We start from the raw sequence: 90719 nt of genomic DNA, 5'->3' as shown, positions 1-90719 counted from the left end.
GCCCTCTTCCCGGCCCCCACGGCCCCCGCCGCCGAATCCATCGCCGCAGACATCGACACGTCCGCCCTGATCCTCGCCGGCGCCACCGACCTCCGCTCCACCAACTCCAACGCCATCCCCTTGGCCGCGGCCTGGGGCGGGCCGATGCTGCTGCGCGCCATCGATAAGGCCTCCGCCGACGGCCTTGCCGAAGGGCGGCGTCTGATGACGCTGCTCGGCGCGGGCAAGCACGAGCACAAAACCACCCGAGCCACCCGGGCATTGCTCACCGGCTACCTGCTCGCGACTGTCCAGGGTGACAAAACCTACGCCGCCTTCGCCGACCCAGAGGCGTCCATCCCGCACACCCACCTCATCGACCCCACCGCCGACGAAGCGCCGGTCGACAAGCCGAGCCCGGCGAAGCTGGGGCAGCTGGTGGCGTTGCTGCGGAAGTAGGTCCGATCAGGGGACCTCTCCTCGAGCTCGCTGCACCTTGCGGACGGCCCATGGGCCACCATCGCCCAACCCGCGTCGACGCCCGGCAGCCCTACGGTCACGCGTCGCCTAGCTCACAACCACGAGTGGCACACCCGCGTGACTCCCTCCCGGGTTTCGCCTCGCTGATGCGCCACTCGTCATCGCGCCTTCCGATGGAACGCACCCACGCTCGCTAGACCAACCAACTTTTCCGCTGGTAGTACTGCGACTCCTCGTCGTCGTCCTCGTCGATCGGCGCAACCACATCCTTGGACCGCCGCGCCGCCATCGACCGCGCAATAGCATCCCGCTGCTCCCGAGCCTCGGCCTCGAGCCGTTCCCGCTCCTCGGCGGCGAGGCGTTCCTTCTCGGCTTCGGCGTCGGCTTGCTCCTGCGCCTTGTGGAATTCCTCCCGGTGGTCGTCCCAGAACTGGCGCATCTCGCCGGCAGACCTCTCGGCCAGCGCACGGCTTTTCTCCGCTGTGCGCTGGTTGATATCGGCTATCTCTTCTCGCAGCTTCGCCGATCGCCATCGGCTCTCTTCGACCACCCGTTCAATTTCTTCCCCGTAGTTCACCACACCGATTCTCCTCGAATATCAGTCATTTCACCGGGAGAGTGCTTCAAAGGGGACCTGCCTCCGAGAGTTCGGCACCGGTGTCGAAGGGCTGCGGCGGCACGGGCTGGGCAGGCGGCACGGGCTGGGTAGGCGGCACCGGATCCGGAGCCGGGATCTGGACCGGTTCGGGAACAAACCCGGGATCCACGCCGTCGACCTCGGGCTGCGGATAGCTCTGCGACTTGTGCTCGCCATCCTCTTCGCGCTTGCCACCGGGCACTCCACGCGGCATCGAGCCGCCTCCCGACTGCCCCTGGTCCTGCTCGGAGTTCTCGCCCTGTTCCCCTTCCGGCGTCTCGCCGTCGGCCTTGCTCTGTTCGCCGACAACAACCGGCATGCCCTGCTCATTGAGCTCGACCTTGTAGTCGGTGGTCGTGCCGTCGGGCTCCGTGACCACCATCTTCATCTGGCCATCCGGGCCCATCTCCAATTTGACCTGTTTACCCGCGAGGTCGAGCCCCTTGTCTTCGTCCGGCTTCCCGTCCCCGTCCTTGTCGTTATCGGGGACGCCGTCGCCGTCAGCATCGACCAGCCCCGATGCGCTTGTCTGCAACTGCTGCAACGCGCCGTCGACGCCCTCGGTGATCGCGCCGGCCAGCGAACTCAGCCCATCACCGACCGCAGAAGCGACAGTCGTGATCAGCGGGGACAGTTCAGTCGCCACGTCGGCCAGCGCGGCCAGGCCGCTGACAAGGGAGTCGGTTGCCGACTCTTCCTCGTCCTCTTCCTCTTCGGTCGAGGGAGTGCTCGGTGTACTGGGGGTAGAGGGCGTACTCGGGGTGCTGGGAGTACTCGGGGTGCTAGGCGTACTCGGGGTACTCGGCGTACTCGGCGTGCTCGCTTTCGGCGTCGCGTTTGGGCAAGGATACGGTTTTTCGGTGAGGTCCCCGAACGGAGTTTTTATCGCTTCATAGATGACCTTGACAGCCGCGTCGGCAGTATCGCACGCGGTCAGAAAGGCGCGGACCTTTGCCGGGTACTCATCGAAGAAAGTTTCATTCAGCCAATCGATGCAGCGGTTCTGCAGTCGTTCATGCAATCTAGTTCCCGGAATCAGAGTCCCCGCACCGAAGAATGAGGTACTCCAAACCATTCCCTGATCTAATACGCTATCCGAAAATTCAGGAAAGATATTCAACAGCTTGTTGAACAGCCCACCTTCGGTCCAACCCTGCGACCAGCCCATGTCGGACCCGGAGACAATGGCATCCACATCCTCTGGGGTTTTCCCGTCAATCAGTACATAAAGCCCATCCTCAAGGATATCGAGAACGGAATTCGACTTATCCTTGACAATGGAACGCAGCCCCTCAGGCGCCTTGTCGAGCGCCTCCCACACCTTCTGAGCCGCATTTATATCAGTCTGGGCCATCGTGAGCTGCTCGCTGAGCATGCTCGACGCCGTCGTCGCCGCCTCACCCTCCCAGACCGATGGAAGTGTCTGCACATATCCGGACTGAGCAGTGTGCTGTTCCCGCGCGCCGTCGAGCGCTTCCTTGAGCCCATCCGCAGCACTGCGGATCTTGCCTTCATTCGTATCGCGCTGCTCGTCGAATCTTTGGCAGATTCTTCCATACTCCGGGATGCCTGCCGGGAGCTCATCGAAGGCCCTTTTATAGAGCGGTTCGAATTTCTCGAAGTATTGCAGGCTCTTGGCAGCGATGTCGTACATCCCCGCGATACTGTCGCCGTCCGACACCCGGGAAGGATTGTTAGATGCCAACGGAATCAGCTCCCCGCCTTCGTGGTATCGGTAGCATTCTCGGCATCCACATTGGAATAATTCACGACCGACGCACCGATTGCGTCACCCGAGATGGTCCCGGCTTCGGCCCAGTCTTCCAGCCATTTCTTGACCGCCTCGAGGCCGGTCTGGATATCCTTACCCTCCTGCTCATAATTCTTCCCGACTTCCGCCGGGCCGATTGTGGCGACCTTCTTGACCTGGTCCTTGACCGCGGCGGCCGAGCTTCGCAGATCGTTCCCCAGCTTCCCCAGCTCACCGGTCTTGACACCGACCGTCGACCCCGTCGTCATAGCCCAGTCCCCTCCATCCCTGCTCCTCGTTCACGACCCGAACCATGCTCGGGGTCGAGTGCTGTCTACTAGGTTTCGACGCACTCGCCCCCGGTTCGGTTCCATCGGATCTCGGCATACTTCGGCCGGATCTCTCGCGGGGAAATCTACTGTGCTCGAACGAGCGAAGCCAGGCGCAGGCGAACCGCCTTACTTCTCCCCCAACCGCCCCTCATCCGTCTTCTTCCACTCCCCCGACCCATCCGGATTCCGGTGGTACTCCCATGCCGCGTAATCCCCGTCGTCCTCCACCACAGTGACGTGGTCCGCATACCCGTCGAGATCTGTATCGGTCCAGACGTGCATGCCGTCGTCGTCGGTGGTGGTGATCGAGTCGAGGATGCCGTCGCCGTTGATGTCCTGGGTGGGGCTGTTGAGTTCGACCGCACCGAGGTCGTCCAGGGACGAGGATGCGTCGATGTCGGGCAGATCCAAGCCGGGGAATTCACCCGAGCTGATCATGGCTCCTCCTGAAACGGGACTCGTGTCACCTGCCGAATGGCGGACGACTACATCCTGTCATCCACGAACGGTTGCCGTCGAGTGCGTATGACACGTGCACCAAGTCCGCACGTATGTACCGACTCCGGACACAGCGGTGCCGGCCGCCGAATAGATCGACGACCGGCACCGCGCACCCCACTCACTTCTTGGGGATGATCAACCACAGCACCAGGTAGAGCAGGAACTGCGGGCCCGGCAGCAGGCAGGACAGCACGAAGACCAGGCGGACGATGTTGGCGTTCCACCCGAAGTATTCGGCGATGCCACCGCAGACCCCGGCAATCCACTTATCGCTGGTGGAGCGGGTGAAACGGCGTACGGGTGCGGTCATGGGAAATCTCCTCGGTCTCGATCGCTACACCATCCACTGTCCGCGAATTCCCCCGGCCGGGCATCGGTCCCGCTGCTGATACGCACCCTGATTTCCGCAGGGCCCGGGCTCAGGGTGTCCACCGACACACGGCACACTCGTGCAGGTGAGCACCACTCTGCATGCGCGCGGGCTGTCCGCCGAGCACGGCGAACGCACCCTGTTCAGCGGCCTGGATCTGACGCTCGCGCCGGGCGACGTGATCGGGCTGGTCGGCGTCAACGGCGCGGGCAAGTCCACGTTGCTGCGTATGCTCGCGGACCGGCGCGCGTCGAACGGCAGCATCACGCTCAGCCCGCCGGACGCGACGATCGGCTACCTCGCGCAGGAACCCGAACGCATCCCCGGCGAGACTGTGCTCGAATTCCTCGGCCGCAGAACAGGCGTGGCCACCGCGCAGCAGACCATGGACGCGGCCGCGGAGCGTCTCGCGGACGGCGGCGATGACGAGTACTCGCCTGCCCTCGAGCACTGGCTCGCCCTCGGTGGCGCCGACCTGGATCAGCGGGCACTGGAGGTTGCGGACGAACTGGGCCTTACAGAGAGCTTGCCCAACGGCCTCGACACCCCGATGACCGGCCTGTCCGGCGGTCAAGCCGCCCGTGCCGGTTTGGCGTCGGTGCTGTTGTCCCGCTTCGACATTCTCCTGCTGGACGAGCCGACCAATGATCTGGACCTGGACGGCTTGCACCGCCTCGAACAGTTCGTCACCGGCGTGCGTGTCCCGCTGATGGTGATCAGCCACGACCGAGAGTTCCTGGCCCGCACCGTGAACCGGATCGTCGAACTGGACCTGCCGCAACAACGTGTCGACGTCTACGACGGCGGCTACGAGGCTTTCCTCGCCGAACGCGAGATCGCCCGCAGGCACGCACGCGAGGCCTACGAGGAATTCGCCGACACCAAGGCGAATTTGGAGGCCCGGGCTCAGATGCAACGCAACTGGCTCGAACACGGCGTGCGCAATGCTCGACGCAAGGGCAAGGTCGACTCCGACAAGGCCGGCCGAAAGATGCGCGCCGAATCCACCGAGAAGCAGGCCGCCAAGGCCAGGCAGACACAGCGCCGGATCGAGCGGCTGGAGGTGGTCGAGGAGCCGCGTAAAGAGTGGGAGCTGCGCATGACGATCGCCGCCGCGCCACGCAGCGGTTCGGTGGTCGCCACCCTCGCGGAGGCGAAGGTCAGCCGCGGCGAGTTCATTCTCGGCCCGATCACCACCCAAGTCGACTGGGCCGACCGCGTCGTGCTGACCGGTGCAAATGGGGCCGGGAAATCCACATTGCTGGCGCTTCTGCTCGGAAAGCTTCTGCCGGACAGCGGAACCGCGTCGCTCGGTTCGGGTGTCGAGATCGGCGAGGTCGACCAGGCCCGCGGCCTCTTCCGCGGGGAAGCATCCCTCGCCCACACCTTCGGCACCGAAATGCCCGACTGGCCCGACGCCGAAGTCCGCACGCTCCTCGCCAAATTCGGTCTCCGCGGCCCGCACGTCCAACGCCCCTGCGAAACCCTGTCCCCCGGCGAACGCACCCGAGCCGCGTTGGCCCTATTGCAAGCCCGAGGCGTCAACCTGCTCGTCCTCGACGAACCCACCAACCACCTCGACCTCCCCGCCATCGAACAGCTCGAACAGGCCATCGACTCCTTCACCGGCACCATGCTGCTGATCACCCACGACCGCCGCATGCTCGACGCCGTGCGCGCCACTCGCCGCTGGCACCTGGCAGACGGGCAGTTGTCGGAGAGCTGATTCATCCAAGCGATGCAGGTAGCCGCCGGAATACGCCCTGGTCGGTAACATACCGTCCGTGCCCTTTCCTCATGTCGAACGCCCGGATCTTCCGGATCGCATGACGTGGGAAGAGCTGGAGCAGCTACCTGGCGAGATAGCCGGCCAGATCGAGCTGTGGGATGGCAAGGTCGTATGGGTTCGCCGCGGTCTCGTTGAGCATCAGGACTGCACGGTCGAGTTCCGTACTGCGCTACGCCGCTGCGCGCGTGAAGACATGCAGAAAGACCCTCGCCACTGCTGGCGGGTCTCGCTGGAGACGAATATCTTCTTCGGTTCGACCGGTAAGTCCGATTTCGTCACGCCGGACTTCCTCGTCTACCGGTGCCTCGAACAGGAGTACCAGGACATCCGCGCGACAGATGTCTACCTTGCGGGCGAAGTGCTCTCGCCGTCGAACACCGAACGTGATGTGGAGGCGAAGAAGGCACGGTATGCCGGCGGCGGCATCCCCTGGTACTGGGAGGTCATTCTCGGCCGCAACCCACGTCGAATCGCCACCGTGCGCGCGTTCGCTCTGGAAACCGGACACGGCAGGCTACCGGTCGACGTCACCCCCCTACGCCCCGCGAACTACATCGCGGTCGGCGAGTGGACGCCGGATGATCAGGACGGGATCGCCATCGACTACCCGTATCCGATCCGCATCCCATGGTCTGAGCTCGAGCTCTGAGTCGATACCCCGGGGCCACCCGAGCTGCCGAGGAATAACACACGTCCTAGTATCGACCCGGTTGACCGATCGGACGGGGGGAAGGCGAGCACGATGCGCGACGGTGAGGTCTTCGCCGGGTATACGATCGACCGCCAACTGGGCCGAGGCGGGATGGGCGCGGTATATCTGGCGCGACACCCTCGGCTGCCGCGCCGGATCGCGCTGAAACTTCTCAACCAGGAGCTTTTCACCGATCAAGAGCTGCGTGCGCGTTTCGAACGCGAAGCGGATCTGGTGGCGCAGCTCGATCACCCCAACATCGTGACCGTCTACGATCGCGGCGCCGACGATGACAAGCTGTGGATCTCGATGCAGTACATCGAGGGCGTCGATGCGGCCGACGTCGACCCGCGCGCTCTGCCTCCCATCCGAGCCGTGCAGATCGTCGCCGAGACGGCGAAAGCCCTCGACTTCGCCCATGGCAGAGGTGTTCTCCACCGCGACGTCAAGCCTGCCAATATCCTGCTCGCCAACGGCGGCAACGGTCAGGAACGTGTCTACCTCACGGACTTCGGCATCGCCCGCATTGCCGACGAGGCGAGCCGCCTCACCCAAACCGGTTCGTTCACCGCAACTCTCGCCTACGCCTCCCCGGAGCAGCTGACCGGCGCCGATATGGACGGCCGATCCGATCAGTACTCGCTGGCGTGCACGCTGTATTGGCTGTTGAGCGGCGGCGCCCCGTTCGAATCCACGCACCCGGCCACCGTCATCCAGGGGCATCTGCAACGGCAACCCCCGCCGGTCACCGCCGCTCGCGCCGACCTACCCCCGGCCCTCGACGCCGTCTTGGCCCGCGCCATGGCCAAACGCCCCGTCGACCGTTTCGCCTCCTGCACCGAGTTCGCGGTAGCCGCCCGGCGCGCACTGACCGGCGACGCCCCGCAGTTCGCGGTATCGCCCACTCCTGCCGCACCTATGCCCGTCGCTCCGCTCGGCCCGCAACCGGTCGGTGCGGGACAGTTCGGTGCTGGTCTGCCCAACGCGTACCCGGCACCAGTTCACCAGCAGCACAGGCATATCCAGCACGGCGCGTATCCCTATCGCCCGATGCGGCCGCCGCGTTCGAACGTGGGATGGATCGTCGGCGTAAGCATCATGATGGTCATCGCTGTTGTCGCAGGCATCGGCGTCTGGGTGGCGGTCGCCAACCGTGACACGACCCCTCCCCAGCGCGACCTCGAAGAAATGCGACTGGCGTTCCCTGGCTTGCTTCCACCGGGTGAGGTTCCGGCTGGCGAGAGGTATGCGCAGGGCACCGGATTCGGCGGAATGGGTTGCGGGGCGGATGTGATGGACGGCCTCAACACCGTCTACTGGACCTTCATCAACGGCGCCGACCCGGACATGGGCGACCCGACCGCGTACTGGGATTGCAACTACACAAACAGCTACATGATCCCGGAAGACATGATCCGGTGGCCGGAGCTGCGAGTTTTCCGGTACGAATCGGCATCCGAGGTTCAGCGCGTCATCGAGGGTCTCGGCGCACAACCCATCGAGCAAGACCTCAACAACAACGGCAAGCAGTACTCCAACCACAAGACCGGCTCGGAACCCACGTCGTCGCCGCGGATCGCGACAATTTTCCCGAACGACCCGAAGCGCGAGAACCTGCTGATCTACTCCTATGGCCTCGGTGCCCGCAACGACCCGTCGATGGACCAGCTACTGGACTGGTGGAAGACCTTGCCGCTGGATTGATTCGAGGGTGCGTCGGCGCGAACCCTGCATCGGCCGCAAGAGTTCGCGCCGACCTGCGCATCTCAGCGGCGGTCGAACCTGCCGGTGGTGATTCCGCGGGTGAAGGCTTTCCAGTCGCTGGGGGTGAAGAGGAGAGCGGCACCTGATGGGTTCTTGGAATCGCGGACGCCGACGAGGTCGCTATCGAGGAATGCAACTTCAACGCATTCGCCGTCACCCTGGCTGTAGGAGCTCTTGAACCACTGAGACACGACTGGATCGACACTCACGCCAGATACTCCTTCGCTACCTGCCGTAGCAGGTTCCTGCTGCTCACCGCATCCAGCGATCGTTGGCGGATGCTGTCGTAGGTGCGATGGTAGCTCGCGACATCTTCCGGCTTCTCGAGATAGAGGTTTCCGACGGAGCTGCCCTCGATGAAAACGACTGGCGGCTCTACAGGTTTGCGGCTTCCTTCCGGGCCGAACTCCAGGATCACACAAGGGCCGAGCCCCCGTCCGGTGGGAAACCCAGCGTTGAACGGCAACACCCTCAGCTCGACGTTCGGGAGCGTCGAGATGTCGGCCAGCTTCCTCAACTGACCTGCCATCACCTTGGGCCCGCCATTGACCCGCCGCAACCCGGCTTCACCGATGACCGCATCGATCGTTGTCGGCCGCCGCTTGCGCGTCACGATGTGCTGGCGCTTCATTTTCAACTGAACCCAGCCCGCATGTTGCTCTGCAGTCGCATCCGGATGCAGATCGCGATTCAGCGCCCGCACATAGTCTGCCGTCTGGAACAAGCCCGGCACCAGCTCCGGCTGGAAGGTCGTGATTCGTACTGCAGCGGATTCCAATCCGAAATACACGTCGAAGTCGCGCGGGATCAGATGCCCGAACTCATGCCACCAGCTCTTCACGTTCGCTTGCTTCGCGAGCCCAGTGAACGCTGTGGTGAGTAGGTCCGGTACCCCGTACAGCTCACATGCTGCCTCGACGTGGCCGACGTTAACCCTTCCGTTCTGACCGTGTTCCAGCCGGTACAGACTGCTCGATCCGATCCCGAGTAGCTCGGCCGCCTGCGGCTGACTCAGTCCAACTCGCGTCCGCCAGTCCATCAAGTAACGCCCCAGTTGGCGCCGAGGCAAAGTAGATCCGGTGTCCTGCATGGAGTCCTCCCCATCGAGGGCGGGCCGGTCGACCCGCGAAACGGGTAGAGCAAGGGCACTGCCATGGGAGAAATGCTGGGCTTTCGCACGATCAGAGCCGCTCGAACGTACATCCATCGCATAGCCCCGAGGCAGATGGTTCGCTGATGCAGTCCGATGCCGCCCCCGAAGAATCCAACCTCAATCTAGCAGCATCGGAAGCCAGCGAAAACGCTTATCCCGGAAACCGATCGGAGGTGACAAGGCCCGATATGGCGCGCGAGGGAGGTGGCTTTGGCAACGGTGTGATCTCCACACGTGCCCCCGCCAGGGCGGGTTCCCTGCCGAGTTCGGACAGGTTTCTATGCCACCTCCTGGTCGCGTACGCCGAAGCAGTCTGTCCGACCGGCGCCCACGCTACGTGCCGGATCGAAGCTTCCTGCTTCTGAGAAGACTTGTGTCCCGGTGTCGATCGCGGGCGGGCGTCGCTGTTCGTGCTCGCATGCTGAAAGGACACCGGCGGTACGGCAGCAGCTAAGTTGGGCTCGTGAATGGCACCGAAGGTATCCGGCGAATGCTCGCGCTCGGGGCAGAAGCCGACGTCGCGCTGGGCATCGACACCCGTTTGACGCTCGTTGTCACCGGCTTCATCTTCCTGTCCGCCCTGATACTTGGCACCTGGAAGTACCACGGCATCCGCACCTCCCCCGACGGCGCCGCCCACATCTACGTCGATATTGCCCACCGCGCGGCCCTCATGTATGCGTTCGCGGGCCTGGTCCTTGCTGTGTTCACCGAGCTGAGTGCATGGCCCACAGCGGTGAACCTGGTCGCTGCTGCCGTCGTTCTCGCGTTCTTCGTCGGCGCCATCGCCACCTATGCCTGGCACGGCTACCGGCGCGACACCACCAACCAGTTCCATGGTGATATCGACACGAGCCTGCGGTTATCCATGTTCGCGCTCATCGTCGGCGAGATCGGTGGGTTCCTGGTCCTGTTCACGGGGTTCCTGGTAGGTCAGTTCTGACCGACAAGGACGATAACGGCGCCCGAGCCGGGCTACCCGTCGCGTACGGGCGCTGACGGCCTCGGAGAAGAACGAGCGCTCGATACCGACAGGATGCACCCGGATCCAAGATTGGAAACCACAGAGTTCCCTCATGAATCACCGACGCGGGACCGCCGCCCGGCCCCGTAGAGTTCGCGGTGAGCAACGAGGAGATCGAACATGGCTGGTGAGCGCAGCGGGTTCCTGCTGCTGGGTGGGGTGGCATCGATCGGGGCGGGCGCATTGCACCTGTTCGCCGCGGGGCTGCATACCGAGCACACCACGCTTGCCCGGCTGATGGTGGTGCTGGCGGCGGCGCAGTGCGCGGCCGGCGTGCTGGCGTCGCTGAGTGCGCGAAAGGCCATGCCGGTCATGGTGATCGGGGTAAATCTCATTGCGGTGGGGATCTGGGGGTACACGCGGTTCGCGGGGCTGCCGTGGCCTGATGGTCTCGGTGCGGCGGAAGCGCCGCAGTTCCTCGACAGCGCGTGTGCGGCACTGGGGGTGCTCGCGATCGCTGGTGTGACCATCGCGCTGGTGCGGCCGGGGGCGAGTCTGCCGATGGCATCGACCGCGACCGCAGCCGGTCTGGCCGGTGTTCTCGCGGTCGCGGCGATGCTCGGCGGCGCCGGGCATGTGCACAGCCACGGCGACGGCGGCGACCACACGCACGCTGCTGCCGGCGGCGACCACAGCCACGGCCGCGATGACCACAGCCACGGTGGTGACGACCACGGTACCGGCGACGCATGGCCGCGGCCGTGGGATCCGGCGACACCGATCGACGTGTCCGGCGTACCGGGTGCGACCCCCGCGCAGGAGCAGCGCGCGACCGCCCTGATCCGCAGCACTCTCGACCAGCTGCCAGCGTTCGCCGACGTCGAGTCCATCGGCGCCTTGGGCTTCCGCTCGATCGGCGATTCCGCCACCGGGTACGAGCACTACATCAACACCGGCTACATCCGCGATGACCGATTCCTGGACGCCGCCTACCCCGAATCGCTGGTCTACCGGGTCGATGGCACCGAACGGACCCTGGTCTCGGCCATGTACATCGCCAAGGACAAGGAGATCGACGACCCCGAGCTGGCGGATTACGGCGGGCCCTTGATGCAGTGGCACGTCCACGACAATCTCTGCTGGACGCGCGGCGACAATGGTCCGGTGGTCGCCGGCGTCACCGATGCCGAGGGCAATTGCCCGCCCAACTCGGTCAACCCCGGCGCGGGCAATCCGATGGTCCATGTGTGGATCACCGCCCACCAGTGCGGACCGTTCGCCGCCTTGGAGGGTCACGGCGCGGGCCAGGCGGCCTCAGCTCCAGGAGGCCGCCGCACCGACACCTGCGCCCATGACCACTCAGGCGGGCACCGCTGAGTCGCCCGCACCAGAGCGGCGAAGCCTGAGGCACCACGCAGCTCGTTCGGGCCAAGATCGTCGGCGGGTTCTCTGACTCGAGTGAGGCGATGTCAGCGGGCGAGGAAATGCCAGCCGAGCCAGAACCACAGCGGCAGGATGAGCAGACGCGCAGTTCTTGTGCGCAGCGCCAGGACGACGACTGCGCTCAGTGGTGCGAGGGTGTCGCGGCGTAGATGAGCCACGACTGTGAGTGCCAGCGCGATGCCGAGGAGGATCGCGAAACCGGTGATGATCACCGCCCTGTCGCTCATCGCCGCACCAACCACCAGCCGGCCGCGAGCCATGCCAGCCACCCAACCAACCGCAGCGGCCCCTGTTCCAGAACCGGATCGATCAGGGTCGATAACGTGGGATAGTCGTAGTGCGAGACCGATCGATCTGGTTGCCGCACATAGGCATAGCCCTCCCAGACGAGGATTGCCACCAGCAGCGTCGACCAAACGACCACGCCCCTGCGCAGGGCCGCCGGTCCGGCCTGCCCGCCGCGCGATCCGACGCCGTCTACGGAGTCGGCCGCACCCCCGGCCGAGCCGGATCCAGCGGCATTCGAATCCGCCCCCTGTTCGCGCCACATCACCCCGGAAGACAACATTTCCGGCCGATCGGACATTCGCCCGGCAGGCGTACCGCCCACATCGCCGCCGCGCGGCCCAGCTGCCGACGGGGCATCGACGCTCGTGAGTGCACGCAGAGCCATGACCAGCGCCGCGATACCGAGGAGTACGACCAACACGGTCGAGGTCCAGTGAAACGGTCGCGTCAGCGCGCCGACCAAGGCCAGGCCGACCAGGCAGGCCAGCAGCACCGCACCGCGCCCGAAGGCCGGGCGCCCGGCGGGTGATGGCTCGCGGACCACATGTCGCAGGATACGGCTGCACGACAGGCGTCAGCCCTGAATTGCGCCCATACCTCGCTTATCGGCCACCGGGTGTGCCGACAAGGTCATCGAGGCAACGCGATCAGAAACCGGCAGGGACGGAGCCGAGTCCCCGTGCGGTTGGGGGCCGATCACAGAGCTCGGCACTAGTCGGCGGATCAGCCAGCATCGAGACGTGCCGACTCTGCGGCTGAGGATGTGTCCCTCAGTGCGACGGCGCCGAAATCCGCTGAACCGCCGCAACGCGCTCGGCCAGATCGTCGGCCAACCGCTGCGCCTGGGCGAGGTCGGTGGCTTCGACCATGACACGGACCAACTGCTCGGTTCCGCTGGGACGCAGCAGGACTCGGCCGGTCTCACCGAGCTCCCGTTCAGCGTCGGCGACAGCATCCAGCACGTCCGCGGCAGCCATGACGGCGGCCTTGTCGGCAACTGGAACGTTCACCAGGATCTGGGGGACTGTCTGCACGACCGAGGCCAGATCCGCGAGGGTGCGTCCGGTAGATGCCATGCGCCCCATGAGTTTCAGGCCGGTGAGGATGCCGTCGCCGGTGGTGCCGTGAGCTGGGAAGACCACATGGCCGGACTGCTCGCCGCCGAGGGTGAAGCGGCCGCGGCGCAGCTCCTCGAGCACATAGCGATCGCCGACGGCGGTGGTGCGCATGGTGATTCCGGCTTCACGCATGGCGATGTGCAGGCCGAGATTGCTCATGACGGTGGCGACGAGGGTGTTCTCGGCGAGCTCGCCGGCGTCACGCATGGCCAGCGCGAGGATCGCGAGGATGGCGTCACCGTCGACGACATTGCCGTCGGCGTCGACGGCAAGGCAGCGATCGGCGTCGCCGTCGTGAGCCAGACCGAGGTCGGCGCCGTGTTCGCGGACCGCACGTCGCACCTGGTCGAGGTGGGTCGAGCCGCAGCCGTCGTTGATGTTGAGGCCGTCGGGGTCGGCGCTGATCGCGATGACGGTCGCACCTGCCTCCCGATACGCGGCGGGGCCGACCTCGGAGGCTGCACCGTGCGCACAGTCGACGACGACGGTGAGCCCGTTGAGCTCATGCCCGGTCGCTTCGACCAGATGTTCGACGTAGCGCTCATGGGTACCGGCGACGCTGTACTGATCGGGAATGGCAAGGCCGTGATCGCGGGCACCGGACGCACCGAGCACCCGGCCGATACCGGCGCCGGTCGGGCGCAGCGGAGCCTCGGCCATGACGGCTTCGATCCGGTCCTCGATCGCATCGTCGAGCTTGTGCCCGCCTGCGGCGAAGATCTTGATCCCATTGTCGGGCATGGGATTGTGCGAGGCGGAGATCATCACGCCGAGACATGCGTCGTAGAGGCCGGTCAAGTAGGCGACGGCGGGGGTCGGCAGCACACCGACCGACAGCACATCGACCCCGGCGGCGGTCAACCCCGCGGTGACGGCGGCTTCCAGCATTTCACCGCTGGCCCGCGGATCGCGCCCGACGACGGCGAGCGCCCGCTTCTTGCCGCGGCTCAGAATCTGTGCCGCCGCCCCGGACACGCGCAGCGCAAGCTCCGGTGTCAACGACTCATTGGCCAGCCCGCGAACCCCATCGGTGCCGAACAGACGTCCCATACCTCGCCCCTCGATCGATGAATCCTGCTCCGAACGCGACCGCCCCGCGCACGCAGCAGCTAGATCTGCGGCGTGGGCGGCGGGCCCGGAGAAGGCAGCCCGCGTCACCATGTAAGGCCCCGCGAACGCCGCCGTTCCATACAGCACGAGAGCAGGCGCCCAGCGGTGCTGGAAGCCTGCTCTCGTACAGGTGCCGCGCCGACCGTACCGCTTCCGGCACCTCCACGGTGCCGGAAGCGGACAGACGACGATGCGAAAATCAGCGCTTCGAGTACTGAGGCGCCTTACGGGCCTTCTTCAGACCGTACTTCTTACGCTCGGTGGCGCGCGGGTCACGGGTCAGGAACCCGGCCCGCTTCAGGGCGGGACGATCCTCGGGGGTGACCTCGATCAGCGCACGGGCGATGGCCAGGCGCAGCGCGCCGGCCTGACCCGACGGGCCGCCGCCGACCAGGCGAGCGTGCACATCGAAGTTCTCGGTGCGCTCGACGGTGACCAGCGGGGACTTGACCAGCTGCTGGTGCACCTTGTTCGGGAAGTAATCCTCGATGGTGCGGCCGTTGAGCACGAAGTTACCGGTGCCGGGCAGTAGCCGGACGCGGACGACGGCTTCCTTACGGCGGCCGACGGTCTGCACCGGACGGTCGATGACGACCGGGGCGTAGGCCACGTCGGACTCGAAACCGGCCTCTTCGTAACCGGCACCGTCCTCGACCACCTCGACGGTGGTGTCCTCGACGGCGTATTCCTCGTTGAATTCCTCGGGAGCGGTCACTGGGCCACCTGCTTGATCTCGAACGGAACGGGCTGCTGGGCCGCGTGCGGATGGTTCGGGCCCGCGTACACCTTCAGCTTGCCTGCGATCGCGTTACCGAGCTTGTTCTTCGGGATCATGCCCTTGACGGCCTTCTCCACGAGACGATCGGGCCGCGACTCCAGCACCTGACCGACAGTGCGCGACTTGAGGCCGCCCGGGTGTCCGGAGTGGTGGTGGATGAGCTTGTCCTGCTTCTTGTTGCCACTGATGGCAACCTTGTCAGCGTTGATGATGATGACGAAATCGCCACCATCGACGTGCGGAGCGTAGGTCGGCTTGTGCTTGCCGCGCAGCAGAGTCGCTGCTTGAACGGCAAGACGGCCGAGCACTACGTCAGTGGCGTCGATGACGTACCACTTACGGGTGACGTCACCCGCCTTCGGGCTGTACGTAGGCACAGTGCTTCCCTGTCTGTCGTCGGTGCTGCCGGCCTGGTGTGCGGTCGAGGTTGTTCCCGGCGGCCGGTTGAGACCCGGGCCTCGGCATGCCACACACCAGCTGGCCACGATACCAGTCGGGTATGGCCGCGACGAAACCGCGGCTCAGATATCGACCGGCGGCCCGAAATCGGCGGCTCCCGGCGGGCCAGGCACCAGGTAGCGCAGGGTATCGACGCCCGGCTGCCCGCATTCGGCGGGAGAGGTGCCGCGGACCGAGGAGATGCCCGACTCGGGTTCGAGAATCGCTTCCGGCGTGCGCGAACAAGCCGCGGGTGGCGCGGAGGTGTCGACCTGGGCGGCGACGAGTTCGACCGCTCCGGCGCCGGGTGCCAGCGCGAATGTCGCCAGTGCGACCGCACCGGCCACGGCCTGGGCACCGAATGCGCTCCCCGTCATCTTGTTCCACACCTTGCCGGGCTGATTCCCCGGCTCGGGTGGCCGCATGAACCGGCTGCCCGGCTCGGCACGATCCGATGTCAGTGGTCCTCCCGATTCACCGCCACGGACCATCGCGACATCGCTACCGCCCAGATCAACGCCCTGACGGTGCCGGCCATCGGTCATCTGCGGTCGATCCCGCAGCTCCGAAGTCTGCGCACGTGGCGGCTCCGGCGGCCGGCTCTGCTGCACCGGCGGACGCTGCGGAGGCTGCTGCTGCACCGGACGCGGCGGCTCCTGACGCGGTGGCGCGGGCGGACGCTGCGGCGGAGCAGGCTCGGCATGCCTGCCGCCGGACTCCGGTTCGGCCCCGTCGCTGTCACTCAACAGCAGATGCGCGGCGCCGAGCACGAGCGCGTGCATCGGATGGTCGGCGCTGTGCAGACGCTGGCCGAGGTGGTTCTGGAACGCCAGGCGGATCGGATCGTTGAAGCACACGTTCCCGGCCAACAGCACCGTGGAGGTATCGGCGCCGATCGCGCGCGCGGCGGCCATCACCTCGATGACGGCGTCGTCGGCGGAGCGGGCATCGCGGGTCGCTTCGGGCGAGATCGCGACGTCGACCGATTCGGTGGGCTGCTCGTCGTCGGCGTGCACCGCGACCACAAGCATGGTGCGTCCGTCGGAGTACACGCCGGTGGCGCCGACACCCCTTGGGTTGTGGCGGTCCGGCGCGCGGACGAGACCGAGCGCGCGCACATAACCAGACAGTGCGACCGACTCCGGCAGCGGCTCGACGATGACATCGAGCTGCTCGATCAGCTCGCAGTAGGTGTCGACCTTCTCGTCCGGCCAGCCGTCCGGGTACGGCAACGCCACCACGTCGGGCTTGCCGCGCAGATACTTACCGACCGAGGCCAGCGGGTTGTAGAGCCGGGCGCGGAACACCAGCTCAGCGGGCCAGGTCGCCCCGGCGATAACGATCTGCTGATGGCCGAGAATGTCGCGCACGTCGGCAATGGCCATGCCGAGATCGGGACGCTGCCGATCCACACCGGCGGTATGCAACCGCCCGGTCGAATCCGCCAGCAGATACGCCGGAGTCGTATAACTTCCATCGACCTGGACCGGGCGGATCGGGGTGCCCCCACCGCCTGCGGCCACGGACACCACATCCCACCCGAGATGTACCGCCCCTACTCGCACCGTCACAGGCATCAGTGTGCCTGTTGTGCGCGCGACACGCTCACCGCACCGGAGGACCGGCCGCGACCAGCGAGGACACACCCGCTCATGAGGCGGTCTTCTTCAGTCGCAGCCGATGCCAGGTGAGTACCGACAGGATCGCGGTCACCACCAGCAGCATGGCGATGTTCAGCAACCAGATCCCCGCACTGTGATCCCACAGCGTGTCGGGTTGGGCGTTGGCGAACAGGGTCTTGATGTCGACGGTCGAGGCCGCGGCGGCATAGCCCCACCGGGAGGGGAACAGCCAGGAGATCTGCTCGAGCACGACGCGGTCGGTGACCGGGATCATGCCGCCGGCCATCACCAGCTGGACCATGATCGTCACCACCAGCAGCGGCATGACCTGTTCGTTGGATTTCGCCAGGGTCGACAGCGCCAGACCCACCACCACGCACGACACCGCGGTCAGAGCGACACCGAAATACAGCTCGAGACTGCCGGACGGTAGCAGCGCACCGGCACCCGGCGGGTTCTTCCCCGCCAACGCGATGCCGATGAGCACGGCCGACTGCAGGAACGCCGCGATGCTGAAGACCACGATCTTGGCCATGGCATACGCCGAGGGCAGCAACCCGACGGCCCGCTCGCGGTAGAAGATGGTCCGCTCGCCGACCAGGTCACGCACCGTCAGCGTCGAGCCCATGAAGCACGCGCCGAGGACGAGAACCACCAGCAGCTGCTGGGTTTCCCCGCCGCCCTGATGGACGAATATCTGCTCGCCGTTCGGCCCTGGAACCGGAACTTGGGGTCCGGCCGCGAATCCGTTCTCGCCCGGAACCACCAGCGTCAGAACACCGAGCACGAACGGCAGGATCACCAGGAACGCGAGATAGCCGCGGTCGGCGAGGATCAACCGCACCTGGCGGCGCACCAGGGTCGAGAACTGCCGCCATCCACTCGATTGCGGTGGACTTCCCATCGCGCCATATCGCATCGGTGCGGGTGGCGGCGGTGGCGGTACGAACGCCTGCCGCGATCGATACGCCGCGAATGCCTGATCCGGGTTCGCCGCGACATTGGCGAAGATCTCCGCCCAGTCGCTGGTCCCGAGCGCTCCGCCGACACCGGCGGGGTTGCCCGCGTACGCGGTCTTACCACCCGGCGCCAGCAGCACGACCTGATCGCACATGTCCAGGCAGGCGACCGAGTGCGTCACCACGATGACCACGCGACCCGCGTCGGCAAGCTCACGCAGCATCACCATGACCTGGCGGTCCAGCGCGGGGTCCAGACCGGAGGTCGGCTCGTCCAGGATCAACAGCGACGGACCGGTCAGCAGCTCCAGCGCCACCGAGGCACGCTTGCGCTGACCACCGGACAGGCGGTCGACCCTGGTATCGGCGTGTTCGGTGAGCGAAAGTTCCTTGAGCACACCGTCGATGACCTGCTGCCGGTCGGCGCTGGAGGTATCGGGCGGCAGGCGCAGCTCGGCGGCGAAGCCGAGGGCTTGGCGCACGGTGAGCTGACGGTGCAGCACATCGTCCTGCGGGACCATGCCGATCCGGGAGCGCAGCGCCTCATATTCGGCGTGCAGATTGCGGCCTTCGAAGGTGACGACACCGCCCGAGGGTTGGGTGTTGCCCGCGATCAGTTTGGACAGCGTCGACTTACCCGCACCCGACGGACCGATCAGCGCGGTCAGCGTGCCGCGCCCGGCCTGCAAGTTGACGTCGACGAGCAGTTGTTTGTTGCCCTCGACGGTGAACCCGACTCCGTGCACGTGCAGGCCCTGTTCGGCGACCGGCCGCTGCCGGTGAACCAGGGTGCCCTGCTGGACGACGAAGTCGATATTGCCGATGGTGATGATGTCGCGTTCACGTAGCACCGAAGTCTGCTGCCGGACACCGTTGACGAACGTGCCGTTGGCGGACCCGAGGTCCTCGATCGTGAGGCCCTGCGCGCCCGCGATCAGCCGGGCATGGCTGCGCGAGGCCAGCGGATCGTTGACCACGATCTGGTTGTCGGCGGTGCGGCCGATCTTGAGTCCGCCGGAGGGCAGCCGGTCCGCCCGGGCAACGGGCGAGGTCGACGGCCTTGCCCGCACCGGAGGTAGCGCCGAGGTGTCGGCCTTGGTCGTCATATTGATGTTCGGCTGAGCCTGCGGCTGCGGCTGACTGTGGAATCCGGCGACACCCCTCGCCCCCGATTGCGGGCCGGACTGCGGACGCTGCGGCGGCGCGGGCGGCGGCCGCAACCCCGTACGCGGCGGCTGCGACTGATGCTGGGGCGGCTGTGACTGATGCTGCGGCGGGCGCGGGGGCTGCGGGGCGGCGGGCAGCAGATGCAGCAGCGGTCCGGTGATCGCGTCACCGAGGCGCACCTGAGTGGGCCGATCAATGGAGACGGGACGGCTGAGCTTGGCCGCGTCGACGAACACACCGTTGGTGCTGCCATTGTCCCGCAGCACCCAGGCACCCCCCTGCCAGGCCAAGACCGCATGCACCCGTGAGACCAGCGGACTGTCCACGAACAACATCACTTCCGGCGCGCGGCCCATGGTGACCTGCTGGCTCGAATCGAATACTCGTTCGGTTCCATCATGGCGCACGGTGATGGTCTGCGCCCCCGGTGAAGACATGCAGCGGATACTATTCCATCACCCGGACATCGGCGGTGCCCCCGATGCGCCATGCACCGTTCCGGCGACCGATACACCGACCGACCGGCCGACGAGGGGGAGAACGATGCGGCAACGTCGTGGAATCGCCGTCGTCATCGCCGTGCTGTGCGCTGTGGCGGTACTCGCAGGGTGTACCCGATCCGTGGACGGACGCGCCGTCTCCATCTACGACGACCCGTTCAAGGTGGCCGGACTGCCGACCACGAGCGGCCCGAGCGGCCCGCGGCCCGACGTCCCCGACAGCACGTTGACCGCACGCAACGGCGATGACGGCGAAGTGGACCAGCTGGCACTCAACGCCGTCGAGGACATCCAGACCTACTGGGCCGCCGAGTACCCCAAGGAGTTCGACGGCGAGTTCGAGCCGGTCGACAAGTTGATTTCCTGGAGCGCCAAGGCGAGCAAGAACGATTCGGTCGAATTCTGCACCGAGACCACCTACCGACTGGTCAACGCCGCCTACTGCCGACTCGACAATTCCATCGGCTGGGACCGCTCGCTGTTGCTTCCCACCATGGAGGAGACCTTCGGCAAGATGTCGGTGGTCATGGTGCTGGCGCACGAATACGGTCACGCCATCCAGACCATGTCCAAGATCGTCGACCGCAAAGACCCGGTCATCGTCAAGGAACAGCAGGCCGACTGCTTCGCGGGCGCCTTCATGCGCCATGTCGCCGAAGGCAAGTCCACGCACTTCACCATCAACACCTCCGATGGCCTCAATTCGGTCCTCGCCGCGACCGTCGCCATCCGCGACTCCGACCCCGACGATCCGGAGAGCGTGCACGGTTCGGCCTTCGAACGAGTCACCGCGGTGCAGATCGGTTTCACCGACGGCCCCAAAGGCTGCAAAGCCATCGATATGGGCGAAATCGAGCGGCGCCGTGGCGATCTGCCGCAGAGCTTCGAAGGCGACGCGGGCCGCGGCGAATACCCGATCACCAAAGAAAATCTGGTCGAGCTGACCAAGGCCCTCGCCGCGATCCTGCCGATCGATGCCGACCCCACCTACAGCTACGGCGGCGCGACGGTCGACTGTACGAATGGCACCACCACCGAACCGGTCAGCTACTGCCCCGCCAGCAACACCATCGCCACCGATATCCCGGGGTTGGCCGAACGCGGCACCTCCGACACCGATCCGGATGATCCGCTGCCGGTGAAGGTGACCGGTGATTACAACGGCTACGTCGTCTTCATCGCCCGATACGCACTCGCGGTACAGCGTGACCACGGGCAGCAGCTCATCGGCGCCAAGACCGGATTGCGTTCGGCGTGCCTGTCCGGTGTCGTCACCGGCAAGCTCGCCGAACCGGGCAGGCCGCCCTCGGAAGGCGACATCACGCTGGCCGCGGGCGATCTGGACGAGGCGGTTTCCGGACTGCTCACCGATGGTCTGGCCGCCAGCGACATCAAGGGGCAGACCGTGCCGAGCGGGTTCGCCCGGGTGGATGCCTTCCGCGCCGGGGTGCTCAACGGCGAGACCACCTGTATGTCGCGCTACTCCTGACGGCCGCGCTCAGCCGAACGGTGGCGGCGCCGCCGGATCGAAACGCAGCACCCGGTTACCGATCATGATCTCGGTGCCAGGCAGCAGCACCATCGGCTGGTTCGGCGTCAACCGCACCCAGTCGCGATAGCCGGCGACCCGGGTGCGGGTGCCGTTGGTCGAGCCCCTATCCACCAGCGTCACATCCCAATTCACCAGCACGATCTCCGCGTGCGCGCGGGACATGCCGCCGGAGTTGTCCTCGATCTTCAACGGGATGAGCCCGCGTCGCGCTTGTTCGGAATGCTCCGGGTCGCGTCCTATGACGGCGTCGGCGGCGAGCATGAAGGTCATCCCGTCGTCGAGCACCAGCATGCCGAGCGGCGGACGCACGACCTCGCTCATCGCTTGGGTCTGATCGACCGGCATACCGCAGACGGTGCAGAACGCGGCGCGCGGATCACTCGGATGCGCACGGGCGCATTTGAATCCCATGACCTTCACCGCGATCGTGGTGGCTCGCGCCGTCGCCTCCAGCCGCCGCTGTAGTTGCGGATCGGGACGTGGCGACGGATCGGTTCCGCGGTGTTCGAGCGATTCGGGCTGCGCGGGCGGTTCCTGGTCGTCACTCAAATCGAGCATCGAGGTGGAGGCCTGGGTCGGCGTCACATTCGGGTCCACCGGCGCGGATTGCGCCGCAACGGGTTCCGGTGAACGCTCCTGGTCGATACGCGCGGTCGGCAGCGGCGGTGGGGTGGCCCGGCGATGCAAGCCGCCGTCGGTGGCTTCCACATTCACCGTGCGCGCGCCACGTGCGCGCACCTCGTCCGACCAGACGATCATTCCGTCGGCCTGGGCGATACCTTCCACCAGCCAGCCGATTCCGCGTTCGGTGGGCAGCTCGGGAACCCGGCCCCTTGTGTCGTCGACGAACAACGCCACCGCCCGCGACGGCACCGAGGCGACCCGGTCGACGGTGAACGCCGCATCACTGCCGCGATATCGCTCGATCTGCTCCCCCGCCAGCACCGCGGTCACCGCGCCGTGCAGGAAGATGGCCACCCCGCCGTTCTCCGCGGGCGACAGAATGCCGAAGTCGACCGGACGTCCGGGGCTGATCTGCTCGGCGTCCTTCATCAGCCAGCGCGTCGCGTTGCGCGCGACCAACGCGCCTGGACCCGTCGGCTGCTGCTCGACGGCCTCGCTGACCAGTTCGGCCAGCGATTCCAGAGCGCGCACAGCAGGCGACTCCTGGCTCGGCTTACCGCGATCCCGATGCGCAACGACGACCACCGCGCCCGCGACCCGAGCCGCGGCGTGGTTCCCGGCGACGACCTCCACCTGCCGATCCTTCAACGGTATCGGCCTTCCCCTGGAGCGGAATGCTGGATCGTCGCCACCAGACCAGAGTATTGCAATGCGAACATCACCGGTCCGCTTACCCGTGGTTGGTCCGGAGTCCGCGCACCGAGAACGCCCCGATCGACTGAGATGCATTCGCTATCAGACCGCTGATAGGGCGCGATCCACCGGCGAGCACGATCACGTGTCGTACCGGTGCAGTACTATCCCGCCTGACACACTCGAGATAGGGGGGAGCGTGCGGCACACCGTGGGGTCTCATCGTTTCCGGGCGGGCATCGCCCTATTGTTCGCTTTCGCGTTGGCGGCGTCGGGCTGCGGGTCCGACAGCGAAGCGGCCGCACCCGCCGTGGACTTGGCGCAGCTCGACGTCGGCGGATACACCACCTTGCCGCGCGAGCTCGGCGAACCGAAGAACAACTGGGTCCCCCGATTCGTCGAGGCACAGCGGCTCGGCAACATCATGCCGCTACCGGTGGAGATCGACCCGAAGTTCGTGCACCAGGGGCCTGCCACCCACGCGTTCCTGTTGCCAGGCGAGTCACACCTCAGCCCGATCCACCGCTGGATCACCGAGGAGAACTTCGCCAACGACGCGAAGGGATTCATCGCCGGGTTCTCCGCCACAGCGCAGTCGAACAAGGCGCCGGCCTTGGCTTCCACACTGTCGACCAATGTCCTTATCTTCCCGGATGCGAAGTCGGCGACCGACGCGGCCGCGAACCTGTCGCGTGCCCGCTTCTTTCGGGACGAGGACTTCCCGGTCGAACCGGCGAAGTTGGACAAGTACCCCGCAGCTCATGTGCGGTGGCAGCCCGGTATGCAGACACTGGTGTCGTGGCTGGCCGAGGACGAATTCGTGATCGTCAACATCTCGTATAACGCCGAGGCCAAGATGCTGGGCGAATCCGATCTGCCTGGTTTGTCGACGCTGTCGGAGAAGGCCATCGCCGCGACGAGCACCAGCCTGGAGAAGTTCGAGCCGACACCGCCGGACAAGCTGATGGAGAACTCCATCGATCCGGACGGCATGCGGTCCATTTCGCTGCGACGCCCCGAGGGTGAATCCTTCATGAACGTCCCTGGGACCTACGACCTGCACGGTTCATTGCACTTCCCGACCAACCCGCTGGAGCGGAAAACGGAACTCGTCGACGCGGGCGTCGATCGAGTCGCCTACGACGCAGGCGAGCTGTACCGGGCCGCCGACGCGGAATCCGCACAGGAGCTCAAAGACAAGTCTTCCGAACTCAACCGATACTTCCGTGGCGCGGACTCGCCGAAGGGTCTGCCGCAGGCGACCTGTATGGAATACAAGGGCCCCGCTGAGGGCGCGATCCGGTTCTACTGCCATGTCGCCTACGACCGCTATTACGCGTTCATGGGCGCCGAGCAGCTGCTGGATGCCCAGCAACGGATATCGGCCCAGTACGCCATTCTGGCCAACTCGAAGTAGGGCTGCTGCGGGACATGCGCATTCACAACATCTTCACGTCATCGACCGCCCGGTGTGCTGCCTTGGCCATCGCCGCGACCACCATGTTGACCGGCTGCTCCGCTGAGTCCGGGACCGCTGTCCCTGCTGAGCCCGATATCCGCGGTTTCGAAATCGGCAGCTATCCGACCACACCGCTCGACCTTCGGTGGGAGTACAACCCCACCCTGCTCGACGGGGTCGAGCTGGCGATCATGCGGCTGTCGGACAATGTCGTCAACGGGATCGAGGTCGACCCGAAGCTGAAGTACAACCGCGGCGCCAAGGAGTTCGGAGATGCCGACGCGGCCACCGAGCTGCTCGCCGACGTCAACAGGCCGGTGTTGGAACGGCACAATTTCATGTTCGGCCTCGGCATCACCTCCGCGGACCGCGCCAAACCCGCCGACAAATCACTGGGCGAAACGTCGATCACCATCGGTGCCCTCCAGTTCCCCGACGACAAGACCGCCGAATCCGCCGCACGTGATCTGGACCGCACCGATCTCGAGGTCGCGCCGGACCAGAACAAGCCGGTGACCCTGAAGAACTATCCCAACGCCCATTCCCATTGGCGTCCGGGCGTTCCCACGCTCGGTACGACCATGGCTGTCGGCAGCTACGTGATCACCATGCTGATCACCTGGCCGTCTCCCGACCTGGATGCACTCACGATGCTCGCCGAGAAGACCTATGCGGCACAAGTTCCACTGCTGGAGCAGCTCGCGCCGCTGTCCAAGCGTGAGATTGCCGCGCTCCCGTTCGATCCGGAGTCGATGTTCCAGCGAACGCTGACCTCGGAGAGCTTCTTCTTCTCGCCACGGGTCGGCGCCGTCGCGGTGCACACGCCACGCGGCATCCTGCACTGGGTGAGCGAGCCGGCCGAGAAGCAGAAGGACATGGAAGACAGCGGCACCGACAGCATCGCCATCGCCGATGACACCTACCTGTATCGGACGCGGGACGCCGAATCAGCGGCGACATTCGCCGACACCCGGCTCGCGTCGAGCAGATGGACGCCGATCGACGCGCCGAAAGACGTGCCGGGCGTGCGCTGTGGCGAAGACTCCACACGCTCCGACTCGGACAAGAAGTTCGTCTGCATCGTCCAGTACGGCCGTTACGTCGCCCAAGTTCAGAGCGGGCAACCCGTCGACGTCAAGCAGCGTGCCGCCGCACAGTACGCACTGCTCGCCAACAGCCAATATCAGTGAATTCGGCCCAGGAGGCCGGACAAACTCGTCAGCAGGCTGCGCACCCGAGATCACATTCGCATATCGCTACGGTGCAGTACTATCCGGCTGACACACTCGAGCAAAGGGGGGAGCGTGCAGCTCACCGCGAGATCGCATCGTTTCCGGGCGGGGGTCGCCCTACTGTTCGCCTGCACCCTGGCCGCGACGAGCTGCGGGACCGACAGCGAAGCCGCCGAGCCCACGGTGGACTTGGCCCAGCTGGACGTCGGTGGATACGCGACGCTACCGCGCGACCTCGGCGAGCCGAAGAACAAGGACGTGCCCCGATTCGTCGAGGCACAGCGGCTCGGCAACGTTATTCCACTGCCCGTGGAGATCGACCCGAAGCTGGTGTACCAGCCGCCGGGGACGGTACGTCCGTTTCTGCTGCCGGACGAGTCCCATCCGAGCCCGATTCACCGCTGGATCAAGGAAGACAACTTCGCCAACGACGCGAAGGGGTTCATATCCGGGTTCTCGGCGACCGGATCGTCCAACAAGGTCAACAGCATCGCCTACACGCTATCGACCTCGGTCCTGATCTTCCCCGATGCCAAGTCGGCGACCGATGCGGCGGCGAACCTGTCGCGTGCCGGCTTCTACGAGGATGACAAATACCCGGTCGAGCCGGCGAAACTCGAGAAGTACCCCGCCGCTCATGTGCGGTGGCAGCCCGGTATGCAGGTGCTGGCTTCGTGGCTGGCCCAGGATGAATTCGTCATCGTGACCATCGCCTCCGACTACGAGAAGAAGGTCCTCGGCGAATCCGATCTGCCCGGAGCGTCCGCGCTCCTGGAGAAGGCCATCGCCGCGACGAGCACCAGCCTGGAGAAGTTCGAGCCGACACCACCGGACAAGTTCATGGAGACCTCCATCGACCCGGACGGGATGCGTTCGATTTCGCTGCGCCGCCCGGAAGGTGACTCCTTCCTGAATGTCCCGGGCACCTACGACATGCACGGCTCCCTGCACTTCCCCACCGATCCGCTGGAACGCAAGCAACAACTCGTCGACGCGGGAGTCGATCGGGTCGCCTACGACGCAGGAGACCTGTACCGAGCCGCGGACGCCGAGTCCGCGCAAGAGCTGAAGGACAAGTCATCCGAGCTCAACCGATACTTCCGCAGCCAGCCGTCGCCGAAGGGCCTGCCCCAGGCCACCTGCACTGAGTACAAGGGCCCGGCGGCCGGCGCGATCCGGTTCTACTGTCATGTCACCTACGACCGCTACTACGCGTTCATGGCGGCCGAACAGCTGCTGGACGCCCAGCAACGGATCTCCGCCCAGTACGCCATCCTGGCCAACTCCAAGTAGGACTGCGGCACATGCGAATTCGAAGCATTTTGAGAACATCGACCGGCCGGTACGCCGCCTTGGCCATCGCCGCGACCGCCGCCTTGACCGGCTGCTCCGCTGTGTCGGGAACCGCGCTTCCGGGCGAGCCGGACCTCCGCGGTTTCGATATCGGGAGTTACCCGACGGCGCCACTCGATATGCGCTGGGAGTACATGAACAGTGTGCCCTCCGGCACCGAGCTGGCAGTCATGCGGCTGTCCGACAACGTCATCAATGGGATCGACGTCGACCCGAAGTTGAAATACAACCGGGGGGTGGAGGGCTTCAACGACAGCCGAGCGGCGACCAAGCTGCTGGCCGATGTCAACGGCCCCGTGCTGGATCGGCACAACTTCATGTTCGGTATCGGCTTGACCTCCGCCGACACGGCCAAGACAGCGGACAAGTCGGCGGGAGGAACAACGATCACCATCGGTGTCCTCCAATTCCCGGACGACAAGGCCGCACAGGCCGCGGCACGTGATCTCGACCAGACCGATTTCGCGGTCGCTCCCGACCAGAACAAGCCGGTAGAGCTGAAGAAATACCCCGACGCCCATTCCCATTGGCGGCCGGGGATTCCCACGCTCGGTTCGACGATGGCCGTTGGCAGCTACGTGATCACTTTGTTGCTCACCTGGCCGAGCCCCGATCTCGACTCGCTGACGACGCTCGCCGAGAAGACCTACGCGACCCAGGTGCCGATGCTGAAGGAACTGTCACCGCTGTCCAAGCGTGAGGTGCTCGAGCTTCCCTTCGATCCCGACTCGATGCTCCAGCGGACGCTGGCTTCCGAGGATTTCTATTTCACGCCGGACGCCGGCAAGGTGGGCACCTATCAGCCACGTGGCCTCCTCCACTGGGTGGGCGAGCCGACCGACGTCCAGAAGGCGATGCAGGACAACGGCGTCGACCGTATCGCCCTGGCCGACGAGACGTATCTGTGGCGGACGCGCGACGCCGACGCGGCGGCACAGTTCGCCGACACCCGGCTCACGGCGAGCCGGTGGACGCCGATCGATGCGCCGAAAGACGTTCCGGATGCCCGCTGCAGTGAGGACGCCGACCCCAACGACCCGGACCAGAAGTACGTCTGCATAGTCCGATACGACCGCTACGTCGCACAGGTCCAGAGCGGCCAGCCGGTCGATGTGCGGCAGCGGGCCGCCGCACAGTACGCACTGCTCGCCAACAGCCAGTACCAGTAGGCAAGGCCACGGACGACAGGCAGGCTCGACCGCCCGCCCACTATGCTCCGATGGACAGCGACACAGACGGCATCCACATGCCGAACCAGTCAGGACAGGAGACCGCGAGATGGCGATGAGCCCCGGCACCATCGTGGGCGGATATCGCATCCAGCGCGTACTCGGCGCGGGTGGGATGGGCACGGTCTATCTGGCCAAGCATCCGAGCCTCCCACGGATGGACGCGCTCAAGGTACTCAGTGGGCACCTCAGCGCCGACAACGAGTTCCGGGCCCGTTTCGAACGCGAAGCGAACCTGGCCGCTGGGCTGGACCACGCCAATATCGTGTCGGTCTACAACCGCGGCGAGGAAGACGGCCAGCTGTGGATCGCCATGCAGTACGTCGACGGCACGGATGCCGCCGCCGAACTGGAGCGCGACCCCCGGTCCATGACGCCGCAGCGCGCGCTGCGCATCGTCACCGAGGTCGGCAAGGGCCTCGACTACGCGCATCGCCGTGGCCTCCTCCATCGTGACGTCAAGCCGGCGAATTTCCTGCTGTCGGCCGAACAGGACGAAGAAGAGCGCGTCCTGCTCACCGATTTCGGCGTCGCCAAGTCCTCCGAGGACACCACCGACCTCACCCAGACCGGCAGCTTCGTCGCCACCATTGCCTACGCGCCACCGGAACAGCTCTCCGGCGGCCGGCTCGACCATCGCGCCGACATCTACAGCCTGGCCTGCGCCTTCTACAAACTGCTCACCGGCCAGAACCCCTATCCGGCGACCCAGCCGGCGATGGTCATGATGGGGCACCTGCACGAACCACCCCCGCGCGCGACCGCCGTCAACCGCAACCTGCCACCCGCCATCGACCAGGTCTTCGCCCGCGCTCTGGCCAAGAACCCGGCCGAACGGTTCAACACCTGCCGCGAGTTCACCGACGCCGCGACCCAGGTACTCTCCGGCGGGATTCCGCAGGCTCCAGGCCCGTTCGGCTACGCCTCCGGCTCGCATCCGACCGCAACCGGTGCGATCGGCTACACCTCCGGCCCACAGCCACACGCGCAAGAGCCGAGCTGGCCCCGCTATGCCGTCAACAACACTGCCGAGCAGACGCGACCGCCGACTGACCCGCGGGCACACCTGTCGGCACTCGATCAGCTGTCGCACCCGCAGTCCGCGCCCTCCGGGCGCAACCGCCTGCTCGGCGCCGCGGCCGCAGTTGTCGTGGTCGCCCTGGCGGCCGGCATCGGCATCTGGGCCCTCAGCGGCGGCGACACTCCCGCGGGGACCAACGGCACATCGGCCGTGGCCGTCGCCCCCGGCTCCATCGAGGAAGCACGAAAGAACAACCCCGCCTTCGAAGGAAAGGCCGTCACCGTCGTCGACGTCACCGGCGGTAAGGCCTACGACAACCAGCTCGCCATGTATCTCACGCCGGGCGACCAGGCAAAGTTCCTTCAGGACCTCGGATTCGCCTTCAATTCCGCGTTCACCAACTCCGGTAGCGAGCCCTCCCCTCGCCCGGTGACCAAAGAAGACCGGTACACGACGTTCTCCAAGATCAACTCCGGCTACCTCATCGCCATCCGCAGCGACGAAGGTGCAGGCGGCGGCGGACTTTCGGGCCTCAATCCCTACGTCAACGACGTCACCGCCACTGTCATCGTCGTCGACGATCCCGCGACAGTGAACGCCTTCCGCAACTGGACCTCCTCCAGCCAACCGCTGCTGCTGGAAAAGCTCGTTCCGATCTTGCGGGCACAGGTGAAGTAACATCCGCGAGGACGCTCGATCACAAGGGGGAAGTCCGCTATGCCAACGGCGAGGTCACGGGTGGCCCGGGCCGCTTGGACCATTCTGGCTGCCAGCGCGTTGACGGTGAGCGTCGGTGGTTGCGGCGCGGATGAGGCTTCATCCGCCGCTCCCGATCCGGCTCCCGCACCGGCGGTCGATATAGCGCAACTCGATCCAGGCAGTTTCCCCACCCAGCCGCGTGACCTCGGAAAGCCTGTTTCCCTCGAGCACGCGCGGCTGGTCGAGGCCCAACGGCTCGGCAACTACCTTCCGTTGCCGTCCGCCACCGACCCGGTCTTCGTCCACAACGACGGTATGTGGGTCAACGCGTTCATCGATCCGAAGCCGCTTGGCGCGATTATGGCCACCGAACGGTTCCCCGAGGCGGCGCCCGACTTCATCGGTGGGTTCGTCACGACAGCAGGTAGCGAGCGCGACAACGAGGGCATCGACATTCTCAATGCCGCCCTACTGTTTCCGAACGAGCAATCAGCGCAGAAGGCGGCCGCGGAACTCGAGCGAGTCGACTTCGAGTACAACAACCGAAATCAACGCGTCGAGATCCCGAAATATCCTGAAGCCCGCGCACACTGGCAACCGGACGGTAGTCAATCGATCGGCTCCTGGTACGCCATTGGGCCGGTCGTGATCTACAGCTGGGTTTACGACTACAAACTGTCATATGTCGAACGGCACGACCTCGCCGGGCTGCAAGGTTTGGTCGAGAGAAACTTGGATGTGGTCATACCCGCAATGTCCGAGTTCGAGCCGACCCCACCGGACAAGCTGATGGACATCGATGTGGACCCGGAGGGCGTCCTCGGACGCACCTTGCCCGGGACCACAAGCGAAGGAACCAAAAACCCACCAGGTGTTTACGACGGTGTTTCAGCCGTACATTTCGCGGTCGACATGAGTGAGCTGAGGCAGGTAATCGACGACAACGGCGTCGACAAGTTCGCTTTCGATGGATCCGAACTCTTTCGAGCAAAGGACGCCGCCAGTGCAGCGAAAGTCAGCGCCCACCTCACCAAGCTCTCACGCAAATACCGCAGCGAGGATTCACCACGAAACCTCCCGCAAGCGCGCTGCATCGAGTACATAGGCCGGGAAATGCTGGCCTTCCGGTTCTATTGCTCGGTATCGCATGGGCGCTACGCGGCCTATACGTGGTCATCGCAACTTCTGGACGCTCAACAGCGGATCTCAGCTCAGTACGCCTTGTTGGTGAACGCGGAATGATCAACCAGCACAGTCGCTTTCACGCAATTCGACGAGCATTCACCAGCACGGTGACGATCGGCCTGCTCGCTACTTCCGTCATGGCGTGCGGCGATACTCTGACCGGGAGCCCGCTGCCGGGCGAGATCGACGTCCGGAATCTCGACACCGGACAATACCCGACCGAGCCTGTCGACGCCCATGATGACCCGATCCGCGCTCCGTTCTACGATATGAAACAGGTCGCAGGCATGCGCGTCGCCGACTACGTGGCAACTGCGGATGAAATCGACCCCGCACTGAAATACACCCTCGAGGATCAAGTCACATTCGAGGTGATGATCGAATCCGAGTTCGATCGCTTCGGAACAGATATGCGCACGATCGCGGAGACCAACCGGTATCTATATGCCTTCGCCTCTGGCGGGAGTAGCGAACCCGCATACATCACTCAGCTTTCCCGCCAGTGGCCGAAGAAGAGCGAACCGAAGTCGACCACACTTGCGACGATAGTCCTGCAGTTCCCCGATGAAGACTCGGCGAAACTCGCCGCGCAACAGTTCCACGATCGCGATCTCGCACAGTTCACAGAGAAGAACAGGCCTGTGGCACTGGACAAGTATCCCGGCGCGCACAGCCATTGGAACCCTGAGTCACCTTTCATGAGGTCGACGATCGCGCACGGCACCTACGTCGTCGGATACCAGATTTCAGCCCCCTCGAACGACTTGCAGGCGCTGACGAGCCTCACCGAAAAGGCTTACGACACCCAGCTCCCACTCTTGGATCAGCTCCCACCGATCACCGATGTTCAATTGCTCTCCCTGCCATGGGATCCAGATCGTCTGGTTGTTCGCGCAATGGACCCGTTGAACTCCGGCGCTCCATCCCTCGGCGACTCTTCCTCGAGCGTCGGCCTACGCGGAATCTTGCATGTCGCACCCGACCGAGCCACCGCGCGTTCCAGCTACAAGGCCATGAACGCTGTGCGTTTCGGTTCAGCCGGCGACTCCATCGTCGTGCGCACCGAGAACGATGAGTCCGCAAGAAAAGCTGTCACCGACAAGCTGTTTCCCTTCGCGACCACCAGAAGTGCCGCCCCACCGCTGAACATCCCGGATTCGACGTGCGCGGAGACATCCGAGAAATACGGCACGGCACGATTCGATCGATTCGTCTGCATGGTGGCCTACCACAACTATGTCGGGATAGTGACAAGCGATCAATTGGTCGATGTCCATCAACGCGCGGCCGCCCAGTACTCGATTCTGGCGAATGCTCGATGATGACCGAACACATTCGGGTCGGGCTCGAATCAGGAGGCTGTCCACTATGGCGCTGAGCCCGGGAACCATCGTCGGCGGGTACCGAATCGTGAAGGCGCTCGGGGCGGGCGGGATGGGCACCGTATATCTCGCAAAGCATCCGAGCCTGCCCCGAATGGATGCGATGAAAGTGCTGAGCCCGGAGTTGTCGCGTGACCGCGAGTTCCGCGTCCGCTTCGAGCGCGAGGCCAATATCGCGGCAGGCCTGGACCATCCGAACATCGTCTCGGTGTACAACCGCGGGGATGAGAGCGGCCGGTTGTGGATCTCGATGCAGTACATCGAGGGAACCGACGCGTCTGCGGTGACAGCCGATGACCCTCACTCGATGACGCCGCTGCGTGCGCTTCGAATAGTCACCGAGGTCGGCAAAGGCCTTGACTACGCACACCGACGCGGCCTGCTGCACCGCGACGTCAAGCCGGCAAATTTCCTGATCTCGTCTCCGGACACTGGCGAAGACGAGCGTGTCCTGCTGACCGACTTCGGTGTTGCGAAGGCAGCCGACGATGCCTCGGAGCTGACCAATACCGGAAGCATGCTCGCGACGATTGCCTACGCGCCGCCTGAGCAGCTGTCCGGACAGCCTCTCGATCATCGCGCCGACATCTACAGTCTCGCTTGCTCACTGTTCAAGCTGATCACCGGTCAGAACCCGTACCCCGGCGCCCAACCCGCGATGGTCATCATGGGGCACCTCCATCAGCCACCGCCACAGGCGACCGCGGTCAATCCGGGGCTTCCCGCCGCGCTCGACCAGGTATTCGCCACGGCGTTGGCAAAGCAGCCCGGCGATCGGTTCAACAGCTGCCGAGAGTTCACCGAGGCAGCGGCGAATGCCCTTGTGCCGGGCCATAACCCGGTGTCGAGCACAACATCGCCGACCTATCCGGTGCAGGTCATCGATCCACGACCGGTTTCCGAACCCGATGTCGCGGCGGACACGCGGGCGTCGCCCGGCCAGCAGAAGAGTTGGCGGCGCTGGCCCACCGCTGTCGGCGCGGCAGTCGTTGTCCTCGGACTTGCTATAGGCGGCACAACGCTCGCCATGTCGGACGAGGATTCGCCAGGGTCGGCCGAAGCAGCTGCGGACGGTGCGACACCTACCGCCGAAGCGCAAACGCCGATCGGCAAGGCCCGCCAGAGCAATCCTGCCTTCCATGGCAAAACGATCACCCTGATCGACTACAGCGAGAATGGCGACCCCGCAGTCTATTTGAGACCATCGCCGCAGACGAAGTTCTTCGAGGATCTCGGGTTCGTCTACAACGTCAGCTATGAGAAGCAAGGCGATGAGCCATCGCCACGGACCGTGGATACTTCCAGGTTGATCGCGGATCGGGACAGCTACATCCTGGTCGTCCGCAGCGACTCGGACGCCGGTGGAGGAGGCCTGTCCGGGCTGCCCTTCCTCATCACCGGATCTGCCGCGACAGTGATCGCACTGGATGACCCGACTGCCGTTGTCGCTTTGCGCAATTGGTCGGCGAATTCCGAATCGGTACTGATCGAGAAGGCGATACCGGCGCTTCAGGGTCGGGTCAGGTAGTCCGCATTTCCATCCGAGACACAAATGGGCTCCGGCGCGAAAACGCCGGAGCCCATCGCATGTTCGCGAGGAACAGCTGAATTACGCCCAAGAGCGCGAGTTCATCATGTCCATCTCGTCCATGGAAATCGCACCGTCCTCAACGACCTTGGCGATCGTTTCGAGGGTGGTCATGATCGTCTGCTGCGCCGTGTCCCATTCGGCCTGGACCGTCTGGTACGATTCGCGAGCAGCACCATCCCACTCCGCCACCAGACCGTTCACGTAGCCCTTGAGCTCCTCCTGCGTTTCCTGCAGACGACGTTCGCTGGCACGGATCTGGTTGGCCAGCTCGATCAGCTGTTCCTTGCTGTAATTGATCCCCTGATCAGCCACGATTCATCTCCCTATTTCAGCGATTCTGTTGATTTCGAAGATCGTACGATTACAGCTTGATGTTGAGGCTGGATCCGAGCTCACCGGAGGCGCCGGCCTTCAGCACCTGCGCCTGGATATCCTGCTCCTGCTGGTCGTACCCCACGCCGTTCTTCTCGATGTTCGCGGCGATCTTGTCTTCCAGGATGGTCTTCAGGTTTACGGCCGCCGAGTTGAAATCCTCCATCACAGTATTGAACGCGCCCTTCGCTGAACCGCCCCAGTGGGTTGCGCCGTCGACCAGATTCCTGACCCCGGTAATCTCGCTCTGGATCTGAGAGCTGACATTCTTGATATGCGTGGCAGTCGCCTGCATCGTCGCAAGGTCGTTCCTCACGGTACCCGCCATCATGCACTCCGTTCTTGTGACTTGATTCGGCCGCCCGTCGTGGACCGAGCCGATTCGCTCCAACTACTAGATTGGACGCAGCGACCCGCCCAATCGGTTCCATCAATTTGGAAAGAATTTTGAGCTGGTGTCATGGGATGACTTCCAGCGTGGTTGCGACAGCTGCACAGAGTTGTGTTGTCGTGTCTTGCCCCCCTGTCTGATATTGACACCCGATCCCGACTTGGGTGCTGTGTTCGACGATAACATGCCAGTCGACCTGCGAGCCGTCGTCTGGATGCTCGGTGTAGGCCAGGCCGGAACGGCCGCCGAAGACCACATCGCGGCGCAGGGGGCTCATTGTTCCTGCGGGACGTTGCCCGATCTGAGCCTCGAGGTTGGCGGCAACCTGTTCGTAGCCGACGCCAGGGACTACTTGCTTCTGGGTGAGCGTGATTCGAGCCTTGGTGCCGTCTTCAGGGACCAGGTAGATGCGGGATCCGCCTGCCGCATCTATGACCCGCCATCCGGCAGGAACTTCAAATTTGAGGTTGCCGATGGTTTGAGGCGCCGGTGTCGTCTTCGTGGTGGTCGCCTTCGGAGCGGTCGTCGGCGCGACCGCGGACGACGAAACTTCGGTAACCGTCGACGAGTGGGCCGCGGCTGTCGCGCTTCCTGCATCCTCGGGTTGGGTCAGCACCACAGCTGCGCCTATGCCCGCGACCAGTATCGCCGCGACGGCGGCCGCACCGATGTAGATCGGTGTGCGCGAACGAGGCGGGCGGGTGGCCGCAGCGCGCTCACGCAATGGCTGGAGCCATTCTGTCTGTGGGAGTTGTGGAATCGCCGCCGTCGGGTAGTGCGTGGCCTCGGTCAGTTTGTTGCGAGCCAGATCAGCGCTCGCCACAGTCCGAAGCTCGGTATCGGGTCCGGAAATTTCCGTGACGGCAGAACCGATGAGCTCGAGAAGACCCGGGTCGGCTCCGCCGACTATCAACACGCTGTCGGTAGGCCGTCCTGCGAGCAGGCGTTCGAAGAGCGCCCGCAGTTCGCTCAAACCCGGGCTGTCCGGGGCGATCTCGACCGCAGCCAGGTTCGGTTCGTGCTCACACGCCTCGATTTCGGGCCCTTGCTGGCCGTAGATCACCGATGTCGCGGTGGTCGACAGCGGACCGAACTCGATCACCACCGTGCGGCGGTCTCGGTTTCGAGTATCGGCAGCCACCGCACGCAACGCCGCTACGTGGAATTCGACCTCGGAGGCCAGGCGAGAGGCGGCTGTTTCGATGTCGGAACGGCGCCTCGTCCCCCATTCGGTCGGCGTAACGATCGTGAGGCGCTCACAGGGCTCTTGAACCCGTAGCTCGGCAAGCATTCTGCCGAAGACCGCGGTCATGGCATCGACGGGTGAGGGCAAGCTCGGCAGATAGGCGATCCGGTCGGCCGTCAGGAGTTGCACTGCCGAACATGCCATCGACTGCGGGACGAGCGGCTCGCCCACGACGAGACTCATTCCGTCGCTGCCGGGTGCGACCGACGGCGGCAGGTCCGCGTGAGTGTTCGAGCTCCGCGCCCACAGGCGCGATTCGGTGAGAGTCAGCTCGACGACGGTCATGCGATGGGAGGCATCCACGAGGTCTGGACAAGCTCGGTGCCGGCTCGGCTGACGATTGTGCCTCGACCCGGCGGCATCGCACTGGGTTTGACATTGCCCAGCAGAATTCCTTCGTCCTTGGTGCCACTCATGATCAGGCCGGGCGTAGCCAAGTCGCGCAACCGCGAGATCACCGCCTCGTACAGGGCACGTGCCGCACCGCCGGAGCGGCGGGCGATGATCAGGTGGAAGCCGACATCCTTCGCGTGCGGCAGGTATTCGACGATCGGCGCGATCGGGTTGCCGCTGCCTGTCACAACCAGGTCGTAGTCATCGACGATCAGATACAGATCCGGACCTGCCCACCAGGAGCGATCACGCAACTGCTGTGGCGTGATGTCCGGGCCCGGCATCCGCGACGCGAGCAGTCCCGCAATGTCTTTGACATTCGTGGTGAGACCCTGCGCACTCGTCGCGTACGCCGCGATGTGGTCACCTTCGACACCACCGAGCAATGTGCGGCGGTAGTCGGCAAGGATGATGGCCGCTTCCTGCGGCCTGTTCGACTCCATGATGCCTTGGCAGATTCCGCGCAGCAGCGTGGTCTTGCCGCATTCGGTGTCACCGAAGATGAGGAAATGGGGCTGTTCGTTGAAGTTGAGGAACACAGGCGCCAGTTCGGACTCGCTGATACCGATCGGAATGCTGGCGTTCTTCCGACCGGGCACAACGGTGCCCCACCCCTCGAGCGTTGCCAGCAAATCGTTGCGATCCAGCCGCTCCGGCAGCATACGCACCTTCGGCGCGTGACGACCGGGCGTCATCGAGGCAAGCTGCTGAACCGCGTTCGCGACACCGGTGCTGAGATCCTGTGGATCGGAGTTTCCGTCAACCCGCGGCAAAGCGGTCAGCATGTGCAGGCTCTCCGGCGTCATACCGCGACCCGGACGACCCTGTGGAACCAGCGCCGCGACCTTTCGACCGAAATCGGAGTCGGCCGGATCGCCGAGGCGCAGCTCGAGACGGGTGCCGATCTGATCCTTGAGCGCGGGGCGCGCTTCCATCCACCGCGACAACGCGATCACCACGTGCACGCCGTAGGACAGACCCTGCACGGCGAGGTTCATGATCGTCTGTTCCAGGGCGTCGAAATCCTGACGGATGGAACCGAACCCGTCGATCACCAGGAAGGCGTCACCGAAGGGGTCCTCGTGGGCGCCCGCCGCGGCCGGGCTGCTGGACGGGTCCATCGAGCGCAGGCGGCGGAACTCGGCCATCGACTCGATACCCAGCTGGCGGAAGCGGAGTTCGCGCTGGCGGACGATCGTGGTCATTTCCGCGATGGTGCGGCGGACCTTGTCCTCATCCAGGCGACCCGCCACCGAACCCACGTGCGGCATGCCTTCGAGGCTGGCGAGGGTACCGCCACCGAAGTCGAGGCAGTAGAACTGCACCTGTTCGGCGGTGTGGGTGAGCGACATCGACATGATCAGCGAACGCAGCATCGTCGACTTACCGGACTGCGGACCGCCGACGATCGCGACGTTGCCTCGGGAACCGGACAGGTCGACGATCAGCGGGTCACGCCGCTGATCGTAGGGACGGTCGACAATGCCGATCGGGGCGCGCAGCGTTGCCACCGCGGCGTACTCACCGGTGAGGATCGAGCGCGGGACCAACTGGTCGAGGGTGGGCGCATCGTCGAGCGGTGGCAGCCAGATCTCGTGTGCCGGCCTGCCGTGGTCCTTGATGCGCTGGACCAACATCCCGATATTGGACAGCCGTTCGCCGTCCTCGCTGACCTGAGGTTCCGGATCGTCGGTGGGCGCCGACGGCAGGGGAACCCGGTCCGCGTTGCGGAAGTCGACATGCCCCGCGGCGAACGGCCGCGCCCGCACATCGATCTCGCCGGCTTGGGTCGCGATGGTCATATCGCGCTGCGAACCGCCACCGACGTAGTCACCGGAGACGTAGGACGCCTGGAAGCGCTGGATCTCGCCGGAATCGGACTTCAGGTAACCGCCACCGGGGCTGTTCGGCAGGTTGTAGGCGTCAGGGACGCCGAGGACCTGACGGGACTCGTTGGCGGAGAAGGTCTTCAGACCGATGCGGTAGGACAGGTGGCTTTCCAGGCCCTTGAGCTTGCCCTCTTCGAGGCGCTGCGAGGCCAGCAGCAGATGGACGTGCAGCGATCGGCCCAGGCGGCCGATCATGACGAACAGCTCCGCGAAATCCGGGTGCTGGGTGAGCAGTTCGGAGAACTCGTCGAGCACCACGAACAGCGCGGGCAGCGGATCGAGGTCGGCGCCCGCGGCGCGAGCCTTCTCGTACTCGGAGACGTTGGCGAAGTTACCGGCCTGGCGCAGCACTTCCTGGCGCCGGTTCATCTCACCGGCCAGGGCGTCACGCATACGGTCGACGAGGTCGGCTTCATCCTCGAGGTTGGTGATGACCGCCGCGACATGCGGCACGTCATCGAAGCCGAGGAAGGTCGCACCACCCTTGAAGTCGACCAGAACGAGGTTCAGCTGGTCGGGCGAATGCGTTGCCAGCAGACTCAGCACAAGGGTGCGCAGGAACTCCGACTTACCGGAACCGGTCGCACCGATACACAAACCGTGTGGGCCCATACCGCTTTCGGCGGCTTCCTTGATGTCGAGTACCACCGGCAGGCCGTCGGCGCCGACACCGAACGGCACGCGCAGGCGCTCGCGGCCGTAACGTGGACGCCAGGCATGCTCCGGGTTGAACGTGCCGATATCGCCGAGGTTCATCAGCTGGGACCAGGTCGAGATGACCTCGGTGTCGCTGACCTCGATATCGCTGCTGCGCTGACTCGCTGCACGAAACGGCGCGAGCCTGCGGGCCACCTGCTGGGCCTGCTCCGGGCTGATCTGGTCGATCATCGCGAAACGTTCCTGATTGCCGGTGGCGCCGCGACCGACGCATTCGCCGTTCTCGACGATCATCTTGATACCGCGCGAAACCGCGAGTCGCGGAGCGTAACCGCACAGGTCGAGGATAGTGACGCCCTCGTAGCCCGATTCGCGGAGCTGGTCGTCCTCCGACTCCAGCAGACCGCCGTCGACCACGATGACGATATGCACCAGGTTGGCGTTGGCAGGCTGATTACGTGAGTACCGGACGCGGTTGGCGAGTAGCGGCTGCAGTCCGGCGGCGGCTTCACGGATGGAGCTGTAGAACATGCGCTGCGTGCCGATGCCGTCCTGGGCGTCGGGATGCTGCGAATGCGGCAGCCACTTCGTCCACTCCCATTCCGACGCGGTATCCGGGCCGCAGACGACGGCCAACAGCACCTGGTCGGGACCGTGGAACATGGCCAGCTGCAACAACATCGCACGCGTCATATCGCGCGCTTCGCCGCGATCTCCGTCGAGCGCGATGGTGGCGAAGCCCTTGACCGCGATGGCGGTCGGCAGGTCGGGGACCGTGGAATGCGCGCGCACGAAGCGGCGCAGCGACACCGCGGCGATCGGCTCCAGCTCTTCGACCGGTCCGGTCTCCGGGGCGATCAGCCTGGTGGCCAGGCGCTGCCCGCCGATACCGATACGGGCGTGGCAGAAGTCCTTATCGCCCGCGCGACGCTCCCACATCCGGCTGGTGCCCGCGAGCATCCAGATCAGGCCGGGCTCGGGGTGACTCCACTCGACCGCAGCGCGCTGCTGGGTGGCGGTATCGTCGACGTCCTTGCGGACCTGGTCGAGGTAGCGGAGGTAGTCCTTGCGGTCTTCGTTGGCCTCCGCAGCCTTCTGGCCCTTGCCGCCACCCTGGCCGGCGAACATGCCGACCATGGAGAACAGCATCATGACCGGGAACATCATCGACATCGGGTTGGACATCATCTTGCTGCCACCCTGAGTGAACATCAGGGCCATCATCCCGACCATGCCGATGACCATCACGACCGGCATCAGCTTCATCAGCAGGTTGCCCGGTGTCACCCGTGGGATCTCGGGAGGCGGTTGCAGGGTGACCTCGCCACCGGGCGTCCGCGGCATTTCCCGGCGCGCGCGCCGCTGAAACCGGACTGTGCTCATAAGACGAGAATTCCCCCTCTTGGCCTGCGGTGTTCGGGCCTCAGTGTAGAGGCAACCGCCGACATGTCGTACAGTTCGACCAGCATTCTGCTGCCCGGACCCATGGGTTCGCAAGCTCCGCTCGGGCCGGCGGGGTGCGGAAAACACGAGGTAGCGACCGAGTTGGGGGAGCCTTGACGCACGCGCGACTTGACCACATCGAGGAGGAATCCTCACGCGGCATCGTCCGCGCACCCGATCTGACCAGGGTCACCATTTTGGCCAAACACACTCAGGTGGATATGGCCATCCCGGTGGATGTACCGGTCGCCCTGGTGATTCCGAGCGTGGTCGACATGGTCGCCCAGCACAGCCGCACCAACGATTTCGACAACGAGGGTGAACGCTTCGAGCCTGCCGAATGGGTGCTCGCCCGCATCGGCCACCCCCCGTTCTCCAACTCGCTGAGCCTCGGTGAGCACGGTGTCCGCGACGGTGAGCTGCTGATGCTGGAGAGCGCGGCCCACACTGCGCCGACGCCGCTGTTCGACGACATCATGTACAACGTCGCGATCGCCGACGCCGACCACTTCAAGGGCTGGACGCCGAAAACCGCGCGCATCACCGGCTCGATCCTGGCGGCATTCACCATGTTCGCCGGGTGCACCGGCCTGCTGGCCGCTCCGGACGCCATGGCGGGCTGGATCACCGGCTCGATCGCACTCGGCGTGACGATCCTGCTCGTGGTCGCGGGCATGGTGCTCAGCCGGATGTACGGCGACACCGCGACCGCGCTCGTGCTCGGCGGCTGCGCGCTGCCGACCTCGTTCACCGCGGGCATGCTCATCGTCCCCGATCATTACGGGTGGGCGAATTTCCTGCTCGGCTCGGTGCTGTTGGGCGCGACGGCGATCCTCGCCTGGCGAGTAACCGGAGTCGGGCTCGGCGTGTTCATCGGCGCGGGCGCTCTCGCGATCTACGCCGTTCCGGCCTCGCTCGTCGGTCTGCTGACCGATCAGTCGGTACGCGCGATCGGCGCGGTCGCCGCTGCCCTCGGCCTCGCTGGATTGTCACTGGCACCGCGAGTTTCGATGCTGCTGTCGAAACTGCCGCTGCCACCAGTGCCCTCCCCGGGAACTCCGATCGACCCGACCGAGGACGATCCCGACGATCACCGCGCGCTGCCAACCATGGAGGCGTTGCGCGCCAAGTCCGAACGCGCCCGCATGTACCTGAGCGGCCTGGTCTCCGCGACCACGCTGGTCACCGTGATCGGCGCGCTCGCGGCTACCGACCCCACCGGTGAGGGCTACTACTGGCAGGGCATCGCCCTCGCGCTTGTCTGCGCCGTGGTGCTCATGTTCCGCAGCCGCACCTATGCGGGCGCCGAGCAGGCGGTCGTGCTGGTCGCGGGTGGCGCGTCGATCGTGCTGATCCTGATGGTCGGAATGGGTTTCGTGGCCGAACAGCCGCTCGCGGTGTTCGGCGCCGCGATGGCGATGCTGATCGGCGCGCTGATCCTCGGCATCATCATCCCGAACCAGTCGGCGACGCCGCCGATGCGCCGGGCCGTCGAACTGCTCGAATACGCGTTCGTCGCAGCCGTGCTGCCCCTTGTCTTCTGGGTGGCCTCGCTCTACTCCCTCGTCCGCGGGCTGTGAGCGGGCGCCTCCGCGTCACGGCCGCCGCCCTGACGCTGGGTTTCAGCGCGTCGTTCGGTTTGAGTCTCGGCCAAGGCGTGGCGCACGCGGATCGGCCGCCGCCGATCGACACGGGGAGATTGCCCGCGGGTGATCCGGCGGCGCCGCCGGAACCTACCGAGCAGAAGTCGAACACGCCGTGCGCGAGTACTCAGCTCGGCGGAGATGGGCCGACCATTCCGGCGCCGCAGCGAGCGCTCGATCTACCGCACGCATGGCAATTCTCGCGCGGAGCCGGACAGACCATTGCGGTCATCGACACCGGTGTCGCCCCGCATCCGCGACTGCCGGGGCTGATACCCGGCGGGGATTATGTCGCCGCCGGGGGCGACGGCCTGCAGGACTGCGATGCGCACGGCACCGTGGTTGCGGGAATCATCGCGGCCAGCTCCGTGGACGGTCAAGGCTTTTCGGGTGTCGCTCCCGAGGCTCGGATCATGTCGATCCGGCAGACCAGCAGCAAGTTTCAGCGGAAGGGCCGCTCAACCGAGCAGCGCCCGGAGGATCCGCCCGACGGGTACGGCAATATCGACGCGCTGGCCTCGGCAGTGCGGCGAGCTGCCGACCGCGGCGCATCGGTGATCAATATTTCGTTGGTCGCCTGCGTACCGGGATCACACAACCCTGCGGACACGGCGCTCGGCGCGGCCTTGCGTTACGCGACAGTGGAAAAGAACGTGGTGGTCGTGGCCGCGGCCGGGAACATGGACCAAACCTCCAAGTGCCAGGCCGGCAATCCCGACGTCGACCCGCTCGATCCGACCGCCGACCTATGGGAGAACCTGACCACGAACGTCACCCCGGCGCGCTATGACGATTACGTCTTGACGGTCGGCTCGATCGGGCCGACCGGCCAACCGTCGGACTTCACGGTGCCCGGCCCATGGGTGGACATCGCGGCGCCAGGCGAGGGGATCGTTTCGCTGGACACCCTCACCGACGGAACAATCGTCGCCAAGGGCGAACCGGACAAGATCACCACCCTGCAGGGCACCAGCTTTGCCGCACCGTACGTTTCGGGCGTTGTCGCGTTGGTTCGGTCGCGCTTCCCTGATCTGAGCGCCCAGGACGTCATCAAGCGTCTCCAAGCCACCGCCCACGCACCCGCCGAGGGTTGGAACCCCTTTATCGGCTACGGCGCAGTCGATCCCGTCGCGGCCCTCACCAACGAGGTTTCCGACGCCCCGTTGCAGGCCAAACAGCCGAGCCCGGCCCAGAGCATCCAACTCCCGGTCCCCGCTCCCCCGCCGCCGCCCGACAACCTGGCGCGCAACGTCGCACTGATCGGCACCGGAATCATCGGTGGTGGACTGATACTCGGCTATCTGGCATCGTTCCCGATCCGCCGACGGTTCGGAGTCCGCGAGGACTGACGGTGGTCGGATCCACCAACAACCGCATACATAACAGGAGTGGGCCCCCATCTGGCGGCCCACTCCTGGTCGAATCACTTCGCAGCCGCGACCGGCTTCTGTGCGGGTGACGGATCCGGCGCCACACCGTCGTGCGCAACCATCGCCTCTTCACGGCCCAAGCTCGGCCCATTCGCAAGCAACCCGACGATCGGCCACGGCGCGGGTTCCGGGTTTTCCGGCAACCCGAGCGCCTTCACGGCCTCGGCGTTCTTGATGCCGTAACGGACGCCGGTGTCGGCGACGTAGAAAAGGCTGTCTTTGCGGCGGCTGTCGGGCTCGATGCCGGTGGTCTGGACGTAGGCGCCCGAAGCCGGGGGGATGTAGGCGGAGTCGGCGTTGGGGCCGGAGCCGTCGGCCTGGGCCAGCGGGACCAGTTTGGCCTTGTCCGACATCGGGAGGTTGATGCCGATGATCACCGAAAGCTCGGCTTGGTTACCGGAATCCACTGTGGCGGTGGGGATCGGCTTCCAGGACAGGCAGCTCACCGGCTGGTCCTTGGCGTCGACGATGGACGGCGCGGTAACCGGGTAGTTCTCGACGCGCAGGGCATTCGAAACATCCGCCCTGGTGCGCACCGTCTGGTTGATCGTGGTGTCACCCGTCGGTTGCGGGTTGGAATTGCGGATGATGTCGGCGGTCAACGGCGAAATCCGTTGCAGCCCATCGCGCAGGACGACGTAGTTCTCGGCCTCGCCGGTGGTCGACACCTGAACGACGGTGCCGTTGCGGAAATCGCCCACCGGCTTGTCCGGAAGCCCGCCCGGATCGACGATCTGCGGTGGCTCGATCTCGAGCACTTCGGGAATCGCGTTCAGCAGACCCTCGCTGATCGGCCGCGGTGTGAAACCGGTGATATTCAAGGCATCGGTGACGGCCCGGTCGGTCATATCGACTCGGGCGCGTTTGTTCTCGTAGATCAGGTAGGCCGAGTCGTCGCCCTGCACGAGCAGCGCCTTGTCCGCGCCCATGACCGAGGCCTTCTCGCCGAGTTCCGGGTCGCCGGCCAGCACGGCGGTGGTCAGGTCGCGGCCGCCGTCGATCTTCATGGAGTCGCAGACCGACCAGGTCCGGCCGTTGCCGTCCTTGTCGACGTTCAGCACGCTTGGCGCACCGGGGATACCGATCAGCGGGCCACGGGCCTTGCTGCCCAGCTCGGACTCCTTGACGATGACAGCGTCGGGCGCGTCACCGGCGGCCAGGCGCGCCGAGGCGATATTCAGCGCGGGATGGACGACGTCGTTGAGGACGACGTACACCGCACCCGATTCCTTGCCGATCAGGATCTTGTTGTCGCCGATTTTGTCCTGTGGTCGCAGCAGCGCCAGCACACCACAGCCGGCCAGCACGACGATGCCGAGAACCAACCCGGCCGCGTAGGCGCGCGACTGTGAGCGCATGGGATCGTGCAGCATTCGCACGTCCCGGCGCACCAGGGCGTGCTCCATCCGGCGTACCAGGAAGCGGTAACCGCTCACCTGCCAGCGCGTAGTGGGTTTTGAAGGCATGTTTCCTCCCCCGAACAGTGCTCGCGTCCGCGGAACACAGTACAGTTCCCGAGGACTCTTGTTCAGCTCGGCCACAGAGAAAGCGGCCGATACGGGTACTTGGGGGACGACGATGGCCGAACCTGCCGGCGCGGGACCGCGCCCGCTTCTGGGCCGCATCTCACTGCGCAACCTGATGATCGCGCAATTCGTGGGGCTCATCGCGGGTGCGATCACGCTGCTGGCCGGGCTCGGCGTCTGGCCCGCCGTCGGCGTCGGTGTGGTGGTCGCGTTGATCCCGCTGATCCCGGTCGGTCGGCGGGTGCTGCTGGATTGGATCGGCACCGGCACCGGCTATCTGGTTCAGCGCGAGTACGAGATCGGTGACACCGTCGATTTCCGCGGTCCCGACGGCCGTTCGCTCGGCCTGTACTGGGACGGCAGCCGTGTGGTGACCGTTGTCGAGGTCCTCGCCCCCAAGGGCGGGTTGACCCGCATCGCCCGCACCACCGTGCACGCCTCGCATCTGCTGCCGCTGCCCGAACTGGCGCAGTGCCTGTCCCAGCACGACATTCTGCTCAGTGGCATCGACATCATCAGCCATGGGCACCGTAGCCGGGCAGGTACTCCGGCAGGCACGATCTACGAATCGCTGCTCGGTCCGCTGCCGGCCACCGCGCACCGCACGGTGTGGCTCGCCATCAGCTTCGACGCGGTGGCCTGCCCCGGTGCGGCTGAACGACGTGGTGGCGGAAACGACGGCGCGTCCCGTGCGGTGACGATTGCGACCCAGCGGATCATGCGCGCGCTCGAGGACGCCGACTGCAACGCCCGTATCCTCACCGCGCCAGAAATCCGCAAGGCGGTCCTGCAGATCACCGGCGGCTACGACCCACGGACGCTGACGCAGCGCTGGCGCTACGCCGAGCTGGGCAACAGCGTCAATATCGGTGGTGCGGTCGACCCGAAGCGGCTCGGCTCGGATCTGCTGGCCCAGCTGTGGGTGGCACCCTCGCGCGGCACCACCGTCGCGGTCCGGTTGCGGCCCGGTAGCAGCCGCGATTCGGTGAATATCGGTGCGGCATGGCGACTGACGGCGCGCGAGCTGCCCGAACGCACCAAGCATGAGGGCATGGTGTCGATGAACGGCAGGCACCGCGACGGTCTGCTCGCGCATCTGCCGATCGCCATCCCGAACGTCGACGACACCGTGCCGATGTCGGAGTACCCGATCGATGTGATCGGCGCGCTGCATCTACCGTCGTCGGGCTGCGGTCAGTTGATCGGCTCCGACGATGAGGGCAACGGTGTCGCGGTCCGCATCATCGGTGCCGGTATCTCGACGGTGTACCTGGCCGGCGAACTCTACCTGGCTCAGCAGCTGGTGTTCCGCGCCCTCGCTGTCGGTGAGCGCATCCTGATCCGCACCGACCGTGGACATGCCTGGGAGAACCTGGTCACCACGATCGGCAACCCGGAGCGCCTGACCATCGCGGTGGAAACCCATCAGTCCGATGCCGGATTCACCGCGACCGTTGTCGATGGTGTGCTCGCACCCGCGCCACACGCCGGTGTCACCACGATCTATGTGACCGGTGATCCGATGGGCTGGCCCGCGACCAAGCCGGATCTTTCGATCCAGCAGCCGGGCGCGATCGGCAACCACGTGGTGTTGCGTACCGGTACCGCGCAGGTCGATCTGACGCTGGTGTCGATTCCGCGGGAGGCCACCTACATCGGCCAGCCGCGCGGACGTCGCGCCATGGCGCACCAGTAGCGCACGCCGGTCACCCCGGATAGGGGTCCGACGCCCGCGCGGATCGCAAAGTACGCCCCCACCAAGCCAATTGGCGCAGCATCCGCTCAGAGGCATCGATGGCGGCACCGTCCTGAGTGTCACCCGCGGCATCGAAGCTTTTCTTCGCTCGATGGAAGCTGACCGTCTCCCGGATCGACACCATGTGGACCTCGGCGACGACCTGACGCAACTGTTCGACCGCACGCAGACCACCCGACAGCCCGCCGTAGGCGACGAATCCGATCGGCTTTGCCCGCCATTCGCGCTTGGCGCTGTCGATGGCGGTTTTCAGTGACGCCGGATAACCGTGGTTGTACTCGGAGGTGACGACCACGAAGGCGTCCGCGGCGGCGAGCCGGGCACGAAACCGCTGCACTTCCGGCGTTTCGGTGAGGTCGTTCGGGAGCGGGGTGTCGATGAGATCGATGACGCCCGTATCGAATTCCGGCCGGTCACGCACCCCGCGCAGGAACCAGTCGGCGACTACCGGCGCGAACCGTTCCGGTCGCACGCTGGCGATGATGACCTCGAGTCGCAACGGGGTGGTGACCATGGCGCGAGCCTAGCGCGCCCGGAGTCAGGGCAGTTCGAACGGCAATGAGACCCCGGCGTGCACCCGGCAGTGCGCACAGGTGTCGGTGCCGTCGACGGCTGATATCGCGCGCCGGACCAGCGCCTTGAACGGCGCGATGTTCTTTTCGAATTCGGCGAAGACGTCGGTGGCGTGCACGCCGTCGCCCTCTTCCAGACCGGCGTCCAGATCTGTCACCAGAGCGACTGCGGCGTAACACATTTCCAGTTCCCGGGCCAGGACCGCTTCCGGGTGGCCGGTCATGTTCACCAATTCCCAGCCCTGTGCGGCGAACCAGCGGCTTTCCGCGCGGGTGGAGAAGCGCGGGCCCTGCACCACGACCATGGTGCCCGAGTCCCGCATCGGCAGTGCGTCGGTGGCGGAACCGATGGCGGCGGTGCGCAGTTCGTCGCAGTACGGGTCGGCGAAGGACACGTGCACGCCGCCGCCGTCGAAGAAGGTCTGCGGACGTCCCGAGGTGCGATCGACTATCTGATCCGGGACGGCGACCGTGCCGGGACCCCAGTCGGGGCGCAAGCTGCCCACCGCGCACGGCGCGAAGATCCGTCGCACGCCCAGCGACCGCAATGCCCACATATTCGCCTGGTAGGGCAGCGTATGCGGGGAGTACTCGTGCCGCTTGCCGTGGCGCGGCAGGAACGCGACAGACCGCCCCTCGACTTCCCCGACCGCGACCGGCGCGCTCGGCGCGCCGTAGGGCGTGTCCACCTCGACGGTGACCGCCTCGGTGTCGAAGAAATCGTAGAAGCCGCTGCCACCGATGACGGCGATCGCGGGCCGGGCATGCGAGCTCATAGCCACGATTGTCCCGGTCCCGACCGCACCCCGGTGCCGAGGGGTACCGGATCGGCCGTCATGATTCGGTGGGCAGGTAGGAGGCAGGGTTGTCGCGGGCGAGTGTGGGCATATGGCTGACCGTCGGCAGCGGACTGGCTTTTGCCAGTTCGGGCCCGTTGGCGAAGTCGGTCATGGTCGCAGGCTGGTCGCCGGGGGCCGTGTTGGTGGTCCGGCTCACCGGGGCGGCGGTGATCATGCTCGGGCTGGCAGCGGTCGCCGATCCGGGCGGGTTGCGGGGCTGCGCGGCACATCTGCGCACCATAGGCGCGTTCGGTGTCGTGGCGGTGGCGGGCGTGCAGGCGTCGTTCTTCCTGTCGTTGCAATACCTGCAGGTCGGCGTGACGTTGATGATTCAGTTCCTGGCGCCGGTGGCGGTGATCGGATGGAACTGGGTGGTGCGCGGGCACCGCCCGCATGCGGTGACGCTACTCGGGGCCGGGATCGCACTCGCCGGTTCCGCGCTGGTCATCGACGTGTTCTCGGCCGATGGGCTGAGTCTGGCAGGCCTCGGGTGGGCGGGGTTGTCGATGCTGTGCAATGCCGCGTTCTTCCTGCTGTCGGCCCGCACGTCGGATTCGCTTTCCCCGGTGGTGCTGCTCGGCACCGGGCTGACGGTCGCTGCCGCGAGCATGTGGACGCTGACGGCGCTCGGTGTGCTGCCGGTGATGCTCGGCGGGCGCGAAGCGACGCTGGCCGAGCACAGCATTCCGGTGGCGGTATCGCTTGCTCTGCTCGTCGCGATCAGCACGGTGGTGGCGTATCTGTGCGGGGTGGCGGGTGCGGCGCGGATCGGCGCAACGCTGATGTCACTCATCCTGCTGAGCGAGGTGCTGTTCGCGGTGGCGCTGTCGTGGCTGCTGCTCGCCGAGCGGGTGCGGCCGGTGCAGCTCGTGGGTGGGGTGCTGGTCATCGGTGGTATCGCGGTGGCACGACGTGCCGCCGAGCGGCGGGCGCCGTCCACGAAGCCGCTGCGCGACGCGCTCACCTGACAATTTCCGCCATGCGGTGTACCCTAGGGGGGTATTAAGACGTCAGGCCGCCGACCCGGCCGGCAACGAGGAGGCAGTCGGTGACACCCAGCCCGTCGAACAACGACCACACCGCGCACGACCATTCCGCGCACGGTTACATCACCGCGAAGGACGATTACCTCAAGCGGTTGCGCCGTATCGAAGGCCAGGCCCGCGGTCTGCAGCGCATGGTCGAAGAAGAGAAGTACTGCATCGACATCTTGACGCAGGTCTCCGCGATGACCAAGGCGCTGCAAGCCGTGGCGATGGGTCTGCTCGAAGACCACATCAGCCATTGCGTCGTCGATGCCGCGGTGGCGGGCGGCCCAGAAGCCGACGCCAAGATCAAGGAAGCCACCGACGCGATCGCCCGGATGGTGCGCTCCTGACCGCTCAGCCGTGCCAGCGCCGGTAGACCTCGGCGGCGCCGGGATGCAATGGGACCGTTCCGGTGCCGATGAGGAATCGCCCATCCAGGAACTGGGTGCCAGCGGCCTCGGCGGGAACGAGCGCATCGGCGTGCCAGACCAGCAGTTCGACGATGGCGGCGGCCGCCTCGTCGGGCAGGGTCGCGGCGGCGAGTAGCAGGTTGGCGACGCCGATGGTGTGCACCGCCGGGCTGCCCGGATAGGCGTCGGCGGGTATCGCGACCCGGTCGTAGACGGGGCCGTACCGATCCCGCATCGGCCCGGCCAACGCGCCGAGGTCCACCAGACGCATGGGATCCGGCACGGTCAGCGCACCGGTCGGGACGCCACCGGCCCAGAGCAACGCATCGATCGTGCCGTCGGTCAGTGCCTGCGCTGCCTCACGGAGTGGGCGGTGCTCGACCGTGACGTCAGTGGCAGGGTCGAGTCCCGCGGTTGCCAACAGCCTGCGGCCGGTCACCGCCGCGCCCGAACCCTCGGCACCGAGGTTCACCCGCCGCCCGCGCAGTTCCGATACCTCATGGATGGGACCCTCCGTGCGCACCGCCAGCTGCAGATAGTTCTCGTACACCCGGCCCAGCGCGACCACCCGCCCGCCGTCATCGCCTGCCGAATCCGCCAGCGCCAGCGCGGTATCGACCTCGCCGTCGGCAAGCATTCGCAGATTCTGTTGCGAGCCAGCGGTTTCCAGCGGTTCGATGCGGATGACGTCGGATTCGGACTCAGCCGTGGCGGCGAGTAGGCCCGCGAAGGCGTAGTAGAAGCCGCCGTCCTCGCCGGAGGCCAGACGCACCATTGTCCGGTCGTTGGTGCCGCAGCCGAACATGCTCGCCGACGCGAGCGCGGCCAAGACCAAGGCCCGGCGTCGGGAGAGCGGCGGCCCGTTCATCGACTCACCGCCGGTAATCGCACTGCGACGGCGAGCCCGTGCGGCTGCACGGACGTCACTGTCAACGTGCCACCCCTGGCGTTGGTCAGCGCCTGCGCGATCGACAGGCCGAGCCCCGTGCCACCGGCCGCCGCTGTCGCGCCGCGGAAGAACCGCGAGGTCAGCTTGTCGAGCTCGCCCGGTTCGACGCCCTCTCCGTCATCAGAGACCCGGACGATCACCCAGCCGGCCTCGGTCATCACATCGACGATCGTCTGAGCACCATGGCCCGCGTACCGGCACGAGTTACTCAGCGCCACATCTAGTATCTGCGCCAGCGCCGCCGAATTGATCGCCATGTCGGTAGACCGGTTGCTCTCGGCCGACCGGGAGGCGGCCGGGTCGGTCACCGGCGGGCTCTCGGCACCCGAACCTCGCGGCCCGGTGTGCGCGCCCGGAACCGGCACGTTCTGCACCGCCGAATCGGAAAGGGCCGCCGCTATGCCGGCCCTCGCGATTGCCGAACCCCGGTCGGCCCGATCGGTATGAGTCGACTCGGTACCGGCGGCCGGGACCCCCGCGGTCAACCGCATTCCCGATTCGGCGAAAGCAGGTGTCCAGGCGTCGATTCGGTCCGCAACAACTTGGGTCGCATCGCAGTACTCATCTGGGGAGGCTGCGGCACCGAAGGCCGGTGGCGCCTCCGCCACAGCCAACTCGAGTAGCGCGTCCAGCAGGGCGGTCAACCGCTCGACCTCCGCGCTCGCGCCACGAAACGTGGACGACGCACGCTCCGGGATCGCCTCTTCCAACGAATCCAGTCGGATCGTCAACGCCGCCAGCGGATTGCGCATGGCGTGCGCGGTGTCGGCGACCAATTGGCGCTGGGCATCGGCGGAATGGGCGACCGCAGCCGCCATGGCGTCGACCGATTCCGCGAGCGCGCGGACCTCGGGCGGCCCACCGTACCTTCGGGTGATCGGCGCCGCGCTCGGATCACCGCTCTGCTCCGGTGGCGCGGCCGGTCGCTCACCGCCCGCGTCGACGGCTCGGCGCCTCCGCGGTGCCGGCTTCGGCAATGTCGCGGTGAGTTCTGCGACCGCGTCCGACATGGCGGCCAGCGGACGCAGCACCCAGCGGCTGAGCACCAGCGCCAACAGGATGAACACCACCATCGCGCCGACCGCGCCGAGGGCGATCACAGCCCACACCCGCGCGATCGCGGTGCGGGCCGCCGAGGTGGATGCCTCGATCACCACGGCCCCGTTCACCTGCACGCCGGTACCGACCGGGCGCGCGATGAGCATGACCGGATCACTCCACGGTGTCAGCCGGTCCACGTGCTGCGGTCGCTGATTGCGCCGCGCCGCCGCTACTGCCGCCATGATTCGCGGGTCGTCGACGTCGACCCCGGCATTGACGATCGACATCCCCCGCGCGTCCACCACCAGCACGTTCTCGCCGTACAGCTCGTGGTAGCGAGCGACCTCGTCGGCAAGGGCCTGTACACCGCCCGCCGAGCCCGCCCCGTCGGCAAGGGTGGCGAAACGGTCGGCGTCGCCCGAACGGCCGAGCACGAGCTGTTGGGTGCGGCTCGTCGCTGCGGTCAGTGACAACGGCACCGCGAACGCGAGCACCGCGATCGCCGCGAAAACCGTCAGGGCTACCAGGAGTCGGCGACGCATACCGGCCTCCTGGTCGGGCTGGTGGTCCTCATTCGCCCCACCGATACCCGTAGCCTCGGATCGTGGTGATCAGCCCCGGCCGGTTCAGTTTCGCCCGCAACCCGGTCATGTGGACATCGAGCGAGCGCGATACCGCCACGAACGCATCACCCCAGATCCGATCCATCAACTGCTGCCTGCTCACTGCCGATCCAGGCCGTTCCACCAAAACTTCGACCAGCTCGAATTCCTTCTGGGTGAGCGGGATCGGGGTACCTGCCACCTCCACCACCCGCGCGCGCAGGTCCACCCGAACGTCGCCGGTGACGACCTCGGTCCGTGCCTGCTTCGCCACCGCCGCCGCTCGGCGCATCACCGTCTCCAGGCGCGCCATCAGTTCGGCGATCCGCGGCGGTTTGACCACATAGTCGTCGGCGCCGCCGCGCAAACCGCGCACGATGGATCGTTCATCGCTGCGCGCGGTGAGGATCACTACCGGCACCGCGCTGACCTCACGCAGCTGACGCAGGATTTGCAGGCCGTCCGCATCGGGCAGACCGAGATCGAGGATGACGGCGTCGTAGTCGCGGTGCGCGATGAGCAGATCTGCGCCTCGGCGCATGCGTTCGGCCCGGTAGCCGCGCGCCGTGAGCGCCTCCACCAGGGCATCGCCTACGCCGTCGTCGTCCTCGACCACCGCCAGCCGCACGCGCCGATCCTCCCACAGCAGGATCGGCGCGTGTTCGGTTCGGTCAGCCACGCACGGCGGCCATCTCCGGTTCCGGCTCGGTCGTGCCCGCACCGACGGCGGCTTCGGCGTCGATGGTGGACTCGGCCGACGTCTCGCGCATGAAGTAGTAGGTGATCAGCGAGATGGCGATACATCCGGCGACGTAGAAGAAGTACAGCGCCTCGAGATCGGCCTTCTTCAGCGCGAGTGCGATCATCTCGGCGGTACCACCGAACACCGCGACGGTCAGTGCGTAGGGCAGGCCGACGCCGAGCGCGCGGATCTTGGTCGGAAACAACTCGGCCTTCACGATCGCGTTGATCGAGGTGTATCCGGTGATGATCACCAGCGCGGTCAGCATCAGACCGAACGCCGCGAACGCGTTGGTGGTGTGGGCGAGCACCGACATGATCGGCACCGTCAGCAAGGTGCCGGAAACGCCGAAGAAAATGAGCAGCTTCCGCCTGCCGATCCGGTCCGAGAGGCCTCCCGCCAGCGGCTGGAGCACCACGAAGAACAGCAGTGCGACGAAGTTGATCCAGGCAACGGTGTCTTTGGAGATGCCGGAGGTGTTGATCATGAACTTCTGCATGTAGGTCGTGTACGTGTAGAACGCAACCGTGCCGCCCATGGTCAGCCCGACCACGAGCAGGCATTCGCGCGGATACTGCAGCAGGACTCGCAATGAACCTCGCGAGCTGCTCGCCGCTGCGTCGGCATCGTTGTCGCCGCTGCTCGCGACCGCCTTGAACGAATCCGACTCGTCCATCCCACGCCGCAGCAGCATCACGACGATGGCACCGCAGGCGCCGATGAGGAACGGGATCCGCCAGCCCCAGCTGTGCATCTGCTCGGAGGTGAGCACCTGCTGCAAGACGATCTGCACGCCGAGCGCGGTGAGCTGACCTGCCACCAGCGTCACGTACTGGAAGCTGGAGTAGAAGCCGCGACGGCCCGCCGAAGCCACCTCCGACAGATACGTCGCGCTGGTGGCGTATTCACCACCGACCGACAGCCCCTGTAGCAGCCGCGCCAGCAACAACAGCACCGGCGCCGCGATACCGATCGTCTGGAAGCCCGGTGTCAGGGCGATCATCAGCGAGCCCGCGGCCATCACCGTCACCGAGAGGGTGAGCGCGGAGCGTCGCCCGAAGCGATCGGCGTAGCGCCCGAGCGCCCAACCGCCGATCGGGCGCATGATGAACCCGACCGCGAAGACCGCCGCCGTGGACAGCAACTGCGCGGTGGGATCACCGTCGGGGAAGAACGCCTTCGCGAAGTACACACTGAACGCCGCGTAGACGTACCAGTCGTACCACTCGACGAGATTGCCGATCGAGCCGCGCAGCACGTTCGCTACTACTCGCCGTTCACCACCGGCCTGTGTCGTTGTCACCTGAAGCCCTCCTCTATCGGCGCGGCATTGCACCGTCGGAGACCACTGTGTCGGCAGTCACAGGGTCCAGGGAAGGCTACGGGTCCGTTCCTAACCGTCTCTTAGGACGATTCCGCCGGACTCAGGCCGGGTGGATCAGAGCAGGCGCCAACGTCCGCAGATCGGCCATGTAGTCCGCGCCGAGCGGCTGGACCGCGATATGGTCGGCGCCCGCCTCCAGGTGGGCACGCAGCCGCTCGGCCACCACGGCCGCCGAGCCGTGCAGGGCGAGTGCGTCGATCAGGTCATCGGTACCGGGTGCGGTCACATCGGATTCGCTGAAACCGAACCGGCGCAGATTGCGGACGTAATTGCCGAGGCCCAGGTACATCTGCACGGCAGGGCGAGCCGTCGTACGGGCACGGTTGGCGTCATCGTCCAGGACAACCTTGTGCTCGACGGCGAGCAGGGCCGGGCCGAGGGCCTCTCGGGCCGACGCGGTGTGCGCAGGCGGGACCAGGTACGGCAGGGCGCCCGCGGTGCGGTCGGCGGCCAGTTTCAGCACCCGCGGCCCGAGTGCGGCCAGCGCGCGACGCTCCTGCGGGACACCGGCTTCATCCAGCTCGTCGAGGTATTCGACCAGCGCGTCGTACGGCTTGCGGTAGGGGCCGTTGAACTCGGGATGGCCTGCTCCGATGCCGAGCAGGAAGCGCCCGGGGAACCGGGCTTCGATGCGGTGGAACGAGGCGGCGACCTCGGCCGCGGGAGCCGTCCAGATGTTGACGATGCTGGTGCCGACGTGCAGCGCCTCGGTGGCTGCCAGCAGGTCTTCGATCACCGGCAGATCGGCGGGTGGTGAGCCGCCCAGCCACAGCGTGCTGTAGCCGAGTCCCTCCAGTTCCCTCGCATCCTCGGGCGTGAATCCCTGGTAGCCACGCCATACACCGAACCGTCCGAGACCATCGATCGTCATGCTCGGAGCGAACTACGGTGCGGGCGAGTTTATTTCCGCGGCTCGTTCAGCTGCCGCAGCAACCGCCCTCCACGGGAACCGTCCGCAGCTCCCGGGTCTGCGCGTTGCGTGCCGCCAGATCGGCATCGGCCGGATAGTCGACGGCAATCAGGCTCAGCCCATGGGCGGGTGCCACCGTCACGGCGCTGGAACGGCTGCGCTCGTTCAGCAGCTCGGCCGTCCACTCCGGCGTCCGGCGCCCCTCCCCCACCGCCAGGATCGCACCCACCAGGCTGCGCACCATCGACCAGCAGAACGCGTCCGCGCTGACATAGGCGGTCAGCAGATCGCCCTCGCGGGTCCATTCGAATCGCTGCAGTTCACGCACAGTAGTCGCGCCCTCACGCCTGCGGCAGAAGGCGGCGAAATCGTGCAGTCCGAGCAGGTTTCGCGAGGCAGCACGCATGGCCTGCAGATCTACCTCGGGGCGGCACGGCACCACGCCGCGGGCCTGCAGGGGTTCGGCGCCGTAGCGGGCGGTGGTCAGCCGGTAGGCGTAGTGGCGGCGGATGGCCGAGAAACGGGCGTCGAAATCAGCCGGCGCCACGCGAATGTCCTTGAGGCGCACATCCTTCGGCAGGAATCGGGCCATGCGGTGGACGAGTTTGGCTGTGTCGATCTCTGCGGTGGTGTCGAAATGAGCGACCTGACCTTCGGCGTGCACACCCGCGTCGGTGCGCCCGGCCACAGTCAACTGGACCGTCTCCCGCAGCACCTTGCCCAGGGATTCCTCGAGCACGCCCTGCACGGTGCGCAGTCCGGGCTGACGGGCCCAGCCGATGAACTCCGTACCGTCATAGCTGATGTCGAGCCGGAACCGGGCGGTCTCCGGCGCCTCGACCTCATTCCCATCCTGCCCGTTCACCACGGCCTCCTCGAAAAATGAACGAGCCCGCCCACCCGGGAACGGGTAGGCGGGCTCGTTCGGCGTATTCAACGCGTCGCGCGTATCCCGGCGAACCGGGATCACGACTCACGCCTTGTCGTCGGCCTTCTCGTCCGCGGTGGCCTCGGCCTCGGGAGCCTCAGCCTTCTCCTCGGCAGCCTCGGCGGCCGTGTCCTCGGCAGCTTCGGCGACGGGCGCCTCGGCCTGCTTGGACGCGGCAACGCGACGGGCGCGATCGGCTTCCTTGGTCACGGTCTCGCCGCGGACCAGCTCGATGATCGCCATCGGAGCGTTGTCACCCTTGCGGGGCATCGCCTTGATGATGCGGGTGTAGCCACCCTCGCGACCCTCGAACGAGGGACCGATCTCGGCGAAGAGCGAGTGCACGATGTCCTTGTTGCGGATCACCTTGAGCACCTCGCGACGGTCGGCAAGGGTGCCGCCCTTCGCCTTGGTGACAAGCTTCTCGGCGTACGGGCGCAGCGCCTTGGCCTTGGCCTCGGTGGTCGTGATCCGACCGTGCTCGAAGAGCGCCGTAGCCAGATTGGCGAAGATCGCCTTCTGGTGCGACGCCGACCCGCCGAAGCGGGCACCCTTCTTGGGCTTGGGCATTGTTGGTTCTCCTTGTGTGAGGCCGTTCCGGGGCGCCTACCCCAGAGGCCTAGAGCTGTTCGGTTTCGGCGTAGTCCTGCTCGCCGCCATCGTTGTCGCTGAAATTGCCGCTGTCGGACCAGGTACCGGTGGCCGCGTCGTAACCCACCACACTGGAGGGGTCGAACGAGGCCGGGCTGTCCTTGAGCGAGAGGCCGAGCGCGTGCAGCTTGACCTTGACCTCGTCGATGGACTTCTGGCCGAAGTTACGGATGTCCAGCAGATCCGATTCGGTGCGTGCGACCAGCTCGCCGACGGTGTGCACACCCTCGCGCTTGAGGCAGTTGTAGGACCGGACCGTCAGGTCGAGATCCTCGATCGGCAGACCGAACGAGGCGATGTGATCCGCCTCGGCCGGCGAGGGGCCGATCTCGATGCCTTCGGCTTCGACGTTCAGCTCACGGGCCAGGCCGAAGAGCTCGACCAGGGTCTTGCCCGCCGAGGCGAGCGCGTCCCTGGCGCTGATGGAGTTCTTGGTCTCCACGTCCAGGATGAGCCGGTCGAAGTCGGTGCGCTGCTCGACACGGGTGGCCTCGACCTTGTAGGTCACCTTGAGCACCGGGGAGTAGATCGAGTCCACCGGGATCCGGCCGATTTCCGCACCGGACGCCTTGTTCTGCACCGCCGGGACATAACCGCGACCGCGCTCGACGACGAGCTCGATCTCGAGCTTGCCCTTGTCGTTCAGGGTGGCGATGTGCATGTCCGGGTTGTGCACGACGACGCCGGCCGGCGGGACGATGTCATCGGCGGTGACGGTCCCCGGGCCCTGCTTGCGCAGGTACATGGTGACCGGCTCGTCCTCCTCCGAGGACACGACCAGACCCTTGAGGTTCAGGATGATGTCGGTGACATCCTCCTTCACACCGGGGACGGTGGTGAACTCGTGCAGGACGCCGTCGATACGGATGCTCGTCACCGCGGCCCCCGGAATCGAGGACAGCAGGGTACGGCGCAGCGAGTTGCCGAGGGTGTAACCGAAGCCCGGCTCGAGGGGTTCGATGGTGAACTTCGAGCGGTTCTCCGCCACGACCTCTTCGGTCAGGGTCGGACGCTGGGAAATCAGCATATGGATCATCCTCCTTTTTGGGCGCCCGCTATTTGACGCCTCGTCTCAGGGGTTGTGCTCGACCGCCCGTAGGTGGGCGATCGAGCACCAGCGGCTCAGCCGTTACTTCGAGTAGTACTCGACGATCAGCTGTTCCTGCAGCGGCACATCGATCTGGGCGCGCTCGGGCTCCTGGTGAACCAGGATGCGCAGGCGGCCAGGGATGACCTGGAGCCAGCCGGGGACCGGACGGTCACCGACGGTCTCGCGCGCCACCTGGAACGGCAGCGTGCCCAGCGACTTCTCCTTGACATCGATGATGTCGTACTGGGTGACGCGGAAGGAGGGAACATCCACCTTCCGGTTGTTCACCAGGAAGTGGCCGTGGCTGACCAGCTGGCGGGCCTGGCGACGGGTGCGCGCCAGACCGGCGCGGTACACGACGTTGTCCAGACGGGTCTCGAGCAGGCGAAGCAGGTTGTCACCGGTCTTGCCCTTGAGGCGGTTGGCCTCTTCGTAGTACCGGCGGAACTGCTTCTCCATCACGCCGTAGGAGAAGCGAGCCTTCTGCTTCTCCTGCAGCTGGAGCAGGTATTCGCTCTCCTTGATCCGCGCACGGCCGTGCTGGCCGGGCGGGTAGGGGCGACGTTCGAACGCCTGGTCGCCGCCGACCAGGTCGACGCGGAGGCGACGGCTCTTGCGCGTTGCGGGTCCGGTGTAACGGGCCATTGTGGTCTACCTTCCTTTCCCGTTAGACGCGACGCCGCTTGGGCGGACGGCAGCCGTTGTGCGGCTGCGGGGTGACATCGGAGATCGTGCCCACTTCCAGGCCTGCGGCCTGCAGCGAACGGATCGCGGTCTCGCGGCCCGAACCCGGGCCCTTGACGAACACGTCGACCTTCTTGACGCCGTTCTCCTGCGCCTTGCGGGCAGCGTTCTCGGCGGCGAGCTGCGCGGCGAACGGAGTCGACTTGCGCGAGCCCTTGAAACCGACGTGGCCCGAGGACGCCCAGGAGATGACGTTGCCGGACGGATCGGTGATCGACACGATCGTGTTGTTGAACGTGGACTTGATGTGCGCGTGACCGTGCGGGACGTTCTTCTTTTCCCGGCGACGCGACTTCTGGGTCTTCTTGGGGCCGGAGGCCCGTGACTTCGGAGGCATCGGTTATCCCTACTTCTTCTTGCCGGCGACGGTCTTCTTCGGACCCTTACGCGTACGCGCGTTGGTCTTGGTGCGCTGGCCGCGCACCGGAAGGTGGCGACGGTGACGCAGGCCCTGGTAGCAGCCGATCTCGATCTTGCGACGAATGTCGGCCTGCACCTCACGGCGCAGGTCACCCTCGACCTTGAACTCCGACGCTTCGATGTAGTCGCGGAGCTTGGTCAGGTCGTCGTCGGTCAGATCCTTCGACCGCAGATCCGGGCTGACCGAGGTCGCCGCCAGGATTTCCTTGGCGCGGGTACGGCCGATACCGAAAATGTAGGTCAGTGCGATCTCCATGCGCTTTTCGCGCGGGAGGTCGACGCCCATGAGACGTGCCATGTGGCAGTTCCTTAATCGTTGCGGAGGTCTGCTCCCTGTCCGTCCCCTCGTCGTGGCGGGGCCCCGGCCTCCGTACCGGGGGTTGGCACGCGCACCTCGGGGGTGAACCCGAAATTCCACAGTGCACGGCTGGATCTGGGAGTTCTTCGCGGGCGAGTCACGCTCGCCCCATTCAATTGGTGTGCCAATCCGAACCGCGTTCGGTGCTTGGCTGGTGTCAGCCCTGACGCTGCTTGTGACGCAGGTTCTCGCAGATCACCATGACCCGGCCGTTACGGCGGATCACCTTGCACTTCTCGCAGATCTTCTTGACGCTCGGCTGAACCTTCACGTCCGTCCAATCTTGTTGGTGTTCGCACCTGGGTGGGAACACAGTTGTCCCCGGCCGGGCACGACCGGGGAAATCTTCGGGGGTGCGCTCGCGGCGCACCCACTCACTTGTAGCGGTAAACGATGCGGCCGCGGGACAAGTCGTAGGGCGAAAGCTCGACGACAACGCGGTCCTCAGGCAGGATGCGGATGTAGTGCTGCCGCATCTTGCCGCTGATGTGCGCGAGAACCTTGTGCCCGTTCTCGAGCTCGATCCGGAACATCGCATTGGGCAGCGGCTCGACAACTCGACCCTCGACCTCGATGGCCCCGTCCTTCTTCGCCATGTCCTCCGCGATCCCGGTTATGCTCAACCTGGTCTGATTGGTGGTAACTGTCCTGATGAAACTGGTCGGTCGTGAACTGACCGGTCGCACGCAAACAGTCGGCGCATAGGTGCACCGCCGCTCAAGCTTACCGGCACGCGTCGGATCGGGCAAAACGCGCCCCGCACGCGGCGTCGTACGCCTTCCCAATGACGCATCGCCTGCCCCGCGCCGGGACCCGGCTGTCGCGTAAACTGACCGCTGTCCGAGGTCCAGCACATCAGAGGGGGGATGCGTGAGCCGCAGCAATGACGGCCTCCCCATGCTGCCACCGTGGCTCTCCGACAGCGAGGTCACCCAGGTCGGCCAGCAGACCGATTACCATGCGCCACCGGTCGAGAACCTTCCGCACGACGATTTGATCTCCGACACCCCCGCGCCCAAGCGGAGGTTCAAGCGGCCCGCTCCCGAAGCCGACCGTTCCGATGCGCCCGGCCCGCGCAAGGAGAAGAAGCGCAAGCCCTGGCGCCGCGACAAGAACGAGGATCAGCGGGTCGCCGATCAGTTCGACGACGAGGCCGACACCGGGCACCGCGCACCGCCCCCGAACGATCAGTGGTCGAACCCGCCGCACCAGACCGACCGACCCGGTGATCAGTGGTCGAACCCGCCGGTGAACACCGACGGACCGGGTGACCGGTGGCAGAGCGCGCCGATGCCCGAGCAGCGCCCGGCACCCTCCGACTACGGCCCCTCGGACCGCCCGCAAGGCCCGAATACTCGCCCGGCCGACCCCTACCAGTCGGCCCCGGCCCAGCAACAGCCGTACCATCCGGCACCCGACAACTCCTGGCAACAGGGTCCCGCGCAGACCGGCGAGCGTCCGGCACCGCACCTGCCCACCCGCACCCCGAGCGAACCGCCTGCCGACTTCCGGCCGCTCGGCCCGCGCCCGCCGCAAGTCCCGGCCGATCAGGCGCCCGTCTCGACCGAGGCGACGGTGCATCTGGGCCCGCGCCCGGATCTGCCCCCGCCACCCCCACCGCAGGCTCCGGTTGCTCCACCGCAGGCCGCGACGACACCGCCGCGAACTCCTGTCACTCCGCCTCAGCCTCCCGTCGCGCCGCCCCAGCCGGTCGCACCCCAGCAGCCGGAACGACCGAGCCCGGTCGACGGCCGAACCCCTGCGCCACATCCGAATGCCGGAAGCAGCGCAGGACAGCCGGTCCCGCCGCCCGTGGAGCCGTCCATCGGCGTTTCGGCGGAATCCGCGGCCGCGTCACGGCGCGAGACCTCGATGCCCGATCAGCAGACTCCGCGGCCGCGGCCCGACTTCGATGCGGGGCAACCCGAGCCGCAGGCTCCGCCCATCGACAGTGCGGCTCAGGCACCACATGCTGACCAGGGGCCTGCGACCGGTGGGTCGCACAACGCGACCGAACCGCCGTCGTGGTTGGAAGGACCACGCGGCGACAGCGAGCCGAGTGTCGACGGCGGCACGACGCCGGAGGCACCGCAAGCCGTCGAGACAGCTCGGCCGTCGAATGCGACCGACTCGCGCCCCGTCGATTCCGTCTCGGCGCCTACTGCCTCCGACTCGGCCACCACGACCGATGCTCCACCGGCGTGGCTCGGACCGACGACCGCGCCCGAGCAGCCCACTGCCCAGCGTCCGCTGCAGCGGCTGCCGGACCTGCCGGCCGCGCCCGGCGAATCCGAGGCGCGCGCATCCGCACACCCGGCCGACTCTGCACCGGCCGAGCCCGCCGACGAGCCGCGGGCGGCGGTTCCGGCCGATGAGTCGGCACCGGCCCTCCGCCCGAACAACGCGCCGGCGGACGTACACACGAGCGATCCTCAGCTCGCCACGAGTTCCTCGGCCTCGTCGGCACATTCGGGACCCGGCACGCCGACCCTCGAGCCCGACACCCAGCACGCCAAGGCCGGACCCGCCGAGAACGTCGGCGACCGGAACCGTGCCGAGGCCGGTCGGCTCGACCCGGCAGACGACGCCGTGTCGGTCACGCGCGGTCGTCACCGCTTGGCGGCCGAGGTCGAGTCCCAACCCGCCAACGCGTCATTAGAGGAACAGGCGCCGCGTTCGGTCGCCACGGGCGCCGACCTACCGCCGCAGCCGCGCGAGCAGCAGGCAGGACAACAATTCAGCGCAACGGACGGCTCCGTACCGCCGCACAGCGATACCCCGGATCGAGCGCGGGGACCGCACGCCGGGCCGGCTGCCCACACCTCGGGCTTCGATCATCGGCTGCCCCATCCGCCCGCACCGGTCACCGGTACCGAGCCGGCGCCGAACCCGGCGCCGAAACAGCAGCGGCGCACCGCGCAATCCGGCGCGGACGCCGCACTGCGAGCAGCGTTGGCAGCCCAGCCACTGCGCGCCTTCGACGGGGCCGGCCGCGAGGCGAATCCTGCCCCGGAACAGTGGCAGAGCGGGCAAACCCCTGCTGACCAGCAGGGTCGTCCGGCGCAACCCCCGGCTCCACAGTGGCAGAGCCCCGTCGCACCAGGGCCGGACACGCCCCCACAGCCGGGACCACGCAACCAGGCCGGCATGCATGCCCCGAGCGCCCAGATGCCAGGTCCGCACGGTTATGCACAGGCACCAGGCCCACAGCAGCATCCGGACGCATCGCACCCCACCCCACCGCACTCGGCACCCCAACATCATTCGATGCCACAGCATCCGGTGGCGCCCCAGCATTCGGGCCCACCACAGCAACAGTGGCGTGGACCCGCCGACCAGGGACCGCCGCAGGAACAGTGGCAGGGCGGCCAAGGGCAGCAGCCCGGGATGTCCCCTTCGCTGGACAACGTGCCGATCCGCGGGCGCGCGACCAAGAAAGCGGCAGGCTCGGGCTGGCGTAAGGCCGTACATCATGTCTCCGGCGGCGCCATCAATCCGGGCATGTCTGCCGAGGAGCGCAGGCTCCAGGAGTTGGTAGCCCGTATCCGGCAGCCGGTGCGCGGCGATTACCGCATCGCGGTGCTCTCCCTGAAGGGTGGCGTCGGAAAGACCACGACCACAATGGGTATCGGCTCCACCTTCGCCTCGATCCGTGGCGACCGGGTGATCGCCGTCGACGCGAACCCGGACTTCGGGACGTTGTCGCAGCGGGTGCCGCTGCAGACCCGGTCGACGGTGCGTGATCTGCTGCTCGATTCTTCGATCCAGCGCTATTCCGATGTCCGCAGGCATACCTCGCAGGCCACCAGTCGGCTGGAAGTGCTTGCCAGTGAACGTGATCCGGCGGCGTCCGAGGCATTCAACGAGGACGAATATCGCTCGGTGGCGCGTATTCTGCAGCGCTTCTACAACATCATCCTCACCGACTGCGGCACCGGTCTGATGCACTCGGCGATGGCGGGCGTGCTGGAGCTGGCGCATTCACTGGTGCTGATCTCCTCCCCCGCGATCGACGGCGCCCGCAGTGCGGCCGCGACGCTGGACTGGTTGTCGCTGCACGGCCACGACCATCTGGTGCGAAACGCGGTGGTGGTGATCAACTCTCCGCGTTCCGGCTCACCCAATGTCGGCATCCAGCAATTGCGTGAGTACTTCCTGTCCCGCTGCCGCGCGGTGCACATCATCCCGTTCGACCCACATATGTCCGAGGGCGCGGAAATCGATCTACACCGGCTACACAAACAGACAAAACGGGCGTATGTGGAACTCGCGGCAACCGTCGCGGACGATTTCGCCACCGACCACCGTCGATATCGAGGTTGACGCGAGCGGCGGCCGGTCGACAGCGTCCGCGGCCCAGCTAGCGGGCGCTGCCGGACGCAGTCCGTCGTCAGCCGCGCATGGCCGCAGCGAATGCGGAGGTACGCCTAGCTCACCATTCGGGAAGTCTGCGCCGTCCGGCCAGCACGTCGCGGACCAGGTCGTCGTAGGCGTCGGCCAGCTCCGCCAGATGATGCCAGGCGATATGGAGCAGCTCATCGTGCGCGTCGAGGGTCATCAACGCGTGATGGGCGCGCACCGATGATTCGGCCAGCCGGTCGATCACCGCGCCGATGGTCTCGGTATGCAGAGTGGCGCCCAGCCGATGCTGGGGCACGTTGCGCACCACCCAGTCGTCGATCGCAAGCACCAATTCGCCTCGGCGGCGCTCGATTTCGACGACGGTCGCGGGGCTGGTATCGATCGAGCCGCCCCGTCCGACGAGCCGTCTTTCATGCAATATCGCCAGGTCACGGGCGTACCAGAGCAGTTGGCCGCCGATAACACGGTGCCCTCGACACGCTCTGACAAGTAGATCCGAGGTCGGCAGCGGCCCGGAGATCTGGGTCTGCGCCACCGGATCCGCACTGCGCTGAGTGCCGGGAAGAGCCATTACGACTGTTGTATCCGAACCTGCCACGGTTGCCTCGCCGTCATCGCCGCACAACACCGGATCAGTACGTTCATTACAATAAACCTCGGAAAACCCCTGTCAAGCGTAATCGGGCCGTAGTGGGCCGAAAAGTGTACACTTCGTTACCTGCACGACCAACCGAGGAGCAAGATGGCGGACGGTCCGACGTATCACCGGATCGCAGACCTCCTCCGCGAGGAGATCCGCGCAGGCAGGTGGAAGCCGGGTGACCGACTGCCCAGTCATGCCGAGCTGGCCGGTCAGATGCAGGTATCGATCACTACCGCGCGCAACGCAATTCAGGTTCTCGTCACCGAAAATCTTGTCTACACAGCTACTTCCCGGGGAACTCTGGTTCGAAACCAGGAAGTACTCGAATCTGTGGTCACAGATCATATCCGACCGAATCGTCCACGGTCGGCACATGACATTTTCGAGGAAATCGCGCGCGCCGCCGAACGTGAACCGACCAAGGAATTCAGCGCCCGAATGGAGCCCGCCGGTACGGAAGTTGCCCAGTGGCTGGGCGTTCCGGCCGATTCCTGGGTGCTTGCCCGCACCGTCGTCCAGTATTTGGATAACGAACCGTGGTCCTGGGAGGTCAGCTTCTATCCGCGTGATCTCGCCGAGGCCACCGGTATCGACTCACCACACGACATCCCCGAGGGCACGACTCGCCGACTGGCCGATCGTGGCCACGCCGAGACCGCGCATCGGGATACTGTCGTCGCCCGGCCCGCAACCGCCGAGGAGGCCATCGTGCTCGGAGTCGCCACCGGAACCGTTCTGCTCGACCATCTTCGGATCGGCGCCGATCACGAGCGTGTCACGCGCGCGACCAGGCATCGTTCCATCGCCACTCGCAATCGCCTCGCCTATGAACTAGGCGATGAGGAGGGTACTGCCGTCATCCGGCGGATGCTCGGCAGCTCCTATCGGCCCGGCATCGCGTAGCCATGCCGATGGTCATCCGGCCCGCGGTCCTCGGCGACCTCGGAACTATCTGCCGGCTTCGGGTACAGCGCACCGCCTGGCTGAGTGCACGCGGCTCGGACCAGTGGACCGTGGCCGGCCGGGGCTTGCCCATCGAGATCTTCGCCCGCTCGGTGGGCAACTGCCTGGATGCGGGCGAGACCTGGATCGCCGAGGTCTGCGGCAGGCCCGCGGGCACCATCACAGTGAACGACCGTGCCGATCAAGGTCTCTGGGACGCCGACGAGCTCTCCGATGCGGTCATCGTGCACTACATGATCGTCGACCTGCGCTACGCCGGTCGTGCGGTGGGCCGCAGGCTACTGGCTCACGCCGCCGAACTGGGCCGCGAGTACGGCCGCGAGTGGGTGCGCCTCGACGCGTGGACCACCAACACCGACCTGCACGCCTACTACCATCGAGCGGGTTTCCAGCTGGCCCGCATCGCCGGGCAAGACGCGAAGGGGCCATCGCGTGCCTTGTTCGAGCGGCGCACCGATTCGTGGGTGCCGGTCCGGCCGGATCGCGCACCGATGTTCACTCCGGTGCACGGCTGAAAACCGGCCTGAACAGCGCTTCGACTGCCGTATTCGCACCGGCAACGCACGCCGGTAACGATCAGAGCACGACGTCCACTACAGCGGCGGCAGGTGTGCGATCTGGATCATCTCCTGGCCTCGGGTGCGGGAGACGAGTATGCCACGGCCCGGTGGGAGTTTGGACGGGCGGACGTCGCCGATGAGCTTGCCCTCGTCACGGGGTCCGCTCATGATCAGCGCGTCGACGGACAGGTTCTTCATGCCGCCGAGAACGTGATCGTAGAGCGCGCGCGAGACGCCGCCGATGCGACGGGTGACCACAAGATGCAGGCCGATATCGCGGGCCTGCGGAAGGTATTCGAGCAAGGGCAGCAACGGATTCGTGCCCGCGGTGATCATGTCGTAGTCGTCGACGAGCACGTAGATTTCCGGGCCCTCCCACCAGCTGCGCTCGCGCAGTTGCTGCGGGGTGATGTCGGAGCCGGGTATCCGTTTGGACAGGTAGCGACTCAGTTCGGTGATCATCGGGCCGCTGGTCTGCGAGGACGTGGAATACCCCGCGAGCCGTTCGTCGGGGACGACGCCGAGCAGGCTGCGGCGGTAGTCGATCATGATGATCCTGGCCGCCCCGGGCGCGGAGTTCTCGACGATGCCCATGGCGATGTTTCGCAGCAGCGTGGTCTTGCCGCATTCGACGTCGGCGAAGGCCATGAAGTGCGGTTCGGCATCGAAATCCAGGATGAACGGATCCAATTCGTTCTCGCCGAGCCCGACGACGACCTTGGTCGCGCTCTGCTGAACGCCGTGCGCGCGGGCAATGGCGAGCACCTGGTCGCGGGATATCTCCAGTGGCAGCATGCGCACCTCGGGCGCACGCCTGCTGCCCCACAGCTGCACCAGCTGCTCCTTGGCCGTGGCGACACCGTCGGTGACGGTCGTCGGATCCGAGTCCGAGTCCAGCCTCGGCAGCGCGACCAGCATATGCAGTTCATCGGGGGTCAGGCCGCGGCCGGGGCGGCCGACGGGTACCAGTGCCGCGGTGCGTCTGCCCATTTCGGAGTCCGACGGGTCACCCAGTCGCAGCTCCAGCCTGGTGCCGATCTGATCCTTGATCACCGGCCGGATCTCACCCCAGCGCGAGGCGCCGAGGATGAGGTGAATGCCGTAGGACAGACCCTGCTGGGCGATGGCGTTGACGGCCGGTTCGAGGGTGTCGAACTCCTCGCGCATCGCCGCCCAGCCGTCGATGACCAGGAAGACATCGCCGAATTGGTCGGCGGCGAGCGGGTCGTCCGGTGCCGGGGGGTTGCCGGTGGCCGCGGCGTCGAGCTGGGCGTATTTGCGGCGGCGGAACTCCACCATCGACTCGATACCCAGTTCGGTGAAGCGTTCCTCGCGCTGGGTGAGCAGCGAGGTCAGCTCGGCGATGGTGCGGCGCACCCGGTCGCGGTCCAGTCGCCCGGCCACCGAACCGACGTGCGGGATACCGGACAGACCGGTCATGCTGCCACCACCGAAGTCCAGGCAGTAGAACTGGACCTGCTCCGGGGTATGAGTGGCCGCGGCCGCCATGATGATGGTTCGCATGGTGGTCGACTTGCCCGACTGTGGGCCACCGACGACGGCGACATTGCCCTGACCACCGGCAAGGCTGATGGTGAGCACATCGCGGCGCTGCTCGTAGGGCTTGTCGATGATGCCGATGGGCATCCACAGCTGGCCGTGCCGATTGACCGGTGAGCGCCAATCCGGATCGGGCAGCAACATGTCCACCGTCGGCGATTCCTCCAGCGGCGGCAGCCACACCTCATGCGCCGGACGGCCGTGCCCGGTCAGTCGTTTCACCACGACCTCGAGCAGCGAATCCGGTAGGCCCTCTTCCTTGTCCGCGGTCTCGGCGCCCGGTGGCGGGGGCAACTCCGGCAGGCCGCGCGGTGCGGCTGGTTGCGGATCGGGCTCGAGCCTGGCCTGGATCTCCACCGGGCCCGCGGTGAAAACCGCGGGCGACTGACCACCGATGACGCTGCCACCGACCTCACGAGTGCCGGTCGGCGAGACATAGGGACCGGACACATAGGTCGCGTTGAAGCGCAGCGGATCGTCGGCATCGCTCTTGAGGTAGCCCGAACCCGGGATGCCGGGCAGGTGATAGGCATCGGTGATACCGAGCACCGCACGGGATTCGTTGGCGGAGAAGGTACGCAGGCCGATCCGGTAGGACAGGTGCGAGTCCAGACCGCGCAGCTTGTTCTCCTCCAGACGCTGAGAAGCGAGCAGCAGGTGCACATGCAGCGAGCGGCCGAGGCGGCCGATCATCACGAACAGGTCCGCGAAATCGGGTTTCTGCGACAGCAGTTCGGAGAACTCGTCGACGATGACGAACAGTGCGGGCAGCGGATCGAGCTGGGCGCCCGCGGCGCGAGCCTTCTCGTACTCGGTGACATTGGCGAAATTTCCGGCCGAGCGCAGCAGTTCCTGGCGACGGTTCATCTCACCGGCCAGCGCGTCTTTCATCCGGTCGACCATCGAGAGTTCTTCCTCGAGGTTGGTGATGACCGCCGCGACGTGTGGCAGCGGATCGAGACCGAGGAAGGTCGCACCACCCTTGAAGTCGACAAGCACCAGGTTGAGGTAGTCCGGTGAATGCGTAGTGACCAGCGACAACACCAGGGTGCGCAGGAACTCGGACTTACCAGAACCGGTGGCGCCGATGCACAAACCGTGCGGGCCCATACCGTTCTCGGCCGATTCCTTGATGTCGATTTCGACCGGCGTGCCATCGGGGGTCACGCCGATCGGCACCCGCAGGCGTTCACGGGCAGTGCGCGGGCGCCACACCTTGGCGGCCTCGATCTGGGCGGCGTCGGAGATCTTCAGCAGGGCCATCAGGCCAGGATCGGCCCTGGTCTCGTCGCCGAGGCTGACGATCTGTGCGGCGGTGGCGATCCGGTAGCGGGCCAGGCCGCGGCCGAAGGCGGTGGCTTCGGCGACACTCACCTCGTCGGCGGTGGCGAATCTTTCGGTTCCTGCCGCGCTGCGTGCGCTCACGTCACCGTCGGCGACTACCAGCTGGAGGCCGCGGCGCACCGCAAGTCCGTCCTCCGGTGCGGTCAGATCGAGGACGGTCACCGAATCGAGTCCCGATTCGCTGACCAGTCGCTCGCTGCCGTTGACGTATCCGTCGTCGATCACCACGACCAGATGCAGCCTGCCCTGCGTCGGTTGCGGGTTGCGCATGAACCGGCCGCGTTCGATCAATTCCGCCGACAGCGCGGTTTCCAGCTCACCGAGTGAGCCGTACATCATGCGGGCCGAACCCATACCGTCGCGCGCGGTCGGATGTTGCAGGTGCGGAAGCCATTTCGCCCATTCCCAGCTCGGACCGTCCGGCTCGGCGCAGACGATGGCGATCGCGACATGGTCGGGCCCGTGGAATGCGGCCAGCTCCATCAGCATCGCCCGCACCAGGGTTCGCGCTGCGCCGGGCTCGCCACCGATATTGATGGCGGGGAAGGCACGCAGGGACACCGCCGTCGGCAGCCGGTGCACCACCGAATGGGTGCGAACGAAGCGCCGCAACGCCACCGTCGATACCGGCTCGAGGTCCTCGAGCGGGCCGGTCTCCGGGCGAGCAAGCTTCGTCGCGAGGCGGTGGCTGCCGATGCCGACGCGGACGTGCCCGAAGTCGGGGTCGGCCGGGCGGCGCTCCCACATGCGCCTGGTGCCAATCACCGAAAGAAGATCCATCGGTTCGGGATGGCTCCAGGTCAGCGCCTCCAGCTGCTTTCCGCCGGTGCGGCGCACATCCTTGCGCATCTGGTCGAGGTAGCGAAAGTAGTCCTTGCGTTCCTCGTTGAGTTCGGCCGCCGACTTCGGGCCGCCGCCGCCACGCATTCCCATCATCATGCCGACCATCGACATGATCATCATCATCGGGAACATCATCATCATCGGATTGGCGAACAGGTTGCGGCCCATCATCGCCATCATCGCGATCATGCCGACCACCGCGACCAGCATCACCACCGGCATCAGCTTCATCAACAGCGGAGCGGGCAGCGGTCGCGGTATTTCCGGCGGCGAGTTCAGCGCGACCTCTCCACCGGGCGCGCGGGGAGGCGCGATCCGTGGGCGGCGCACGAAGCCTTCGGTAACCATGGGTCCTCTACCCCTCTGTTGCTTCCGGATCGGGGTCGGCGATATCGGCGTCGTCGCTCTTGCGGCGGAACGGAATCCACAGTGCGGCGCCGATGCCGAGCACGGCGAGGCAAGTGATGGCCCCGATCGTGGCAATGCGCCGTGGCAGCGGGTCCGGACCGGGTGGCCGCCACGGTTGTGCCATGGGGTTCGCGACGTCGGCGCCCGCGCTGATCGGCTGGTCCGGCAGTTCGGCGGTCAGGGCCGCCACCGGGTCGATCAGACCGTGGCCGATGCGGTCGTCGCGTCCGGGGCCGGGCGCTTGAGCGGTGCGTTCGATCCGGTCGATCACCTGGGCCGCGGTCAGCTCCGGGAAACGCGAACGCACGAGTGCCGCCAGGCCGGCGACGTAGGGTGCGGCGAAGCTGGTTCCCTCGATCGGGCTGATGCCTTCGGCGGTCTGCACGCCGTCGACCAGACCTGTGCCACCGGGTTTGCTGTCCAGCGAGACGATCTGGCGTCCGATGGCGGCGACACCGATCCATGGGCCGTTCAGCGACAGCTCGGAGACGACACCGTTGGGATCGATGGAGGCGACCGACAGTACGTACGGGTCGAACCAGGCCGGGCTGGCCACCGTCTGCACACCCGGCCAGCCCGAACCGGTGTTCTGCGCCTTGCAGGCACCGTCTGTCTGCAGGTTCCCGGCAGCTGCGACCACGACGATATCGCGGTCGTGGGCGTATTTCACGGCGGCACCGAGCGGTGCATCGACGGTATCGACTCCCGCCGCGGCGCAGGCGACTTCAGAGATGTTGATGACGGTGGCACCCATGTCGACGGCGCGGACCACGGCCGCGGCGAGAGTGAGCACATTGCCGTACCCGCCACTGGCGATAGCGCCCGGCTTTTGTTCGGGACCACGACGGTCCTTCGCCTCGAACGCCAGGCTCAACTGCCGAATGGTGAGGACCTCCGCTTCCGGCGCCACTCCGGCGAAGGCATCGTCGGGGCTCGGCCGCGCCGCGATGATGCCCGCGACCAGGGTGCCGTGCCCGTCGCAATCGACGGTGCCGTCGGTACCGGACACGTAATCGCCGCCGGCCTGTAGCGCGGGCAGTCGTGGGTGGCGGTTGACGCCGGTGTCGATGACCGCCACCTTCTGTCCGGCGCCACGGCTGAACTGCCACGCCGCGGGCAGATCGAGAACGGCCTGCGATACCGGTGGTTCGATCGGCGCGCCACCGTTGAGCACCGGTTCGGCGCACACCGCCCGCTGCTCGGTGGGTTCCAGTGGTGCGGGCCGCCCGCTCAGCGCCGTGGCCGCGCCGAGGGCGCCCGGATCGATCTCCGGTGGCGCGAGGGCGTATACCGGTGCGGGCCAGCCGAATACGGACAGCGCGAGCATCACCGCGGTGGCGAGCACCGCCGACGCACGACGAACGCTGCCCGCGGAACACACCGACTCCATCGCTTCGCGCCACGACGCTATCGTCGTGCGAGCACACGCGGTGGCGGGCGGCCGATCAGACACCGCAGCCACCGGCTACACCCTGGTTCCGGCGATCTCGTGAAGCCCCGTTCACGACAAACGAGTGGTCGTCCATCTCAGATGTTCCTGGCCATCGCGTATACGCCCATGATCCACAGCACCAGCGGGATCACCGTACAGATCAGCAGATATTCGAAGATCTCACCGAAACGCCGCGTCACCGGGGTGATCTCGATATGCGGGCCGAGCACGCCGAACACGACCACCGAAACCGCAAGGGCCAGCAGCAGTCCACCGCAGAGCAGCGGATCGCCGCCACCGAGGGCGAGTCCGGTCACCAGAGCGGCGATGATGGTCGCGCCCGCGATGATGAGGGTGGCAGCTTGGGCGAGGTCGGCGAAGGCTCTGCCGCGCAGGCACAGGATGATGGCGGTCACCACCGCGAGCGCGATGCCCTGCCACCGCGGATTGCCGAACGGGTCCGCGGCACCGAGCGCGCCGATCACTCCGGCGATCGAACAGCCGATGAGCAGACCGGTCTGGTAACGGTTGGCCACCCGGGCCCGTCGACCGAGGCCTGCTGCCGAAGGCAACGCCGTGGCACCGATCGCGCCGATGCCCTCGATGGTCGGGCGTTGTTCGTGATCGGCCGGGTCGATCGCGCCACCGGCCGTCGGCACCGGCGGCACCGGCAGCCGGGCCAGCACCGCCGACAGCCGGGGCACCGCCGAGATCAGCACGATCGCGGCCACCAGCAGCCCAGCCCCGATCTTCGGCAGCGCGGGATCCCACACCATGCGGACCAGTGCCGCCACCGCCCCGCACACCGCGACGGTCACCGCGGCGGCGAACAACGTGGCACCGGTTCCGGTGGCGCGATAGATGCCGACGGCGGCGACGAGCATCACCGAAAAGCCGAGCAGCAGATTCGGGCTGCCGAGTTCACCGGGCACGAACAGGGCCGCGCCACCGAAGAGCTGCAGCAGCGCGCCGAAGGACAACCAGACCGCGGTGAGCTCGTCGTCGTACTTGCGGGCCGCGATCGCGGCGGCGACCGCCGCACCGATGCCGACACCGGTGGCCAGGAACGGAGCGGCGATACCCAGCCCATCGGCCCGGCCCGCGGCGAATATGGCGAGCGCGAGCACCACGGCCATCACGGCGGTGACCAGGCCGGTCCACCGCGCGGCACTGGGCGACCAGCCACGAAAGTCGTTGGCGGTCAACCGGGATACCGCGTCGATGACATCGTCGAACAGCGCGGGCGCTTCCTTGGCACTCACCGAACGCAGTACCAGCAGTTCGCCGTCGAAGATCTCGGCCTCGGTGAGCGTGCGGCTCGGCGCGATGGCATCGCGGCCGAGGCGGGCCAGCGTCCAGTGCTGGGTCCGGAGCGGGGCTCCGCCGTCTTCGGCGTCGGCCGGCGCCGGGTCGCGGGACTCGATAAGGGCGACCAGGTCGCCCATGAACGTCGCGATCGGCACGTTCGCCGGAAGGCCGACATCGAGCTGAGTATTTCCCCCGATGACGGAAACTCGGCACAGTTCTGGCTCAGCGGTACCGGTGCCGCTGCTCAACGTCTCGGTCAATTGTCGAACGACCCCAGTTCTTTCCTGCACGTTTCAGGCACTCGCGACCGGATTCCTACCCGTCGAACCGTCGGCGACCGCATCCGCGAACACCGGCGACATATTCCGGTCGGACCACGTTGCAACCTACCGGCAGCGAACAATAATGTATCGGACAGGCCGTGCCGACGCGATATTTGTCGCGGTCGAGCCGAACTCGTCCCTGTCCGCCGCAGTAAATGAAGATTTCGGGGTTCCATGCAATGACCGGCAACCGTCAAGCACAGCGCGCCTTCGATGCCGGAATCCTGTCCCTCGGGCTGAGCATTGATGGACAGGAATCGACGCGTGATCTCGAGTACGCGAAATTGGCCTTTCAGCGTGCGACCGAATGGGACCCGTCCATGTGCGACGCCTGGCTCGGCCGGGCCGCTGCTGGCGAGGTCACCGACGAGGTGATTCGCAACCTGCACCGCACCAGCACGAGCACGCTCTACCGCGAGCAGCGCAGGCTCGGACTGCCGGCGCGGGCGCTGGCGGGGCGGTTCGTCTCGGGCCTCTACATCGACTATCCGCTGGCCGGCTACACCGAGATCTGGCTCGCTCACGCCGCAGGGTTGATCGCCGACAAGCATTACGACGAGGCCGAGCGAGTGCTCGACGAGCTGGCCGAATACCGGGCCGGGATGCTGTCGGATGCCGACAGGGAGGTCGACGACCGGATCAGCGCCTATATCCGCGGTGTCCTGCACTTCAACACCCAGCGCTGGCCTGATGTGATGTCGGTGCTGGCCGGTTCGGCCGAGTGGGATGACCCCTTCCTGGCGACCGGTGCGCACGTCATGGTCGGTTCGGCCTGCGCCCAGCTCGGACTGTTCGGCGAGGCGATCCGGCGGATGGAGCAGGCCGAGAACGGCCCGATCCCGGCCGCTCGGACCACCGCCATGTTCTGCCGCGGCCTGTGCCTGCGCGAAACCGGCGGCGAGGACGAGGCGCAGGCCCTGTTCGAGCAGGTGTATTCGCAGGCACCCGACTTCACGGCCAATACCGACGCCATGCGGGACCGGACCTACCGGATCACCATCACCACCAAGGAGTCGATCGACGCCCGCACCGACCGCTGGGATCCGGCCTCGGCACCGTCGGTGGAGCAGTTGCAGAACGCCGATGCCGAGGACCGGGCCAAAAAGATCCTGACCGAGGCTCGCGCCGAACTCGATGAGCAGATCGGCTTGGCGGCGGTGAAGACGCAGGTGGCGAAGCTGCAGGCGACGGCGCAGCTGGCCAAGATCCGGGCCGAGAAGGGCATGGCCAGCGTTCCGCGCGGCAATCACCTTGCCTTCACCGGGCCACCGGGAACGGGTAAGACCACCATCGCCAGGGTGGTCGCCAAAATCTACTGCGGTGTCGGACTGCTCAAAACCGACAAGGTGGTCGAGGCCAAGCGCATGGATTTCGTCGGCCAGCATCTGGGCAGCACGGCGATCAAGACCGACAAGCTGATCGACACCGCGATGGACGGTGTGCTGTTCATCGACGAGGCATACACGCTGATCCAGACCGGTTTGTCCGGTGGTGACGCGTTCGGCCGGGAGGCGGTGGACACGCTGCTGGCCCGGATGGAGAACGACCGCGACCGGTTGGTGGTGATCATCGCCGGCTACGACGGTGAGATCGACCGGCTGCTCGCCGCCAACGACGGCCTGGCCTCGCGCTTCGCCAAGCGCCTGCAATTCCCGTCCTACACCCCGGCTGAGCTGGGACAAATCGGCAAGCTCATCGCCACCTCGCGCGATTCGGAGCTGTCGCAGAATGCCGTGCTGCTACTCGAGCAGGCCTGCGACCGGCTCTACAACTCCGAACGCACCGACCAGAGCGGTCAGCCGCGTCGCGGCATCGACCTGGCCGGTAACGGCCGGTTCATCCGCAATGTGATCGAGGCGGCCGAGGAGGAGCGCGAATTCCGGCTGGCCAATGACGAATCCTTGGATCTGACCGCGGTCGACGAATCGGTGCTCATGCGCATCGAGGAGCCGGACATGGAGGCCGCATTGGCCGGGGTACTCGCTTCCCTCGGCGTGTCTTAGCAGGTCAGGCTCGGTTCACCAAGCGCGGGCCGACCCGTCGGCTCAGTTGCTCTGCGGCAGCACGTCGTGGCGGGTGAGCGCGTCGGTGGAAGCAAGCGTCGGGCCCGGTACCAGCTGACCGACAATCGCCCACGGCGCCAGTGCCGGTGCGTCACCGAGACCCAGCACCATCGCCGTGTCGATATCGGGCACGCCGTAGCGGATGCCGTTGTCGGCGATGTAGAAAAGGCTGCCGCGGCGCGGGCTACCCGGCTCCATGCCGGTGACGTGCACGAACTCTCCCGATGACGGACGCAGATAGGCCTGGTCGACTCGGTCGCCGGAGCCGTCGGCAGTGGCCAGCGATACTGGCTGCGCCCCCTCGGGCAGGGGCAGGCGGGCACCGACGAGCAGGGCCGCGGAGGCCCGGTCGGTGGGGCCGTCGACGGCGTCGGCATCGGACTGTTCGGTCTTGGACCAGGAAACGCAGGTGACGGGCGCGTCCTCGGCGGACAGGATCGTCGGCGCGGCCGCCGGAAAATGATCGACCGGCAGCTGGGACAGCACAGCGATGCCGGTCAGCGCGTCCGGCGGAACGGTCTCGATCTGGCTCATGCCCTGCGAGTTCGCCGTGCGGATGACGTCGGCGGTGAAGTCGGAGATGTGCTGTACTCCGTCGGCGAGCACCACATAGAGTTCGGCCCGCTCGCCGCGGCCCGTCGCTGCCACCGAGATGACGCCGCCCACCGGGATATCGGACAGTGCGCCCGGTCCCGGCTTCCCGGCGTTCGGAATCTCCGGAACGGCGATCGGCGGTACCGGCGTCGCGGCGCCGAGCAGGCCGGCACCGGCCGGTCGCGGGCGTTCGCCGGACAGGCTCAGCGCCCGCGCGATAGCGCTGTTCTCCGGATCGACCTGGGCGCGTTTGCCCTCGTAGATCAGGTACGTGCGGTCCGAGCGGCGCACAAGGACGGCTTCGTCGGGGTCGGCGCGACGGATCCGTTCGCTCAGATCCGGTCGCGCCGCGAGCACCGCGGTGTCGACACCGGAGGCCGACGCGGCACTTCCGGTGATGGACAGCTCGACGGTGTCGCACAGCGACCACTCCGAGCTGGTGCCCTGTGCCGAACCAGGCAGCGCCGAGGGCGCACCAGGGATGCCGAGCAGTGGGCCGCGGGGCATATCGGCAAGCTTGTCGTCCTTGACCGAGGCAGGGGATTCGCTGCTGCCGCTGATCAGGCGTGCGGAGGCGAGATTGAGCACCGGGTGCAGCGTGTTGCCGCCGTCATTGTCGGCGACGACGACGTAGAGCGCGCCGCTGTCCTTACCCATCACGATCTTGGCGTCACCGATCGCGCCCTGCGGGCGGATGAACGCCAGGATCGCCGCACCGGCGACGACCAGCAGTCCGAGCACCGCCCCGACCAGCAGCGAACGCAGCTGTGAGCGCATCGGATCGTGCAGCATCCGCACATCCCGGCGCACCAGCGCATGATCGAGCCTGCGCAACAGGAATCGGTATCCATTGACCTGCTGCCGGGTGGTCAGCGGTGCCGGCACATGGCCTCCATAGAACTGAGTTCTCCCCTCATCGAGCAATTACAGTATCCGCCGAAACGGTGGTGTCAATCGGCGCTGGGGATACCCGGTCGGGGGCGATATCTCTACGCCGCCATTTCACCTGCGGCGCGGTATTGTAAAAATTCTCCAGATCCCGGAAAAGACAAACTCCGGCCACAGGAATTCGAACCCAGGGCTACTAATAGTGAACGTAGTTGTAAACGAACGGGAAACCGGAGCCGAAATGTCGGCGAGAAACTCACCCGAGGAAATTCGACCGAACATCGCGGTGAACGCGACGTTACATGATCCCGAATTCTGGTTGTTCCGTCATATCCCGCTACGGCGTATGGTTCCGCTGGCATTGTTTGCCGCTGCGGCGGCGTGGTCGGGGCTGGCATTCGACGCGCCGATCTATGCCGTCGTCGGCACAGGGGTTGCCGTCCTGCTGCTCGGAGCGGTGCCGGTGCGCCGGGCCGATCCACGCAATCTGGCCGGGATGCTCGCCCAGGCACTCGCCTACCGCTGGCGCCGGGCTCGGCCGGGTCCCGCGGACACCGGGGCCGAGCCGTTCGACGTCACGCTGCCCGAGGGCGGCAGTTACGGCGTGCGCTGGGACAACGACCTGCTCGTCACCATGTTGCGCATCGATCCGCCACCCGACGCGATGACCTTGCTGCGTCGCGGCTCGCTCAGCACCGATCAGGTCCTGCCGCTCACCGAGATCGGTACCTGCTTGAGCCAGTTCGACATCACGCTCACCTCGATCGATGTGATCAGTACCGGGGCGCGCACCGCGGGCAACGGCGTGGTCGCCCAGCTCTATGACCGGATCCTCGGACCGCTGCCCGCCATCGCACATCGCACCGTCTGGCTGGTGCTGCGGCTCGACCCGCTGGCCAATGCCGAGGCGGTGGACAATCGGGGCGGCGGGCGGACCGGCAGCCTGCGCACGGCGATCATTGCCACGCGTCGGGTCGCCAATAGGCTGGCTGCTCACGACATCTCGGTATCTGTGCTCACCGCGGGCGAGATGAACGCCGCGGTCCGCCGAATGTGCTGGGGTGTCCCGTTGGACAAGTTCACCGAGACCAAGGACTCGCTGGTGCACGGTGAGCTGCGGCTCACCAACTACGAGATCGGCCCGGAGCTGGTCGGCTCGCGCGGCTTCGCCGATATCTGGGCGACGCCGAGCCTGAACACCATGGTGACGGTGCGGCTGCGGCCCGGCGTCGAACGGCCGGGTGTCGGCAAGCGGGCCGAGTCACCGCCGATCACCCTCGGTGCGCTGGTCCGCTTCGACACCCTCACCGATCCGGGCGAACCATCGGTAGCGGGGCTGCGTCCGTTGCGGGGCAGGCAATTCCGCGCCCTGCTCGACACGTTGCCCGCGCAGACCGTGGTGCACGACAGTGCCGCCGACTATCACGGCCCGCTCAGCGCGCTCACCGGCATCGCGGTGCCGACCGGAGGTTGCGGTCAGCTCATCGGCGCCGACCACCATGGCCAGGGCATCGCGGTCCCGCTGATCGGCGACGGGACCAGGCATCTCGAGGTGATCGGCAAACTCGATCTGGCCCAACAGGTCATCTTGCGAGCCATCGCGCTCGGCGCACACGTCGTGGTGCATACCGACCGGCCGGAGGCGTGGCAGACGATGGTCGCCAACGTCGGTGCACCACAATCACTATCACTGGCCGCACGATTCGGTGGGGCAGCTCATCCGCACAGCCCGGCAACCACCCAGCCAGGTGCGTCGTTCAACACCGCCACCGTCGTGGTGTTCGACGGTATCGCACCGACCGCGCTGACCGGCGGTGCCACCATCGTGCGAGTGCGTGGGCCGCACGAACCCGACGGCGATTTCGATGCCGACGTCACGCTGTGGCAAGACCCCGCCGCACCGAACCTCATCACGGTGCGCACCTCCACTGCCGCGGCGACGGTCACCATGGTCACCACCCCGGACGAGATGCGCTACATCGGCGAATCCCTCGCCGCCGCCCGCTGAACGGGCCGAGACAAGCTGACAGCCGGCCCGGAATATCCGGACCGGCTGTCAGTCGCTCGTGATCATCACACGCCCGCGAACCCATCACCGATCTTGCCGTCGGTGCCGAGGGCGCGGTGCAGCGCGCTCTCCACCGCGGCGGCGACGTTGTCCAGGATCACCAGGGTGTCCTCGAATTTGGTGTCCCAGTCCTTGTGCGCGAGCTGGAAGTTGTTGTTGGCCTCGTTGCCTTCCCACGCGGTGGCGAGCGCGGTACCTGCGTCGGCCATGTCGCGCGCGTTGTCGGTGAGTGCCTTGCGGAAACCCTGCAGATCATGGAACAGGGTGGTCATGGCAGCCTTGTCGTATTCCATCTGAACCCTCCGGGGATCGGTAAGTGATTGTGTGGCGGCCGGCGCGGACGGCCGTCAGATCTTGATGTAGTTGAACTCGTCTTCGCCCTCGGCATCCATGCGCTTGAAGGTCGCGCTGCCCTCACCGACCAGCTCGGTGAGCCGGTTGAGCGCACCGTTGAGTTCGGTGGCCTCGGTGTTCCAGCGGTCGGCGGCGGCGTTGAAGGCCGAACGGGCATCGCCTTCCCAGCCACGGGCGGCGTTGACCTCGTCGGTGATCGCCTTGAGCGTGAACTTCATGCCCTCCACCGCGTTGGCCATGTCGTCCTTGGCCTTATCGGCGGATACGTGATCGGCGTAAACCATGATCGAACCTTTCGTGTTGTGATTTCCGTGCCCGGAAGGTGCCGGACGGCACCGCCGGGAGAGTGGCGGGCTACTGCACGCCCTTCGGGTCTACTGCGGCAGCCACCTTCCCCCGGGCAGCGCTTCGACCAGGGCCGATATCGCCTGTGCGATCCGGTGATCGGTGCCCGGTGTCACCGTGGACCAGACCTGCTGATCCGCTGCGACACCGGGCGCGGCGACGAGGCGCCCGTGCCCGGTGTCGTATACCGCGACCGCCGCGGGCGGCCGGGTCGTCACGCCGTCGATGTGGGCGTAGGCCACGATCTCGGCGTAGGCGTGGCAGGACGCGAAGGCCAGGCCGTAGCGAGGCGCGTCCTGATCGGCGACGCCGAGCGCATACAGGGCATCGGCGTATTCGGCCGAGGTCTGCGCTGATTCGAGGCGTTCGCTGAGTTCGCGGGCGGGTGCGCTGACTTCGACGACGTCGGCGGCGGCGCATCGACCGAGGACGGCAAGCACGGGCCGGGCGAGGGCGGCCCCGGAGCCGTCGGACCATACGGGGCCGATGTCGTAGTCGTCGCCGGTGCGCACGGCCAGCGCATGCTGTTCATCGCGGCGGGCCAGACATATTCGGATCGGTGCACCACCGGTGAACACTCGGGCGACAAGTTCGCGGTCGGGCTGCGCCAAGGTGAACAGTGCGTCGGCCAGACTCGGTTCCACCTCGCCGTAGGAGTCGATGACGCCCGCGCCGGTGAGGTCGGTGACCGCGCGCTGCTGGGCCGTGGCCCATTCGTCGTGGGAATCCTGTTGCGGCGCCACCGACAGCACCTGCGGAAGGGTCTGCACGCCGAGCCGTTCGGCAACGGCGAGTAGTCCGTCGTTTGTCACGATCGTCATTGCCCACCTCCCGCTGTGGTCCGGCCCGTCCGCGGCGCGTCGGTATCCGGTGCGCCTAGGACGGCGGGTGCGGAGACGATGCCGAGGTCGGCGCCGAGCGCGTCGGTGCCGGCGTCGCCCGCCCTGGACCGGTAGTCCTCTTCTTGCGCGCCGGCCGCGGCGGCAAAGGGGGAACCGGGAACCAGCGGCACATTGGTATGCGATGCCGGAACCTGCTGCGGGGCCGCGACTTCCACGGTCTCCGTCGCGGCCGTCTCGGTGTAGGCCGCAGCCTGATATGTGGTCTTGGCACGTGGGATCGGTCCGAGGCCACCGCGCGGCGCGAACATGCCTGGCGTGACCGGAGGGAGCGCCGGAGTCGCCGGTGGTGCCGCGGTCGATGAGACCTGCTCGGCTTCCAACGCCGCAGCGGCAGCGATCACCGGTGGCGGCTGCTGGGTCCACGGCTCGGCCAGTGGTTCACTGGCCGCCTCGTAGCCGCGCATCACCCGTGACGCGGCGGCCTTGGCGGCATCCGCATCGGTATCGGTCTGTGCGGCCACGGCCTGGATCGGTGCGCCGAGTGCCGCGCCGACCTGCTCCAGCAGCCGCTGGATCTCCTGAATGGCGATGAGCTCCGCAGAGTTCGGCATCGCCAGCCGCGCCACTTCGTAGGCGGCGACCTGGGTTTCAGCGCGCACGGCATTGTTCGCAGCCGATGCCGCCGCCTCGGTCAGCCACTCGCGCAGGCGCGAGACCTTGTCGATCGCTTCACGGCTGGTGCTCGACTGCCACACTCCACGCAGGCCGAGTACGACCCGTTCGAAATCCACCACCGCCGTGCCGAGTTCGGCCGCCAACTGCACCCAGGCCGCGCCGGCCTCGGCAAGTGGGAGCGAACCCGGCCCGGTGGTGAGTTCGCGGGCCAACCGGTCGGGCTGACGCGCCTCCCAGACCACTCCGGTGAACCCGGGTCGCGGTGGTTCGATCATCACAGAGCTCCGTGGACTCGCCCGGCGCGGGCTACGCCGCTCCGCGCGAGGGCATATCGAAACCCGTGGCGCTGTCGCTTTCGGACCGGCCGAATTCGTTGATCTGGCTGCGCAGCATGGCGGCCAGTTTGCGCAGTTCGAGAATGCCCGCGGTCGTACTGTCGCCGAAGGACACCGCGACCTCGTTCATCGTCTGCGCGGCGGCCCTTGATACCTCGTCGGCGCCCGCGGGTTCGACATTCAGCGCGGCTTCACGGGTGGTGAAGCTCTGCTCCAGCCGGTCGGCCAGACCATCGAGCTCGAGTGCCGCGGCACGCGCACCGGCGGCGTCGAACTGAACCCCATCGAAATCCACACCATTGCGGACCATGACAACCTCCTGGATCGGACCGTGCTGACTGCGTCAGAGGGTGAGTTCTTTGTCGGGTGGTGCTTCGGACTGCTGTTCGGCCGCGCCGACCACCGGCAGCGAGACCCCTTCGATATCGCCGACGACCTCATCGCCGTGCTGACCGGACACCAGGTAGTTCGGCATATCGCCGGAGTCGCCCGCACCACGCACGCCTGACGCGGCACCGGCCGCACCGGCCGCCCCCGCGGCCCCCATCGGCATCATGGCCGGTCCGGTGCCTGCGGTGGTGGCCGCGGACCGTCCGCCGACCATGCCCGCCTCACCTGCAGCGGTACCGAAGCCGCCTGCCGCACCGGGTACTGCGCCGAGTCCAGCGGTGCGAGTGCCAGGCCACGGGCTCAACGGCGCGGCAACAGGTCCGACACCGCCCCCACCGACTCCGCCGCCGCCGCCGCCGACGCCACCACCGCCTGCTCCGCCCGGATGGTCTTTGCCGGGTTCGCCGTCCTTCTTCCCGTCCGGATCCCCGGCGCCGTGCACTGGTTTCGGCGCGAGCAGCGAGGTGTTGGCTGCGGCGAGCTGGCCGATGGACTGCGCTCCGGTACTGGCCATCGTCATCAGCGGGGTGACCATCTGTAGCAGCTGCATCACCTGCTGCATCGAATCCACACCCTTGGGGGCCCCGGTGACGGCGACCTTCTTGCCCGCCTGGGTCATGTTCCCGGAGTGGCCGAGCAGTTCGCCGCGAGTCTTGGCGACCACGGCGGTCGCCGAGGTCAGTGCCTCGGTAGTCGCCGCGACCATGAACATCTGCCCGCCTGGAGTGGCGAGCAGCGGGGCCGAGGCCACCATTGTGGTCAGGTATTTGGCGATAATGGCGGTCAGTTCGGCACCGCCGACGGCGACGGAGGTCGCGGCACCGGCAAGCACTGTCTTCTCGTTGGTGCTCTGGGTGGCGAGCTCGGCGCCATCGCTCTGCGCGTCGGCCGCCTTACCCGCGGCGCTGGTTGCGCCCATGCCCTGCCAGATCGTCATCACAGCCTGGAGCGCAGAGGTTCCCAACTGCATCGCGGTGGTGAGAGCGGTGTTGACCGCCTGGAAGACCTGCATCGGATCGGGTCCGCCGCCCGGTGGCGGGGTGAGCGCTCCGGTGCCGAAGCTGCTGGCCAGGTCGGTCAGCGGCCGAGCCAGCGCGGTGATGTCGATCACCGGCATCGGCGGCAGCTCGGGTAGCGGTGGAATCGCGGACAGGTCCGGCAGCGGCGGCAAGCCGATATCCGCGAGGATGTCGTTCACCGGACGGTCGATATAGGGCGCGAGCGCGCTGCCGCGCAACAGATCGACGACGGTGGGGTCCAGCTCGGGATTCATTGTAGTGGCGCGGTTGCCGCACCCAGTTCGGCGATCGCGGCGGCGTCGGAAGCCTCGTAGGCCGCGGCGCTCTGATGTGCGGTCACCGCCGTGGCAGCGTGGACGCCGGCCAGTTCCATGACCGAGGACAGATGGTTGCCCTGCGCGACGGCGTAGGACAGCAGGAACTCCTGCCCGATCAAGCCGAAGACCGGCGCCGCGACGGCCATGGTCGCCGCCTGGTCGGCACTGCCAGCGGTGGCCACGCTCGTCGCCATCGCCGCTGCCGCGTCGCCGTAACGACGGATCGCGTCAGGTGTTGCTACGAGGTCGCTCATCGTACTCCCCGATCCGGTACTGCTGGATGTTCAGCGCGAATCCCCCACCGAGGGAATAGGCCCCGGTTTGAGCTGTCGCGAAAAACTATGCCCGGTCAGGGTGAACGTGACGTGTCTACCTGGCGACTTCTTCATTGAATGACACGACGATTTCGGCGCGCCGGGCAAAGGCCGCTCTGGCCGCCGCTGCGGCGGTAGCTACCAGCCGCTGTTCGAACTCGGAGGGGGAGAGTTCCGAGATCGCCGTGGTGAACTGGAGATTCACCAACGAGCCGTTGCCGTCGACCTCGACGGTGACAGCACCGTCCGGTGCGGTTTCGCTCGCGCGGACCGCTGCCATGTCCTCGGCGAGATCGCGCATGCGGTACAACCGACGACGAACACTGGCTTCCAGCTCGTCCATAGATTCAAACACGAGGTGAACACCCTTCCCGCGCAATTCTTCCCACTGATGGAAATCGGCAGCTCAGACCGGGCGCAGCCAGCTGGCCGGTTCGGTCTCGTAGTCCTGCTCGTCGGCCATCTCCTGATCAGCAACTTCGGCTGCGGTCGGCAGGCCCATCAGCGCGAGCATGTCCTCGGCCACGCCCGCTTGCTCGAGCTGCGCGCGACGTGCGAGGCCGGCCCGGCTCGAGGCTTGTTTGCACAACCGCAGCACCTCCGCAGCCAGTGCGGAGGGATCACCACGCAGCTCGGAGCGTTCGATCGAAATGCCCACCGGCAGCCCTTGTTCGGTGGTACGCACAGTGATCGCACCCGTACGCGAGGTCGCGGACCACTCCGCGGGACCCTGCTCTTGCTCACTCATGGGCACATCCCTTCCCGATCATGCGCATGCGGTGGCTGCGCATCGCTGTCACGCGCGCTCGTCCTTGATCGCGCGGATGACCGCGGCGACCCTGGTGTTGATCGTGTTCGTCAAATGTTTGCGATCGGCAGGCCGCGCTACCGGCGGGGTCTCGTCGCCGATGACGTAGCGGCCGTCGCCTTCGAGATCACGCCAGCGCAGCCGATGTTTGGTGATGCCGCGCGGCCCGAAGATCGAAAAGCCCTGCACCACATCAATGGTTCCGTAGCTCGGCGCCGGCGTCGCCAGGAACGCCGCGCCACGCTGTGCGGTGGAATCGTCGAACGAGTCGTGGACAGCGGAGCCACCGTAGGCGTGGTCGAGCTCGTCGCCGGGACTCTCGGCGGGCAGCACGACATCGCGCTGCTTACCCGGCTCAGCCTCCGGCATCTCCGCGACCACGGAATCGGCCAGACCGACCGCCTCGCATTCGGTGACGGTGAAACCGCCACTGTGCCAGTAGCTTTCACCGGGCAGCTGCTTCAGCAGATAGCCGCTGCTCTGGCGCCGGGCGCCGATCAGCCGCACCAGGCCCTCCGGTTCGCGCGGCGCTCGGCCGTCGCCGCCGTTGACCACGATCCGCAGATCCGGATCGGCGATCGTGGCGAGTATCGGGTCGAACGACCTACCGAGCCGGCGATCCACTTCCTCCCGCGCGGCCAGCAGCTCCGCCTTGAACCGCTCGGGATCCTCGGTGCGGCCGAGGTAGTACAGCGGGAACGGCAGCCCGCCGCGCCCAACCGACTTCCACAGCACGAAGAACTCGATATCGCTGAATTCCCAGGTCCGGTTCATTTCTCCACAACTGGTTTGGCCACCACCGGTGCGTCGCCCAGCGCCTCTTCGATGTGCTCGGCAGAGTCGAGGTAGTCGGCTCGCTTGTATTCCTTGCTCCCCTGCTGACCGCCGCCCGCACCCGCACCCGCGGGACCCATACCGCCGGGGGCACCCGGGGCACCCGCCGTCGGCGCCAAGCCCGCACCGCGCATGGCACCGGCCGCCGCCGCGCCGGTCACCGATGCGCGGGGGAACAATTTCGAGGCCTGTGTCTGCGCCGGTTCCTTCGGCAATCCGCCGAGCGCACCCGCACCGCCGCCTGCGCCACCCCCACCTGCGCCCTTGCCGCCACCGAGGCCACCTTTCAGGTTGGGCAGATCCTTACCCAATGCGGACAACGCCCCGGGCAACCCGGCAAGACCCGCCTGCTGCATGCCCTGCTGCATCGCCTGCTGGGCAGCCTGAAGCCCCTGTTGAGCGGCTTGCTGCGCCTGTTGCAGACCCTGCTGAAGGGCCTGCTGGGCTTGTTGCGCGGCCTGTTGAGCGGCTTGCTGCTGGGCGCGCTTGGCGGCCTGTTGCTGGGCGAGCTCCTGCTGCTGACGGAGTTCGGCGGCCTGACGTCGGGCATCAGCGTCGGCCTTGGCCTGCATTGCCTCCATATCGCGCTGCTGTTGGGCGAGTGCCTGTTGGTCCTTGGCGAACTTGGCAAGATCGGCCTGTTGCTGAGCGGCCCCACCACCACCGCCGGTCCCGCCTCCGCCGGTGCCTCCGCCATTGTTTCCGTTGTTGCCGTTATTGCCGTTGTTCCCATTGTTGCCGTTGGGGTCTATCTCGACCGCGTCCGTCGGCTTGGGCAGGATCGGAATGGCGGTGGCGCATGCGGTGATCCCCGGGTCGTACCAGTTCTCGTAGACCTGCTGGGCCAGCTCGAGCTGGGCATGCTCCTGATCGTCCGGCGTGTAGGCCACGCTCTTGTCCGGCATGCCGTACACGGTGTTCGCGGTCCAGCCGGACGCGTTCACCAGGTTGTCACTGAGCTGCTGCATCGCGGTGAGCAGCGGGGCGCTCTTGTTCGTGTACATCCGAATGGCCTTGGCGGCGCCGTCGGCTCCGGTGCCCTTCCACCGCTCCGACTCGACCAAGCCGAGGATGCTCTGGTCGAAGTTGGAGAAGCCCGATTGCAGTTGCAGCTTCATCCGGAACCAGTCGCCGCCGGCGACAGCGATGAACGCGGGCTTGCCGAAGATCTCCTGGCCGAGCCACCAGAGCTGGTTGAAGTTCAGTGTCTGCGCGGGCGGTACGGTCACCGCGAAGCCTTGGGAACCTTCACTACCCGCCAGGTCGAGCAGACTGTCCGGGAGCCCCCCGTACTTCTTGTCCTTGTCCTCGTAGTTACCGAGATTGGGGATGTCGGGCGATATATCCACCCAGCCGCCGTGGTACATCTGCTCCTGTTCGACATGCTGGATCAGATCACCGGCATTGCTCGATTTCACCATGCTGTCGAAGTGGCCCTTACCATCCAGATCGGTACCTTCGTACAGCTTTCCGGCAAGCACGAAGGACTCGCCGAGATCGGTCGCGACCCGCTTGTGCTCCTTCATGACCTCGTCGCGGAACTCGGCAGCCACCTCAGCGAACTTGTCCGCCAGCCGTTTCGCACCCGGGAAGTGCCCGAGACCTTCGATTTTGAGGACGTCGTCGAGGCTGCCGGTCACGACATTGAACACGTCGAGCAGGTCGGCGCAGTATCCTGCGGCATCCTCGGCAACGTCCCTGGTGAACACCAGCCCGCCGTTGCCCGCCTGATCGCGCAGGTCGCCCCATGGGTTATCTCCGGCCATCGCCTCAGCTCCTTCCCACTCGGCGCCGATCACGACGCCCGACCGGCTCCGCCCCGTCGCACGGCAGCACCCTGCGGGGCGCCGCCGATATCACGCTGATTTCACGGTGCGTGATCATCCCGTGGAGAAACTGAACAGCAGGTAGCCGTGCGATGAATCATGTTCGGGCGGTGCGTTTCCGCCGGTAGGTCAGTCGCCGACCGAGCGGTGGCGTAACTGGAAGCGCTGCTCGAACTCGGCGATAAAGCGCGACGGCGCGGTGGAGGAGCTGGACTGCTCCAGCACGCCGTCGTCAGCGAGATAGAAGATGGTGCGCCCGATCGCGAGCTCGCCTTCGGACGCGGGGACGTACACCATCCAGCCGGCGCTGATTCGCTCGGCGACCAGATCCTGGGGCGGATAACCGGCGGTATCGAGCCCGGCATCGACGATATGACCACGCACTCGCGCGATCGCCTGTTCTTGCGGCATCGGCTCCGGCAGCAGCAGGGCGACGCCGGCCAGGGTGAGCTGGTAGAAGGCACCGTCGATATCGAACTCGGCGTCGTCACCGAAGACCTCGATCAGCGTGTCTCTGGTCGCCACACCGACCTCGGCCGCCGACAGCAGCGCCGATACCGCCCGCCGATCCTGGTCCCCCGGTTCCGCGGTCACCAATCGCAGCACGACGTCCACCACGGTATCGAAGGACCAGAAACCCGGTACTGCCGCAGCGATTCCGTCGGCGCCCGGCGATTCACCGCGATACCAGTGGCCACCCTCCCACCAGTAGCAGAAGGACAGCAGCCCGCTGGATGCGCGCGGGTTCAGCACCGGGTTGGCCACCCATTCGGGCGCGCCCGCGTACAACTGCGGCAGCTGCGCGTCGCCGTTGTAGGCGGCGTCGAGGCCGGGGGCGTTCCACACCCCGCCGGAGAGGACCGCCCGCCCGCCCGCCAGCGCGTACAGGGTCGCACCGCTGCGCCGCGAGCCCTCGAACATGCCGAGCGCGGGCAGGATTCGCGGACCCCACTCCGAGCCCGCCGCCACGAACGCGGCCGACAGCACCGCCCACCGTACCCACATCACCGGAAACTCCGGCAGGTCGTTGTCGGACCGCACACCACGCCGATCCTGAGAACGATCGGCCCGCGCCTGCCTCGCCGCGTCGCGGGGCGACCGGAACTGCCTGCCCGCATGGGTCAGATAGGCGGCCAACCAGACCGGCAGCGATGCACGCGGGTAGGAACGGAGATCGGCGGCATAGGCCTCGGGCGGGAACAATTGGTCGTCGGGGAAGGGTTCGTCGCCGTAGTCGTAGTCGACCTCGAGCTCACCGGCGGCGGACAACGTCAGGACCAATCGCCACCAGGGTCCGTCGCCGAGTTCGGCGGAGATGTGACGTTGTCCGCGAACCAGATCCAGAATCTCGGCCGAAGGGTGGGCCGGGACCGGCTGCTGGTTCTCGTCCGAGTAGACGACCTGGCCCATTTCCATCGCGGTGGTCAAGGCGAACAGGGCGGTGAGCCGCTGCCATCCAGGAGGGGCCGCCGCCGCGAGATCGCGGGCAACCTGATGGATCAGCTGCGCGGCACGCTCGGCAGGGTCGGCGGGGGTTTCGTCGAGACTGAATCCGATGTCCGGTTCAGGGGTGTCGACGGCGTCGGGGGCGAGGATCTGTTCGTCGGCCGGTCCGGTCTCATCGGCTGGATTGGTCACGTCGCGGCACTCTCCTCGTCTGCGCACCCGATGGCCGGGCCGGTCGCAGCGGTCTTATCACCGCCGAGGAAACGATTCCGGAACGTGCGGTGACGTCCTGGCGGCGCAGCCGCCGGAATCGGCAGATCAGGAGTGACGGGGCAGGCCGAGCCCCGGCAGGTCCAGCGCGCAGTTGCCCACGTTCTCGTTCCATGCCACATACGACAGATCGGAGACCGCGGCGATACCAAACCCGTCACGCAGCCCGGTGACGACCATCGACGTCAGCTGCCGATAGCGGGCCGAAGACTGCGGCCACGGCCATTCGACCCACCAGTTGTGGCCGTGATCGGCGTCCGGCGCATGCCAGCCTGCCTCGACGATCAGTCGCCCACCGGTCGATCCCGCCCGTGCGGCAGGCGCGAGCCAGTGGTCGCCGACCAGCTCGGCCCACAGCTCGTCGTCGAGCTGACGGAACTGCGCGTACCGCGGCGCAGGCCCGGGTTCGACGATCTTCACCACCGCACCGGCAGGCAGATCCGCCAGTTCCTCGGCCAGGCCCTCGGCGAACTCCGTCCAGCCGGTCACAGCAGGCCTTGATCTTCGAGTGCGGCATTGCGGTCGTCGTCGGCGAGCCGGGTGTTGGTCACCAGCGTCAGCACCACCGAAACCGTCATGTCCTGCAAGACCAGCGTGGACTCCGCGCCGGCCCAGCGGATCTGGGGGAACTCGCCGGGGACGCGTGCTGTCGGTGCACCGAGCGCGGCGGCGAGAGCGTCGGCCATGGAGGCGAAAGCGTCACGGATGCGGGCGCGGGCGCTGTCGTCGGCGAACTCGGTCACCCGGACCTCGATCGCGACGGCCTTATCGTCTTCGCCGCGGATCTCGCCGCTGCCCATACCGAACCCGGTGTCGAGCATGACCCACTCCGGTTCGGTGAGCACCACCTGCCAACCGAACCCCTCGGCCAGCTCGGGGCCATCGGCGACCCGCCAGGACCACTCGAGCGATCGCAGTCGCGTGGCCAGATCGGTGACCTCGCCGTCGGTCAACGCGCGCCATTCCGTCATGTGCTCACCCTAGGTCTGTCGTCGGTTTGTGCCCGTCTTCAGCGGGCGGACCTGCGCTGTTCGAGTTCCTCGATCTTGCGAGCCAGCGCTTCTCTGCGCTCGCGGGCGTTGGTGCCGTCGAGCTGCCCGGCGAAGGCTGCGCGCGCCGCGTCGACCAGCTCGTCGGGTACCTGCGGGTACGCGCGGGCAATCGCCCACAGGCTCTCCTCGGTCTTCATATCGAGGCCGGTGGCGGTGCGCAGTCCGCCACCGCCGCACACCGAGGTGAGCATCTCGTCGAAATTGTCACGTAGCTCATCGTCGGTCGGGTGGTCCGCACGCATGATGGCCTCCTGTTCACTGTTGTCCTGGGAAGATCGCGGCGCGGCGTTCGGGATCGGCGAGCACGCCGTGCACCAGCGCACCCAGGTCCATCTCCGGCGGCAGGCTTCGGTAGATCGCCTCGAACACGACGACACCGCCCTCGATCACCGCGAACCGGGTGGTGCGATAAGCGACCCGCCCCCACTCGATATCGACCGGCCCGTCGAGCTCGATCGTACGACCGTCCACCCGCAAGGCCAGCCCCGCGCCATTGCGATAGAACACAACCTTGGATTCACCGAGGTCACCGTAGACACCCGCGGGCGCACCCGCCTGCGCGGGCACGGCCTGCAACGCACCTGTCGACGGGTTGAATTCGGCTGCCACACCGAATCCGGCGAACGGTTGGACCAGCACCGAGCCCTGCCCGTCGCCCGGCTTACCCCGGGACCGGGCGTATCCGTTCGACCCGCCACGCTGTTGGTTCCCTTGGCGTGCGCCGATACCCGGCGCCGGAGGGCCCGGCATGGGCGGCGGGGGTACCGGGGTCATCGAAGCGCCTGCCTGCCCGTTGCTCGGCTGGTCGCCGAGGTTCGGCGGATGTTGCGCGTGCTGATCCGGAGCCGGGGCCGAGGGTTCGCGCGCGGGCAACCACCCCTGAGTGATCTGCGTGGGCTGGTGCGGATTCGTCTCCTGGGGGAACAGACGGTGTCGCCGGCCGGGCATGGTCGAATCCGTCGTGGATTCGTGTGGCGCCGAATGCTGCGGGCGATCCGGAAGGATCGGGTGCTCCGGAGGCAGCGGTTGCTGCGGAACCGGAGGTATGGGCGATTCCGGGTGCTTCGGACCGAAGGGGAGATCCGGAGCCACTGGGGGAACGGACGGTGCGGGAAGAGCCGGAGGCTGGGAGTGCTGCGGCGGGGCCGGAGGAATCTCCGGTCCCGATGGGACCGGAGGGGCCGGCGGTACCGGAGGTATGGGGTTTTCAGGAGGCATGGACGGCACGGGAAGGCTCGGAAGTTGGGGGGGCAAGGGTGGATGTGG

At 66.6% G+C, this 90719-nt stretch carries 80 protein-coding genes and 2 pseudogenes; 26 read left to right on the top strand and 56 right to left on the bottom strand.

Features of this window, described 5'->3' with window-relative positions:
* A pseudogene (locus GV792_RS22265) lies at window positions 1-438 on the top strand (hypothetical protein); the annotation flags it as partial.
* A 214-nt stretch (window positions 439-652) separates the two neighbouring features.
* Here GV792_RS22265 and GV792_RS22260 read toward each other — a convergent pair.
* From GV792_RS22260 to GV792_RS22240, 5 genes are all read right to left on the bottom strand, one after another.
* Window positions 653-1039 (bottom strand): hypothetical protein, encoded by a 387-nt coding sequence (locus GV792_RS22260; protein WP_163826226.1) that lies wholly within the window; start codon window positions 1037-1039, stop codon window positions 653-655.
* Between the two features lie 43 nt (window positions 1040-1082).
* Complete coding sequence (locus GV792_RS22255; RefSeq protein ID WP_163826163.1) at window positions 1083-2777, bottom strand: hypothetical protein; 1695 nt, start codon at window positions 2775-2777, stop codon at window positions 1083-1085.
* Window positions 2778-2806: 29 nt separating this feature from the next.
* On the bottom strand, window positions 2807-3115 hold the full coding sequence (locus tag GV792_RS22250) for a hypothetical protein (protein ID WP_163826225.1): 309 nt from the start codon (window positions 3113-3115) through the stop codon (window positions 2807-2809).
* A gap of 189 nt (window positions 3116-3304) precedes the next feature.
* Window positions 3305-3616 (bottom strand): DUF6802 family protein, encoded by a 312-nt coding sequence (locus tag GV792_RS22245; RefSeq protein ID WP_163826224.1) that lies wholly within the window; start codon window positions 3614-3616, stop codon window positions 3305-3307.
* A gap of 181 nt (window positions 3617-3797) precedes the next feature.
* A complete protein-coding gene (locus GV792_RS22240; RefSeq protein WP_163826223.1) occupies window positions 3798-3989 on the bottom strand; it encodes a PspC domain-containing protein in 192 nt (63 codons plus the stop codon).
* A 145-nt stretch (window positions 3990-4134) separates the two neighbouring features.
* On the opposite strand from GV792_RS22240, the gene GV792_RS22235 reads away from it, so the two are divergent.
* From GV792_RS22235 to GV792_RS22225, 3 genes are all read left to right on the top strand, one after another.
* Window positions 4135-5775 carry an ABC-F family ATP-binding cassette domain-containing protein gene (locus tag GV792_RS22235; protein WP_163826222.1) on the top strand — a complete coding sequence of 547 codons (1641 nt, stop codon included), beginning with the start codon at window positions 4135-4137 and terminating at the stop codon, window positions 5773-5775.
* A gap of 100 nt (window positions 5776-5875) precedes the next feature.
* Window positions 5876-6487 carry a Uma2 family endonuclease gene (locus tag GV792_RS22230; protein WP_163826236.1) on the top strand — a complete coding sequence of 204 codons (612 nt, stop codon included), beginning with the start codon at window positions 5876-5878 and terminating at the stop codon, window positions 6485-6487.
* A gap of 93 nt (window positions 6488-6580) precedes the next feature.
* Window positions 6581-8233: a serine/threonine-protein kinase gene (locus GV792_RS22225; RefSeq protein WP_163826221.1), complete on the top strand. Its 1653-nt coding sequence runs from the start codon at window positions 6581-6583 to the stop codon at window positions 8231-8233.
* 62 nt (window positions 8234-8295) lie between these two features.
* On the opposite strand, the gene GV792_RS22220 is transcribed toward GV792_RS22225, so the two are convergent.
* Both GV792_RS22220 and GV792_RS22215 read right to left on the bottom strand, forming a co-directional pair.
* A complete protein-coding gene (locus GV792_RS22220) occupies window positions 8296-8502 on the bottom strand; it encodes a DUF397 domain-containing protein (protein ID WP_163826220.1) in 207 nt (68 codons plus the stop codon).
* Window positions 8499-9383, bottom strand: coding sequence for a helix-turn-helix domain-containing protein (locus tag GV792_RS22215; RefSeq protein WP_163826219.1), 885 nt, complete (start codon window positions 9381-9383; stop codon window positions 8499-8501). Before GV792_RS22215 ends, GV792_RS22220 begins: the two co-directional genes overlap by 4 nt.
* 553 nt (window positions 9384-9936) lie before the next feature.
* Here GV792_RS22215 and GV792_RS22210 point away from each other — a divergent pair.
* A complete protein-coding gene (locus GV792_RS22210) occupies window positions 9937-10389 on the top strand; it encodes a hypothetical protein (protein WP_163826235.1) in 453 nt (150 codons plus the stop codon).
* A 201-nt stretch (window positions 10390-10590) separates the two neighbouring features.
* Window positions 10591-11787 (top strand): hypothetical protein, encoded by a 1197-nt coding sequence (locus GV792_RS22205; protein WP_163826218.1) that lies wholly within the window; start codon window positions 10591-10593, stop codon window positions 11785-11787.
* A 92-nt stretch (window positions 11788-11879) separates the two neighbouring features.
* Here the strand turns inward: GV792_RS22205 and GV792_RS22200 are convergent, their stop codons facing one another.
* The 7 genes from GV792_RS22200 to GV792_RS22170 all read right to left on the bottom strand — a co-directional run bounded on the left by GV792_RS22200 (window position 11880) and on the right by GV792_RS22170 (window position 19770).
* Window positions 11880-12080: a DUF6186 family protein gene (locus tag GV792_RS22200; RefSeq protein ID WP_163826217.1), complete on the bottom strand. Its 201-nt coding sequence runs from the start codon at window positions 12078-12080 to the stop codon at window positions 11880-11882.
* On the bottom strand, window positions 12077-12685 hold the full coding sequence (locus tag GV792_RS22195; RefSeq protein WP_163826216.1) for a hypothetical protein: 609 nt from the start codon (window positions 12683-12685) through the stop codon (window positions 12077-12079). The genes GV792_RS22200 and GV792_RS22195 overlap by 4 nt, the downstream gene beginning before the upstream one ends.
* Window positions 12686-12911: 226 nt before the next feature.
* Window positions 12912-14309, bottom strand: coding sequence for a phosphoglucosamine mutase (gene glmM / locus GV792_RS22190; RefSeq protein ID WP_163826215.1), 1398 nt, complete (start codon window positions 14307-14309; stop codon window positions 12912-12914).
* Between the two features lie 259 nt (window positions 14310-14568).
* Complete coding sequence (gene rpsI, locus GV792_RS22185; protein WP_163826214.1) at window positions 14569-15084, bottom strand: 30S ribosomal protein S9; 516 nt, start codon at window positions 15082-15084, stop codon at window positions 14569-14571.
* A complete protein-coding gene (gene rplM / locus GV792_RS22180; RefSeq protein ID WP_163826213.1) occupies window positions 15081-15524 on the bottom strand; it encodes a 50S ribosomal protein L13 in 444 nt (147 codons plus the stop codon). Before rplM ends, rpsI begins: the two co-directional genes overlap by 4 nt.
* A gap of 144 nt (window positions 15525-15668) precedes the next feature.
* On the bottom strand, window positions 15669-17162 hold the full coding sequence (locus tag GV792_RS29125; protein WP_175584665.1) for a hypothetical protein: 1494 nt from the start codon (window positions 17160-17162) through the stop codon (window positions 15669-15671).
* Window positions 17163-17235: 73 nt separating this feature from the next.
* Complete coding sequence (locus GV792_RS22170; RefSeq protein WP_175583313.1) at window positions 17236-19770, bottom strand: ATP-binding cassette domain-containing protein; 2535 nt, start codon at window positions 19768-19770, stop codon at window positions 17236-17238.
* A gap of 106 nt (window positions 19771-19876) precedes the next feature.
* Between GV792_RS22170 and GV792_RS22165 the strand changes: the two genes are divergently transcribed.
* Window positions 19877-21322, top strand: a complete 1446-nt coding sequence (locus GV792_RS22165; RefSeq protein ID WP_163826212.1) for a metallopeptidase — start codon at window positions 19877-19879, stop codon at window positions 21320-21322.
* Between the two features lie 9 nt (window positions 21323-21331).
* Here the strand turns inward: GV792_RS22165 and GV792_RS22160 are convergent, their stop codons facing one another.
* Window positions 21332-22642: an FHA domain-containing protein gene (locus GV792_RS22160; RefSeq protein WP_309138603.1), complete on the bottom strand. Its 1311-nt coding sequence runs from the start codon at window positions 22640-22642 to the stop codon at window positions 21332-21334.
* Window positions 22643-22901: 259 nt separating this feature from the next.
* On the opposite strand from GV792_RS22160, the gene GV792_RS22155 reads away from it, so the two are divergent.
* From GV792_RS22155 to GV792_RS22120, 8 genes are all read left to right on the top strand, one after another.
* Entirely contained in the window at window positions 22902-24119 is a 1218-nt protein-coding gene (locus GV792_RS22155) for a DUF7373 family lipoprotein (RefSeq protein WP_163826210.1), read from the top strand.
* A gap of 14 nt (window positions 24120-24133) precedes the next feature.
* Window positions 24134-25351 (top strand): DUF7373 family lipoprotein, encoded by a 1218-nt coding sequence (locus GV792_RS22150; RefSeq protein WP_163826209.1) that lies wholly within the window; start codon window positions 24134-24136, stop codon window positions 25349-25351.
* A gap of 114 nt (window positions 25352-25465) precedes the next feature.
* Entirely contained in the window at window positions 25466-26686 is a 1221-nt protein-coding gene (locus GV792_RS22145; RefSeq protein ID WP_163826208.1) for a DUF7373 family lipoprotein, read from the top strand.
* 11 nt (window positions 26687-26697) lie between these two features.
* A complete protein-coding gene (locus GV792_RS22140; RefSeq protein WP_163826207.1) occupies window positions 26698-27915 on the top strand; it encodes a DUF7373 family lipoprotein in 1218 nt (405 codons plus the stop codon).
* Window positions 27916-28024: 109 nt separating this feature from the next.
* Window positions 28025-29674 carry a serine/threonine-protein kinase gene (locus tag GV792_RS22135; RefSeq protein WP_163826206.1) on the top strand — a complete coding sequence of 550 codons (1650 nt, stop codon included), beginning with the start codon at window positions 28025-28027 and terminating at the stop codon, window positions 29672-29674.
* A gap of 60 nt (window positions 29675-29734) precedes the next feature.
* Window positions 29735-30937, top strand: coding sequence for a DUF7373 family lipoprotein (locus GV792_RS22130; protein WP_163826205.1), 1203 nt, complete (start codon window positions 29735-29737; stop codon window positions 30935-30937).
* Window positions 30934-32202: a DUF7373 family lipoprotein gene (locus GV792_RS22125; RefSeq protein ID WP_163826204.1), complete on the top strand. Its 1269-nt coding sequence runs from the start codon at window positions 30934-30936 to the stop codon at window positions 32200-32202. The genes GV792_RS22130 and GV792_RS22125 overlap by 4 nt, the downstream gene beginning before the upstream one ends.
* 46 nt (window positions 32203-32248) lie before the next feature.
* The gene (locus tag GV792_RS22120) at window positions 32249-33790 is read left to right on the top strand and encodes a serine/threonine-protein kinase (RefSeq protein WP_163826203.1); all 1542 of its coding nucleotides are present in this window, start codon (window positions 32249-32251) and stop codon (window positions 33788-33790) included.
* A gap of 81 nt (window positions 33791-33871) precedes the next feature.
* Here the strand turns inward: GV792_RS22120 and GV792_RS22115 are convergent, their stop codons facing one another.
* From GV792_RS22115 to eccCa (GV792_RS22100), 4 genes are all read right to left on the bottom strand, one after another.
* Complete coding sequence (locus tag GV792_RS22115; RefSeq protein ID WP_309138604.1) at window positions 33872-34165, bottom strand: WXG100 family type VII secretion target; 294 nt, start codon at window positions 34163-34165, stop codon at window positions 33872-33874.
* A gap of 49 nt (window positions 34166-34214) precedes the next feature.
* Complete coding sequence (locus GV792_RS22110) at window positions 34215-34556, bottom strand: WXG100 family type VII secretion target (RefSeq protein ID WP_163826202.1); 342 nt, start codon at window positions 34554-34556, stop codon at window positions 34215-34217.
* Between the two features lie 127 nt (window positions 34557-34683).
* Window positions 34684-35679 (bottom strand): type VII secretion-associated protein, encoded by a 996-nt coding sequence (locus GV792_RS22105; RefSeq protein WP_163826201.1) that lies wholly within the window; start codon window positions 35677-35679, stop codon window positions 34684-34686.
* Window positions 35680-36143: 464 nt separating this feature from the next.
* Window positions 36144-40184 carry a type VII secretion protein EccCa gene (gene eccCa / locus GV792_RS22100; RefSeq protein WP_163826200.1) on the bottom strand — a complete coding sequence of 1347 codons (4041 nt, stop codon included), beginning with the start codon at window positions 40182-40184 and terminating at the stop codon, window positions 36144-36146.
* Between the two features lie 173 nt (window positions 40185-40357).
* On the opposite strand from eccCa (GV792_RS22100), the gene eccD (GV792_RS22095) reads away from it, so the two are divergent.
* On the top strand, window positions 40358-41824 hold the full coding sequence (gene eccD, locus GV792_RS22095; protein ID WP_163826199.1) for a type VII secretion integral membrane protein EccD: 1467 nt from the start codon (window positions 40358-40360) through the stop codon (window positions 41822-41824).
* Complete coding sequence (gene mycP, locus GV792_RS22090) at window positions 41821-43236, top strand: type VII secretion-associated serine protease mycosin (RefSeq protein ID WP_309138605.1); 1416 nt, start codon at window positions 41821-41823, stop codon at window positions 43234-43236. Before eccD (GV792_RS22095) ends, mycP (GV792_RS22090) begins: the two co-directional genes overlap by 4 nt.
* A gap of 74 nt (window positions 43237-43310) precedes the next feature.
* On the opposite strand, the gene eccB (GV792_RS22085) is transcribed toward mycP (GV792_RS22090), so the two are convergent.
* Window positions 43311-44783 carry a type VII secretion protein EccB gene (gene eccB, locus GV792_RS22085; RefSeq protein ID WP_163826198.1) on the bottom strand — a complete coding sequence of 491 codons (1473 nt, stop codon included), beginning with the start codon at window positions 44781-44783 and terminating at the stop codon, window positions 43311-43313.
* A gap of 112 nt (window positions 44784-44895) precedes the next feature.
* Between eccB (GV792_RS22085) and eccE (GV792_RS22080) the strand changes: the two genes are divergently transcribed.
* Window positions 44896-46539, top strand: a complete 1644-nt coding sequence (gene eccE / locus GV792_RS22080; RefSeq protein ID WP_163826197.1) for a type VII secretion protein EccE — start codon at window positions 44896-44898, stop codon at window positions 46537-46539.
* 10 nt (window positions 46540-46549) lie between these two features.
* Here the strand turns inward: eccE (GV792_RS22080) and GV792_RS22075 are convergent, their stop codons facing one another.
* Window positions 46550-47113, bottom strand: coding sequence for an NADPH-dependent FMN reductase (locus tag GV792_RS22075; RefSeq protein ID WP_163826196.1), 564 nt, complete (start codon window positions 47111-47113; stop codon window positions 46550-46552).
* Between the two features lie 24 nt (window positions 47114-47137).
* Complete coding sequence (locus GV792_RS22070) at window positions 47138-47947, bottom strand: S-methyl-5'-thioadenosine phosphorylase (protein WP_163826195.1); 810 nt, start codon at window positions 47945-47947, stop codon at window positions 47138-47140.
* Window positions 47948-48105: 158 nt separating this feature from the next.
* Between GV792_RS22070 and GV792_RS22065 the strand changes: the two genes are divergently transcribed.
* A complete protein-coding gene (locus GV792_RS22065; RefSeq protein WP_256670430.1) occupies window positions 48106-48978 on the top strand; it encodes an EamA family transporter in 873 nt (290 codons plus the stop codon).
* 80 nt (window positions 48979-49058) lie between these two features.
* A complete protein-coding gene (locus GV792_RS22060; protein WP_163826193.1) occupies window positions 49059-49388 on the top strand; it encodes a metal-sensitive transcriptional regulator in 330 nt (109 codons plus the stop codon).
* 4 nt (window positions 49389-49392) lie between these two features.
* Here the strand turns inward: GV792_RS22060 and GV792_RS22055 are convergent, their stop codons facing one another.
* The 13 genes from GV792_RS22055 to infA all read right to left on the bottom strand — a co-directional run bounded on the left by GV792_RS22055 (window position 49393) and on the right by infA (window position 59863).
* The gene (locus GV792_RS22055; protein ID WP_163826192.1) at window positions 49393-50316 is read right to left on the bottom strand and encodes a TAXI family TRAP transporter solute-binding subunit; all 924 of its coding nucleotides are present in this window, start codon (window positions 50314-50316) and stop codon (window positions 49393-49395) included.
* Window positions 50313-51980: a sensor histidine kinase gene (locus tag GV792_RS22050; RefSeq protein WP_163826191.1), complete on the bottom strand. Its 1668-nt coding sequence runs from the start codon at window positions 51978-51980 to the stop codon at window positions 50313-50315. The genes GV792_RS22055 and GV792_RS22050 overlap by 4 nt, the downstream gene beginning before the upstream one ends.
* A 28-nt stretch (window positions 51981-52008) precedes the next feature.
* On the bottom strand, window positions 52009-52668 hold the full coding sequence (locus tag GV792_RS22045) for a response regulator transcription factor (protein ID WP_163826231.1): 660 nt from the start codon (window positions 52666-52668) through the stop codon (window positions 52009-52011).
* A 43-nt stretch (window positions 52669-52711) separates the two neighbouring features.
* On the bottom strand, window positions 52712-54085 hold the full coding sequence (locus GV792_RS22040) for an MFS transporter (RefSeq protein ID WP_163826190.1): 1374 nt from the start codon (window positions 54083-54085) through the stop codon (window positions 52712-52714).
* A 121-nt stretch (window positions 54086-54206) separates the two neighbouring features.
* Window positions 54207-55037 (bottom strand): LLM class F420-dependent oxidoreductase, encoded by an 831-nt coding sequence (locus tag GV792_RS22035; RefSeq protein ID WP_163826189.1) that lies wholly within the window; start codon window positions 55035-55037, stop codon window positions 54207-54209.
* 46 nt (window positions 55038-55083) lie between these two features.
* Entirely contained in the window at window positions 55084-55941 is an 858-nt protein-coding gene (truA, locus tag GV792_RS22030; RefSeq protein ID WP_163826188.1) for a tRNA pseudouridine(38-40) synthase TruA, read from the bottom strand.
* Between the two features lie 108 nt (window positions 55942-56049).
* Complete coding sequence (gene rplQ / locus GV792_RS22025) at window positions 56050-56574, bottom strand: 50S ribosomal protein L17 (RefSeq protein ID WP_163826187.1); 525 nt, start codon at window positions 56572-56574, stop codon at window positions 56050-56052.
* 49 nt (window positions 56575-56623) lie between these two features.
* Complete coding sequence (locus tag GV792_RS22020) at window positions 56624-57682, bottom strand: DNA-directed RNA polymerase subunit alpha (RefSeq protein ID WP_163826186.1); 1059 nt, start codon at window positions 57680-57682, stop codon at window positions 56624-56626.
* Between the two features lie 102 nt (window positions 57683-57784).
* Window positions 57785-58390, bottom strand: coding sequence for a 30S ribosomal protein S4 (rpsD, locus tag GV792_RS22015; RefSeq protein WP_163826185.1), 606 nt, complete (start codon window positions 58388-58390; stop codon window positions 57785-57787).
* Between the two features lie 22 nt (window positions 58391-58412).
* Window positions 58413-58826 carry a 30S ribosomal protein S11 gene (rpsK, locus tag GV792_RS22010; RefSeq protein WP_014349147.1) on the bottom strand — a complete coding sequence of 138 codons (414 nt, stop codon included), beginning with the start codon at window positions 58824-58826 and terminating at the stop codon, window positions 58413-58415.
* Window positions 58827-58835: 9 nt separating this feature from the next.
* Window positions 58836-59207 (bottom strand): 30S ribosomal protein S13, encoded by a 372-nt coding sequence (gene rpsM / locus GV792_RS22005; RefSeq protein ID WP_014349146.1) that lies wholly within the window; start codon window positions 59205-59207, stop codon window positions 58836-58838.
* A gap of 217 nt (window positions 59208-59424) precedes the next feature.
* Entirely contained in the window at window positions 59425-59538 is a 114-nt protein-coding gene (gene rpmJ / locus GV792_RS29820; RefSeq protein WP_003938068.1) for a 50S ribosomal protein L36, read from the bottom strand.
* A 103-nt stretch (window positions 59539-59641) separates the two neighbouring features.
* The gene (infA, locus tag GV792_RS21995; RefSeq protein ID WP_003418601.1) at window positions 59642-59863 is read right to left on the bottom strand and encodes a translation initiation factor IF-1; all 222 of its coding nucleotides are present in this window, start codon (window positions 59861-59863) and stop codon (window positions 59642-59644) included.
* Between the two features lie 274 nt (window positions 59864-60137).
* Between infA and GV792_RS30145 the strand changes: the two genes are divergently transcribed.
* Entirely contained in the window at window positions 60138-63590 is a 3453-nt protein-coding gene (locus GV792_RS30145; RefSeq protein ID WP_309139142.1) for a MinD/ParA family ATP-binding protein, read from the top strand.
* Window positions 63591-63699: 109 nt separating this feature from the next.
* Here GV792_RS30145 and GV792_RS21985 read toward each other — a convergent pair whose 3' ends face one another.
* Window positions 63700-64200: a DUF4254 domain-containing protein gene (locus GV792_RS21985; protein WP_163826184.1), complete on the bottom strand. Its 501-nt coding sequence runs from the start codon at window positions 64198-64200 to the stop codon at window positions 63700-63702.
* Window positions 64201-64371: 171 nt separating this feature from the next.
* Here GV792_RS21985 and GV792_RS29815 point away from each other — a divergent pair.
* From GV792_RS29815 to GV792_RS21975, 3 genes and pseudogenes are all read left to right on the top strand, one after another.
* Window positions 64372-64566 (top strand): annotated as a pseudogene (locus tag GV792_RS29815) (winged helix-turn-helix domain-containing protein); the annotation flags it as partial.
* Window positions 64567-64710: 144 nt separating this feature from the next.
* A complete protein-coding gene (locus GV792_RS29810) occupies window positions 64711-65175 on the top strand; it encodes a UTRA domain-containing protein (RefSeq protein WP_256668570.1) in 465 nt (154 codons plus the stop codon).
* Window positions 65176-65177: 2 nt separating this feature from the next.
* Window positions 65178-65750, top strand: coding sequence for a GNAT family N-acetyltransferase (locus tag GV792_RS21975; protein ID WP_163826182.1), 573 nt, complete (start codon window positions 65178-65180; stop codon window positions 65748-65750).
* 78 nt (window positions 65751-65828) lie between these two features.
* Here GV792_RS21975 and eccCa (GV792_RS21970) read toward each other — a convergent pair whose 3' ends face one another.
* From eccCa (GV792_RS21970) to eccD (GV792_RS21960), 3 genes are all read right to left on the bottom strand, one after another.
* The gene (eccCa, locus tag GV792_RS21970) at window positions 65829-69890 is read right to left on the bottom strand and encodes a type VII secretion protein EccCa (protein WP_163826181.1); all 4062 of its coding nucleotides are present in this window, start codon (window positions 69888-69890) and stop codon (window positions 65829-65831) included.
* A 7-nt stretch (window positions 69891-69897) separates the two neighbouring features.
* Window positions 69898-71277 (bottom strand): type VII secretion-associated serine protease mycosin, encoded by a 1380-nt coding sequence (mycP, locus tag GV792_RS21965; protein WP_306044022.1) that lies wholly within the window; start codon window positions 71275-71277, stop codon window positions 69898-69900.
* Between the two features lie 200 nt (window positions 71278-71477).
* Entirely contained in the window at window positions 71478-72950 is a 1473-nt protein-coding gene (eccD, locus tag GV792_RS21960; RefSeq protein WP_178124437.1) for a type VII secretion integral membrane protein EccD, read from the bottom strand.
* A 242-nt stretch (window positions 72951-73192) separates the two neighbouring features.
* Between eccD (GV792_RS21960) and eccA the strand changes: the two genes are divergently transcribed.
* Window positions 73193-75016: a type VII secretion AAA-ATPase EccA gene (gene eccA / locus GV792_RS21955; RefSeq protein WP_163826180.1), complete on the top strand. Its 1824-nt coding sequence runs from the start codon at window positions 73193-73195 to the stop codon at window positions 75014-75016.
* Between the two features lie 42 nt (window positions 75017-75058).
* Here the strand turns inward: eccA and eccB (GV792_RS21950) are convergent, their stop codons facing one another.
* Entirely contained in the window at window positions 75059-76555 is a 1497-nt protein-coding gene (eccB, locus tag GV792_RS21950; protein ID WP_163826179.1) for a type VII secretion protein EccB, read from the bottom strand.
* Between the two features lie 289 nt (window positions 76556-76844).
* Here eccB (GV792_RS21950) and eccE (GV792_RS21945) point away from each other — a divergent pair, with 289 nt between their 5' ends.
* Entirely contained in the window at window positions 76845-78566 is a 1722-nt protein-coding gene (eccE, locus tag GV792_RS21945; RefSeq protein WP_309139141.1) for a type VII secretion protein EccE, read from the top strand.
* Between the two features lie 65 nt (window positions 78567-78631).
* Here the strand turns inward: eccE (GV792_RS21945) and GV792_RS21940 are convergent, their stop codons facing one another.
* The 16 genes from GV792_RS21940 to GV792_RS21865 form a co-directional block, all read right to left on the bottom strand.
* Entirely contained in the window at window positions 78632-78919 is a 288-nt protein-coding gene (locus tag GV792_RS21940; RefSeq protein ID WP_163826178.1) for a WXG100 family type VII secretion target, read from the bottom strand.
* Between the two features lie 54 nt (window positions 78920-78973).
* Window positions 78974-79264, bottom strand: coding sequence for a WXG100 family type VII secretion target (locus GV792_RS21935; RefSeq protein WP_163826177.1), 291 nt, complete (start codon window positions 79262-79264; stop codon window positions 78974-78976).
* 90 nt (window positions 79265-79354) lie between these two features.
* Window positions 79355-80146 carry an ESX secretion-associated protein EspG gene (locus GV792_RS21930; RefSeq protein ID WP_163826176.1) on the bottom strand — a complete coding sequence of 264 codons (792 nt, stop codon included), beginning with the start codon at window positions 80144-80146 and terminating at the stop codon, window positions 79355-79357.
* The gene (locus GV792_RS21925) at window positions 80143-81117 is read right to left on the bottom strand and encodes a PPE domain-containing protein (protein WP_163826175.1); all 975 of its coding nucleotides are present in this window, start codon (window positions 81115-81117) and stop codon (window positions 80143-80145) included. The genes GV792_RS21930 and GV792_RS21925 overlap by 4 nt, the downstream gene beginning before the upstream one ends.
* A gap of 31 nt (window positions 81118-81148) precedes the next feature.
* A complete protein-coding gene (locus GV792_RS21920) occupies window positions 81149-81487 on the bottom strand; it encodes a PE family protein (protein WP_163826174.1) in 339 nt (112 codons plus the stop codon).
* Window positions 81488-81520: 33 nt separating this feature from the next.
* The gene (locus GV792_RS21915) at window positions 81521-82840 is read right to left on the bottom strand and encodes a hypothetical protein (RefSeq protein WP_163826173.1); all 1320 of its coding nucleotides are present in this window, start codon (window positions 82838-82840) and stop codon (window positions 81521-81523) included.
* Window positions 82837-83157 (bottom strand): type VII secretion target, encoded by a 321-nt coding sequence (locus tag GV792_RS21910; protein ID WP_163826172.1) that lies wholly within the window; start codon window positions 83155-83157, stop codon window positions 82837-82839. Before GV792_RS21910 ends, GV792_RS21915 begins: the two co-directional genes overlap by 4 nt.
* Before the next feature lie 115 nt (window positions 83158-83272).
* Window positions 83273-83572, bottom strand: a complete 300-nt coding sequence (locus GV792_RS21905) for a YbaB/EbfC family nucleoid-associated protein (RefSeq protein ID WP_163826171.1) — start codon at window positions 83570-83572, stop codon at window positions 83273-83275.
* A gap of 51 nt (window positions 83573-83623) precedes the next feature.
* Window positions 83624-83965, bottom strand: coding sequence for a hypothetical protein (locus tag GV792_RS21900; protein ID WP_163826170.1), 342 nt, complete (start codon window positions 83963-83965; stop codon window positions 83624-83626).
* A gap of 48 nt (window positions 83966-84013) precedes the next feature.
* Window positions 84014-84799 (bottom strand): ESX secretion-associated protein EspG, encoded by a 786-nt coding sequence (locus tag GV792_RS21895; protein ID WP_163826169.1) that lies wholly within the window; start codon window positions 84797-84799, stop codon window positions 84014-84016.
* Window positions 84796-86625: a hypothetical protein gene (locus GV792_RS30140; protein WP_163826168.1), complete on the bottom strand. Its 1830-nt coding sequence runs from the start codon at window positions 86623-86625 to the stop codon at window positions 84796-84798. The genes GV792_RS21895 and GV792_RS30140 overlap by 4 nt, the downstream gene beginning before the upstream one ends.
* Before the next feature lie 189 nt (window positions 86626-86814).
* A complete protein-coding gene (locus tag GV792_RS21885; RefSeq protein WP_309138608.1) occupies window positions 86815-88323 on the bottom strand; it encodes a hypothetical protein in 1509 nt (502 codons plus the stop codon).
* 126 nt (window positions 88324-88449) lie between these two features.
* Complete coding sequence (locus GV792_RS21880; RefSeq protein WP_163826167.1) at window positions 88450-88890, bottom strand: TY-Chap domain-containing protein; 441 nt, start codon at window positions 88888-88890, stop codon at window positions 88450-88452.
* Window positions 88887-89372: a DUF6301 family protein gene (locus GV792_RS21875; RefSeq protein ID WP_163826166.1), complete on the bottom strand. Its 486-nt coding sequence runs from the start codon at window positions 89370-89372 to the stop codon at window positions 88887-88889. The genes GV792_RS21880 and GV792_RS21875 overlap by 4 nt, the downstream gene beginning before the upstream one ends.
* 38 nt (window positions 89373-89410) lie before the next feature.
* Entirely contained in the window at window positions 89411-89695 is a 285-nt protein-coding gene (locus GV792_RS21870) for a hypothetical protein (RefSeq protein ID WP_163826165.1), read from the bottom strand.
* 13 nt (window positions 89696-89708) lie between these two features.
* Window positions 89709-90401, bottom strand: a complete 693-nt coding sequence (locus GV792_RS21865; protein WP_163826164.1) for a hypothetical protein — start codon at window positions 90399-90401, stop codon at window positions 89709-89711.
* Window positions 90402-90719: the final 318 nt, after the last annotated feature.

Origin of the sequence: Nocardia cyriacigeorgica (genome assembly GCF_010868145.1) — a bacterium.
Classification (GTDB): domain Bacteria; phylum Actinomycetota; class Actinomycetes; order Mycobacteriales; family Mycobacteriaceae; genus Nocardia; species Nocardia cyriacigeorgica_D.
This window is presented reverse-complemented; position numbering and strand designations above follow the sequence as displayed.

Bases quoted from the DNA above. Each gene is read 5' to 3' on its own strand.
- GV792_RS22210 (WP_163826235.1), top strand. From the start codon at position 9,937: ATGCTCGCGCTCGGGGCAGAAGCCGACGTCGCGCTGGGCATCGACACC.
- eccB (WP_163826198.1), bottom strand. From the start codon at position 44,783: ATGCCTTCAAAACCCACTACGCGCTGGCAGGTGAGCGGTTACCGCTTC.
- GV792_RS22020 (WP_163826186.1), bottom strand. From the start codon at position 57,682: ATGCTGATTTCCCAGCGTCCGACCCTGACCGAAGAGGTCGTGGCGGAG.
- GV792_RS22075 (WP_163826196.1), bottom strand. From the start codon at position 47,113: ATGGTCACCACCCCGTTGCGACTCGAGGTCATCATCGCCAGCGTGCGA.
- GV792_RS22050 (WP_163826191.1), bottom strand. From the start codon at position 51,980: ATGCGTCGCCGACTCCTGGTAGCCCTGACGGTTTTCGCGGCGATCGCG.
- GV792_RS22055 (WP_163826192.1), bottom strand. From the start codon at position 50,316: ATGAACGGGCCGCCGCTCTCCCGACGCCGGGCCTTGGTCTTGGCCGCG.
- GV792_RS22150 (WP_163826209.1), top strand. From the start codon at position 24,134: ATGCGCATTCACAACATCTTCACGTCATCGACCGCCCGGTGTGCTGCC.
- GV792_RS21915 (WP_163826173.1), bottom strand. From the start codon at position 82,840: ATGAATCCCGAGCTGGACCCCACCGTCGTCGATCTGTTGCGCGGCAGC.
- GV792_RS22225 (WP_163826221.1), top strand. From the start codon at position 6,581: ATGCGCGACGGTGAGGTCTTCGCCGGGTATACGATCGACCGCCAACTG.
- GV792_RS21865 (WP_163826164.1), bottom strand. From the start codon at position 90,401: ATGCCCGGCCGGCGACACCGTCTGTTCCCCCAGGAGACGAATCCGCAC.
- GV792_RS21975 (WP_163826182.1), top strand. From the start codon at position 65,178: ATGCCGATGGTCATCCGGCCCGCGGTCCTCGGCGACCTCGGAACTATC.
- GV792_RS21900 (WP_163826170.1), bottom strand. From the start codon at position 83,965: ATGAGTGAGCAAGAGCAGGGTCCCGCGGAGTGGTCCGCGACCTCGCGT.
- rpsK (WP_014349147.1), bottom strand. From the start codon at position 58,826: ATGCCTCCGAAGTCACGGGCCTCCGGCCCCAAGAAGACCCAGAAGTCG.
- rpsM (WP_014349146.1), bottom strand. From the start codon at position 59,207: ATGGCACGTCTCATGGGCGTCGACCTCCCGCGCGAAAAGCGCATGGAG.
- rpsD (WP_163826185.1), bottom strand. From the start codon at position 58,390: ATGGCCCGTTACACCGGACCCGCAACGCGCAAGAGCCGTCGCCTCCGC.
- GV792_RS21870 (WP_163826165.1), bottom strand. From the start codon at position 89,695: ATGCGTGCGGACCACCCGACCGACGATGAGCTACGTGACAATTTCGAC.
- GV792_RS22170 (WP_175583313.1), bottom strand. From the start codon at position 19,770: ATGTCTTCACCGGGGGCGCAGACCATCACCGTGCGCCATGATGGAACC.
- infA (WP_003418601.1), bottom strand. From the start codon at position 59,863: ATGGCGAAGAAGGACGGGGCCATCGAGGTCGAGGGTCGAGTTGTCGAG.
- GV792_RS22120 (WP_163826203.1), top strand. From the start codon at position 32,249: ATGGCGCTGAGCCCGGGAACCATCGTCGGCGGGTACCGAATCGTGAAG.
- GV792_RS22200 (WP_163826217.1), bottom strand. From the start codon at position 12,080: ATGAGCGACAGGGCGGTGATCATCACCGGTTTCGCGATCCTCCTCGGC.
- GV792_RS21985 (WP_163826184.1), bottom strand. From the start codon at position 64,200: ATGGCTCTTCCCGGCACTCAGCGCAGTGCGGATCCGGTGGCGCAGACC.
- GV792_RS22070 (WP_163826195.1), bottom strand. From the start codon at position 47,947: ATGAGCTCGCATGCCCGGCCCGCGATCGCCGTCATCGGTGGCAGCGGC.
- GV792_RS22205 (WP_163826218.1), top strand. From the start codon at position 10,591: ATGGCTGGTGAGCGCAGCGGGTTCCTGCTGCTGGGTGGGGTGGCATCG.
- eccCa (WP_163826200.1), bottom strand. From the start codon at position 40,184: ATGAGCACAGTCCGGTTTCAGCGGCGCGCGCGCCGGGAAATGCCGCGG.
- eccE (WP_163826197.1), top strand. From the start codon at position 44,896: ATGGCCGAACCTGCCGGCGCGGGACCGCGCCCGCTTCTGGGCCGCATC.
- GV792_RS29125 (WP_175584665.1), bottom strand. From the start codon at position 17,162: ATGCCTGTGACGGTGCGAGTAGGGGCGGTACATCTCGGGTGGGATGTG.
- GV792_RS22140 (WP_163826207.1), top strand. From the start codon at position 26,698: ATGCGAATTCGAAGCATTTTGAGAACATCGACCGGCCGGTACGCCGCC.
- GV792_RS22215 (WP_163826219.1), bottom strand. From the start codon at position 9,383: ATGCAGGACACCGGATCTACTTTGCCTCGGCGCCAACTGGGGCGTTAC.
- glmM (WP_163826215.1), bottom strand. From the start codon at position 14,309: ATGGGACGTCTGTTCGGCACCGATGGGGTTCGCGGGCTGGCCAATGAG.
- GV792_RS21930 (WP_163826176.1), bottom strand. From the start codon at position 80,146: ATGACGATCGTGACAAACGACGGACTACTCGCCGTTGCCGAACGGCTC.
- GV792_RS21940 (WP_163826178.1), bottom strand. From the start codon at position 78,919: ATGGAATACGACAAGGCTGCCATGACCACCCTGTTCCATGATCTGCAG.
- GV792_RS22165 (WP_163826212.1), top strand. From the start codon at position 19,877: ATGCGGCAACGTCGTGGAATCGCCGTCGTCATCGCCGTGCTGTGCGCT.
- GV792_RS22135 (WP_163826206.1), top strand. From the start codon at position 28,025: ATGGCGATGAGCCCCGGCACCATCGTGGGCGGATATCGCATCCAGCGC.
- GV792_RS21875 (WP_163826166.1), bottom strand. From the start codon at position 89,372: ATGACGGAATGGCGCGCGTTGACCGACGGCGAGGTCACCGATCTGGCC.
- eccCa (WP_163826181.1), bottom strand. From the start codon at position 69,890: ATGGTTACCGAAGGCTTCGTGCGCCGCCCACGGATCGCGCCTCCCCGC.
- eccA (WP_163826180.1), top strand. From the start codon at position 73,193: ATGACCGGCAACCGTCAAGCACAGCGCGCCTTCGATGCCGGAATCCTG.
- GV792_RS22035 (WP_163826189.1), bottom strand. From the start codon at position 55,037: ATGACGATCGATGGTCTCGGACGGTTCGGTGTATGGCGTGGCTACCAG.
- GV792_RS21935 (WP_163826177.1), bottom strand. From the start codon at position 79,264: ATGGTTTACGCCGATCACGTATCCGCCGATAAGGCCAAGGACGACATG.
- GV792_RS21910 (WP_163826172.1), bottom strand. From the start codon at position 83,157: ATGAGCGACCTCGTAGCAACACCTGACGCGATCCGTCGTTACGGCGAC.
- mycP (WP_306044022.1), bottom strand. From the start codon at position 71,277: ATGCTCGCGCTGTCCGTATTCGGCTGGCCCGCACCGGTATACGCCCTC.
- GV792_RS22245 (WP_163826224.1), bottom strand. From the start codon at position 3,616: ATGATCAGCTCGGGTGAATTCCCCGGCTTGGATCTGCCCGACATCGAC.
- GV792_RS29810 (WP_256668570.1), top strand. From the start codon at position 64,711: ATGGAGCCCGCCGGTACGGAAGTTGCCCAGTGGCTGGGCGTTCCGGCC.
- GV792_RS30140 (WP_163826168.1), bottom strand. From the start codon at position 86,625: ATGGCCGGAGATAACCCATGGGGCGACCTGCGCGATCAGGCGGGCAAC.
- GV792_RS22240 (WP_163826223.1), bottom strand. From the start codon at position 3,989: ATGACCGCACCCGTACGCCGTTTCACCCGCTCCACCAGCGATAAGTGG.
- GV792_RS22110 (WP_163826202.1), bottom strand. From the start codon at position 34,556: ATGATGGCGGGTACCGTGAGGAACGACCTTGCGACGATGCAGGCGACT.
- rplQ (WP_163826187.1), bottom strand. From the start codon at position 56,574: ATGCCCAAGCCCAAGAAGGGTGCCCGCTTCGGCGGGTCGGCGTCGCAC.
- GV792_RS22230 (WP_163826236.1), top strand. From the start codon at position 5,876: ATGACGTGGGAAGAGCTGGAGCAGCTACCTGGCGAGATAGCCGGCCAG.
- GV792_RS21920 (WP_163826174.1), bottom strand. From the start codon at position 81,487: ATGGTCCGCAATGGTGTGGATTTCGATGGGGTTCAGTTCGACGCCGCC.
- GV792_RS21895 (WP_163826169.1), bottom strand. From the start codon at position 84,799: ATGAACCGGACCTGGGAATTCAGCGATATCGAGTTCTTCGTGCTGTGG.
- GV792_RS21925 (WP_163826175.1), bottom strand. From the start codon at position 81,117: ATGATCGAACCACCGCGACCCGGGTTCACCGGAGTGGTCTGGGAGGCG.
- GV792_RS22250 (WP_163826225.1), bottom strand. From the start codon at position 3,115: ATGACGACGGGGTCGACGGTCGGTGTCAAGACCGGTGAGCTGGGGAAG.
- GV792_RS22125 (WP_163826204.1), top strand. From the start codon at position 30,934: ATGATCAACCAGCACAGTCGCTTTCACGCAATTCGACGAGCATTCACC.